Genomic DNA, 114,677 nt, shown 5'->3' with positions numbered 1-114,677 from the left:
CGCCGCCCAACCGCCGCTGAGCGGCTCGGTCGACGCGCTCATCTCGCAGGCACGCCGGCTGCGCGGCGAGATGGATGCCGTACGGCGTGACGCACCCGTCGACGGCGCCGACCCGCAGGGCCGCTGGCAGCGCGCGCTGTGCGACCTCGCGATGCATCAACTGCATGACCTGGACGAGCACTTGGCGCAGTTGCGGGACGGTCCTGCGCCCGTGCCCGTCGAGCCGCAGCCCGCTCCCGCGCCCCGCGCCGTGCCGCCCGCTCCCCGGCGCGGCGCCCTGCTCAGCCGGGTGGGCAGCGCCGAATGGAATCTGCTGACGGACGAGGCGAGCTGGTCCGGGGAGCTGTACCAGATCCTCGGCCGCGACCCCGCCGCTCCCCCGCTCACCCTCGACGAACTCCCGTCCCTGGTCCACGACGAGGACCGGCCGATGCTGACGGCGATGGTCACGGACTGCCTCATCGACGCGAAGCCGATCGACGGGGAGTTCCGCATCCAGCGCCCGGACGGCGGAGTGCGGACCGTGCACATGATGGGTGAGCCCGTGCTCGCCGCCGACGGCAGCACCGCCTCGATGTGGGCCGTACTGCGGGATGTCAGTGAACTGCGCCGCAGCCAACGGGTCGTGCACGAGACGCGTGACTCGATGCAGCGCCAGCACCACCGGGCGCAGACCGAACACCAACTCGCCGTCGAACTACAGGAGTCCGTGCTGCCGCCGTGGCGCGGCTCGCTGCGCTTTCCGCGCCAGGGGCCTCAGACGCTCGACCTGGCCGCCCACTATCTGCCGTCCTCCACAAGCGCGCTGATCGGCGGCGACTGGTACGACGCCCTCGAACTGCCCGGTGGCGAAACGCTGCTGACCGTCGGCGACCTCACCGGTCACGGCGTCGCCGTGACATCCGGCATGGCGACGCTGCTCGGCGCACTGCGCGGCATGGCCATGGCCGGCACCCAGCCGGGTCAACTCATGTCCTGGCTCAATCAGTTACTGGACGCCACCGTCCAGCCCGCGCTGGGCAGCGCGGTCTGCTGCCGCTACAAGCCCGAGACCCGCACCCTCACCTGGGCGCAGGCAGGACACCCCGCCCCGCTGCTCTTCCGCAACGGAACGGGGCGTCCGCTCACCGCACCGGACGGTGTGCTGCTCGGTGCGACCTCGGGCGCCGTCTACGGACAGGCCGAGGAGACCCTCGAAGAGGGGGACCTGCTGCTCCTGCACACCGACGGGCTGGTGCCACGGCGATGGGGGTCCCACCGCCCGAGCGGAGCCGGGAGCCGGGGTGGAACAGCGGCCGTCCGGAGGTTGCTCGATCTGGCCCCGCGCCTTTGCGGAGCCCGCACGGCTCAGGACGGCGTACGGACAGTCGTCGAGGAATTCGGCGAGACGGAGCGCGAGGACGACGCCTGCGTGCTTCTCGCCAGGGTCGGTTCCTGACCGTCGCCGCAGCGGCGGTTCCCGTCAGGCACCTCGAACCGGCTTCCGGTCAGCCGGCCCGGTCGGCGGACCTCAGGCCCGCGCGGTGTTACCGCCGCCCTTGGGCTTCAACGAGCCCTTGGGAAGCGCCATTTCGATCTCCTCACGCAGCTCGTGGATCTTCGGATAGCTGGAGTACTGCCCGGTCAGCCGGTACATCTCGCGCAGTCGGTCCCACGTACGGTGCGAGGAGTTGGACCCCATCGACGTCAGAGCGAGACGCGCGTACCGGTCGGCCTGTTCCGGGTCGTCGGCGATGAAGCAGGCCGACGCCAGGGAGATGTGGTCGAAGATCTTCGACCGGTCCCGGCCCTTCTCGCGCAGCTTGAGCGCCTCCTTCGCATGACGCTGTGCGGTGGCGGCCGCCGACGGCTCGTGCTCGGCGAGGGTGCGATACGCCAGGGCCTGCATGCCGTGCATGTCCGCCTCGTCGAACAACTGCATCCAGCTCGGCGGGGGCACGTCGCCGCGGTCGGAGACGAACAGGTCCTCCGCCTCGCCGAGCGTGCGCCGCATGGCCTGGCCCTTGCCCATCGCGGCCTGCGCCCAGGCCTCGATGGTGTAGAGCATCGCCTGGGTGCGGGGCAGCACCGTCTCGCCGGAGCCCGACTTGGCGAGCTTCATGAGGTCGAGTGCGTCGTCGGGCCGGCCCAGGTGCACCATCTGGCGGGCCGCTCGGGAGAGCGCCTCGCCGGCACGGGGCCGGTCGCCGCCCTCACGGGCTGCGTGGGCGGCGATGATGAAGTACTTCTGAGCCGTGGGCTCCAGGCCGACGTCGTGCGACATCCAGCCCGCGAGGACGGCCAGGTTGGCGGCGACGCCCCACAGGCGCCGCTGCAGATGGTCGGGGTGCCGGTAGGAGAGCATGCCCCCTACTTCGTTGAGCTGGCCCACCACAGCCTTGCGCTGCAGCCCGCCGCCACGTGCCGCGTCCCAGGCCCGGAACACCTCGACCGAGCGCTCCAGTTCCTCGATCTCCTGCGACCCGATGGGGGCGGCCTCGTAACGGTCGAACCCAGCGGGGTCGGCGTGCAGGGGATTGTCGGTGTCCGGGGCGTCGGCCGCGAGGACCGGATCGGTGTGCAGCCAGTCGTGCATGGCACTGTTGAGTGCGGATCCCGCGGCGAGCGCGGCACCCGCGCCCACCAAGCCGCGTCGGTTGAGCATGAGGTCCATTCCCGTGAATTCGGTGAGGACCGCAGCCGTCCGGTCGGGCGCCCATGGCACTCCGTCGGGATGTTCCGCATTCCCGTCGCCTTGCCGCTTCCCCACGCGCCCGTGCCGGACCAGGCCAAGATCCTCAATGGTCACGACACGGCCGAGTCGCTCGGTGAACAGCGCCGCCAGCACTCGCGGTACCGGATCGCGCGGGATCTCTCCCATGTCGATCCAGCGCCGCACCCGTGAGGTGTCGGTCGCCAGCTGGGGGTGGCCCATGGCCGCCGCCTGCCGGTTGACCATCCTCGCGAGTTCGCCCTTGGACCAGCCGGCCAGGCCGAACAGGTCCGAAAGACGAGTGTTGGGTTGTCCGTTCACGTCAAGCCCCCAGGTTCTCGGCTGATTTCGACAGTAACCGCCTGTCAGTTGCTGAGCGACTATTCGCCAGGGTTCGCCAGGGTGCGCCAGATGGTGTGCCAGTGGGCAACGGGTGTCAGGTAGGAACGCGCCACCCCGACCCGGTTTGCCCCACGGACACTCCCCAGGGTGCACCAGGGCAACCGGGGCGGGTAGCGCGGCAACTTGCAGGCACACGAAGGGATCTGTCTCGCCCATGTACGCAGCATCGTCCTCCGTGTCCGCTCCGCCCCGGTCGCTCCACTCCCGCCCGGCGGGCAGCGGCCCTTACCTCGACCCCGCGCGCCAGGCGGCGGCCCCCATGCTCGGCGCCGGCAGGACACGGCGCCCCCCGGGGCTCGGCACCCAACCGCTCAGCGGGAGACTCGACTTGTCCGGCCCTCAGGGGGCGCAGCTGCGCACGGCGCTCGCGTCGGTGCACCGGATCTGCCCGGAGTTCGCTCCGGTGCAGGTACTGCGCCGCAGCGGACGCTCCGTGCTCCTTGTCGGTACGACAGGGCGCAGCACCGCCGTCGCCAAGTGTTTACTGGACCACTCGCCGATCTGGGCCGAGCGGGTCCGGCATGAAATAGCTGCCTACCGCTCGTTCGTGCGGCATCGGCCGCCGGTCCGGGTGCCCCGGCTGATCGCGGCGGACCCGGACAACTGCACCCTGGTGATCGAACGGATGCCGGGACGGGTCGCCGCGCTGCAGCGGCACCCGGCCGAGGCCCCGCCCCGCGCGGACATCCGAGCGGCTCTGGGTGCGATCTGCCGCCTGAACGCCTGGCGGCCGCCGGCGGGGACGTTCGACGCCCCGCTGGACTACGCGGAGCGGATCTCCCGCTTCCATGAGCTGGGTCTGCTCACGGACCGGGACATGGGTGATCTGCAGAAGCTGGTGCACGGCATCGCGCACTCGGCGGGACGGCAGGGAATGGGCCAGTTCTGTCACGGCGACGCCCTGTTGTCGAACATGCTCCTGTCACCGGCCGGTCCAGTGCTGGTGGACTGGGAGCACGCGGGCTGGTACCTGCCCGGATACGACCTGGCGACGCTGTGGGCGGTCCTCGGTGACGCTCCCGTGGCCCGACGCCAGATCAGTCAGCTCGCGCAGTCGGCAGGACCCGCGGCTCGCGATGCCTTCCTGGTCAATCTGATGCTGGTACTGACCCGCGAGATCCGTACGTACGAGACGGCCGTGCAGCGCTCGATGCACGACACGACCCCGGCGGCACCGGGACCGGCCCACCCGGGTGCTGCGCCGTCCGGCGAGGAACAGCGGCTGCTGCTGCGGCGGCTGCACGACGACTGCCAGATGGCCCGCCGGGCTGTTCGAGCGGCGGTCGGCACTCGCTGACGGGGACGAAGGTCCGCGGTGCGCCCGGGAGTGGGCGCACCGCGGACCTTCGTCGTACCGGAGCCGCGATGGCTACACGCCTCGACGTTGTCGCGACCCCCGGTCCGGGCCCGCGGAACGCCGCCGTCCCGTGCGTATGTTCGGCGCGCTCACCCGACCGGCTCAATGGTGCAGACCACTGACGCCTCGCAGGCCGACCCACCACCGCCACGAAAACCCGTTGGACCGTCGCTGACATGGGAAATCGTCTTGCCCTGGGCATGATTGACGGATCGTCGGTGAGCCGATACGACTGACCCACGTTCGGCCCCGCACGCCCCACCGCGCTCGACCGTCCCAGGAGGCTGCATTGCGAGGATCCATCACCGCCCCCGAGGCCACTGTCGGGCACAGACGCGCACGCGGCACGGCGGTGGCCGTCGCCTCGGCGGCCCTGCTGCTGCCGTTGCTGGGCGTCGCCCCGTCCGACTCCGCCGAGCAGTCCGCCTCCAAAGGACTGCAGAGCGCCTTCGCCACCGCGGCCGCCGAGTACCACGTACCGCAGAGCGTTCTCCTCGGCGTGTCCTACCTCCAGTCCCGCTGGGACACACACGCCGGAGCACCGAGTGTCTCGGGCGGCTACGGGCCGATGCACCTCACCGACGCCCGGACGGCGATCGCCGAGGCACCGCACCACTCCGAGGGTACGGAGGACGCCCGCGGCGACAGCTCACGGGCGACCCTTCTGCCCGACACCAAAGTGCCCGAGACCTCCCAACTCCCTGCCCGGCTCAAGACGTTGACGAAGGCAGCCCAGCTGACGGACCTGCCCGCCGAGCGGTTGCGCACGGACGCGGCCGCCAACGTGGAGGGCGGCGCCGCGCTTCTCGCCGCCGCCCAGCAGGACCTCGGCGAACCCCTGAGCGCCGACCCCGCCGACTGGTACGGAGCGGTGGCGCGCTTCTCGGGTGCGGACGACAGCGCGACCGCGGCGACGTACGCGAACGACGTGTTCGACGTGATCCGCGACGGCGAGCGGCGCACCACCGACGCGGGCCAGAACGTGACCCTGGCCGCCGACCCGGGCCTGCGGCCCGCCACCGCGCAGCTGAAGCGCGCGGGGCTGCGTGCGGTCTCGGCCGACGGGACGGAATGCCCGAGGACCGTGTCGTGCGAGTGGATCCCCGCGCCGTACGAGGAGTTCGGCGAGGGCGACTACGGCAATCACGACCTCGGCGACCGGCCGGCGTCCCAGAGCATCAAGTACATCGTCATCCATGACACCGAGGGCACCTGGGACGGTGTCCTCAAGATGGTCCAGGACCCGACCTACGTGTCCTGGAACTACACCCTGCGCTCGACCGACGGGCACATCGCCCAGCATGTGAAGGCCAAGGACGTGGCCTGGCACGCGGGCAACTGGGACATCAACGCGCGGTCGGTCGGTCTGGAGCACGAGGGGTTCCTCGCCTCCCCTGACGCCTGGTACACGGAGGCGATGTACCGGTCGTCGGCGCGTCTGGTGAAGTACCTCGCCAAGAAGTACGGCATCCCGCTGGACCGGCAGCACATCCTCGGGCACGACAACGTGCCGGGTCCGACGACGTCCACGATTCCCGGGATGCACACCGACCCGGGCCCGTACTGGGACTGGCAGCACTACTTCACGCTGCTGGGACACCCGTTCCACCGCACGGCGAAGGCGGGCAGCGGGCTCGTGACCGTGCTGCCGGAGTTCGGCGAGAACCAGCCGGTGTACACGGGCTGCGTCACCAAGGGCCAGCCCTGCGCGGCCCACGGTTCCAGCGAGGTGCGCCTCTACTCCCAGCCGGACGAGACCTCGCCCCTGATCAAGGACATCGGTCTGCGTCCCAAGGGTGACGACTCGACGATCGATGTGAACGACGTGGGCTCACGCGTCTCCACCGGCCAGCGGTACGCGGTGGCGGGCCGTGACGGCGACTGGACGGCGATCTGGTACCTGGGCCAGAAGGCCTGGTTCGAGAACCCGAAGAAGCAGCCCACGGCGGTCAGCGCGTCCGGCCTGGTGGCCACGCCCAAGGCCGGCCTCACGGAGGTCCCCGTCTACGGACGCGCCTACCCGGAGAAGGAGGCCTACCCGGCGGGAGTTCCCGTCCAGGCGGTCTCCCCGCTGCCGTACAAGCTGCTCGAAGGCCAGCGTTACGCGGTCGGCGGCAAGGTGGCGGGCGAGTACTTCTACGCCCCGACCTTCGACACGGCACCGCACAAGGTCGTGATCGGCACGGACCAGTACTACGAGATCCAGTTCGGCCACCGCGTGGCGTTCGTGCGCGCGGCAGATGTACGGGTCGTCCCCTCGGCCTCGTAGGGGCGTCACACACGAAGGTCCGGGTCTGCGGGAGGGGGGCAGACCCGGACCTTCCTGCATTGACGGGGTACGCACGGCAGCCGCGAGAGCTGTGCCGTGCATGCGTGGGCGAGATCGCGTCGCCGCTCAAGGATCCGCCCGAGACGGGCATCGCACGGAGGCCCACCCCGGCGAGATCAACCCCGCCGGGGCCTCCCGTGCCTCAGCTCGCTCCCGTCTTCGTACCCCACGTGTACCGGCGGCCCGCGACCGCCTTGAACTTGACTTCGCCGCCTCTCAACAGTCCACTTCGCACGGTGAGTTCACGCGTACGGGACGCGGTCAGGGTGATGCGGGTGGGGCGGCCGGCCACCCAGTCGATGTCGACCGTGGCTCCGCCTCGGGCGCGCAGGCCGCGGACGGAGCCGTCCGGCCAGGACGAAGGCAGGGCCGGCAGCACCTCGATGACGTCGTACTGGCTCTGGAGCAGCATCTCGACGACCCCGGACGTGGCACCGAAGTTGCCGTCGATCTGGAACGGCGGGTGGGTGTCCCAGAGGTTGGGCAGGGTCGAGGACTTGAGCTGTTCGCCGAGCATCTTGTGCGCGTGGTCGCCGTCGCGCAGCCGCGCCCAGAAGTTGATCTTCCAGGCCTTCGACCAGCCGGTGCCGCCGTCGCCGCGTGCTGTCAGGGAGACCTTCGCGGCGTCCGCCCAGCGGCTGCCGGGCTCGATCTGCCGGCCCGGGTGCAGGCCGAAGAGATGCGAGACATGCCGGTGATCGTCGGTCGGACCGTCCAGGTCGGCCTTCCACTCCTGGAGCTGGCCCCAGGAACCGATGCGCAGGCCCGGATCCAACTTGGCGAGCGTGGCGGCGAGTTGCTCGCGAAACTCCGGAGCGTCGCCCAGGATCCGGGCCGCCTCAAGGGTGTTGGTGAACAGGTCGTGCACGATCTGCTGCGACATCGCCGCGCCGGCCGTGAAGTCGCCGTGCTCGGGCGAGTAGCTGGGGGTGACGACGAGGGTTCCGTCACGCGGGTCGGTGCGCAGGTTGTCGAGCCAGAACTCGGCGGCCTCCTTCATCGCCGGATAGGCGGTGGTGCGCAGATAGTCGGTGGAGCCACCGAACCGGTAGTGCTCGTAGAGCTGTGTGGTCAGCCAGGCGGCGGCCTCCGGGAACCAGAAGGAGGTGGCCCAGTTGTGTACGCCTGTGAAGCCGTAGGGGTTGGTCTCGTTGTGCACGACCCAGCCGCGGGAGCCGAACATCTCCTTGGCCGTGCGCCGGCCGGGTGCGCGCATGGCTTCCACGAAGCGGTCGTAGGGAGCGGTGGTCTCGGCGAGGTTGGCGGCCTCGGCGAGCCAGTAGTTCATCTGGAGGTTGATGTTGACGTGGTAGTCGGCGGACCACGGAGGTGAGGTGCTCTGGTTCCAGACGCCCTGGAGGTTGGCGGGCAGGGAGCCGGGACGCGAGGAGGCGATGAGGAGATAGCGGCCGTACTGGAAGAAGAGTGCTTCCAGCGCACGGTCCGTGGCGCTCGCGCCGTCGGTGTACCCGGCGAGGAGCCGGTCCGTGGACACGTCGGGGACGGCCGCCCGGATGTCGAGCGCGACCCGGTCGAACAGGGCGCGGTGGTCGGCGACATGGCGCGCACGCAGGGTCGCGTACCCCTTGCCGAACGCGTCGTCGACGGCCTTCGTCACCTTCGCGTGCGGGTCGTCGCCGCGGTAGTCGGGGTAGGTGTCGGCGTAGTCGGTGCCCGCGGCCAGCACGAACCAGGCGCTGTCGGCGCCGGTGACGGTCAGTGTGCCGTCGGCGTTCGCGGTGAGAGAGCCGCCCCGGTGCCCCACGCGGAGCTGCGCCTCGAACGCCATCCCGTTGTCGGCGAGTTCACCGCGTACGGTGATCCGCTCGCCGGCCGAGGTGGCCGTGAAGTCGGTGCGGGGCGAGGTGTAGCGCACGGTGCAGGTGACGGCGCCCGGCCGGCCGGCGGCGAGCCGGCCGACGATCACATGGTCGGCGTGGGAGACGAAGAACTCCCTTTGGTGGCCCGCCTGTTCGTGGGTGTACGTGACGGTGGCGACCGCTTCCCCCAGGTCCAGGGCGCGGCGGTAGGAGTCGGGGGTCGTCGTCGGGGCGCCCGGCACATCGAGGTGGAGGTCGCCGAAGGTCTGGTAGGCACCGAACCCGACGCGGGGCTGGCCCAGTCTGCCCGCGACGGCTTCGGGGCCGATCCTGGTCTCGGTGTCGATCTCCTCCTGTACGGCGGCGATCGCGCCGGGGCGGGGTGCGCGCCAGTTGCCGAAGTCGTAGCCCTGGGCCGAACCGGGACCGCCGGTCCACAGGGTCTTCTCGTTGAACTGAAGCCGCTCGGAGGCGAGGGTGCCGAACACCATCACGCCGAGTGCGCCGCTGCCCAGGGGCAGTGCCTCGCGCTCCCAGTCGGCGGCGGGTGCCGTGTACCAGATCACGGGAGAGGTCGCCTTCAAGGATTCCGCCGGCCGCGATACGTCGGAGGAATCAGCTGCCTCAGCGGGTCCGGCGAATAGTTCTGCGCCCAGTGCCGCGCCGCCCGCTCCGCCGAGTGCGGTCTTCAGCGTGCTTCTTCGAGATATCTCATGCGACATGCTTTCGGACCGTAATGGTCCGATGACCGAGCGACAAGGGGCATGACAAGACAACCCGCCCCCGAGGCAGGGGGCGGGTTCAGGAAGGGGTCGGTACGGGTGCGATCAGCCCTGCTGGAAAAGCTCCGCGGGAAGCGGCTTCAGCAGCGCGTACAGATCGTCGGTGATGGGGCGGTCCCAGGCGGCGATGGTCACCAGGACGTTGTCACTGCGGTCGAACTGGACGCAGGAGATGCGGCTCTCGGAGAGCTTGAGGCGGCGCACGATCAGGAGGTTGTCCCCCTGCATCACCGGCATGTCCTCGGTCCCGACGACCGTGACCTCCTCATCGTTCTCCAGCGCCAGGAGCAGCTGGGCCACCTCGAACGGGATCTCGTCGTCGGCGACCTCGCGAGCCGGCGAGCCCTCCGGAAGGTTGCCGATGATCATCGCGGGGCCGCGGCCGCCGAATAGGTCATAGCGCAGGAACACGCCCTGGCAGCTGCCGTCGGGCGCGGGCAGCAGGCCCGCACCGAGGTTGCCCGGCCAGTCGCCCGGGTCCATGGCCAGGACGTCGAAGTCGGGCCCGGCGGGAGTGGCGCTGCGGCGGCGGAGGAAGGACATGCCGCAATGGTACGTGCCCGGGCGCGTACCGGGCTGTGGGGGCGCCGCCGTCAAGACGCCACGAGCCGGGCCGCCCTCGCGGGACCGGCTCAGCCGGCGGGGCCCGCTCCTCGCAGGCGCGCTCAGCCGGTCCTCGCGGGCTCGCTCAGCCGACCGGGCCCGTTCCTCTCGGACGCCTCAGCCGACCGGGCCCGTCCCTCGCGGACGCCTCAGCCGGACCGTCCGCGGTAGGGCGACATCGCAGGCCGCCTCAGCGCCTGCCGTCCGCGGTCCCGCGGTGGCCGACCGGTTCGTCAGTCCTCCCGCCTCGGCGGCACCACCGCGACCGGGCTCGCCGCGTGCAGCAGGACGGCCTGGGTGACCGAGCCCATCAGCGGGGCGGGGGCGAGGAGTCGTCTGCGGTGGCGGCCGACGACGACGAGCGCGGCGTCCTTCGAGGCGGCGACGAGGTGGCCGGCCGCGTCGCCCGGTGGCACGTACAGGTCGACACGGAGGTCGGGATGCCGCTCCTGGTGCGGTCCGACGAAGCCCTCGGCGAGGATGCGCGTCTCGGCCTCGACGGCGTTCTGGTCGAAGGTGCCGGGGACGAAGTCGCCCGCCGCCGTCCACGTCCGGACCGGCCAGGGGTAGGCGGCGACCACCTGGACACGCGCCCCGCGGCGGGCCGCCTCGGTGAACGCGAAGGCGAGCGCCTTCTCGTCGGGGCTGTCCACGTGCAGGCCGACGACCACGCGCGGGCCCGGTTCCACAGGCGGCGAGTCCGGCACCTCGCGCCCGGTCCGGGGTACGACGACCACCGGGCACTCGGCGTCACGGGCCGCGGCCATCCCGTTGGAGCCGAGCACCAGCCCAGCGAAGCCTCCGCGGCCACGGGAGCCCAGCACCAACAGCTGGGCGGAGGAGCCGAGTTCGGGCAGTACGGCGGCCGGCGCGCCCACCATGGCGACGTACTCCACCGCCGGGCGGTCGGGCAGCCCCAGATATTCGACCACCGGTTTGCCGGGACGGCCGTCGAGATACGCCCGCGCCTCGTCGAGCACCGGATCGTCGGCAGGGTCCGGCGGACCGGCAAGGGCGTCCGGCTGGGCCCAGACCGCGTACTGCCGTACATGGACCGCGCGCAACGGCGCCTCGCGCAGCCGGGCGGCTGTGAGCGCCCACTCCAGGGCGCGCAGGCTGTCGTCCGATCCGTCGACCGCCGCGATGACCGGCAGGGTGCTCATGGAATCCTCGCCTTCGGCACGGAATCTTGATCGACCGCTTCCGGGACCAGCCTGACTCAAGCACCGCCCGCCGGAGGGGCACGAGGTCGCGTGTCCGCACATTGCCGTCAAGCGGCGCGGTACGCACCGGCTTCCGGGCACTTCGACCGGAAGATCCATCCACCCGAATGAAGGAGACCATGGCCGGCAACAGTGGATTCAAGGACATCTCCCCGACCACCCTCGCCGATGTACTGGGCCGTACGCAGGTCATGGACATCGGCATCCGCCCGCTGTGGCCGGCGGTCCCGCGGGTCGCGGGACCGGCGTTCACCGTGCGCTGTCCTCCCGGCGACAACCTCATGCTGCACGCGGCCATCCACCGCGCCGCGCCCGGGTCGGTCATCGTCGTCGAGACCGGCGGCGACGTGGACTACGCCCTCGCCGGGGGCAACGTCTGTGCCGTGGCCCAGCGCCGTGGGATCGCCGCGTTCGTGGCCGACGGCGTGATCCGCGACCTCGCCGAGGTGCGCGCCCTGGGGTTTCCCGTCTTCGCCCGGGGCGTCATTCCCGTGCCGGGGACCAAGTCGGCGGTGCGGCCGCTCAATGTCCCGGTCCGGTGCGGTGGGGTGGAAGTGCAGGCAGGCGACATCGTGGTGGCCGACGAGGAGGGCATCGTCGTGACGCCGCGGGACCGTCAGGAGCAGGTGCTCCTGGACGCCCGGGCGAAGGTGGCCGGGGAGGCCGGTGAGTCCCTCGACGCGTGGGAGGCCGCGCATCGCGCCCGCGTCGAGCAGATCCTGGCCGAGGGCGGCTTCGAGGGGTGAGCAGGCAGGGCTGAGCACGCAGGGCTGAGCGCAGGGGGCCGCCGCCCGCTCCCACCGGAGTACGACTGCCCCTCCCCTGGCCACAGGGAAGGGGCAGCTCTCCACGGCTTCCGGCGCGCCCTGCGCTCCGGAAGCCCGGCGCGTTCGGCGTGCTCCGACAGGCCGAACGCGTCCTCAGGTCAGATCGAACTCGCCCTCGCGCGCTCCGGAGACGAAGGCGCCCCACTCCGCGGGCGTGAAGATCAGGGAAGGGCTCTCCGCGCGGCCGCTGTTGCGCATGGCGATGAAGCCCTCGACAAAAGCGATCTGGACGTCTCCCCGTCCTCGGCTGCTGGACTGCCACTCGGCGTTGCTGAGATCCAGCTCCGGCTTGTCCCAGCCCTTGAGCGGGTGCTGCTCGATGGTGCTTTCGGCCACGTCCGTGCTCCTCCCGGTTCGTCGTCCGCCGCCAGCCTAGCGATCGGTTCCAGCGGCGGACAGGCCGCGTGAGGGGCAGGGCTTCAGGAGGCGGGCGGAGCGGACCCGACCAGCCACATCGAGAAGAACTGTGATCCGCCGCCGTAGGCGTGCCCCAGTACCCGGCGGGCCCCTTCCACCTGGTGCTCTCCCGCCTGTCCGCGCACCTGGAGGGCCGCTTCCGCGAACCGGATCATGCCGGAGGCGCCGATCGGATTGGTCGACAGGACACCGCCCGACATGTTGACGGGCAGGTCCCCGTCCAGCTCCGTGACACCGGATTCGGTGAGCTTCCAGCCCTCGCCCTCGTCGGCGAAGCCGAGGTTCTCCAGCCACATGGGCTCGTACCAGGAGAACGGGACGTACATCTCGACGGCATCGATGTCGCGGCGCGGGTCGGCGATGCCGGCCTGCCGGTAGACGTCGGCCGCGCAGTCCTTGCCCGCCTGCGGCGAGACGAAGTCCTTGCCGGCGAAGAGCGTGGGTTCGCTACGCATCGCGCCGCCGTGCAGCCACGCGGCCGGCCGGGGTGAACGGGCCGCCCCGGCACGGTCGGTGAGGATCATCGCGCAGGCCCCGTCCGAGGACGGGCAGGTCTCCGAGTAGCGGACCGGGTCCCACAGCATCGGCGAGGCCTGGACCTTCTCCAGGGTGATGTCGTGCTCGTGGAGGTGTGCGTACGGGTTCTTGAGGGCGTTGCGCCGGTCCTTGTAGGCGACCAGGGAGCCGACCGTGTCGGGTGCGCCGGTGCGCCTCATGTACGCGCGGATGTGCGGCGCGAAGAATCCGCCCGCCCCGGCGAGCAGCGGCTGGGTGAAGGGGATCGGCAGGGACAGACCCCACATCGCGTTCGACTCGGACTGCTTCTCGTAGGCCAGGGTCAGGACGGTCCCGTGCACGCGGCCGGCGATCAGGTTCGTGGCGACCAGCGCCGTCGAGCCGCCGACGGAGCCCGCCGTGTGGACCCGGAGCATCGGCTTGCCGACGGCGCCGAGCGCGTCGGCGAGATACAGCTCGGGCATCATGACGCCCTCGAAGAAGTCGGGCGCCTTGCCGATCACGACGGCGTCGATGTCCGCCCAGGTCAACTCGGCGTCTTCAAGGGCCCGCCCAGCTGCCTCACGGACCAGTCCCGCGATGGACACGTCCCGCCGGGCGGCCACGTGCTTGGTCTGGCCGATGCCTATGACGGCCACGGGCTCCTTGCTCATCGGGCATCCCCTTCCAGTACGGCGACCAGGTTCTGCTGGAGGCAGGGCCCGGACGTGGCGTGGGCGAGCGCTCGGTCGGAGGCGCCCCGGTGGATACGGGCGGCGGCCTCACCGATGCGGATGAGCCCGGCGGCCATGATGGGGTTGGCGGCCAGCGCGCCCCCCGACGGGTTCACCACCACGCCGTCGCCGAGGCGCAGCGCCTTGCGCAGGACCACCTCCTGCGAGGTGAAGGGGGCGTGCAACTCGGCGGTGTCCACGGGGCGTTCGAAGGCTCCGGCCCGCTCGGCGGCGAGTCGCGCGGAGGGCGAGTCGGTCAGGTCGCGCACGCCCAGGCTGTGCGCCTCGATGCGGTGGTCGATGCCGCGGATCCACGCGGGCCGCGAGCACAGTTCCCGGGCCCGGTCGCCCGCCGCGAGGATCACGGCGGCCGCCCCGTCGCTGACGGGCGGGCAGTCGCCGGTCCGCAGGGGCCGTACGAGATAGTCGCCCTGCGCCACCGGACCGCGCAGCTGGGCATGCGTGTTGGCGGCCGCCGACACGCGGCTGCGGTCCGCCACCCCGGCGAGGGCCGGCTCGTCGGCCTCGCCTGCGTCGATGAGGGCCTGCGCCTGGAGGGCGGCGAGCGCGACCGCGTCCGGCCACAGGGGCGCCACGTAGTACGGGTCGAGCTGACGGGTCAGGACGTCCCGGACGGATCCCGGGGACGACTTCCCGTAGGCGTACACGAGCGCGGTGTCGGCGTCGCCGGTCAGCAGCTTCGTCCACGCCTCGTACAGCGCCCACGCCCCGTCCATCTCCACGTGCGACTCGGAGATCGGCGGCCAGGCGCCCACGCCGTCGAGCGCCATGGTGAAGGAGAAGGCACGTCCCGCGAGGTAGTCCGTGGAGCCGGAGCAGGTGAACCCGATGTCACTGGTCTTCAGCCCGGTCCGGTCGAGCACGTCGTGCAGGACCGGCATGAGCATCTCCACCTCGGAGAGCTCGTCGCTGGTGCGCGTGTGGTCGGTCTGCCCGAAGGCGACTACGGCGATCTCGCGCATCAGAGCAGCTCCTCGTGCGTCTCGTGGTCCGCTTCCCGCGTCACAGCAGCTCCTTGTGCGTCTCGTGGTCCGCCTGCCGCGTCACAGCAGCTCCTTGTACGACTCGTAGTCCGCCTGCCGCGTCACAGCAGCTCCTTGTACGTCTCGTAGTCCGCGTCGGGCTCGCCGGTCGGCCGGTAGTGGTCGGGGTAGCGGCCCCCTTCGGTCCACACCGGCTCGACGCGCAGTCCCTCGCGCACCTGGTCGTAGGGGATGCCGCCGATACGGCCGTGCAGCGCGAGGTCGGCGCCGTCCAGGGCGATGTGCCCGTAGACGTAGGGGACTTCGATGTCGAGGTTCTTCGCCTTGATGTTGACGATGCAGTACGTGGTCAGCGTGCCCCGGGGACCCACCTCGACGTGTTCCGCCGTGGCGACGCCACACGTGGGACAGGCGCCCTTGGGCGGCACGTACACCTTGTGGCAGGAGGGGCAGCGTTCGCCGACGGTCCGCCGCTCGGAGAGGGAGTTGATGTAGGCGGACTGGGAACGGCCGGGCGCGTAGACGTAGTCGAGGCGGGCGTGGGCGACGATGCCGGTCACCATGGCGTCGAACACGCCGTCGTGCCCGGCGGGTTCGAACGGGTCTCCGTCGTAGTCGTACGGCTCGAAGCAGGCGATGTCCGTGATGGCTCCGGAGCGTTCGCCGGCCCAGCGGATCCGGACACGCATGCCGGTGCGCACGGCGCCTGGGCCCGGGACGTCGAGCGCGTGGAGCAGGGCGGTGTCGGCGCCGTCGAGCTTGACCAGGACCCAGGCGAACGGGGTGTCCAGGGGCTGTCCCCGGCGTGGTTCGTGATTCCACGCCCAGGTGGTGACGGTGCCGGTGGGGGCGACTTCGACGAGGTCGCGCAGCTCCTCGGCGGTGACGGGGTCGTACTCGACGGGTGGGACGAGCGTGCCGCCGTCGGCGGTCCGCACTCCGAGGACGACGCGCTCGCGCAGGCCGGTGAGGAAGGCGCTCTGCACGGGGCCCAGTGAGCGGGTGAAGGGGAACTCGACGATGAGGGGGGCTTTGAGGACTTCGGGCATCCTGGATGTCTCCTTCGAGTCAGGCGCGCCGGTAGACGGGTGGGCGTTTCTCGGCGAAGGCCCGGGAGCCCTCCTTGGCGTCGGCGGTGTCGAAGACCGGCCAGCCGCGCCGCAGTTCGGCCGCCAGCCCGTCCGTCTCGGTCATCTCGGCGGTCTCGTACACGGACGCCTTGACGGCTTCGACGGCGAGCGGTCCGCAGGCGTTGACCTGTTCGGCGATCTCCAGGGCCTTGCCGAGCGCGGTCCCGTCGGGGACGACATGGCCGATCAGCCCGATCCCCGCGGCCTCCCGCGCGGTGTACGCGCGGCCGGTGAGCAGCATCTCCAGGGCGTGGGTGCGCGGGATCTGCCGCTGGAGGCGGACGGTCGAGCCGCCGATCGGGAAGAGGCCACGCCTGACCTCGAAGAGTCCGAAGGTCGCCGACTCGCCGGCCACCCGGATGTCGGTGCCCTGCAGGATCTCCGTGCCGCCGGCGACGCAGTACCCCTCCACCGCGGCGATCACCGGCTTACGGGGGCGGTGGTGGCGGAGCATCGCCTTCCAGTGCAGATCGGGATCGGCCTTCATACGGTCCCGGTACTGGTCGCCCTCCATGCCGTTGCCCGCCAGCGCCTTGAGGTCCATCCCGGCGCAGAACGCTCCGCCCGCGCCGGTCAGCACGATCGAACGGATCGCGTCGTCCTCGTCGGCCTCGGCCCAGCCGTCGTGCAGTCCGACCAGCATCGGCAGTGAGAGCGCGTTCTTCGCCTCGGGCCTGTTGAGCGTGAGTACCAGTGTGGCGCCTTCGCGCTGCACGGTGAGGTGTTCGGTCCCGCCCATCGCCGTCCTCCCGTCTCAGGAACGAGAACAGGTTGCAGGAGGCGGGGAGCCAGTACAAGGGTTTTCTGACAGACAGTCAGATTTCTTCTGCGCGGGCCCTTCCCAGTTGGGTCGGGCTTTGCTCTGATGACCGTCGAACCGATGGATGCCAGGCGTGCCCGGGGTCAGGAGGAGCGGTGGAGTACAACCTTGCCGACCTGTTCGAGTCGGTCGTCGACGTGGTCCCCGACCGCGAGGCGCTTGTGTACATCGACCACCCCGGCACCGGCGCGGAGCGCCGCCTGACCTACGCCCAGCTCGACGCGGCGGCGAACCGTATCGCCCATCATCTGGCCGACAGCGGCGTGCGGCCCGGCGACCACCTCGGACTCCACCTCTACAACGGAGTCGAGTACCTCCAGACGGTGCTGGCCTGCCTGAAGGCACGGATCGTGCCGGTCAACGTCAACTACCGCTACGTCGAAGAGGAGTTGGTCTACCTCTACCGGGACGCCGATCTGGTGGCCCTGGTCTTCGACGCGGAGTTCTCGGACCGGGTGGCGGCGGCGCTGCCGCGTACACCGGCGTTGCGGCACCTCGTCCGCGTGGGGGCGCCCGCGTCCGGTGCCGTCGTGCCGGACGCCGTGGACTTCGCGGACGCCGAGGCCGCCGGATCCCCCGGGCGGGGCTTCCCGGCGCGCTCGGCCGACGACCAGTTCATCATCTACACCGGCGGCACGACCGGGATGCCCAAGGGCGTGATGTGGCGTCAGGAGGATCTGTTCTTCTCCGGCCTTGGCGGCGGCGCACCGACCGGTGAGCCGGTCAAGAAGCCGGAGGAGCTGGCCGAGCGCGTGGCGGCCGGCGGCGACGGCATCACCTTCTTCCCCACTCCCCCGCTGATGCACGGCACCTCGACGCTCACCGCCTTCATCGGCTTCAACTTCGGCCAGCGGATCGTGATCCACCGCAAGTTCGTGCCCGAAGACGTGCTGCGGACGATCGAGAAGGAGCGGGTGACGAGCGTGTCGCTGGTCGGCGACGCGATGCTGCGGCCACTGATCGACGCGCTCGGCGGACCGCTGAAGGGCACCGACTGCTCGTCCCTGTTCAGCGTGTCGTCGTCCGGCGCGATCATGTCGGAGACGGTGCGCGAGCAGTTCCAGGCGCTCGTCCCGCATGTGATGCTGCTGAACAACTTCGGTTCGTCGGAGTCCGGATTCAACGGTACGGCGACGGCGGACTCGGGACCGGTCAAGGGGTTCCGGCTGCGCGTCAACTCCCGTACCCAGGTGGTCGATCCGGCCACATACGAGCCCGTCGCCGTCGGTGAGCCCGGGCGCATCGCCCAGCGTGGCCATGTGCCGCTGGGTTACTACAACGACCCGAAGAAAACAGCCGAGACCTTCTTCCGGAAGGGCGACGAGCGGTGGGTCCTGCTGGGCGACATGGCGACCGTCGACGAGGAGGGCATCGTCACCGTCCTCGGGCGGGGTTCCCAGTGCATCAACACCGGCGGCGAGAAGGTCTATCCGGAAGAGGTCGAGCAGGCGCTCAAATCGCATCCGGACGTGTACGACGCACTGGTGGCCGGGGTGCCCGACGAGAAGTGGGGCAACCACGTGGCGGCGGTCGTGCAACTGCGCGACGGCGCGGGCCGGCCCTCCCTGGAGGCCATCCAGACCCACTGCCGCTCCCACCTCGCGGGCTACAAGATCCCCCGCCAGCTCGTGATCACGGACACGATCCAGCGCTCGCCCAGCGGCAAGGCGGATTACCGGTGGGCCCGGTCGGTAGCGGCGGACGCGGGGCGCTAGCGGCGGACGCGGGGCAGTGGAGGCGGACGCGGGGCGGTAGCGGCGGACGCGGGGCAGTGGAGGCGGACGCGGGGCGGTAGCGCGGATCTCCTGCCGAGTGACGGCCCAGTGACGGCACGCTGACGTCCCGCGCCCCGCGCTCGGCGCTCGGCGCTCGGTGCTCGGCGCTCGGCGCTCGGTGCTCGGCGCAAGACCCCCGGCGCAAAACTCCCGGCTCTCGACCCGGCGTAGTCTTTGCGCGCGGTTGACCCTGCTGATTGAACTGCGGGTGAAGTCCGGCCGTACGGATAGTGGCGGCCGTGACCTCCCTGGTCCGGTCCGCCGCGCCATCACCGGGCTTCGCACGGAAGGACCTTCGCGTGTCGCACTCCACGCGCTCGCCTCGACAGCCGGACACGGACGGGGGTTCCGTCGCCGCTCCCAGCACAGAGGCGGACGACACAGCGGAGGCCGAGAACACCGCAGCCGACAACACAGCGGAGGTCGAGGACACACCTGCCGCCCACGTCGGCGAACAGCGTCGGGAGACGGATACCGCCGACGAACGGCCTGAGGCAGGAGCGGCTGACGACCGGCCTGAGGCAGGAACGGCCGACGACCAGCCCGAAGAAGCGACAGCCGAAGATCCTCCGGGCGGGCGGCCCCCCGGGCGCTCCCGAGGGGCGGGCTGGTGGGGCTGGCGGCGCAAGTACCCGCAGGCGGCGCGCGGCGTGACCGTGGGCACCACCGTCCTGGCCGGGGCCCTCGTGCTGTTCGCCCTCCTCCTGCCGAACCACCTCGACCGCCTCACGTTCGGCGCCTTCCTCCGTATCCCGGCGGAGGGGGTCCTCCTCGCCGGTCTGCTGCTGGTGCTGCCGCCCCGGCCGCGGCGCGTCGTGGCGATGGTCGCGGGCGCGGGCCTCGGTCTGATGGCGGTCCTGAAGTGCATCGACATGGGCTTCTACTCGGTACTGGACCGGCCCTTCGACCTGGTGCTCGACTGGATCCTGTTCGGCTACGCGGTGGACTTCCTGAACGAGTCGGTGGGTCCGACCGGCGCGAAACTCGCCGTGATCGCGGCCATCGCACTCATCGTGGCGCTGCTCGTCCTCGTGACCCTGGCCGTGATCCGGCTGACCGACCTCATGGCCCGTCACCGGCCCGTCGCCGCCCGGACCACCCTCGTCCTCGGCACCGCCTGGATCACCTGTGTGACGCTCGGCGTGCAGATCACCGACGTTCCGGTCGCCGCCAAGACCAACGCCGTGATCCTCCAGAACCGGGCGCACCAGGTGCGCGCCGGCATCCGGGACGGGCGGGTCTTCGCCGAGCAGTCCTCCGTCGACGCCTTCGCCGGCACCCCGCCCGACCAGCTGCTGACCGGCCTGCGCGGCAAGGACGTCCTCTTCACGTTCATCGAGAGCTACGGCCGTTCGGCCATCGAGGATCCCGCGATGGCGAAGCAGGTCGGCGCCGTACTCGACGACGGGACGAGCTCGCTCAAGGCGGCCGGGTTCTCGTCGCAGAGCGGCTGGCTGAAGTCGCCGGTGGCCGGCGCCGGCAGCTGGCTGGCCCACTCCACCTTCCTCTCGGGCCTGTGGATCAAGAACCAGCAGCGCTACCGGAACCTCACCTCCAGCAAGCGCGCGACCCTGACCAGCTACTTCCAGAAGTCCGGCGCATGGCGCACGGTCGGCATCGTGCCGGGCGTCCGCCGGGCGTGGCCGGAGGGCAAGTTCTTCGGCCTCGACCACATCTACGACTCCGAGCACCTCGGCTACCAGGGTCCGTACTTCAGCTGGACGCCCGTACCGGACCAGTTCAGCCTGGAGGCCTTCGAGCGCCTGGAGCACGGCAAGAAGGACCGCAAGCCGATGATGGCGGAGATCATCCTGGCCTCCAGCCACAACCCGTGGGCACCCATCGCCCGCACGGTCGACTGGGACGACCTGGGCGACGGCTCGGTCTTCGACCAGATCAAGAAGGAGGGCAAGGACCCCAAGGAGGTCTGGAAGAGCCCGGAGAGCGTGCGCACCGAGTACCGGCGAGCCATCGAGTACTCGCTGACCAGCCTGATCCAGTACATGGAGCGGTACGGCGACAAGAACACCGTGCTGGTCTTCCTCGGCGACCACCAGCCCAACCCGACCGTCACCGGCAGCGACGCGGGCAAGGACGTGCCGGTCACCGTCGTCGCGCATGACCCGAAGGTGCTGGACAAGATCTCCGACTGGGGCTGGACGGACGGCCTGAAGCCGGCCAAGGACGCCCCGAGGTGGGGCATGGACAAGTTCCGCGACCGCTTCATGACGGCGTACGGACCGGACAAGGGCTGAGTCGGTCCACCCGCTTCCCGCCCGCGCTCCGCCACCGGGAGCGCGGGCTTTCGCGTGGACACGCGCAGAAAGTGGCAGCCGATGGCTTGCCTGTGGGCGGGCGGCCTGAATTACTGATCCCGAAGGACACGACCGAATGATCGGTCGCCCGGATTGGCACGGTTGGCGAGGGAGTATTCCCCATGGCGGATTCCATGGCACCCACCGATCCCACGGACGCGAAGGACCTGCTGGACGCGGGGGAACGGCTCGACGCGGAGGGCTTGCGGGCGCTCCAGCTGGAGCGGCTGCGCGCGTCCCTGCGGCACGCGTACGCGCACGTGCCCTTCTACCGGGAGTCCTTCGACAGGGCCGGGGTGCGCCCCGAGGACTGCCGGACGCTCGCCGACCTCGCCCGGTTCCCGCTCACGGCGAAGGCGGACCTCCGGGAGAACTATCCGTACGGGATGTTCGCCGTGCCCCAGGACCGCGTCCGCCGCATCCACGCGTCGAGCGGCACCACCGGACGTCCCACGGTCGTCGGCTATACCGAGGGCGACCTGTCCATGTGGGCCGACATGGTGGCGCGTTCCATCCGGGCGGCCGGCGGCCGGCCCGGTGACACGGTCCATGTGGCGTACGGCTACGGCCTGTTCACCGGCGGCCTGGGCGCGCACTACGGCGCCGAACGCCTCGGCTGCACGGTGATCCCCGCCTCCGGCGGGATGACGGCCCGTCAGGTCCAGCTGATCCAGGACCTGAAGCCCGGCATCATCATGGTGACCCCCTCGTACATGCTGACGCTGCTGGACGAGTTCGAGCGGCAGGGCGTGGATCCGCGCGGCACCTCGCTCCGGGTGGGCATCTTCGGCGCCGAACCGTGGACCCAGGAGATGCGACGGGAGATCGAGGAGCGCTTCGCCATCGACGCGGTCGACCTCTACGGCCTGTCGGAGGTGATCGGCCCCGGTGTCGCCCAGGAGTGCGTGGAGACCAAGGACGGCCTGCACATCTGGGAGGACCACTTCTATCCCGAGGTCGTCGACCCCTTCACCGGCGAGGTGCTGCCGGAGGGCGAGGAGGGCGAGCTGGTCTTCACCTCGCTGACGAAGGAGGCCATGCCCGTCATCAGGTACCGGACCCGGGATCTGACCCGTCTGCTGCCGGGCACCGCCCGGGTGTTCCGGCGCATGGAGAAGATCACCGGCCGCAGTGACGACATGGTGATCCTGCGGGGGGTCAATCTCTTCCCGACGCAGATCGAGGAGATCGTGCTGCGCACACCGGGCGTGGCCCCGCACTTCCAGCTGCGCCTCACCCGGGAGGGCCGCCTCGACGCGCTCACCGTACGAGCCGAGGCCCGGCGCGGCGCGACCCCCGAGATCCGCGAGGCGGCCGCGCGGGCGATCGTGGCGGCGGTGAAGGACGGCATCGGCGTCTCGGTCGCCGTCGAGATCGTCGAACCGGAGTCCCTGGAACGGTCGGTGGGGAAGATCAAACGCATCGTGGACCTGCGGAACGTCTGATGCAGGACCGGCCCGGGGTGGGCCCGGCGCCGGACCCACGGCGATTGAGGGCTCACGCCTCGCCGAAGCGGTCCCGCAGCTCCCGCTTGAGGATCTTCCCGCTGGCGTTGCGCGGCAGTTCGTCCACGAAGAGCACCCGCTTGGGCGCCTTGAAGGCGGCGAGCGTCTCGCGTGCGTGGGTGAGGAGTTCGGCCTCGGTGACCTCGCCGCGGGGGACGACGACCGCCGTGACGGCCTCGATCCAGCGCTCGTCGGGAAGGCCGATCACGGCCACCTCGGCGACCTGCTCGTGGGTGTACAGCGCGTCCTCGACCTGGCGTGAAGCGACCAGGACACCACCGGAGTTGATGACGTCCTTCACCCGGTCGACCACGGTGAAGTAGCCCTGGGCGTCCCGCACGGCGAGGTCCCCGGAGTGGAACCAGCCGTCGCGGAAGGCGTCGGCCGTCTCCTCCGGCTTGTCCCAGTAGCCCTCGCACAACTGCGGTGAGCGGTAGACGACTTCGCCCCGCTCCCCGTCGGGAACGTCCTTGCCGGACTCGTCCACGACCCGTGCCTCGACGAAGAGCACCGGCCGCCCGCAGGAGTCCATCCTCCCCTTGTGCTCGTCGGGCGCGAGCACCATGGCCAGCGGCCCGATCTCGCTCTGGCCGAAACAGTTGAAGAAGGCGAGCTTCGGCAGGCGTTCGCGCAGTCGTTCCAGTACGGGCACGGGCATGATCGACGCCCCGTAGTAGGCCTTGCGCAGTCCGCTCAGGTCCCGGGTGGCGAAGTCGGGGCGGTTCGACAGCCCGATCCACACCGTGGGCGGTGCGAACAGGCTGTCCGCCCGGCCCTCCTCGATCAGGTCGAAGATCTGGTCGCCGTCGGGCGCGTCGAGGATCGTGTTCACCGCGCCGATCGCCAGGTACGGCAGCAGGAAGACGTGCATCTGGGCCGAGTGGTAGAGCGGCAGGGAGTGCACGGGCCGGTCCCCGGCCTGCAGGTCGAGGGCCGTGATCGCGCTCAGATACTCGTGCACCAGGGAGCGGTGGGTCATCATCGCGCCCTTGGGCAGCGCGGTGGTGCCCGAGGTGTACAGCAACTGCGTCAGATCCTCGCCGCGGGGCTCGGGACCGTCGTACGGCGAGGTCGTGGCGAGCCGCGCCAGCAGCGAGTCGTCGGTGTCGCGCAAGGCCAGCACGGGTGTTCCGTCCGGCAGGTTCCCGGTGAGGTCGGGGTCCGCCAGGACGAGTCCGCAGCCGGACTGGCCGAGGATGTACGTCAGATCGTCGCCCGTCAGGTTCTGGTTGACCGGTACGTGCACCAGTCCCCCGCGCGCGCAGGCCAGGAAGCCGATCAGATACGCGTCAGAGTTGTGGCCGTAGGCACCGACGCGGTCACCGTGCCCGAGGCCGTGGTCGCGCAGGACTCGCGCGGCGCGGGACACGGCCTCGTCGAGTTCCGCGTAGGTCCAGGACCGGTCGCGGTAGTGCACCGCGACGCGCTCCGGGGTCCGCCGCGCGCTGCGCCGCAGCACTCCGTCGACCGTGACGCTCTGTCCCGCCGTCATGACCTGCTCCTTCGTCCGGCTGCCCCCGTGTGATCCTCGTGGCGCCCCGCGAGCGGGTCAAGCACCCGGTGCGGCCGGCGGGAAGTGGACCGACCCCGGTGAGGGCCGACCGATGAGTGTCGAACCGGCCCATGCCCCACAGCCTTACCTGTTGTTACGCTCAACCGCCCCTTCCCTCAATGACGTTGGGAGGCTTGATGCGCATCCGCCCGAGACGGCTCGCCGTCACGGCCGTGGCCCTGCTCGCCGCGTCGACCGCACTGCCCGCGGCCGCCGCCGATGGCCGGGACCACCAGGAACATCCGTCCCACGGCGGTCTGTCCGCCGTCATCCGCTATACCGAGTACGGCATTCCGCACATCGTCGCGAAGGACTACCCCGACCTGGGCTTCGGAACGGGCTGGGCGCAGGCCGCCGACCAGGTGTGCACCCTCGCGGACGGCTTCGTGACCACGCGCGGGGAACGCTCCCGCTACTTCGGACCGGACGCGGCCCCCGACGGCTCGCTGTCGTCCGCCACCAAGAACCTCTCCAGTGACCTGTACTTCCGTGGCGTGCGGGAGGCGGGCACGGTGGAGAAACTGCTCGCCGAGCCCGCTCCGAAGGGGCCGGGCCGGCAGGTCAAGGACCTGATGAGCGGCTGGGCCGCCGGATACAACGCCTGGCTGCGGCAGCACCGGATCACCGACCCGGCCTGCGCGGGCGCCGCGTGGGTGCGGCCCGTGACGACCCTCGACGTCGCCGCGCGCGGCTTCGCGCTCGCCGTCCTGGGCGGTCAGGGCCGCGGCGCCGACGGCATCACGGCGGCCCAGCCACCGGCCCCGGCACCGGCCGCGGCGTCCGAGCCTCCGGTGGATGCGCAGGCCACGGCGCGTGCCGCCCGCGAGCTCTTCGACACCGCCGACATGGGCTCCAACGCGGTCGCGTTCAGCGGCGCCACGACGGCGAACGGCCGCGGCCTCCTGCTCGGCAATCCGCACTACCCGTGGCAGGGCGGCCGCCGTTTCTGGCAGTCGCAGCAGACCATCCCCGGCGAACTGAACGTGGCGGGCGGGTCACTGCTCGGCTCGGCGACGATCTCCATCGGCCACAACTCCCGGGTGGCCTGGAGCCACACCGTCGCGACGGGCATCACGCTCAACCTCCACCAGCTGACCCTGGATGCGGCGGACCCGACGACGTACCTGGTGGACGGCAGGCCCGAGCGGATGACCAAGCGGTCCGTCACCGTGGAGGTGAAGGACGGCGCGCCGGTGACCCGCACTCAGTGGTGGACGCGGTACGGCCCGGTGATCACCTCGCTCGGCCCCCAGCTCCCGCTCCCCTGGACGGCCACGACGGCGTACGCGCTCAACGACCCGAACGCCGCCAATCTCCGTGCCTCGGACACCGCGCTCGGCTTCAGCAAGGCCCGCAGTACGGCGGACATCGTCGACACCCTCCGCCGTACTCAGGGGCTGCCCTGGGTGAACACGATCGCCGCCGATGCGGGCGGCCACTCGCTGTTCACGCAGTCGCAGGTGCTGCCGCGCATCACCGACGAGCTGGCCCAGCGCTGCTCGACGGCGCTCGGCAAAATCACCTATCCGTCGTCCGGTGTGGCCGTTCTCGACGGCTCGCGCGGTGAGTGTGCGCTGGGCAGCGATTCCGACGCCGTACAGCCGGGTATCTTCGGGCCGGCGAAGATGCCGGTGCTCAAGGACGCGCCGTACGCGGAGAACTCCAACGACAGCGCCTGGCTGGCCAACGCCGAACGGCCGTTGACCGGATACGAGCGGGTCTTCGGCACGATCGGCACCCAGCGGTCGATGCGTACCCGCGGCGCGATCGAGGACGTGGCGGCCCTGGCCGACGAGGGCGGACTGACCGTACGGGATCTGCAGAAGCAGCAGTTCGCGAACCGCGTGCCGGCCGGGGACCTCATCGCGGACGACGCGGCCCGGGCCTGTGCCGCGCTGCCGGGCGGTACGGCAACGGGCAGTGACGGCAAGGCGGTTGAGGTGAGTGCGGCCTGCGGTGTACTGAAGTCGTGGGACCACTCGATGAACACGGGCAGCCGGGGCGCGCTGCTCTTCGACCGCTTCTGGCGGAAGCTGACGGCCACGGTGCCCGGTGCCCAGCTCTGGAAGGTGCCGTTCTCGGCGGCGGACCCGGTCCGCACGCCCCGCACGCTCAACACGGACGCGCCGGGCTTCACCACGGCTCTGGCCGACGCGGTCGCCGAGTTGCGCACGGCCGGCATCGCCCTGGACGCCAGGCTGGGCGCGCACCAGTTCGTCGTCCGCGACGGCCGGAACATCCCGGTGCCGGGCGGCACGGAGTCGCTCGGGGTGTGGAACAAGGTCGAGTCGGTGTGGAATCCGGCGGCCGGCGGCTACACCGAGGTCACCACCGGGTCGAGCTACATCCAGGCGGTGGGCTGGGACGGGAGCCGCTGTCCCGTCGCCCGTACGCTGCTGACGTACTCCCAGTCCGCGAACCCCAACTCGCCGCACTACAGCGACCAGACGCGGCTGTTCTCGGGCGAGAAATGGGTGACCTCCCGCTTCTGCGAGAAGGACATCCTCTCCTCGCCCGGGCTGCGGGTGGAGCGAGTGGGCGAGCGCCGCTAGCGATGGCGGGGAGCCTCCGCTCCACTCGGGGCGGAGGCCCCCTCCCTCAGTGCCGGACGTCGCGGGCCCGGTCACACGACTCGGGTCCGCCCCTCCCAGTAGGGATCGCGCAGCCGCCGCTTGTACAGCTTCCCGTTGGGATCGCGGGGCAGCACCTCGACGAAGTCGACGCTCTTGGGCCGCTTGTACCCGGCGAGCCGCTGCGCGCAGTGGTCGAGGATGTCGGCGGCGAGGGCGTCACCCGGCTCGTGCCCGGGCGCCGGCTCGACCACGGCCTTGACCTGCTCGCCCCATTCGTCGTGCGGGATCCCGAAGGCGGCCGCGTCCGCGACGGCCGGGTGGGTGAGCAGCGCGGACTCGATCTCGGCGGGGTAGATGTTGACCCCGCCCGAGATGATCATGTCGATCTTGCGGTCGCGGAGGAAGAGATAGCCGTCCTCGTCGAGATACCCGAGGTCGCCGACGGTGAAGAAGTCGCCGATGCGGTTCTTCCTCGTCTTGCCCTCGTCCTTGTGGTACGAGAATCCGCCGGTGCTCATCTTCATGTAGACGGTGCCCAGTTGACCGGCGGGCAGCCTGATGCCGTCGTCGTCGAAGACCGCGAGTTCGCTGATGGGCCAGGCCTTCCCGACGGTGCCGGGCTTCTTGAGCCAGTCCTCCGCGGTGGCGAAGGCTCCGCCGCCCTCGCTGGCCGCGTAGTACTCCTCCACACTGTGGCCCCACCACTCGATCATGGCCCGCTTCACATGGTCGGGACACGGGGCGGCACCGTGGATGGCATGTCGCATCGACGAGACGTCGTAGCGCTCCTTCACCTCGTCCGGCAGCGCCAGCAGCCGGTGGAACTGGGTGGGGACCATATGGGTGTGGGTGCACCGATGGACGTCGATGACGCGCAGCATCTCCTCGGGCGTCCACTTCTCCATCAGCACCAGCCGGTGGCCGATGTGCAGGGCCGCGCCCGCGAACTGGAGGACCGCCGTGTGGTAGAGCGGCGAGCAGACCAGATGCACGTTGTCGTCGAAGGGCCTGATCCCGAAGATGGCGAGGAAGCCGCCGAGGTACGTCTCCTCGGGCAGCTTGCCGGGCAGTGGCCGGCGGATGCCGCGCGGGCGCCCGGTGGTGCCCGAGGTGTAGTTCATGACCCAGCCGAGCGTGCGGTCGTCGGGGACCGACTCCGGTCGCCCGTCGAGGAGTTGGGCGTAGGGGCGGAAGCCGCCGATGTCGCCGATCGCGTACCGGTGGGTGGCCGGGAGTCCGGCCTCGTCGGCGGCGTGACGGGCGCCCTCCGCGAACCGTTCGTGCGCGATGAGCACCTTGGCGCCCGAGTCGGCGACGATCCAGGCGATCTCCGGGCCGACGAAATGGTGGTTGACGGGGACCAGGTAGAAACCGGCCTGCGAGGCGGCCAGGAACGCGGTGAGGAACTCGACGCCGTTGGGCAGGACGACGGCGAAGGAGTCGCCGCGCTCCAGTCCGGCGGCGCGCAGACCGTGGACCAGCCGGTTGACCGAGGCGTGCAGCCTTCCGGCGGACCACTCCTCGCCGTCGGGGGCGATCAGGACCGTACGCTGCGGGTCCCCGGCCGCCTGGGCCCAGAAACCGTTGGGGGGCGTGCTCGCGGCCGTACTCACGACTGAGCGCTCCTTCCGGCGATGCGGTTGATGCGGTCGACGGCCCGCTCGAAGCCGCGGGTCAGGTCGTCGAAGACCGCCTGGACACTGCGTTCACTGTTCATCCGGCCGACGATCTGGCCGACCGGTGTGCCGAGGAGCGGCTCCACCTCGTACTTCTGGATGCGGGAGAGGGCGTCGGCGACCAGCAGGCCCTGCAGGGGCATGGGGAGTGTGCCGGGCCCGCTCGGGTCGTCCCAGGCGTCGGTCCACTCGGTGCGCAACTGGCGTGCGGGCTTGCCGGTCAGGGCGCGGGAGCGGACCGTGTCGCCGGATCCGGCGGCGAGCAGCTTCTGGGTCACGGCGCGCGAGTGCATGTCGGCCTCCGTGGTCGTCAGCCACAGGGAGCCGAGCCACGCACCCTGCGCGCCGAGGGTGAGCGCGGCGGCCACCTGCTGCCCGCTGCCGATGCCGCCGGCGGCGAGGACGGGCAACGGGGCGACGGCGTCCACGACTTCGGGCGTCAGCACCATCGAGGCGATCTCACCGGTGTGCCCGCCGGCTTCGTAGCCCTGGGCCACGACGATGTCGATGCCCGCCTCCGCGTGCTTGCGCGCGTGCCGTGCGCTGCCGGCGAGTGCGGCGACCGGTACGCCCTTGTCGTGGGCGCGCTCCACCACATCAGGGGGCGGTGAGCCGAGGGCGTTGGCGAGGAGCTTGATGGGGTGGTCGAAGGCGACGTCGAGCTGGTCGCGGGCGACCTGCTCCATCCACCCGGTGATGCGCCAGCCGGACGCCTCGCCCTCGGCGAGTTCGGGCACCCCGTACTTGGCGAGGGTGTCCGTGACGTACCGCCGGTGCCCTTCGGGGATCATCGCTTCGACGTCGGCCTCCGAGACGCCCTCGACCTTCCTGGCGGGCATCACGACGTCCAGGCCGTAGGGCTTGCCGTCGATGTGCGCCTCGATCCAGTCGAGGTCGCGCTTGAGGTCGTCCGGGGCCGTGTAGCGAACCGCGCCGAGCACACCGAACCCGCCCGCCCTGCTGATCGCGGCGGCGACGGCGGGGAACGGCGTGAAGCCGAAGATGGCGTGCTCGACTCCCAGTCTCTTGCTCAGCTCCGTCTGCATGGGCGCAGGATGCCGCAGTCCTCGGGACGAGGGAAGGGCTTTTCTGATGCTCCGTCAGATTTCTCGCCACCCCGTGACCCGCCTCCGGCCGGTACGACCGACGTGACCGGAAACCCTCGGCCGGGGCCGCTGGGCAATCCCTCGGCCGGGCCACTCGCACGACCCGCCCACACCTCGGGCAGGGTTGACACACCCGGCCACTGACAGGAAAGTTTCACCGCGCAGGGCGAAACCGGAAAGATACTTTCAGGCGGCGCGGCGGGAGGCTCCTCGATGACCGAAGACGCAGCGGACAGAGCGACGACGAGCGCGTGCAGCGCGTCACAGAGGGCCGACTCGGCGGCGCCGGGCGGCGGACTGACCCGCCGTCAACTCGGCGCTCGAGCACTTGCCTTGGGCGGCGCACTGGCCGTCGCCCCGTTCCCCGCGGGCCCCGCGGCGGCCGCCGGGACGAGTGGCGGACATCCGGTCCTGCGGCACGGCTCGGCCGAGCGCGCGGGGCTGCTGGCCGGCCATCTGCGCCAACTGGTCACCGACGCCGAGACGTTCCTCGGCCCCTCCCCCGCCCACCCCTGGTACGCGGGCGCCGTACTGCTGGCCGGGCGCGGCGGCACCGTGGCCCTGCATCAGCCGATCGGCAAGGCGGTGCGGTATTCGGCGTACGACGAGAAGTCGGACGCCGGTGTCGAGTTCCCGGCGGACCAGCAGATCCCGATGGCCGACGACACCGTCTTCGATCTCGCCTCCGTGTCGAAACTCTTCACCTCGCTGCTCGCGGTGCAGCAGATCGAGCGCGGCACTCTGGAGCTGGAGGCGACCGTCGCCTCGTACCTCCCCGACTTCGCGGGCGCCGGCAAGCAGGACGTCACGATCCGTCAGCTCCTCACCCATACCTCGGGTTTCCGCGCCTGGATCCCCCTCTACAACGCGCCCACGCGCGAGGGGAGGCTCCAACTCATCTGGAACGAGGCACCGCTCAATCCGCCGGGCACCAAGTACCTCTACTCCGACCTCAATCTGATCTCCCTCCAGCTGGTCCTGGAGAAGATCACCGGCCGGATGCTCGACACCCTCCTCCAGGACGAGATCACCGCCCCGCTCGGCATGCACCGCACCCGCTACAACCCGCCCGCGTCCTGGAAACCCGGGATCGCCGCCACCGAGGACGCCCGGCCGCCCTGGTCGGGGCTCGCCCGCGGGCTGGTGTGGGGCGAGGTGCACGACGAGAACGCCTACTCCTTCGGCGGAGTGGCGGGGCACGCGGGTGTCTTCTCCACCGCCTGGGACCTGGCGATCCTCGGCCGTACGCTGCTCAACGGCGGCGCGTACGGCACCGCTCGCATCCTGAAGCCGGAGTCGGTGGACCTGATGTTCACGGACTTCAACACGGCCTTCCCCGGCGACGAGCACGGCCTCGGCTTCGAGCTCTACCAGCACTGGTATATGGGCGCGATGGCCACGCCCCGCACCGCCGGGCACACGGGCTTCACCGGTACCGCGATCGTGCTCGACCCGACAACGGACTCGTTCCTCGTACTGCTCGGCAACTCCGTGCATCCCGTGCGCAGTTGGCGGTCCGGATCCGCACCCCGTGTCGCCGCCGCGAACCATCTCGCGCGCGCCGTGCCGGTCCGCCCCGCGCGCGGACGCACGTCCTGGTTCTCCGGGATGGCCACGGGGACGACGGCGACGCTGACCCTTCCGGCGCTCGACACCACACGCGGTCACGCGCGCCTGCGCTGCGCCCTGTGGTGGGACACCGAACCCCAGTCGGACGTCCTCTTCCTGGAGGCCTCACCGGACGGCGGCACGACGTGGCAGCCGGTCCCCTTCACGACCCGACGGCGGGGAAGTGCCCCGCTGGAGCATCCGGCCGGTTCGGTCACCGGCTGGTCGGACCGTGTGTGGCACCGCCTCGACGCGACGCTGCCGGGGGCCAGGCAACTGACCGTGCGCTGGCGGTACGCGACCGACCGGCTGTACGTCGGCCGTGGCGCGTACGTCGACGCCCCCCGGGTCGAGGCCGGCGACCGTGTCGTCTTCGACGAGAGCCGCCCTGCGGACGCGGCGCGCATCGGGGCGGTGGGCTGGTCGCCGTCGGGCGACTGACCCGCCGCGAGCCGCCCGGGGGTGTCCGCCCCACCGAGCGCGACCGAGGGCCGGAACAAGGCCGTCCGAGAGGTGTCTCCACACCTCCACGGACGCCCGAGTGCCGATCACACCTCATCCGAGGGTGTCCCCTCGCCTCCGTGATCGTTGACCCGGCATGACGAACACCCGCATTCTGCTCGCCTCCGCGGCTCTCGCCGTCGGCGGCCTCGCCCTGACCGCTCTCCCCGCCAGTGCGGACAGCCCCGCCCCCGCCCCCGCAGGACAGCTCGGCCAACTCGGTCAGCTCGGCCAACTCGGCCCGCTGAGCCAGGCCACCGGGGCGCTCAGCCCCGTTTTCGGTCTGCTCGCACCGGTCAGCGGAACCCTGCCCCTGTAGCAGTCCGGACCGGACGCTTCCGACACACGAGCGCCGTGGCCGTCCGGCCACGGCGCTCAGTCACGGGCGAAGCGCTTCGTCCCGTTCGTCGCACGTCCCCTCGCCGAACCGCCGCAAGCCGCCGCAAGCCGCCGCAAGCCGCCGGCGTGCGGTCGGCCGGAATTCGCGGATTGGCCGAGAACACCTGCGCACCACCACCCGGCGACGACCCGTCCGTCCCCCGTTGCGCGCCTTGAATCCGCCAATACCGTCCGGCCCTGTCGCGGGCCGGGCAATGCGACGCGTCCGGCCCTCAGAGAGGCCCGCCCGCGATCACCGTGCGGGAATACCGGTGACCACGCCCTTCAACATCCCTTCACAGGCTCACCACCAGTCACACACTTCCAGCCGAGTTCTGTTCCTGTCGGTTCCGGCGGTGCAGACGGTGCGCCCGGTTCTGCCTAGCCTCCCGGCCATGCCATCCACACAGTTGAGACGTCTCGGTCTCGCCACCGTCATCGCCTTCGTCCTCGCCCTGTTCGGCCTCGCTCCCACCGCGAGCGCTGCGGATCCGGCACCGGCCGACCTGACGTTCGCCACGAACAGCGCCACGACCGCCCCCGGTGGCACGGTCAACCTGTCGATGACACTCACCAACAACAGGACGTACGACGTCTGGTTCGTGTACCAGACCATCGAGCCGACCTGGCTGACCACCCAGCGGCCCGACCTGAAGTACAGCTTCACCGGCTGCAGTCTGGCCACCGCGGCCGGCAGCACCCCCTGTTCCGGCACCGGTCCCGCCAACCTCGGCGGCAACTACGGCGCGACCATCCCGCCCGGCCAGAGCCGGACCGTCACGCTCACGCTGCAGGTCGCCGCCGACTCCGGCTGCAACGGCAACATCGGCTTCTACTCGTACTACTACGCCGAGTTCAGCGACAGCGGGAACACCAGCGGCGGCCCCGTGTACACCCCTGAGACTCGCGTCCTCTGCGCCTGAGGCACGCGAAGGCCGGTCTGCGCGGGCGCGGCGGACCGGCCACCCGGCCCGGGCGTGACGCCGGCGCGGTGGTCGTGGTCGACCGGCCGCGCATCCGCTCAGGGCCCGGCGACACAGGCGTACAGCGGCAAGGCCGTCATGCCGTGGCGCTCCTTCATGGTGCGGTTGCTCCGGCCGCCCTCCACCCACTGTTTTCCGAGTTCGATGGCCGTGCGGATCTCCGCGGCCCACAGCAGGTAGTTGGGGCTGAAGCTGTCGATCGTGGCGTGGCTTGCGCCGCCCACCCACATGTGCAGGCGCTGCTCGTCCAGGAGGACGACCCCGGCCGCCGGAGTGCGGTCGCCCTGGTCGATGCGGACGACCCGGGCCCGCTCGCCCAGCCCCATGACGAAGTCGATGAAGGCGTCCTCGGGATACATGCCCGCGCTGTTGTGCTTGGCGGCGGTCAGCCGAACGAGGTCGCAGACGACCCGGAGAAAGTCCGGCTCGGGCGCCTCGACGGACGCCGTGACACCCCTGTCGGCCGCGCGCCGCAGATACTGACGGATCGTCCGCCGCGTCTTGCCGCCCAGGCTCGCCAGATAGGAGTCGTAGGTCGTGAAGCCGTGCAGCGGAAGCTGGAAGCGGGTCACGATGGGGGCGACCCGCCAGCCCTTGCGGCGGGCCACGGCGAGTACCGGATCGCCCTCGGCGACGCTGACCAGTCCCGCGGCTCCGACACCGTCGGCATCTCCCAGCTCCACCAGGGCGTCCAGCATGGCGCCGAGCACCCGGTCGCGATGGTCCGTGTCCGCCGCGAGTACGGGGATGCGGGTGTCGTAGCAGTACCAGTTGTGCCCGAGGAGCGCGGTGCCCTCGGCCTCCGGGATGCCCACGTCGCGCAGGAAGCCGTACGGGTCGCCCTGTTTCTGGAGGTAGCACGGCAGTACGGCGACGGTCCGGCCGGATTCGACGGCGGTCAGATAGCGGGTGGCCGCGTACGGGCTCAACGGACTTGTCTGGTAGGCCCGGAGATAGGCGGGCGTGTAGTGGACGGGGGCGGCGTCCGAACGGGCCACCCGCTCCCACTGGGCGGTGTCGATGTCGTCGATGGAGTCGGTGACGTCGATGTGCAGCGCGCTCAACTCGTTCCCCCTTCGGGCGCGGGGCCCGCCATGACTTCGTGGACCCAGCCCGCTCCGGTCATCGCGGCCAGGAAACGCTCCCCGAACTCCGGCTCCAGCGGGATCCCGGAGTCGAGTGCGGCGATGCGGACGACGTCGTCCGCGTCGGCTGTGCCGTCGATGCTCTGTGCCAGGGCCATCGCGGACGCGTAGAAGCGGCCCCGGTCCAGGGTCAGTTGGCGCAGGAACCACTGGTGGTCCTTCTCGTCGACGGCCCCCATCAGCGCGCGCAGGTTGAAGGGCCCCGGCCAGGCCCGGCGCAGGCCCGGACCACGCGGGCGGTCCTGGACGGCCGCTGGGGTGCCGTCGTCCCAGGCGGCCGACAGGCTGCGGTGCAGTCCGTCGAGCAGCGCCGCCTGGCGGTCGAGCACTCGCTCACTCGCGTCGAACGCCCGCAGCGTGCCCAGCGCGTCGCGGCCGTAGTGCCGGCGTCGGGTCAGCCGGGCCCGGGCCAGCGGGTCGTCGGTCGGCGGCAGACAAGCGGTCATCCGGTGAGCCGTCCAGCGGGTGAGGAGCTCGGCGATCCGGTCGGCGTCCCGGCCGCCGGCCGTCGCCACGACGGCCGCCGCGGACGCGGCTATGGCGGCGGACCTGCGCAGCTCCTCCGGGTCGACCTTGTCGAGCGTATCGGCACTGGAGTGGTTGAACCGGTCGGGCCAGTGCCCCAGTTGTACGGCGGGACAGCCGATCGACCGGTCGGCGAGGATCGCGTGGTCGGAGGCGCCGACGAACGGCGTCGTCCGCCAGGCCCAGACGTCGCAGTCGACCACGCCGCTGTAGGAGCGCGCGGCGGGCGGCAGGGCCCGTACGCAGGCCTCGACCACGGCATTGGCGAAGTGCGGAAGGTACTCCGGGCTGTGCTCGACGATGAGGGGGCCGCCGCAGCGCCGCTGGTCCTCGCCGACCATGTCGAGGTTGACGGCCATGGTCGGCAGGGGGAGCCCCGCCTCGATCGCTTGGTGCAGATAGGCCGCCGGGCCCACGAACTCGGGTGCCCAGACGAAGCGGACGGGCCGGCGCAAGGAGCGGCGGGCCAGCGCGCGTCCGGCCGCCAGGGCCGCTGCGACCCCCGAGGCGTTGTCGTTGGCGCTCGGGGCCGGGTGGCACAGGTGCGCCCCGATCAGGCACGCGTCCGGCGCCGAGCGCGAACCGGACGGCGTGCGCGCGACCACCACGGGCATCCGGCCGGGGGTCGTGTCGACGTCGACGACGACGCGGACCCGCTCACCGCGCCGCTCGGCGTTCCGCAGGACGTCGAGCTGGTCCGGGCGCACGCTGAACCCGAACAGACCAGTGGCGGCGGGCAGTTCGAGGCGGCCCACCTGATCGTGACGGTCGGGATGGGTCGTCACGGCGAAGCCACTCGCCCCCTCGCTGCGCATCCGGGCGAACAACTCCCCGTCGAGTCCGGCCGCGGAGGCGACGAGCACCAGCGCACCCGGCGGCCACTTCGGGTCCTGTGGCAGGGCGAGCGGGGCCCGGCCGTCCGCGGCCGCCGAGTTCACCGCCAGGGCGTAGGGCTGTGCGGGATACGTGACCAGCGGCGGCCCTCCGCCGACCGACAGGTGAGCCGTGCGCGGCGTCCAGGCGGCGGGCGCGGTGAACGTCCACCAGGCGGTCCGGCCGTCCGCGGGGAAGTTCAGCACCTCCACGTCGGCCAGGCCCGCGCGTTCGGCCTCGTCCGCCACGAAGTCGGCCGCGGCGGCGATCCCCGACGACCCCTGGTACCGGTCCCATTCGACCAGGCGGCCGACCTGACGCATCGCCTCACGGGCGTCGATGTCCTGGTGGATCCCGCCGACCAGACCGGTCAGGACTGTCAGGCCCGGGGATGTCCTGTCGGTCAAGTGAGGCCCCATCGCTGCGCGTCGACTCCACTAACCATGCTGGGCGAAGGCCGCGCGGAATGCCGTCAACCGCGCCTCCGACAACGGAACAGAGATCTTGAACAGCCGCTCCCGGGACCTGTCGCCGAGCGAGCCATCGTTCTGGTCACCTTCCCCACCCGCGATCTCCTTGACCCGCAAGCCGTGTCCGGCGATGACGGCCCCGGCCCCGGCCTCCCCGCGCACGGTCACCCACGGCAGACAGGGCGCCCCCTCCGTCACCTCCAGGCCCGCCCGCCGCAGCGTCGCCGACACCTCCGGCTTCACCTCGGCGATCCTGGCCCGCAGTCCGGCGAAGACGTCGCCCTGTCCGATGAGCCGGAGCGCGACCGCGAGGCCCGCGCTGTTCGCGGCGAGTGGCGGGGCGACCTCCCGCAGACGTGCGGTCGGCCCGGGCTGGGCGACGGCGAACCCGACGCGCAGGCCGCCGCAGCAGTAGCCCTTCGAGAGGCTGCGGACCACGACGAGGTTGGGGTGCTCGGCGACCGCGGGCACACAGCTCGCGGCGGGTCCGGCGTAGGTGGCGTAGGCCTCGTCCAGCACCACGGTCGTGCCGCGCTCGCGGGCGGCCCGGGTGATCTCGTCCAGCTGGGCCCTTCCGTACAGATCCCCGGTGATCGTCGGCCGGTCGAGGACGAGGACGGACGGGGTGTGCCGGTCGAGGTCGGCACCGAGATCCTCGATACGGGTCACGAACGTCTCGGCACCCAGCCGCTGGGCCCAGCGGGGCAGATCCGGGTGGCCACCCGCCAGATGCAGCACCGGTCCCGGCACGGCCAGCGCCGCGCAGGCGTGCAGCAGACCGGTGGCTCCGGTGCCGGCCGTCACCATCTCCGGGGAGAGCTCAAGGCCGAAGTGCTCGGACAGCACCGGGGCTGCCTGCTCGGCGGCGTAGGGATCGGTCACGTGGTACGCCCGGGCCAGGTCGGCGGCGTCGGACGGGATGCCGTCGGCCGCGGTCCCGTGGAACGCGCGGTCCACCGAGGACCGTACGAAATCGATCTCGTCGGGTGACCAGCGCAGATCCAGCGCGGTCGCCGTTTCGTCGGCGGCGGACCGCTCCCATGTGGCGATCGCGGTGGGCCGGCGCCGCGGGTTCCGGGCGATGAACTGCACGTAGCGCGAGGTGAGCGCGGCCGGGCGGTCGAGCGTGAAGTCCGCGTCGACCCGCTCGACGGCGAACCCGGCACGGGTGAGCAACTCCCTCACCTCGGCGGGCTGGTACATCCGTACGTCGTCGTGGATGACGACCGGCTCCGCCCCGCGCCGCCGGACCTCGATCTCCCCGGCGCTGCGGCCCGAGGCCACCCGGTAGTTGCGGCGGAAGTCGGCGCGCAGTCCCTCGGTCTCGAAGGTCGCCTCGGGAACGTAGTGTCCGGCGATCGTCAGGACGTTGGAGTGGTCAAGGACCAGCAGCCCGCCGGGCACGAGTGTCCGGCGGGCCTCCCGCAGCAGGCGGAGCTGCTGAGCGTCGCTCCCCCAGCCGAAGGACTGGACGCAGATGACCGCGTCGAACTCGCCGACCGGCCACGGGAGTTCACGCAACAGGTCGAGGCGCAGCCACTCCACCTGTGCCCCCGAGGCGGCTGCCTCTTCGGCGGCCTGCTTGAGCGCCCACTCACCGACGTCCACGCCGGTGACGAGGAATCCGCGCTCGGCGAGGGCGATCGCGTGCCGGCCCGTGCCGCAGCCCAGGTCGAGCACGCGACGGCCCGGCGCCGAGGCGTCGAGGACCGCGGACAGATAGCCGGCCTCCGACGCCGTGCGCCCGGCGGTGTACTCGTGGGCCGCCACGGCCCAGAACTCCTCGCCGAAGAAGTCCTGGTACCAGGGACGGGTCATACGGCGTCCGCCCGCAGCGCCTCCTGACGGTGGAGGAATCCGCACACGTCGCACAGACCGGCCGGGTTGGCCACGCCCTCCTGGAGGAGGTACCGGCCGCCGCAGACCCGGCAGAGGTCGTCGACCACCGGCAGGAGCGAGCGCTGGACGTTCTCGAAGGCGTTGAACACGTAGTAGTCGATGCCCGGCCACAGGTCGTAGAGGTGGTCGGCCATCGCGTAGGCCAGGGAGCGCTCGTCGGAGCCGGTGGTGAACCGGCCGGGCGCTCCTTGCCGGTTGAGTTCCGGGGCGACGAGTTCGAGGTAGAGGGTCAGTTCCTTCTTGGTGATGCGGTACAGCGGAAAGACGTACCGCAGGTCGCCCAGTTCACGGACCGGGATGCCGCCCATCCGGTAGCCGGTCGTGAACCAGGTGACCATGCTGGCGACGAGGTCGTCGGCGTTGAAGCCGAACGCCACGACCGAGGCCCCGCGGCGTTCGGCCTCCTGTTCGAGCATCCGGCGCAGCACCTGGTGGCCGATCACCATGTTCATGTTGCGGTGCTCACCGGCGACGACCTTGTTCATGACGTCGACGAACGGCTCGCGCAGCTTGAAGAGTTCGGCGACGTCGTCGGCGGTGACGATCACATGGTCGACGCCCAGTCCCGCGCAGGCGTCGAGCGCGATCTGGAAGGTCGACGGCTCGTCCCAGTCGGGCAGTCCGGTGATGGTCACGGCGGTCATGTCGGCCTCGGGCCAGCGGCCGCGGGTCCGCTCCAGGAGCTTGAGGTAGGCGACGCTGTCCCGGCCGCCCGACAGACCGATGACGACCCGGTCCCCGGGGCGCATGGTCGAGCCGGCGGCGATGCTCTGTACGAAGGTCTCCTCGACGTACTGCACGAAGGTCTCCGCGGTGAGCTGCTCCGTGCGCCGTTCCAGGGTTCCGCCGTGGTCGAACACGATGGACTTCGTGTAGATCGGGTCGGGTGCCGCGTAGACGTGCTCCTTGGGGCGGCGCAGTACGTCCAGGTCGTAGTGGCGGACCTGGCGCACCTCGATGATGTCCTCCGCCTCGAGGACGACCGTCGCCTCGGGGACCACCTCCCCGTTGCGGTAGGTGAGCACGGCATTGACCGGGATGCCGTTGGCCCGGAGCACATCGAGCAGGCTCTGGCCCGCCGTCGAGTGCAGGGTCTCCGAACCACCAGTCTTGTTGCGGAACACGACCGTGCTCACGCTCTCTCCTTCATGTCGGGACGATGATCAGGGCAGGACTGTCGCGAGCGGGGGGTTCCAGGCGGCGAGCGGTACGAGCATCTCGTCGTCGGAGAGGGAGCCGTGCTCCCAGGCGACGCCGGGATCCGGCACAGGGAAGGCCGCGGAAGTGGCCAGGGCCACCACCGCGCCGATGCGGTCGCGGACCACCGGGGTCGCGGCCAGCAGACCGCGGGCCGCCAGGTCCTCCGGGGTGAGCACGAGCGCGTGGTCGCCGAGCGCGTCGCGCAACGCGTCGGCCACCTCGGCCTCGCGCCCGGGCAGCGGATACAGCCACCGCACGCGCCCGGCGCCGCCGCCGGGCATACGGCAGTGGGCGGGGTCGTCCAGGCGTGCCCAGGCGTCCAGCAGGCCGGCGCGAGGAGCCGCCGGGACCTGACCGTGGTCGGCATGGGCGAGGACGTCCCATCCGGCGTCGGCCCAGCGGCTCGCCGCCGTGTCGAGGATCCGCAGGGACTCGTGCAGGCGGGCGTCGTAGCCGGCCTGATGGATGTGGTCGTCGAGGTTCACGTACGCCCACACCAGGCAGCCGGTGTCCCGGGGTTCGTCGAGCAGCGCCTCGACCTCACGGACCGTCCGCTCGGCCACCGCCACCGGGTCGGTGGTGAGGCGGGTGACCGGTGACGGGACGACTTGGGCACCGCGCAGCAGGGCCGCGACCCACTCGCCGGTCAGCCGCTCCAGCTCGGCGCCGACCACGAAGGCGGGTGTGCCGGTCTCGACGGCGCGCTCGAAGAGGGTCGGTCCGCCGTGCAACAGGGCGTTCTTGGGCGGGGGGTACGAGCCGAAGCCGGAGGTGTCGCCCGTGACGAGATGGGTGACGCAGTCCGCGCCGGGCGCCCGGTAGACCATGCCGACGGCTCCGTGCAGGCTGGGGCCCGCGCCGGTGACGGCGGTCAGCCAGGCGGTGGTCGAGGTGCTCGGGAAGGTGGAGAGCAGCGGTCGTACCTGTGCGTGGGCGAAGCCGGATTCCGCCACGCCGTACGACAGGCCGTCGACCGCCAGGACACACAGCCCCCGGGCCGCGGTGCGCAGACACCGCTCGACGACTTCGGGCACCACGCGCAGGTCGGCGGACGCTGTCGCCCGTCCGCCGACACGTGACGCTGCGCTCAGAAGTTCGGTACGCAATCGGTGCAGGTGGTACGGAACTTGGCGATGTGCGCCGCCTGGCGCTCGGTGATCATCCGCTCGACGAGACGCGGCAGGAGCATCACCGGCGCGGGGGTCGACTTGGTCGTGGTTTTCGCGGTGACGAGTGGAGCTGTTTGCATGGATTCCTCCTGCTGGTAAAGGTGCCAGAGAATCGAGCCAAACAACCTTCAACTTTGCGTGAACAGGTCAACACAGGCCGAACTTGCGTGTCAACACCGAACCGCTCCGAAATTCCTCCCCAACTTCCCTCATGTTTCAGGGAGTTGACGGAATGAATGATTCCTTCCACAGGCGCTGGTTTACTCGGGTGGCCCCTCCGGCGGTCAATTGACAAAGATCCTGTCTTCGGCGTCCTCGACGATCCGCTCGGGCGTGGGCGGCTCCATCAGCGTCGCGGCATAGCGCTCGGCTTCGGGGTCGGCGGCCAGGTGCGCGCGGGCCACGGCCTCCGCGGCGTCGTAGCGCGTGGTCCTGAGCCGGACATCGGGACCCAGCAGGGCCCAGTACGCGGTGCCCGGCTCGCCCGTGTGGTACGGGAGTCCGACGCTCCCGGGGTTGACGCTGCGCAGGCCCGCCACCGCCCGGTCGAACTGGAGGTGCGAGTGTCCGGTGACCAGCACCCGGGCGTCCAGCGCCGCCGACAGCTGCGCGAACCGCTCCGGCGGCGTACCCGGCGTGACCAGTTCGTGGTCACTGCGCGGCGATCCATGACAGAAGTGCACCGGACCGAGCCCGTCGATCTCGACGACGACACCGAAGGGGACGCGCGCCAGGAACGCCATCGCCTCGGGCGAGTGCTGCGCGGCGATCCACGCCTGGCGCGGCGTGGCGGCCCTCTCGCCGGAGATGCCGATCCCGGCGGCGAAGCGATCGGCGTTCCCACGCACGCACAGGACCCGGTCACCCAGCGCGGCGATCAGCTCGTACGTCTCCTGCGGCTGCGGGCCCCAGGTCAGATCGCCGCAGAGGACGACGAGGCCGGCCGCGGCGACGTCCGGTTCGGCGAGGACCGCTTCGAAGGCGGGGATGTTGGCGTGGATGTCGGAGAGTACGGCGACCCGCGCGACCGGCCCGTACCGGCGCGGGGGCCCTTCCCAGCTCGCCGGGCCGTACAGCGTGACGTCGTCCATCGGGGCCTTTCCGGCCGGGCGGTGCGGGGCGTTCACCGGTCCGAGGTGACGGCGGCGGCCGTCGGATTCTGGGTGTCACCGGTCCGGGCCGCGGCGACGGACCAGGGGTGCGCGGGGCGGGCGCCCGGAGGCGGCCCGATCAGCGCCCGCCCCTCCGACGGAAGGCCCTCGACCAGCTGTGCGGCGATCACGATACGGTCCCACAGGGGCACTTCGCACTCACTCTCCGTCAGCTGGTCGAGCAGGTCCGAGAGCCCGGCGGCGTCCGCCGGCCGCCGAGGGCCGCTCCAGGCCGCCGGGTGCGCCTCCGGACGTGCGGGCGGCTCCAGCGGGTGGGCCGGATGAGCGGCGTAGAGCCGGCGGACCGCGGCCGCCACTTCGGTGTCGCGGCGGGGCGAGGGATCGCCCGCCAGCAGCGTGAAGGCCTCGTCCCGCTGTCGTCCGGGCAGAAGCACGCCCACCTCCCTGATCAGATCGGCCGGATCGTCGGGTGCGTGCAGGAAGTTGAGGCACATCAGCTCGCAGCCGAGCGCCTCGCGCAGCGAACTCCCGTTCGCCGCGCGGTTCTTGGACGAGCCCTTCAGCTCCGCGAGCCGTTCGGCCGCGGTGGTGCCCGTCCGCTCCGGCCCCTGGGTGTCCCGGAGGGGGACGAACAGACAGGGCGGTCCGGACTCGAGGATCATGTCCACGGCGCGGATCACCGCGAGCGGTGCCGCGTTGATCTGATAGCGCCACAACTCACGGCAGACGCGCGCATCGACGCGGACGTCGAGGGCGCCGAGGGGTGCGAAGCCGTGCTCGGCCAGAAAGGCCAGCGCCGGTTCGATACGCCGTCCGACGACCGCGTCCGGCTTGAACATGACGAAGGTGCCGCGCCGCAGTGACCGTGTCGTCTCCGGCACGTCCCGCCGGTCCAGCAAAGCCGCCGTCTCCCGGAAATAGACGTCATTCGGGTAAATGCGGCGCCGTACGGGATCACGGGTGAAGGGGGCCCGCAACCACTGGTGGACAGCCATGGTCCTCCGAGTCTCCGGTCGTTCGCCAGGGCTCGGTATCTCTGCATCAATTCACGCCAACTCGGCTGTATGCAAAGCGACTTGAGCCATTGTCATGAACCATTCGAAGCAATAGGGTGAGGCTAACTTCCATGACCGGACACATCAAGGAGGGTCCCATGAGCGTCAGCTTCAAGAAGGTTACGGTCCGCCCGAAGCCCGGCAAGTAGCAACCGGTGCGGATGCGATCAGGATCCGCCTATTCCGCTTTTCCGGGGGTCCTGATCGCCTTCTCTTCGCGCAGCACATCCTTCTTCGATCACGAACTCGTCCAGCGAGGCGGAGTCGGCGTTGACTGAGGTATCGACCGGGACGGTACTCGCCCTGCTGGGGGCCCCGCCCGCGTCTTCGCGAAATGCCCTCCTGGGTACGGCCCGCGGCGCCGGGCACAAGCTCGCCGCGACGCTGCTGAGCCTCTGGGCCGCGGCAGGTGAGGACCTCACCGCTGACGAGAGCGCCGAACTGACGCTGTGCCGAGAGCGCATCGACCGGTACCGGCAGGTCTGGGAGCAGCTGCGGGAACGCGCGCCCGACATCTTTCTGCTCAAGGGCATGACGATCGCCGCCCTGTATCCGCCGGGCGTGCTCCGCTCGGCCGGCGACCTCGACGTCATCTGCCCGAGCCACGCCGATCTGTGGACCTGCGCCCGCCATCTGACCGCGCACGGCTGGCAGTTGGAGGCCTTCACCCTCGGCCCCGCCCGGCCCGGCGACACCGTGTCCCACCATGTCGGCGCGGAGTTCCGCCTCCCCCCGTCCGACCCCTCCCAGGAGCCGTACGCGATCGGCCTGTTCACCGCCGAGATCGTGACGGACGTCCGAGGACCCGCCTGGCAGCTCGCGCGTCCACCGCGCTCCGCCCTGGCGGCGAGCACCGTCGCCCTGACGGCGGAGCGCTGGGAACGCCCCTTCCGCACACGTGATCTGCTCGACCTGGCGCTGCTGCTGGAGCATCTGGACGAGGCGGGCGTTCGGCAGGTGCGGGACGACCTCGCGAGAACCGGTCTGTGGCCGGAGTGGCGGGAAGCCATGCGCGGGATCCGCCGGCTGTGCGGGCCTCCCCCGGTGGAACTGCCGCACACCCGGACCGCTGTCGTACGGGAGAGGCTGGCGCGGCCCGTTCGCGGGGCGCTGCGCTGGTGCCATCCGCTGCGCGCGCCGGCCTTCGCGGCGCAGTACGGGATCGAGGGCCGCGGCGGCCGATGGGCCGAACTCGCCTCCGACCTGGTGCACCGGTGGGCAGGCGCCCGGCGGCTGCTCGGCGCGGGCGTGCCGCTGTTCGGCGTACCGCTAGACGACGAGCCGGCCGACCGGCTGCGCCTCGTCGACGTGGGCCGCCATCTGGTGGCCCGTACTCCGCTCGGCTCCTTCCTCCTGGTGTCCGGTGCCGCACGGCAGGAGTGGCTCGACGAGGCGCGCGGCGCGGCCCCTTCCACCGTGGGAACAGGAGCGTGATGCACGACAGCGGCAACCGGCCGGGCGATGGGCAACCGGCCGTCGAGACCCACCAGTTGCGCCGGGAGTACCGCACGCGGCGCGGCCCGGCGGTCACCGCCCTCGACGACGTCTCGATCCAGGTGGAGCAGGGCGAGGTGCACGGGCTGCTCGGCCCGAACGGAGCGGGCAAGAGCACCCTGATGAAGATCCTCTCCACCGTGCTGCTGCCGACCTCGGGCAGCGCCCGTGTGCTCGGGCACGATCTGGTCGCCGACCACCGCCGGATCCGCCCGCTGCTCGGCATCGTATTCGGCGGCGAACGCGGTCTCTATCCGCGTCTGTCGGCCCGGCAGAACCTCCGCTACTGGGCTGCTCTCTACGGCATGTCCGGCAAGAACGGACTGGCGCGGGCCGACGCACTGCTGGACGAACTGGGCCTGGCCGAGCGGGCCGAGGACCGGGTGGAGACGTTCTCGGTCGGCATGCGCCAGCGTCTGCACCTGGCCCGGGGAATGATCGGCGACCCCCGCGTCCTGCTGCTCGACGAGCCGACCAACGGCCTGGACCCGCTGGCAGCACGCCAGTTGCGCGAACTGATCCAGCGCCTCGCGGGTGAGGGCCGTACCGTCCTCATCGCCACCCACGACCTGGCCGAGGCGGAGGTGCTCTGCGACCGCGTCACGATGATCAACCACGGCCGGGTGGTCGCCGCCGAGGCGCCCCGGACACTGGCCCGGCTCGTGTCGCAGCAGGAACGTGTCCGGATCCGCGCCGACACCGAGCTGCTCGACCGGGTGCGCGCCCTGCCCGGGGTCATCGGCGTGGATCCGGCCGACGACGGCACGGCGGTCGTCTCGGTGGCGAGCCAGGAAGCCGTCGGCCGGGTGCTGGCCTTCGTGGTCGCACAGGGCGTCACCGAGGTCCGGACGGAGCTGCCCGGCCTGGAAGAGGTCTACCTCCGGCTCGTGCACCGCAACGAGAAGCGCAGCGTGGTGAACCGGTGAGTCTTCTGGCAGCGGCCGGCCGTCTCCAGGGCAGCCTGGTCCTGACCCACCGCGACTACCTCATCGACCTGGTCCGCACCCCGCTGCTCGCCACGGTCTTCCTGCTGCTGATCCGGCACAACGACCGGCCGGACCTGATCGCCTACGGGCTGCTCGCGCCCGTACTGATGGGCGTGTGGAGCATGGCCATGCTGATCTCCGGCGAGGTCGTCGACAACGACCGCTGGCTCGGCACCCTGGAGTTGCAGATCGCGGCCCCGGTCGACTTCGCCAGGGTGGTCCTCAGCCGGGTCTGGGTGACCACGGCGATCAGTCTGCTGACGGTCGCGGAGGTCGCCGCGGTGTCGGTCCTCGGCTTCGGCATCGTGCCCGAGGTGCACCATCCGCTCGTCTTCCTCGTGGGCCTGCTGGTCACGGCGATCGCCACCGCGGGCGCCGCCTGTCTGATGGCGGCCCTGTTCGTGGCGACGCGCACGGCACGCACCTTCCAGAACTCACTGAGCTACCCGGCCCTGTTGCTCGGCGGGGTGTTCACCCCGCTCGACAGGCTCCCGGAGTGGACCCATCCGATCGGCCGGCTCATCTATCTGTCCTGGAGCTCCGACCTGCTGCGTGACGCGCTGGGTCCGGCGCCGGTCACCGATGTGGTCTGGCGGATCGGCGCCGTCCTCGGTCTCGGGCTGCTGACCGGCGTGGGGGGATGGCTGCTGCTCGGCAGGGTCGTACGGCTGGTGCGCGAGAGCGGGACGGTGGGTCTGCGATGAGCGGCCGGACACAGGTACTGCGCTGGGCGGCACGCGCGGGCGCCGCCGACTACGGCACCATGTTCACCTGGAAGACCTGGCTGCTCGGCTGGTTCGTGCGGATGCTCGCCCAGGTGCTGTTCTTCACCACCATCGGCGACCTGCTGGGCCCCGGACAGGCGCGCTATCTGCTGATCGGCAACGCGGTGGCCCTGGTGGCGCTGCACGGCATGTTCGCGACCGCCTCGACCACCTGGGAGCTGCAGAACGGCACCCTGGCCCTGCTGGTCGCCTCGCCCAGCAGCCCCTCGCTGGTCCTGCTGGGGCGGAGCCTCTTCTGGCTTCCGGACGGCGTGGCCTGCGGGCTGGGCGCCATCCTCATCCTCGCTCCCGTCGCGGACCTCCAGCTGACCGTGACGTCGGTGGTGCTGCTGGCCCTGCTGCTGGTGCTGGTCGCGGTGACGAGCTACTGCCTCGGCCTGTTTCTGGGCTCCCTGGTGCTGACCACGGCCGACCTGCGCAACGTGGTGTCCAACGCCGCGTTCACGGTGATGCTGATCGTCTGCGGTCCCGAGGTGCCGGCGGGCGCCGTCGGCCCGGTGCTCGGCCGGCTCGGTCACGTACTGCCGCTCACCCACGGGCTGCTGGCCGTCCGCGAGGTGCTGGCAGGCGACGCGGGGGCCCACACGGCCGCACTCGCCGGGTGGGAGACGCTGATCGGGGCGTGCTGGCTCGCCGCGGCCCTCGTGGTGCTGGGATGGCGGGAACGCCGGAGCCGGCGCGACGGGGCGGCCCTCTTCCTGACCTGATCACCCGACACTACGCGCCGTGCTCCTCCTGCTCTTCGAGGACGGCCATCGCCGCGTTGTGCCCCGGCACCCCGCTGACTCCGCCGCCCCGCACCGCACCGGCCCCGCACAGCAGGACGTTGGCGTGCCGGGTCTCCACGCCCCAGCGTCCGGTGCCGTCCTGGGCGTAGGGGAAGGCGAGGTCGCGGTGGAAGATGTTGCCGCCCGGCAGCCGCAGATCGCGTTCCAGGTCGAGCGGGGTCTTGGCCTCGATGCACGGCCGGCCCTCGGCGTCGGTCGCCAGACAGTCCGCGAGCGGCTCGGCGAGATGCGCGTCCAGCTGCGCCAGGGTGGACTTCAGCAGTTCGTCGCGTACGGCGTCGTGGTCGCGGGCGAAGAGCCGGGCGGGCGTATGGACACCGAACAGCGTCAGGGTCTGGTAGCCCTCGTCGACCAGGTCCGGGCCGAGGATCGTCGGGTCGGTCAGCGAGTGGCAGTAGATCTCGGAGGGCGGCGCGGCGGGCAGCGAGCCGGACGCGGCCTGTGCGTGGGCCTGGCCCAACTGCTCGTATCCCTCGGCGATGTGGAAGGTCCCGGCGAACGCCTCGCGCGGGTCCACGGAGGTGTCGCGCAGCCTCGGCAGCCGCTTGAGCAGCATGTTCACCTTGAGCTGGGCCCCCTCGGCGGGGGCCGGGGGCTCGTCGCCGACCAGCCTGGCGAGCTCCTGCGGCGAGGCGTTCACGAGGACGTGCCGGGCCGCGACCACGCCCTCGCCGTCCGCGCCGCGGTAGGTCACCTCGGCGGCCCGGCCGTCCGTGTCGATGCGCACCACCTCCTGACCGGTGGCGAGCACGGCCCCGGCGTTGCGGGCCGCGGTGGCGATCGCGTCGGTGAGGGCGCCCATGCCGCCGACCGGGACGTCCCAGGCGCCGGTGCCGCCGCCGATGACGTGGTAGAGGAAGCAGCGGTTCTGCCGCAGCGAGGGATCGTGGGCGTCCGCGAACGTGCCGATCAGGGCATCGGTGAGGACGACGCCGCGTACCAGGTCGTCGGCGAAGTACTCCTCGATGGCGGCGCCGACCGGCTCCTCGAAGAGCCTGCGCCAGGCCTCCTCGTCGTCCACCCGGCGGCGCAGTTCCTCCCGGCTGGGCAGCGGTTCGGTGAGCGTCGGGAACACCCGCTGGGCGACGCGGCCGGTCATGCCGTAGAAGCGCTGCCAGGACGCGTACTCGCGGTCGGAGCCGGTCAGCCGGGCGAACGCCTCGCGGGTGCGCCGCTCGCCGCCGCCCACGAGCAGTCCGGTGGGCCGGCCGTCGCGTTCCACCGGTGTGTACGAGGAGACGGTGCGCCCGCGGACCCGGAAGTCGAGCCCGAGGTCCCGCACGATCTTCCGGGGCAGCAGGCTGACCAGGTACGAGTAGCGCGACAGCCGGGCGTCGACCCCGGCGAACGGCCGGGTGGACACGGCGGCGCCCCCCGTGGTCCCGAGGCGTTCCAGAACCAGCACGGAACGCCCGGCCCGGGCCAGGTAGGCGGCGGCGACCAGTCCGTTGTGGCCACCGCCGACGATCACGGCGTCGTATCCCTCGTGTGCAGGCATGGTTCTTGGTAGCACGCGATGATCTAGGTCGGCCAGAGGTGCGCGGCAGGCGGCGGGCGGCCGGACGAGGCTTTCCGGCCAGGGGGTGGCCGGGGCTGCCGGACGCGCGCGGGGCCTCGCGCCGTGAGGGACCGGATGCCCTGCGGCCTCGCGTGGGGCCTCGCACCACTGGCGATCAGCGTCCGCGGGACCCCCTGGAGTGCCGCACCGCGAGCGGCCGGCCTCCGAGCCCGCGCGCCGTGAGCGACCAGTGCCCCCGGCCGCCAGCGATCAGTGACCGCCGGCCACCCGCTGCTGCCGCAACGCGGCCACTCGCCGATACAGCTCCACCGCCTCCTGGCCGCGGCCCAGCTGTTCCAGGCAGTGGGCCTCGTCGTTGCGGCTGGCGAGGGCGTCGGGGTGGTCGGCGCCGAGGACGTGTTCGCGGGCGGCGGCGACGCGCCGGTACTCGGTGAGGGCGTCGGCCCAGCGCCCCAGCCAGCCGAGGCCCACAGCGACCTCGCGACGGCTCACCAGCGTGTCCGGATGGTCGGGACCGAGGACCCGTTCGCGGATCGCGCACACGTCACGGGACTCGGCGAGCGCCTCCTCCCAGCGGCTCATCCGGCCCAGGTTCACGCCGAGTCCGTGGCGGGCGCGCAGCGTCTCGGGGTGGGCCGGGCCGTGCACGCGGGTGCGGTCGTCGATCAGCTCGCGGTAGAGCTCCAGGGCCTGCGCGCTGCGGCCGAGGCGGCCGAGGCTGATGCCGACCTCGTAGCGGGCGGCGAGCGTGTCGGGGTGGTCGGGGCCCAGCGCCTCGGCGCGTGCCTGCGCCACCTCCCGGTAGGCCTCCAGCGCCTCCGGCCAGCGCCCCAACTGACCGAGGGCGTACGCCACTTCGTACCGCGTGACCAGGGTGTCGGGGTGGGCCGGGCCGAGCACGCGGGCGCGCGCGGCGGCCACCTCGCACGCCATCCGGTACGAGTCCTCCAGGCGCCCGAGCCGGCTCAGGTTGAAGGCCAGGTTGTGCCGGCAGCGCAGGGTGTCCGGATGGTCGGGGCCCATCACCTGCTGCCGGGCCGCGAGTACGGACGAATACACCTGGTGCGCGTCGAAGTGGCGGCCCAACTGGCCCAGTACGAAGCCCATTTCCTGGCGGGCGGCCAGGGTGTCGGGGTGGTCGGCGCCGAGCAACCGTCCTCTGGCCTCGGCGACGTGCGCGTACTCGCGCAGCGCGTCGGCAGGGCGGCCGGTGCGGCTCAGCGTGAAGCCGACCTCGTACCGGCTGGCGAGGGTGTCGGGGTGGTCGGGTCCGAGGGCGTGCTCGCGCTCGGCGGCCACGGCGCGGTGCACCTCGCCCGCCTCCGTCCAGCGGCCGAGCCGCCCAAGACTCAGGCCCGCGTTGTGCCGTCCGGTCAGGGCGGTGACCAACTCCGGTGACGCGGTGGGCCGTTCAGTGGGCGGCGGCTCCTGGACGCGGCCCGTTTCCGGGCGGACGATCCAGTCGCCGGTGAGCCCGGCCGCGGCGTCCGGCGGGGTGTCGCGCAGCTCCGCGCCGGTCGCCTTGTGGCCGGTGGTCATCCCGCGCGTCCAGGACGGCAGCCGGGACTCACGCGAGGACACCGCCTCCGGGCGGGCACCGGTCCCGGGTGCGGGCGGCCGCCGGAGGGACGCCGACACCACGGTCGGGACATAGCCGGGCGCGGCGCGTCCGGCGCTGATCCGGCGGCCCACCTCCCGTGCGTCGTCCGGGCGCTGTTCCGGCTCTTTGGCGAGGAGATCCAGGATGATCCGCTCGAAGTACCCGGGCAGTTCCGACCGGTGGCTGCGCGGCGGCTCGGGAGGCGTGTCGCGGTGGCTGACGAGGACCGCCCACGCGTCGTCGAGGTCGAACGGCGGTGCCCCGGTGGCGATCTCGTAGAGCACGCACCCGAACGAGTAGAGGTCACTGCGCTGGTCCACCGGGGCGCCGCTGATCTGTTCGGGAGACATGTAGTGCGGGGTGCCCATCGCGATGCCGGTGCCGGTCAGACGTGCGGTGAAGCCGATGTCGTGGCCCAGCCGGGCGATGCCGAAGTCGCAGATCTTCACCGTGCCGTCGGTGAGCCGCATGATGTTGGCGGGCTTCAAGTCGCGGTGCACGATGCCCTGTTGATGGGTGTAGGCGAGGGCCGAGGCCACCTGGTCGGCGATGTCGAGGACGTCGGCGACCGGCAGCGGATGGTGTCGGTTCTCCTCCAGGAGCTGGCTGAGATTGCGCCCTTCCAGCAGTTCCATGACGAGATACAGCACGCCGTCGGACTCGCCGAAGTCGTGGACGACCGTCACGCCCCGGTGCTGGAGGGCGGCGGCCACCCGGGCCTCGCGGCGAAACCGCTCCCGCAGGATCCGCGTGAAGGACTGATCGTGGTGCGGGCCGAGGGGCTTGAGGCACTTCACCGCGACCCGGCGGCCCAGTGACTCGTCGCGCGCCCGCCACACCTCGCCCATCCCGCCCCGCCCGATCAGATCGAGCAGCCGGTACCGGCCCTGGATCAGCCTGGTGTCCGCCATCTCGTGCGATCGCCCCCGTATCGCTCGGCCCCGCGCCCTCCCCGGCACGTCCAGTATGGCGAGCTATCCGCCGACTTTGTACGGTGCAGGGCGGGAGCCGGGGCCGAGCCGTGACATGGCGCGGAGAATGTGTTTCGGCGGCAGTTGCCAGCGCAGACGTGCGGGAACGCAGCGCAGCACGGTGCCGGTCGCACGCAGGCGCCGGGTCGCCGTGGCAGGCGGTGGGGCCGGTCTGCCGTACAACGCCAGGGCGTACGGCGGCAGCGCGGCGTACGCCAGATGCGCCACGCGCCGCCACAGCACCGCACGCGCCGGGACGAGCAGTGGATGCGTCGGCGGGCGGAGCAGGAAGTCGTCCACCTCCCGTGCCTCGGGCCCCGCGGCCAGTTCGGGCCGCACCTTCTCGAAGTACGCGGCCAGTCCGGCCCGGTCCGCCGGTACGTCGGCCGGGTCGAGGCCCACCAGCCGGGCGCCCGCGCGTTGCTCGCCGATGTAACGGTCGGCCTGCGCGTCCGTGAGCCGGAAGCCGGAGCGGCGCAGGACGTCCAGATACGAGTCGATCTCGGCGCAGTGCACCCACAGCAGCAGCTCGGGCTCGTCGACGCCGTACCGCTGCCCCGTGTCCGGGTCCGTCGCCGACAGCTTCGTGTGGATCTTCCGCACCCGGGCGCCCGCCCGCTCGGCCGCCTCCGTGGTGCCGTACGTCGTCGTCCCCACGAAGTTCGCGGTGCGCATCAGCCGTCCCCAGGCGTCGCGCCGGAAGTCGGAGTTCTGCATGACTCCGCGCACCGCCCGCGGATGCAGCGCCTGCAGATACAGCGCGCGGACCCCGGCGACCCACATCATGGGGTCGCCGTGCAGCTGCCAGGTCACCGACGCGGGCGTGAAGAGCCCCGGATCGGCCGGCCAGGTGCGTTCCGTGTCCACCTGGCCAGTGTGACCACGTCGCACGCCCGCCTTCAAGGCGTGCACGGGACGCGTTCCCGCCGTGCGAAAAGGGTTTCTCGCGCCGGGCGGCGGACTTATAGCCTCACTGCGTGAACCCAGCAGATCTCACCGCCCTCATCTCCGACAGCGTGCGTGACGCGGTCGCCTCCGGACGCATCGTCGCGGAGGTGCCTGCCGGCATTCGTGTCGAGAGGCCCCGCCTGCGCAGCCACGGCGACTACGCGACCAATGTCGCGCTGGTCCTGGCCAGGTCCGCTGGTCTGCCGGCCCGCTCGGCCGCCTCCGTGGTGCCGTACGTCGTCGTCCCCACGAAGTTCGCGGTGCGCATCAGCCGTCCCCAGGCGTCGCGCCGGAAGTCGGAGTTCTGCATGACTCCGCGCACCGCCCGCGGATGCAGCGCCTGCAGATACAGCGCGCGGATCCCGGCGACCCACATCATGGGGTCGCCGTGCAGCTGCCAGGTCACCGACGCGGGCGTGAAGAGCCCCGGATCGGCCGGCCAGGTGCGTTCCGTGTCCACCTGGCCAGTGTGACCACGTCGCACGGCCGCCTTCAAGGCGTGCACGGGACGCGTTCCCGCCGTGCGAAAAGGGTTTCCCGCGCCGGGCGGCGGACTTATAGCCTCGCCGGGTGAACCCAGCAGATCTCACCGCCCTCATCTCCGACAGCGTGCGTGACGCGGTCGCCTCCGGACGCATCGTCGCGGAGGTGCCTGCCGGCATTCGTGTCGAGAGGCCCCGCCTGCGCAGCCACGGCGACTACGCGACCAATGTCGCGCTGGTGCTGGCCAGGTCCGCTGGTCTGCCGGCCCGCGAGGTCGCGGAGCTGCTGGTGCCGATGGTGAGCGCCGCCGCGGGGATCCGGAAGGTGGAGGTCGCGGGCCCTGGCTTTCTCAACATCACCCTCGACAGCGCCGCGAAGGGCAGCGTGGCGCGGGACATCGTCGTCGCCGACACCGCGTACGGCCGGACGCGGCAGCTCGACGGCCTCCGGCTCAACCTGGAGTTCGTCTCCGCCAATCCGACCGGGCCGGTGCACATCGGCGGTGCCCGGTGGGCGGTCGTCGGCGACGCGCTGGCCCGGCTCCTCGACGCCGCGGGCGCGCAGGTGACGCGTGAGTACTACTTCAACGACGCCGGAGTGCAGATCGACCGCTTCGCCCGGTCCCTGCTGGCGGCGGCGACGGACACCCCGGTGCCCGAGGACGGATACAGCGGCGCTTACATCCAGGAGATCACCGCGGAGGTCCTGAAGGGGCATCCCGAGGTGCTGGAGCTGCCGGAGTCCGCCGCCCTGGACATCCTCCGGACAGCCGGGACCACCCTCATGTTCGACGAGATCAAGGGTGCGCTCGCCGAGTTCGGGACCCACTTCGACGTCTTCTTCAACGAGAAGGACCTCCACGACAACGGCGATCTGGACACGGCCCTCGCCCGGCTGCGCGACGGCGGTCACGTCTTCGAGGCCGAGGGTGCTGTGTGGCTGCGCACCACGGACTTCGGTGACGACAAGGACCGGGTCCTGGTGAAGAGCGACGGCACCTGGACGTACTTCACGGCGGACTGCGCGTACTACCTCAACAAGAGGTCGCGCGGCTTCGAGCGGGTCGTCATCATGCTGGGGGCCGATCACGCGGGCTACGTCGGCCGGATGAGGGCCATGGCGGCCTGCTTCGGCGACGACCCGGATGCCACCCTGGAGATCCTGATCGGCCAGCTGGTGAACCTGGTCAAGGACGGCCGGCCCGTGCGGATGAGCAAGCGGGCGGGGACGGTGGTCACGCTGGACGACCTGGTCGAGGCGGTCGGCGTCGACGCGGCGCGGTACGCGCTGGCGCGGGCGAGCGTGGACTCGATGATCGACCTCGACATCGACCTGCTGACCAAGCAGTCGAACGAGAATCCCGTCTTCTATGTGCAGTACGCACATGCGCGGCTCTGCGCGGTCCAGCGGAAGGCCGAGGCGACCGGGGCGAGCCGGGGCGGCCCTGAGGACTTCGAGCCGTCGCTGCTGGAGCACGAGCGGGAGGCCGATCTCCTCAGCACGCTGGGCGAGTTCCCGGAGGTCGTCGCCACCGCCGCCGCCTTGCGCGAACCGCACCGGGTGGCGCACTACCTGGAGCAGCTGGCGGGCACCTACCACCGGTTCTACGACAGCTGCCGCGTCCTGCCCCGGGACGGCGAGGACCCCAACTCCCTTACCCGGGCCCGGCTGTGGCTGACGGACGCCAGCCGGGTGGTCCTGCGCAACGGCCTGCATCTGCTGGGGGTGGGGGCGCCCGAGCGGATGTGACGGGACCGGGCGGGCCGTGGACAGCGGCCGCTCGACGGCGACTTGAGAGGACGCCCCTGGTCGGGGGCGTCCCGCCCGGCCAGGTCTCCAGTGGGCCGTCCGTGACCGATGCTCGGCCACGTCTCCAGTGGGCCGTCCGTGACCGATGCTCGGCCACGTCTCCAGTGGGCCGTCCGTAACCGGTGCTCGGCCAGGTCCCTAGTGGGCCGTCCGTGACCGGTGCTCGGCCAGCACGTCGAGCCCGAAGTCCGCGGTCGGGTCCCGCCATACGGAGTGCGCGTGATTGGCGTTCCGCTGGGTGTTGTCGTACTCGATCAGCACCTGGGGGCCCTGCACCCGGTAGTAGTGCGGCCTGCCGGCGTCCGTCGCGCCCGCCCAGCCGAAGTGCACCTCGTCGAGTACCGACTCGGCCGCGTAGTGCACCTCGTACGCGTCGGCGAGGCCCTGCGGAGCCCGGCCGGTGTACAGCGCGAGGAGCTGCCGCAGCCGCGCACGCTGGCAGGCATCCATGTCCCGGGCGCTGAGGCCCTTCGGCGGGACGGAGATCGACACGGCGGCATGATCCCCTGGGGTGTACTCGCTCCCCTCCTCCGCGCGCCGGTCGATGTCGTCGACGAGTTCCTCCAGCGCCGGGTCGGCGAACCGTCCGCGCCACAGGTCCTGCATGTGCATCATGGTGTCGCCGTCGGAGACGGTCGGCCTGTTGCCCGACACGATGTCGGACACGGCTCTCTCATGGAGCAGCGCTCGCTGTCGTTGCCCGGGGCCGAGCGATGAGACCAGTTGCCGGGCGACCTGCTCCAGTCCGTGCAGGGGGCGCAGTGCTCCGCCCAGGAGGACGGTCTCTGCCGGGTCGGCGCCCACGAAGCACGGCGTGGTCGAGACGACTCTGCCGGCGACGACCAGGTTGTTCAGGGAGATGTGGTGCCCGCCGAATCGCCATGCCCAGGCTGAGTCCCCGGGCCTGCCGAAGATCCTGAGCCAGTACAGTCCCGGATCGCGGCCGCGCTCCCGGCCCCAGTGGACCCGCCAGCCTTCGACCTGGTCGAGGATGTTCTCGAGGCCCATCACCGTCGCGACCGTGGCGAAGCCCGCCGCCGACAAGCCGGACGCCACCACCTGCATGGCGAGGCTCTGCTGCTGGGGCGTCTGGTCCCGGATGGCCAGCCCGCCGTGATCGGTCGGTGTGTAGAACCATTTCAGGCGCTCGGCCTCCGCTCCGGGCAGCAGCGGGGAGCCGAACTGTGCGACGGCTGTCTGCCGCGGCGTCAGCGAGTCCAGCCACGCCGTTGCCGCGGCGGCCATGGCGGCGGCCACCACTTGGCGCTCCGGGGCCGCGGCGCCGGGCACCGGCCGCGCTCGGCTCTCAGCCGGCACGGAACTGCTCCGCGTCCTCGGACACGTCCAGCATCACCTTGATGGCATTGCCTCTGCGCTCCGCGTACGTGTCAAAGGCCTCACCGACGTCCTCGAGACCGAAATGGTGAGTCACCAGTTCGGAGGTGCGCAGCCGTCCGCGGCCCGCCAGTGAAACCGCTCGCGCCACCGAGCCGGCTCCCTCGCCGCGGACGGTCCCGATCGAAATGCCGTTCATCACCGCGTGGTTGAGGTCGGCTTCGACCGGCCGGTCGAAGAACCCGACGAGCACGACCTTTCCGGAGCGCTTGGCCATGCGCAGAGCGTCGTCCACAGCGCTCGGGGCCCCCGAGCATTCCAGGACGATGTCGGCGCCCTGCCCGCCTGTTGCCTGCCGGACGGCCGCGACGGCGTCTTCCGCACGGGAGTTGACCGTCAGGTCGGCCCCGAATTTCCTGCCGATCTCCAGCCGGCCCTCCCGGGTGCCGGTCAGGGCGACCAGCTCGGCTCCGAGTTCGCGGGCGACCTGCACCGCCAGCAGTCCGATGGGACCCGGCCCGATCACTGCGACGCTCGCGCCGACGATCAGCGACCCGAGCACATCGAGAGCGTGCATGACGGTGCCGACCGTGGTGAGTACGACTGCTGCGTCGAAGCCGACGGAGTCCGGAAGCCGGTACAGCGTGGACACATGGTTGAGGGCGTACTCGGCGAAGCCTCCGTCGACCGTCATCCCCTGCACCCGGTGGCCCTTGCGCCGGTCGCCGTAGTTGAGGCAGTCCGTGTACGCCCCGGCCAGGCAGTTGGCACATCGCATGCAGCCCCGGTGCGCCTCCGTGACCACTCGGTCGCCGACCCGGAACTCATCGACGGCACTCCCGACGGCCGCCACCACGCCCGCGTACTCGTGGCCGGGGACGAACTGGCGGGAGGCGGGCCCGCCGTCGCCGAAGAACCGGTGGCTGCGGATCTTGAGGTCGGTTCCGCACAGCGATGCCCTGCGGACGTGGACGAGCACGTCCTCCGGCCCGACCCGGGGCAGGGGCAGCCTCCTGGTGGCGATGACCCCCGGCTCACCCAGAACCGCGGCCAGCATGGTTTCCGGCAAGGACATACCGTGGCTCCCTTCGTGCCCGGCGGGCATCACCCCGAGTCTTGGCAACAAGGGCAGGCGCGTCCAAGTGGATTCACTGCCGACTCGCATAGGGGCGGCCTATGCGAGGCGTCGCCGCCCCTCGCACGTCGTATAGGCAGGCCCTATCGGTGATGCGGAACATCCTTACTGGCCACGGGATGGGCGATGTGCCACTGTCACCGGAGAGTTACCGGCCGAATGGCTGGGGACCGGTTCACTGTTTGAGGAGCAGGGCTGTGGATCTAGGGATTGCCGGCAGGACCGCACTGGTGCTGGGCGGAGGGGGCGGCATCGGCGGGGCGATTGCTCAGGTCCTCGCCGAAGAAGGCGTCAAGGTGGCGGTCGCGGACATCAATCCCGAAGCGGCCAAGAAGCGCGCCGAATCCATCGTGAAGGCGGGCGGGCAGGCAGTGCCCCTGGAATGGGACATCGGGGAATTCGGCGTAATCGAGGGCAACTTGAGGGTGATCGAGGAATTCCTCGGCCCCGTGGACATCCTCGTGAACAATACGGGCGGGCCGCCCCCTTCACCCGTTCTCGGCCAGGATCTCCGTACCTGGCTCAGCCACTTCCAGTCCATGACCCTCTCGGTCATCGCCATCACCGACAGCGTCATGCCGGGTATGCGGAGGCGGGGCTGGGGGCGCGTCATCACCAGCACCAGCTCCGGTGTCATCGCACCCATCCCCAACCTGGGCCTGTCGAACGCCCTGCGCGCCAGTCTCCTCGGCTGGTCCAAGACGTTGGCCCGTGAGGTCGCGGCGGACGGGGTGACGTGCAATGTCGTCGCGCCGGGAAGAATCGGGACACAGCGGACCGAGTTTCTCGACCGGACCAAGGCCGAGCGTGAGAAAAAAACCGTCGAGCAGGTCTCGGCCGAGAGCCTCGCGGCGATTCCGGCGGGCCGCTACGGCAACCCGCGTGAGTACGCCGCCATGGTCGCCTTTCTGGCAAGCGCCCCGGCCGCGTACATCACCGGATCGGTGGTGCGGGTCGATGGTGGCCTCATCGCCAGCCTTTGATCCCCCGTACGCCGCTATCAGGGAGCGCAGACCATGGTGTTGCTGACCCGCGAGACCAAAGGCGTTTTCGCCATCGCGCCGACCCCTTTCGACGCTGACGGCAGTGTCGACTTCACCTCGCTGGGCAGGCTGGTGGACTTCTATGAGTCGACCGGTGTCACCGGGCTGACGCTGCTCGGTCAAATGGGCGAGGCGCCCAAACTGACCCATGGCGAAGCAGTGCGGACAGTGAACTACGTGCTGAAAAGAACCGGGCTCCCGGTCGTTGTCGGGGTATCGGCACCCGGATTCGCGGCCATGGGCGCCCTCACCTCGGACGTCATGGCAGCCGGCGCGGCCGGCGTCATGATCGCCCCGCCCAACACACTCCGAACCGACGATCACATCGTGGCGTACTACCAGGGGGCCGCGGAGGAGATCGGCACGGATGTCCCTCTGGTCATCCAGGACTATCCGCTGTCCTTCTCCGTCGTCATGAACCCCTCGGTCATCGCACGGATCGCCCGGGACACACCGGGGTGCGTGATGCTCAAGCACGAGGACTGGCCCGGCCTGGAGAAGATCAGCACGCTCCGGCGCCTCGAAGGTGCGGGCGACATGCCGCGCCTCTCGATCCTGTGCGGCAACGGCGGACTGTTCCTGGACTTCGAGACCGAGCGCGGCGCGGACGGTGCCATGACCGGCTACTGCTTCCCGGAGATGCTCGTGGAAGTGGTCCGGCGCGCGGCGGCGGGAGACCGCGATGCCGCACACGACCTCTTCGACGCGCACCTGCCGCTGCTGCGCTACGAACAGCAGGCGGGCATCGGCCTGGCGGTGCGCAAGTACGTCATGAAGCGGCGTGGACTGCTCGCGTCCGACCGCCAACGCAGCCCGGCAGGCGTCCTGTCGGCCGCGGCCCGGGCCGAGGTGGACTATCTGCTGTCCCGTCTGACACGCAGTGATGCCGGCGTTTCCTTGACGGTGTAACGGGCGGTCCGTGGCCGCAGGGTGATCAGGTAGCTTGATCGGATGCAGCTACGCCAGCTGGAATACTTCCTCGCCATCTGGGAGAGCGGGTCGTTCAGCGCAGCCGCCACCAGGCTCTACCTCACCCAGCCGTCGCTGTCGCAGCAGATCCGCATTCTGGAGAAGGAGCTGGGCGCCGAACTGCTCGAACGCGGGCGCCACGGCGTGACGCTGACTCCTGCGGGCCGGGCCTTCCTGCCCCGGGCACAGCGCGTGGTGCAGGCCGCTCAGGATGCCAAGGACTCGGTGCGCCAGGTGATCGAAGGCCGTGAGGGCGACGTACATGTGCTCACGGTGCGGTCGGTGGCCTCGGGCGTACTGCCCCCGTCGGCCGCACGGTGGCACACCCTGTTCCCGACGACGGTCCTGCGCCTGCACGACTTCTCGCACCGCCGTGATCTCGAAGAGGCCGTCCGAGGTGGGCAGGGTGACATCGCCGTCGGGCCGCGGCCGTCGGCCTGGGAAGGGCCGGCCGTCTCGCTCGGGCACGAGGAGATGGTGGTGGTCGGACCGAACGCGTACGAAGTGGGCACGGCCGCGGACCCCTCGGAGCTCGCGTCGGCCGACTGGGTGCTCTACGAGCCCGAGCAGGGCATGAGCGAGGTCGTCGACTGGCTCGCCGGCCGCCTCGGCTTCGTGCCTCGCGCGGTGGCTCGCACCGGCCAGGTTTCCGCCGCTCTGCAGTTCGCCATCGAGGGCATCGGCATGGCCGTGGCTCCGGAGAACGCGGTGCCCGACGCCTGGTCGAAGCACGCGCGGAGGATCGGACCCGGTGTCTTCCGCGAACTCGTCGCCTTCAGCCGCCAGCAGCCGTCCCAACTGGCGGAGCAGTACCGGGACATGCTCACCTCGACGGACCTTCCGCTGACCGCCGGGGCGGACCTGCCGCCGGACGCGCTCTGCTGCTGAGACGCGTACTGGTCCGCACTGCCGACGGGACACCCGCTCCACAGAGCGACCGGGAGAGCGGCATTCCGCTCCCCCGGTCAGGACGGCTCCGGTACTTCTCGGTCAGGACGGGACCGGCGGGTTGATCTCGGTGTATCCGACGCCGCTCACGGGCGAGCCGCTGACGGTTCCGCGGACACTGACCGAGCCTTCCCAGTAGACGCGGCCCACGCTGGAAAGATCGAGCTCCTGGTCGACCAGGTTCGGTGTGACGGTCAACTGGCCGCCGGGCACGTTGACCTTCCAGCCCGAGCCGTAGGTGATCCCTGTCCTCGGGCTGGTCCATGAGCCCGTGGCCGTCTCGCTCAGCTGCGAGGGACTCAGGTTCGTGGTCCGGCCGAGCTTGTCGACCAGGGTTCCGAGGGTCTCGACGATCACCCCGTTCTTGTCGCGGATGAAGTACAGCATGTACTGCTTCCCATTGGTGAGCTGGACGCTGAACCAGTCCCACCCGGCACCGGTGGAGAAGTCGAACGCACCCCACTGGTGGTCGGACCACGACACCCCGGTGACCTTCACCGGAACCCCGTGGTCGATGACCGTCCCGGTGGCGCCCAGGGACGTCCACGAGTAGTACTTCGAGGTGCCCAGCGGCCCGTACGGGATGGTGCCGTGGTCGCCGTGCAACGTGACCGGCTTCGTGGACTGGAGCTGAAGATCCAGCTGGTACTCGGGAAGTGCCGCGTGCAGCTTCGCCTTGCCCGATGCGCCGCTCATCGTCCAGGCGCCGGTGTGCAGCGCGTATTCGTTGGGCGTGTCAGGAACGGGATACGAGTCCAGCGCGGCGTCGTACTGGAAGGTGCCCCTGGTGAGATCGGTGATGGCGAAGTGGCCGACGTACAGGGGCGCAGGTCCTTGGTCGAGAAGCTGGAACGTCACCTGCTCGAATCCGTAGCAGTGCTGGTGGCCCTGCGCGTCCACACCCGAGAGATGTCCGACGAAGTACCACCATTCGTCCGGGTCGTGGTGCGGTGCCTCGTCCTGAGGAATCCGCACTCCGTCTCTGAGGGCCTGCCCGGCCGCGGACGATGCCGCCGAGGCGCTGGGGGCCGGTGCGCCGGCGCAGGCATCGGCAGCTGCCGCTGCAGTGCCTTCCGTGTGAGCCGCAGTGGCACCGACCGGCCCGGCGCCGGCGCCCAGCAGGAACAGCGCGGCGACGGCAGGGATCAATAGACATGGTCTGGCGAGACGAGCACGTAGCCCCATGATGGCCAACTCTCCGATCTCGGATACGTAGCTCCCATGGCGGGAACAGCGTTACCACGACCGTATTGGCGTGCCCACGACAGGGTCAATACCCAGGAATTAACCGGTAGGAGTTGGCAGTTGAAACCCGGGGGCAACAACGACGCTCCCTCGCGCGTCCCCGGGGTGGGTACATTGTTCCGGTGACAGGGACACATGCGGATGAGACGGCCAATGACGAGCAGGGCCTGAGGGCGCCGGGCTCGCCTGCGTGGTGGGCCGCCCGCCAGGGCAGGGAGGAACCGGTCAGAAGACCCCCCATCACGCTGTCCGGTATCGTCGCCGGCGCGCTCGATCTGATCGACCGCGAGGGGCTGGCCGCACTGAGCATGCGGAATCTGGCCGCCGAACTGCAGACGGGCACCACGACGCTCTACCGGCACGTCGCCGGCAAGGACGAGGTACTGGTGCTGGTCGCCGACGCGGTCCTCGGTGAAGCCCAGCTCGGCCGTTCCGCGGAAGGCCTCGGTTGGCGTGAGGTCGTCGAGGAGCTGGCACGGTCCATGCGCACCGTGCTGAGCGCCCACCCGAACGTCGCGACCCTGTTCGCCACCGCTGTCCCGGTCGGCCCGAATTCGCTGCGCAGCAGGGAGCTGGCCCTCGGCCTGCTGCGCGAGCGCGGCTTCGAGCCGACCCTGGCGGCCGACGTCTACACCGCCCTGGCCCACCAGGTGTTCGCCTCGGTCATGCAGGAGTCCATGGACGACTTCCGTACGGGAGGCCTGGGTGCGTCGAAGAAACTCTCGCTGAGCGATTTCTATCGCTCCCTGCCGGCCGAGCAGTTCCCGCAACTGGTGGAGCTGGCCGATGCGCTCACGTCCCGGACGGCCGCGGAGGAGTTCGAATTCTGGCTGGAGTGCCTGCTCGACGGCGTGGAACTGAAGCTGCGGCGGGACACCGGACGCGAGAGCTGATCGCCGCCTCGGGAGGCTGGTCGTCCATCAGGCATCAGGAGGCTCCGAGGTAGAGGCGCCCGGCTTCGGGGCTGTTCGAGCAGTTCGCCGGCCGGTTCTCGTCATACGGTGCCCGTAGCCGAGTAGCCGACTTCGTCGGACGCGGACGAGGCACGGCGCGTCGAGCACGTCGGTGCTGACCAGTGCCGGCTACTCCGCCGCCGCGTACAGCCCGTCGATCTCGTCCGCGTATCTGGTGGTGATGGAGCGGCGCTTGAGCTTCAGGGTGGGGGTCAGTACGTCACTGCCCGGTTCCCAGACGTGGGGCAGGATCGTCCACGAGCGGACGTGCTCGACCCGGGAGAGACGGGCATTGGCGGCGTCAACTCCCTGCTGTACGGCGGCTTTCACGGCGGGGGACGCGACGAGGGCGGCAAGAGAGGTGTCGGTCAGGCCCTGCTGAGCGGCGAAGGCCACAGCGGCTTCCATGTCGAGGGTGAACAGCGCGCTGACATGGGGACGGCGGTCACCGATGGCGACGGCGGTGGCGATGAGGGGGCAGGCGGTCTGCAGCGCGTTCTCGATGTTGGCGGGCGACATGTTCTTGCCCGAGGCGTTGATGATCAGCTCTTTCTTGCGGTCGACGATGGTCACATAGCCATCCGCGTCGACGCGTCCCACGTCCCCGGTGTGGATCCAGCCGTCGCAGTCGATGGTCTCGGCGGTCCTGGCGGGATCGCCGCGGTACCCCTTCATCAGCGCGGCGCTGCGCACCAGGAGTTCACCGTCGTCGGCCACCCGGATCTCGGTGCCCGGCACGGGGGTTCCGACGGTGCCCAGACGCACCCTGTCCGCGACGTTGAGAGTGGTGACACCCGTGGTCTCGGACATGCCCCACGCCTCGGTCATCGGCAGACCGAGGGCGAGCAGGAAGAGCATCGCGTCCTGATCCAGCGGGGCGGCACCGGTGACGGTGGAGCGGGCCTGGTCCAGGCCGATCTGCCGACGGATCCTGGCCAGTACGAGCCGGTCCGCGAACCGTTCCAGGAACCGGGCCAGGGGCGGGCGCCCACGTCCTTCGGCGCAGGCCCGCGCCCTGGCCGTGCCGGTCCGCACCGCCCAGCGGGCGAGCGCGCCCTTGAGCCCCGACTGCTGCTCCAGACCGGCCTGGATCGACCCCATGATCCGGTACCAGAGCATCGGCACGCCCACGAAGTCGGTCGGGCGTACCTGGACGAGGACCTCGAGCAGCCGCTTGGGCTGACTGAGCGTGATCGTGCTGGAGTGGAACGCCATGGGTGAGTAGTGGGCCGTGAACCGGTTGACGATGTGCGCGTCCGGCAGATAGGAGACGACACGGCCGCCGGAGGTGTCGCCGAGGACCCGCGGCACCTGGTCCAGCACATAGGTGAGGTTGGCGTGGGTGAGTTCAACACCCTTGGGCGGACCGGTCGTTCCCGAGGTGTAGATCAGGGTGAGGACATCGTCGGGCGCCACACGGTTCCAGGCGTCACGGAAGTCGAAGTCGTCGCTTCCCGAGGCCTCCAGGTCGGCCAGCGACAGGACCATGTCCTCGTCGCTCTCCGCGTCGACACACACGATCATGTCGACGGCCGACCCCTTGGCGGCCGTGCGCAGCGTCGTCAGGAACTGCTCCTCGCACACGACGAGGTTGTTTCCGGCATTGGCGAAGAGGTGGGCGATCTGTTCCGGGCTGCTGGTGTTGTAGATCGAGTACGGGATGGCGCCCAGGTGCATGACCGCGGCGTCGACGATGTGGAACTCGGGCCGGTTGGTCAGCATCAGCCCGACCGTGTGGCCCCGCTCCACACCACGGGCGACCAGACCACGCGCCACGCTTTCAACGCGTTCCCCGTACTCACGCCAGGTGAGCGTCGTGCTGTTGTCGGCGTCCCGCAGCGCCACCTCGTCCCCGTGCCGCGAGATGGTCTGCTGCATGAGCGTGCACAGCGTTACGTTCTCCATGCTGTTGCTCCGTCGCGTTCGCGTCATGGGGTCAGGGGCGGTCGAGTCCTGCGAAGAAGTCGGTCATCTCGGCGACGGTCTTCTCCGGGTACTCGAAGGGCACCATGTGCCCGCAGTCGGCGAACACCTGGCACAGCTGTGGGTTCAACAGGCCCTTGACCTCCGGCAGTTTGGAGATCGGGGTGACCTGGTCCTGCTCGCCCCACAGCAGCAGGGTGGGTACGCCGAGCTTCCCCGCCCGCCGGTAGGCGTCCTGCTGCTGGTGGAAGTCGTAGTCGCCCAGCGTGGCGAGGAGGGCGTACATCGAGCCCTCGCAGCGGTAGGTGTCGCAGACCATGTCGGTGAGGGCCCGGACCTGCTCGGGCGTGCGGACGTTGTGGGACAGGTGCGCGCGCAGCAGGAGTTGGCCCAGGTGCTTGCCGAGGAACGGCCCGACGCGGGGGGCCGTGGCCAGCCGGATGGGCGGGGCGTCCCCCTCGGTGAGCCCCGCCGGGCCCAGCAGGGTCAGGGACTTCGTCTGCTGGTGGGTGCGCTCCAGCAGCCCCAGTGCGTTGAGCGCCCCCATGGAGGAGCCGACGGTGTGCCAGGACTGCGGTACGTCGAGGGCTTCGACCAGGTCGTGTGCCTGGCGCACGAACAGTTCGCGGTCGTACGGTCCTGCGACGCGGTCCGAATAGCCACGGCCGTACGCGCTGTAGGTCAGGGTGCGCAGCCCGCGGCGGTGCAGATGCTCCGCGACGCCGTCCCAGTAGAAGAGCGGGACGGTGAGTCCCCCCAGCAGGAAGACCAGTTCGCCGTCCTCAGGCCCGGTGAGTTCGTAGTGCGTGGTGCCGGCGGACAGCTCGATGTAACTGCCCCGGAGCCGGCTGCGGGTGTCGGGGTTCAAGGGGAGGTTCTCGCCCCGGGCGCGGTAGTACGTGGGCATGGCGGAGACTCGTTTCTGGGAGTCGGCGGGGCTCATTCCTGGGGGGCTGCGGCAGGAAGCCCCAGATGTGCGCGGATGGCTTCGGCGACCTCGGCCGGAGCCTCTTCGGGCATCAGGTGGCCGATGCCGGCGAGGACCACTTCGTAGCTGCCGGGGATGTCCCGCCGGAAGTGCTGCCCGTCGATCAGATCGCCGCGCAGGACGAGCGTGGGGGCGGTGATCTCGGCGATCCGGGCGGAGCGGTCGGGCTGGTCGGTGTTGGCGAAGTCGATGAAGGCGGACCGGTTGCCCGGCCGGTTCATCATGGCGGTGACCCGGTCGACGAGGGCCTGGTCGACCTGCATACGGGGACCGACCGAGCCCCGCAGATTCTGTTCGGCGGCACCGCTGGGTGCCCAACGGCGAAGCAGCGGGCGCAGCACGGGATTCCGGGCCATCCGCAGCGCCTGGGGCAGGGACTTCTCGGGATACCCGGTGGCGTTCATGAGAATCAGCCGCTGTACCCGCTGTGGGTGCTCGACAGCGAGATTCCACGCGATGTTGCCGCCCAGCGAGTTGCCGGCCACGTTCACCTTGTCGAGCCCGAGACCGGCGAGGAACTCGTCCACGAAGGACACGTAGGCCTCGATGCGGTAGTCCCGATCGGGGCGGGGGCCGGTCAGGCCGAAGCCCGGCAGATCGAGGCGGATGACCTCGCAGTCGGTCTTGAGGTCCTCGACCATGGGGTCGAAGGCGTGCAGCGAGGATCCGCTGCCGTGCAGCAGCAGAAGGGGTGGGCCGCCGCCTTCTCGCTTGAAGTGCACCCGCACCCCGTTGACCCAGGTGAAACGGGATTCCTCGTCGGCATAGGCATCGGTATGGGGCTCGGACATGGTCATGTGTGGGCTCCGTCGAACATGCGCATCACCGAGGTGCGCTCGACTCGGTCAGGAAGGTTGCGCAGCACCGCGTCCCGTGCGGTGCCGAGCGGCCCTGAGGGCACAGAGGCGATCTGATTCATCCGGACGGCCTGACGCTGGATCCACTGGACCCGTGCCCGCCGTTCCTTCTCGAACTCCCGGAACGCGGCGGCAACGGATGCGGCCCCGTCCAGGCGACGGGCCAGAGCCGCGGCATCCTCGATGGCCTGCCCGGCTCCCTGCCCGAGGTTGGGCAGCATGGGGTGGGAGGCGTCTCCCAGAAGGGTCACGGCACCGGAGCCACCGCGCCACGGCCGGTGCCGCAGCTCGACCTCGATGGTCTCCTGGGGCTCCGTGGCGGCCAGCAACTCCCTTACCGGGGCGGGGAATTTGCGGTAGAGCCGCTGGTAGAACGTGAGCCGGTCGCCCGGGTCCGGCACTGGACGAGGCGGCGTGGGGATCAGGGCGAACCAGGAGCTGCGTCCCTCCGGCAGCGGAATGATCCCGAACTGCAGGCGGTAGCCCCACCATTCGCGTACCTCGTCGAGCGGCTCCGTCTCCGCCTTGGTGACCCCGCGCAGACAGTTCGTGCCGGAGTGGATGGCCGGCCGGTCGCCGTGCAGACGCGCACGTATCCGCGAGTCGATGCCGTCCGCGCCCACCAGCCCGCGCCCCTCCAGTCGCCGGCCCGAGCGCAGATACACCGCCACTCCCCCGGCGTCCGTCTCGAACCCGATCACGGGATCGCCCGTGACCAGGCACTCGTCATCGAGCCGCGAGAGCAGGACCTCGTGCACATCGGCGCGGTGGATGCCCAGCGCGGAGGCTCCGACGGTGCCGTCGACGTCCTCGGCCCTCACCTCCGTGAGGACCTTGCCGTCGACCGACATGATCGAGGTGTGGGCGATACGCCGGCCCCGCTCGGACATGTGGCGCCCGAGGTTCAGCTCGCTCAGCACCTGCATGGTGTTGTTCTGCAGGAGGATGCTCGTGTTGACGGCCACCGGCCGGGGCGCGGCCTCGATGATCGTGCAGGGGATTCCGCGGCGCTGGAGGGCGACGGCGGCGGTCAGGCCACCGACGCCCGCTCCCGCGATCAGTATGTGCTCAGGCGATGTCGACAATGACCTTCCCCTTAGAACGGCCGCGCTCCACGTACTCGTGAGCCGCGGCGATGTCGGCCAGCGGATAGGTCTGGTCGATGACGGCCCGCACCTTGCCTTCGGCGGCCAGCCGGGCGAGCAACTCCAGTGCGGCCCGGTCGGGGCTGAAGAGGGTCCAGGCGTAGCGTCTGCGCTGCAGCGCCTGGCGCAGCCGTCGGCCGATCAGCGTCGCGGCGGCCTGGACGCCACCGACGAGCAGGCCCTTCTCGTCGACGAGCGGCATCAGGGGGTGCACGATCGTGCCGTAGCCCGTTCCCGGGCCGCGCCGCAGGATGGAGAGCATCTTCCGCTCCTCGGCCTGGTCGGCCAGGCAGATGGCGAAGTCGAAGTCGCTCAGCTCCTCGGCGAAGTCCTGCGTCCGGTAGTTGATCACCTCGTCGGCACCGAGGCCCTTGCACAGGTCGATGCCCGCGGGCCCGGCCGTGGTGGCGACGTACGCGCCGAGTGCCTTGCAGATCTGCACGGTGACCACGCCCGTACCACCGGAGCCGCCCTGCAGGAAGACGCGTTTGCCGGCAGCCTGGTCGGCCCGCAGCCCTGCGCCCTTCAGCGCGGCCCACGCCGAGAGGAAGGCATAGGGGAGCGCGGCCGCCTCGCGGTAGGAGAGCGCTGCGGGCTTGGCCACGAGGTCGTCGGCGTTGACGACGCAGTATCCGGAGGTCGTCCCCTGGGGTGAGGGCCGCTGAGCGCCGAAAACGGCGTCGCCGACCTTCAGGGTGGTGACTTCCGGGCCGGTGGCCACGACCTCCCCGGCGACGTCATTACCCAGCGTGAGGGGGAACCCACTGAGGCCGCGGAGCTTCATGAGCTTCTGGCCGTAGCCGCCCCGCCTGCGGCAGTCGATCGGGTTGACCGAGGTGGCGTGCTGCCGGACCAGGACTTCGCCCTTGCCAGGGGTGGGGACCGGCGCGTCGTCTACCACCTCGAAGACGTCCCGGGCCGCGCCGTAACGGCTGATCCGTGCAGCCTGCATGTGACTCGGGGTCGTGGGTGTGGTGCTGGAGGTCATAACGGATACGCTAGCACCGAAAAGCTTTTTATGGCTACGCGGACTCCGCAATTCTGGTGTCCGGGGAGGTGAAGATTCATGGCTGCGGAAACAACCGCTGCCCCGGGGAGTCCTGCCTGGTGGGCGAGCCGTCCGCCGGCTCCCGCGCCCCGGCGCGGGCGGCCGCCGGTGGACGTGGGCAAGATCATCGACATGGCGCTGAAGCTCATCGACGAGGTGGGTGTCCAAGCCCTGACCCTGCGGATGCTGGCCGACGCGCTGGGGTCCGGTACGGCGACGCTGTACCGGCACTTCGCCGGCAAGGACGAGCTCCTTGCCCATGTGGTGGACCGGATAGTCGGCGAGGTGCAGCCGGCCCCGCAGGACATGAAGGACCTGTCGTGGCGAGAGGCCGCCGCGGTGGGGGCCGAGACGTTCTACGACACGTTGTGCAGGCATCCCAACGCCCTTCCTCTGCTGGTGTCTCAGGTTCCGGTCGGTCCGAACGGACTGGTGAACCGGGAGCGGGTCATCGGACTTCTCCTCGGCTTCGGCTTCCCGGTCGATCTGGCGGCCCGGGCCTTCACCGCGATCGGCCACTACGTGGTCGGATTCGCCATCCAGCAACACGGCCCGGGAGCGGCCCGCCCCGAGGACCAGACCCAGCTGTACGACTACTACCGGTCCCTCGATCCGGCCGCGTACCCCGCCACGACGGCCGCGGCAGCGGACCTGACCGGGGTCCCGCTGCGCGAGGAGTTCCGGTTCGGGCTCGGCCTCCTGCTCGACGGCCTGGAACGCGCCAGGGAGGCGCGCGGCGACTGACGGCCGAGGATCGGGTACGGCGACCTGGCGGCCGGTGTCGCCGGGGCCGGCCGGAGCGGGCCGGGGCCGAGGGGGCCGACCGAGCCGCCGGCTCGGGTGCACCGGGGTGGCGCGAGCGGGAGCGAGGCGGTCGCCGCTCATCCCCCGCTCTCCGCCCGGCCGCCAGGACTCAGGCGTACGTGTCCCCCGTCCCGGCCTTCTCGACGAGTGAGGCCGGCGGGACAAAGCGCTCACCGTAACGGTCCGCGAGTTGGCGCGCCCGGGCGACGAAGCCGGCGAGGCCGCCCTCGTACTGGTTGATGTACTGAATGACACCGCCGGTCCAGCCCGGGAATCCGATCCCGAAGATCGACCCGATGTTCGCCTCGGGCACGGAGCGCAGTACGCCCTCGTCGAAGCAGCGGACCGTGTCGATGGCCTCGGCGAAGAGCATCCGCTCCTTCATGTCCTCGAAGGGGATCTCGTGGCCCGGCTTGGTGAAGTGCTCGGTCAGGCCGGGCCACAGGCCGGTTCGCCTGCCGTCCTCGTACGCGTAGAAGCCGGCTCCGCTGGAGCGGCCCTTGCGGTCGAAGTCGTCGATCAGCCGGTCGATGACCGCTTCGCTGCCGTGAGTGGCCCACGTGCCGCCTTCGGCCACGACGGCGTCGGCGGTCTCCTGGCGGATCTTGCGCGGCAGGGTCAGGGTCAGTTCGTCCATCAGCTGCAGGGCCGGGGCCGGATAGCCGGCCTGGAGCGCGGCCTGCTCGATGGAGGCGGGGTGGATGCCCTCGCCGACCATGGCCACGGCCTCGTCCAGGAACTTGCCGATCACCCGGCTGGTGAAGAAGCCGCGGCTGTCGTTGACGACGATCGGCGTCTTGTTGATCTGCCGGGCGACGTCCAGGGCCCGGGCCAGCGCGGCGTCGGAGGTCCTCTCGCCGACGACGATCTCCAGCAGGGGCATCTTGTCGACCGGGGAGAAGAAGTGCAGACCGATGAAGTTCTCCTGGTCCTTCACCCCTTCGGCGAGCTGGGTGATGGGCAGGGTGGAGGTGTTGGAGCCGAGCAGGGCTCCGGGCTCGATGACGTCCTCGATCTCCTGGAACACCTTCTTCTTCAACTCGGGACTCTCGAAGACCGCTTCGATGACCAGATCGCAGCCGCGCAGATCCTCGGGCTGCGCGCTCGGCCTGATCCGCCCGAGCACCTCGTCGGCCTGCTCGCGGGTCGTCCTCCCGCGGCTGACGGCCTTGTCGAACAGGGCGGCCGAGTAGGCCTTGCCCTTCTCCGCCGCCTCGATGGAGACGTCCTTGAGGACCACCTCCATGCCGCCTCGGGCGCAGACATAGGCGATACCCGCGCCCATCATTCCGGCGCCGAGCACGCCGACCTTCGTCGCCCGCCAGGTGTCGTGGCCGGCGGGCCGGCTGCCGCCGTTGTCGATGTGCTGGAGGTCGAAGAAGAAGGCCTGGGTCATGTTCTTCGAGATCTGCCCGGTGACCAACTGGACGAAGTAGCGGCTCTCGATGAGGAAGGCGGTCTCCAGGTCGACCTGGGCGCCTTCGACCGCCGCCGCCATGATGCTGCGCGGTGCCGGATAGTCGGCACCCTTCAGCTGCTTGCGCAGGTTCGCGGGGAAGGCCGGGAGGTTGGCGGCGAACTTCGGGCTCGCCGGAGTACCGCCGGGGATCCGGTAGCCCTTGGTGTCCCAGGGCTGGACGGCGTCGGGGTGTTCGGCGATCCAGGCCTTGGCGCGGGCGATCAACTCCTCGCGGGTGTCGACGACTTCGTGCAGCAGCCCGAGGTCCAGGGCTTTCCGCACCTTGTGCCGCTGCCCTTGGAGCAGCACGTTGAGCAGCGCGTCGGTGATGCCGAGCAACCGTACGGTGCGGACGACTCCGCCCGCGCCGGGCAGCAGGCCGAGGCTGACCTCGGGCAGGCCGATCTGCGAGCCCTTGGCGTCCAGGGCGATGCGGTGGTGGCAGGAGAGGGCGATCTCCAGGCCGCCGCCGAGCGCGGCCCCGTTGATGGCGGCGACGACGGGCCGGCCGAGGGTCTCCAGCCGGCGGAGCAGGGACTTGATGTGGGTGGAGAAGGCCAGCGAGTCCGCCGCGTCCTCGGGACCTGCCTTGATGAGCTCGGTCAGGTCGCCGCCCGCGAAGAAGGTCTTCTTCGCCGAGGTGATCACCACACCGGTGAGGGAGTCCTTCTCGCTCTCGAGGCGGTCCACGACCCTGACCAGGTCGACGAGGAACGCCCGGTTCATCGTGTTGGCCGACTGCCCGGGGGCGTCCATCGTGAGGACGACGACGCCGTCCGCGTCCTGTTCCCAGTGGAAGTGGTTCTGGTTGGTCATTGCTGATGTCTCTCGTCTCGTCGGTCGCGGGTCACGCCGCGACGGGCGCTGCTGTCCAGTCGTATCGAGGGGCCGGAAGCACTCAGAGGCGCTCGATGACGGTGGCGATGCCCATGCCGCCGCCGACGCACAAGGTGCACAGTCCGTAGCGCTGCCCGCGCCGCTCCAGTTCGTCGACCACGGTGCCGACGAGCATCGCGCCGGTCGCGCCCAGCGGGTGGCCGAGGGCGATGGCTCCGCCGTTGACGTTGATCTTGTCCAGGGAGACGCCCATGTCCTTGGCGAAGCGCAGCACCACCGCGGCGAAGGCCTCGTTGACCTCGATCAGGTCGATGTCGTCGATGGTCAGACCGGCCTTGGCCAGCGCCTTGCGGGTGGCGGGCACGGGACCGGTCAGCATGATCGTCGGGTCGGAGCCGGACAGGGCCGTCGACACGATGCGCGCCCGGGGCGTGAGTCCTGCTGCGCTGCCCGCCTGTTCGCTGCCGATGAGGACCAGCGCCGCGCCGTCGACGATGCCGGAGGAGTTGCCGGCGTGGTGCACGTGATCGATCTTCTCCACCCAGTGGTACTTCTGCAGCGCCACCGCGTTGAAGCCGCCGGCCTCGCCCATCCCCGCGAACGACGGATTCAGCGCGGCGAGACCCTCCAGCGTGGTGTCGGGGCGCAGGAATTCGTCCCGGTCGAGGACCGTCAGGCCGTTCACGTCCCGCACCGGCACGACCGAGTCCTTGAAACGCCCCTCCGCCTGCGCCGCCGCGGCCCGCTCCTGCGAGCGCAGCGCGTATCGGTCGACGTCCTCCCGGGAGAAGCCCTCGATGGTGGCGATCAGGTCGGCGCTGACGCCCTGGGGGACGAAGTAGGTGTCGTACGAGGTCGCCGGGTCCAGCGGCCAGGCGCCGCCGTCGGAACCGAGGGGGACCCGGGACATGGACTCGACGCCACCGGCGAGCACCAGGTCCTCGGAGCCCGAACGCACCTTCTGCGCGGCGAGGTTCACGGCCTCCAGACCGGAGGCGCAGAACCGGTTGACCTGCAGGCCCGCCGTGGTGTCGGGCAGACCCGCCGCCAGCGCGGCCGTCTTGGCGATGTCGCAGCCCTGGTCGCCCACGGGGCTGACGACACCCAGGACGATGTCCTCGATCAACTCCGGGTCCAGGGCGGGGTTGCGCCGGCGAATCTCGTCGATGAGCCCCACGACCAGCGAGATGGGTTTGATCCCGTGCAGAGAGCCGGTCTTCCTGCCCCGGCCCCGGGGCGTGCGGATCGCGTCGTAAACGAAGGCTTCAGTAGTAGTCAAGGAAGAGGGTCCTCTCTCAACGGGCAGGCCCGTTCACGGCCTCCGGCCCGCCCTTGCGCCAGGCCTCAGCGACCTGTCCTCCACTCAACCTGGACGATTTAATTGTCACCTGTCAAGGGGGAGGAGCCGAGTTATTGACGCTTCGCCAACAAGGATTCGAGCGTACGCTGCCTAAAATGGCGCGCCGCACCGGACCCCGCCCCGTCGGCACCCGAGTCAGTGAGGACAGACATGAGCGCTGAGCCGAGACTGAGGCAGAGGCTCGAGCCGGACGTGCGCAGGGCGCAGATCATGGCGGTGGCCCGCCGGCTGTTCGGCGAGAACGCCTACGACGCGGTGTCCACCACGGACATCGCGCGGGAGGCCGAAGTCGCGCGCGGGCTGGTCAACCACTACTTCGAAAGCAAGCGGGGCCTGTACCTGGCGGTGATCCGCCAGATGGTGACGGCACCGGCGCCGGTCGCCGACAATCTGCCCAACTCCACGGTGGAGCGGCGCATCACCATCATCATCGACCGCTGGCTCGACGTGGTGGAGCGCAATGCCCCGATGTGGCTGACCGCCATCGGCAGCGACGCCGTCGGCCGCGACTCCGAGATCGACGAGATCCTCTTCGAGGGCGACGAGATCGCCACGGACTGGGTGCTCGAGGCCGCCCGTCTCACCGGCGCGGTCGACGGACGGGAGGAGCTCAGGGCGGTGGTCCGGTCCTTCGGCAGCATGGTGCGGGCGGCTTCCAGGGAGTGGCTGGCCCGCGGGACACTGACCCGCAGCGACCTGCACGTCCTGCTCACCGACACCCTGCTGCACCTGCTCCAGGTCACCTTCCCGGCACTGCACACCTCCCGCGAGCAGCCGTGAGCGCCGGCGTCCGATGACGCCGGATCCGCCCCCCTCGCACAGCCTCCTCGGCACCCGCTGCCGAGCACTATTGACACTCCGCCAATAGCTTGACCATGCTGAGGGGTATGAGCATGCGGAGGAGTGCCATGGAGTACACCCAGATCGGCTACGGAGTCAGTGAGCGCATCGCAACGGTGACGCTCGACCGCCCCGAGGCCCGCAACGGCTACACGATCACCATGGCCGACGAGGCGGCCCACGCGCTCCGGGCGGCGGGCGCCGACGACGACGTACGCGTCATCGTCCTCACCGGCGCGGGCGCCGACTTCTGCGTCGGGGCCGACCTGAGCGGCGGAAGTCTCGGCGTCACGGAGACCGACGACCCCGTGTCCACGTCGGCCTGGACCGAGCCCGCGACCCGGGTCACCCGGCTGCTCTACCGCAGCGACAAGCCGGTCATCGCCGCGATCCGCGGCGCCGCGGTCGGCGTCGGCTCCACGATGATCCTTCCGGCCGACTACCGGATCGCCGCGGCCGACAGCAGGTTCGGCTTCGTCTTCGCCCGCCGCGGCATCTATCCCGAGGGCGGCTCGACCTGGTTCCTGCCCCGGCTCGTCGGCATGGGCCGGGCACTGGACTGGATGCTCAGCGGCCGGCTGATCCCGGCCGCCGAGGCCCTCGAAGCCGGGCTCGTGACCGCCGTACACCCCTCCGAGGACGTCCTCGACAAGGCGTACGACCTCGCCCGCGAGCTGATCGCGAAGACGGCCCCGGTGTCGGCCGCCGTCATCCGCCAGGCCCTCTACCGGATGAGTGCCCTGGACTCCCCCGAGCCCGCCTTCGACCTGGACTCACAGCTCATCGCGAGCTGCGCGCACAGCGCCGACGCGGTGGAGGGTGTCCTGTCCTTCCTGGAGCGCCGCCCGCCCGCGTTCCAGGGCCACGTCACCAAGGACCAGCCGGACTTCCTGCCCTGGCACAGCGCCACCGGCACGCGTCCCGAATCACCGGAGGAAGCATGACCGCCGTACGCCCCCGTTGGAGCGACGATGAACTCGAAGCGGCGCGGGACCTGGCGCGCACCTACTTCGAGAAGGAGGTCGCGCCCCACGAGGAGAAGCACGCGGCCCAGGGGCACCCGGACAAGTCCCTGTACGTCCGCGCGGGAACACTGGGCCTGCTCGGCATGTCCATCCCCGAGGTGTACGGCGGAGGCGGCGGTACTTTCGCGCATCTGGCCATGCTGATCCAGGAGCAGATTCGCAGCGGCGGCGGAAGCATGGGCTTCGCCGTGAGCGAGGGCATCGTCGCGCACTATCTCCTCGCCTACGCCACCGAGGAGCAGAAGCAGCGCTGGCTGCCGAAGATGTGCAGCGGTGAGTGGGTCGGGTCGATCGCCATGACCGAACCGGGCACCGGCTCCGACCTGCAGGCGATCGCCACCCGCGCGGAGCGGGTGGGCGACGAGTACGTCGTCTCCGGCGCCAAGACGTTCATCTCCAACGGCCACCTGTGCGACCTGTTGATCATCGCCGCCAAGACGGACCCCTCGCAGGGCGCCGCCGGCATCTCCCTGCTGGTAGCCGAAGTGGGCGACGACACCCCCGGCTTCACCCGCGGCCGGATCCTGAAGAAGGTCGGCCAGAAGGGCCAGGACACCACCGAGCTGTTCTTCGACGAACTGCGCATCCCCGCGGACCAGGTGCTCGGCGGCCAAGAGGGCCTCGGCTTCTACCAGTTGATGGAACAACTGCCGCAGGAGCGCCTGATCACGGCGGTCATCGCACAGGCGCTCACCGAACGGGCCGTGGCGGTCACCGTCGACTACACCAAGGAGCGCCAGGCCTTCGGACGCCCCCTGTTCGGACTGCAGAACACCCGCTTCGAGCTCGCCGAGTGCGCCACCATCGCCCGCGTCAACGGCGTCTTCCTCGACGACTGCATCGAGCGGCATCTGCGCGGCGAACTCGACGCCACCACCGCGTCCATGGCCAAGTACTGGATCACCGACCGCACCGGCGAGGTCGTCGACCGCTGCCAGCAGCTCTTCGGCGGGTACGGCTACTGCCTGGAGTACCCCATCGCCGTCATGTACGCGGACAACCGGGTTCTCCGCATCCTGGCCGGGGCCAATGAAGTGATGAAGGAACTCATCGCCCGCTCACTCTGATCCGTGAAGGGACGGCAGCCACCCGTGGACACCGAAACGGCCACCCTGGAACAACTGGCCGGCGGCCTCAAGGCGTTCGACCTCTCCGTGGACGGTCACATCGCCGAGGTGATTCTGCTCGGACCCGGACCGCGCAACGCGATGGGGATCGACTTCTGGCGCGAACTCCCCCTCGTCTTCGCGGCGTTGGACTCCGCCCCTGAGGTCCGGGCCGTCGTGCTGCGAGGCAGCGGCGCGGACTTCAGCTCCGGTCTCGACCTGCGCGAGATGACGCCGCTGTGGGCCGATGCCCTGGGCTCCGGAGCCCAGGCGGGTCCACGGACGGAGTTCATGCGCGAGATCCAGCGGCTCCAGGCGGCCATCACCTCGGTCGCCGCCTGCCGCAAGCCCGTGGTGGCCGCGGTCGCGGGCTGGTGCGTCGGCGGCGGCGTGGACCTGATCAGCGCGGCGGATGTACGCCTCGCCAGTGCCAACGCCAGGTTCAGCATCCGCGAGGTACGGCTGGCGATCGTCGCCGATGTCGGCAGCCTGCACCGCCTCTCCGGCGTGGTCGGCGAGGGGCACCTGCGTGAACTCTCCCTGACAGGACGGGACTTCGATGCCCGCGAGGCCGAGAGGATCGGGCTCGTCAACCGGGTCCACGCCGACCGGGATGCCCTGCTGACCGCGGCCCGTGAGGTGGCCGCCGAGATCGCGGCAAACCCGCCTCTGGCCGTACAGGGCACCAAACAGATCCTCAACGAAGGCCGCGAGGACCGCATCGCCAGGGGCCTGCGTCACGTCGCCGCCTGGAACGCCGCTTTCCTGCCCAGCGAGGACCTGACGGAGGCCATGAACGCCTTCGTCGAACGCCGCCCGGGTCGCTACGAGGGCAGGTGACCGGCACCCACCACCGGCGACTGATCCGGCGCTCCCCGGCACATCTTCGATGCTCGCTCGGTCACATCAGAGCGTCTTGCCGAAGTACATGAGTTCCCACAGCGCATCGTCGGTGTGGCTGTCCACCAACGTGGTGCCCTGGAAGTGCTCGATGCGCAGTTCACCGGCGAAGCGGAGGTAGGCGCCGTCGAATCCGGCGAGTCTGGCGAGGGCCCTCTTGAGCCCCTTCATCTCGTCGGCGAGGTGGGCGGCCGTCAGGTCCCTGTGGCGGGTGAAGGTGACGACGTACCGCTCGTCACCGTCGGCGTAGGTGTAACGGGTGACGTTGCCGACCGGCTTGCCCGTGCCCTTGTCGGTGTACGGGCCGAGTTCCTCGAAGGTCACCTTGCTGTTGTCGTCAGCGATGAGCCGGCCGTCGCGGGCCAGCATGAACACCGGCAGCTCTGCGTACCCGTAGGCCTTCTCGGCGGTGATGTAGGAGGCGATCACCGAGTAGGGGCCGGCCGCGCCACGGGCCCAGTACCAGTGGTGCATGAGCTTGAACATCGGGGCGTTGCCCCAGTTGTGGTCGTGGTATCCGACACCGGTCGTGGTGCTGCTGTGCCCGTCGACGCTGTAGGTCACCTCGACCTTTCCCTGGGGCACGGACGGCAGCCAGGCGAAGTACTCGTCCTGCTCGCCGAAGAACCAGAATCCGGTTTCGGGCCGCCACGCGGGGACCTCGCCGGTCAGGGTGAGGTCGATGTCGATGCCTTCGACCCGGGTGCGAATGGTGTAGGTGTGCAGGTCACCGGCGAAGAGGTTGTCGCCGATGCGGACCTCGCAGCTGTCGGTGGCGGCGGAGAACGACGTGGCGTCCTGTTCGACCATCCTGCTGATCTGGGTGCCGTCGGGGAGTGTCAGATCGATGCGGATGAGCGGGCTCAGCGGCCTGCCGAGGTCGGCGAAGTCCTTGGTGTGGAAGACGACGACCAGCTTGGCGCCGTCGTCCAGGTGGGCGTCGAAGTACCACCACTCATACGTGCCTGGTCCGCCATCGGTACGCAGACCGTCTTCCCACGGCTTGACCGTACGGGGCTCCAGGCCCAGGCGGTCGTAGTCGTCAGGGGTGTGCGCCAGACGGGAGGGGACGGTGCTGGTGCTCGTGCGGGCCATGGATCACGCTCTTTCCTCGCGACACCGTTAATGGCCAGGTGTCCAATTGCTCTGAATCCAGAATGCACCCTTTGCCCGATTCAGGCAACAAGATCCTGCACTCAAGGCGTCCGCCGCACAGCAGGGCCGCCGCGTCGGTGCAGGCCGGAGGCTGTAAAACAGACAGCTGTAAAATTTGCTGTGTGCGCACGGAGAGCTTGCGCGCAGAAGGGGGCCGGCATGACCCAGCAGGAAGCGGCGGCGCCGCGCGGCCGGGGACGCCCTCGCGCAGGCGAAGAGCTCGACGACGAACCCCTGTTGCAGGCCGCCCTGGACGCCTTCGCGGAAGCCGGTTACGACGGCATGTCCGTCCGTGCCCTCAGCCGCCGCCTGGGTATCAGCCACGCCCTGCTCACGGCCCGCTTCGGCTCCAAGCAGGACCTGTGGTTCGCCGCCATGGAGCACGCCTGCACCCAGGCGGAACGGGTCTGGCGACAGGTCACCGAGACCCCCGCCGGGGACGATCTGGAGGCACTGCGCCAGGGCCTCGTACGCCAGGTGCTGTTCGCGGCCGCCTACCCCCAGGTGCTGCGCATCATGAACCACGAAGGAGCCATCGACAGTCCGCGCATCCGCTTCGTCATCGACCGCTTCGTCAATCCGCTGCGCCCCAGCGTCGAGCGCCTCCTCGACCGCCTCGTGGCAGCCGGTCGCATTCGCTCCGTGCCCTACACCACGCTGCACTACCTGATCACCAACGGTGGCGGGGCACAGTTCGCGCACCCCGTCGAAGCCGCGCTCCTCGGTGCCGCCACGGCCCCGACTCCGGCCCAGCTACGAGCTCACGCCGAAACCGTCGCCGACGTCCTCATCGCGGGCATCGTCACCTCGCCCGGCCGGGCCGGCCGCACCCCGGCAGAGCGACACCGCGGAGCCGGCCCCCCGGCGGACCGCCGCGCCCATTGCCCGGTCCCGGCCGGCCACCGCCGGATTGCGCGCTCGCCCCTGCCCTCCGCCCGGGCCTGGCCGGCGTCCCGGCGTCATGCCCCGCCGGAGCCCCGCGCCGGCCGCCTCGCCGCGCGCGGGCGGTACTCCACGATGACCAGCGCCAACGACACATACCGCTCGACGAGTTCTTCCACATCCACCGGGCCGTCCGCCCGGTACCACTGGGCGATGGCGTTGCACATGGCGATCACGGCACGACGGGCATCGTCGGGGTAAGGAGTGAGGAAGATGCCTTCGGCGACCCCGCTCTCGATGACCTCGCGGTACTGCTGCGAAGCGCGTTCCTCGTTCTTGCGGTAACGCTCGATGTGCTCGGGCTCCAGGCTTCGCCGCTCGCTCAGGACGATGGTGCTCTGGACGGGCTGGTTCGTACGGAACCGCACGGTCGCGGAGACGAGAGCCTCCAGACGCTCCGCCGGGTCGTCCCCGACGTCCGCCAAGGCTGCGTCACAGGCGTCGAAGTAGGCATCGAGCCCCTCGTCGAGAATCGCGACGAGCAGCTCCTGCTTGCCCTTGTAGTAGTAGTACAGGGCCGAGAGGCTCACCCCTGCCCGCTGGGCGATGTCACGGATCGACGTCGCCCCGTACCCCTGCTCGGAGAACTCCTGGCGAGCTGCCTCGATGATGGCTTTCTGGCCTGCGGGTCGAGCGGGCACGGGTTCTCCAATCTCCGGCATGGTCCCGGCTCCAGCGAACTGAGCGATCATTCGAACATCGCCGCCATGTCCCCCGATGCTACAGCGGCACGACCAGGGGCAATACACCGAACGATCAACCAGGCGCCGATACCCCCGCACTCCCGCACCGGCGTTGGCCCACGCCTGTCGCACGCGACAACAGTGACCTGCACCGCAAAGACCTTGTGGGCCCAGCTACCCTTAGCTAACGTTCGTTCAATTCCTGGCGCATCACCGAACCGGAGGCCCCCGCATGATTCCTGGGCCCCCGACCGCACGAAGGGTCCCCCATGAGTGAGCAGCCCCGCGAGCCGAGCACGCCCGGCGGCTACGAGCAGATCACGTACGCCGTGGCGGACCGCGTCGCCACGGTCACCCTCAACCGGCCGGAGGCCCGCAACGGTTACACCCTGCGGATGGCCGAGGAGATCTCTGCCGCGCTGCACGCCGCCGAGGCCGACTCGGCCGTACGCGTGATCGTGCTGACGGGCGCGGGACAGAACTTCTGCGTCGGCGCCGACCTTTCGGGCGGCGGAGGCGCGGAGGGACAGGAGCGGAGCTTCTCGGCGAACGCCGACGCCCGGACGCTCGCCGAGGTCGCGGCGGGAACGTACCAGGAGCCGGCGGGTCTGGTCACCCGGGTGATGTACGCGATGAACAAGCCGGTGATCGCGGCTGTGCGCGGCGCGGCCGTCGGTGTCGGCTCGACCATGCTCCTGCCCGCCGACTACCGGCTCGCCTCCGTCGACTGCAGGTTCGGCTTCCCCTTCAGCCGTCGGGGCATCGTGCCGGAGGGAGCGTCGGTATGGTTCCTGCCGAGGCTGGTGGGCACGGGCACGGCCCTGGACTGGCTGGTGTCGGGGCGCCTCGTCGCCGCGGACGAGGCGTTGCGGGCGGGACTCGTCAACAGCCTGCACGAACCGGACAAGGTGCTGGAGGCCGCGTACGACCTCGCCGCCGAACTGGTCGCACACACCGCCCCGGTGTCCGTCGCGATCATCCGGCAGATGGTGTACCGCATGGCGTGGGCGGACTCTCCCGAGCAGACGCACCGGCTGGACTCACGGCTGGTCTTCGACACGGTGCGCGGGGCGGACGCGGTGGAAGGCGTGAAGTCGTTCTTCGAGCGCAGGGAGCCCCACTTCCCCGGGCGGGTGCCGGAGGACCTGCCGGACTACTTGCCCTGGCGCGCCGGCGAACAGGCACGCGACTGAGCGTCGCCGGTGCACGGGGTGCGCGCCGGCCTCCCCGCGGCCGCGAACCCCGTTGAGGCACATGACTGGGGACCGGGCCTCCACTCGGTGCACGGGGCGGCGCGGCCGTGATGCCCGCCGCCCGGCCGCCGTACCCGCCGCCGTCAGCTCACGTCGGAGTCTCCGCCCGTCAGGCCCCTCTTCAACACGTGCTTGAGGACCTTTCCACTGGGATTGCGCGGCAGGTCGTCGACGAAGTGGATGATGCGGGGCCGCTTGTACGAGGCGATCCTGGGCCGGGTGAAGTCGATCAGCTCGTCCTCGCTGGTGTCACGGGCGCCGGCGTTCAGGACGACCGCGGCGGTGACCGCTTCGCCCCACTGCTCGTCGGGTGTGCCGAAGACGGCGACGTCACTGACGGCCGGGTGCTCGGCGAGCGCCGACTCCACCTCGATGGGGTACACGTTCTCGCCCCCGGTGATCACCATGTCCTTGATCCGGTCGGTGATGAACAGGTAGCCCTCCTCGTCGAGATACCCGGCGTCCCCGGTACGCAGCCAGCCCTCCTGCGTGAACAGCCGCGCGTTGTCCTCGGGCCGCTTCCAGTAGCCGGGGGTGACGTGGTGGGACCGGGTCAGGATCTCCCCCACGGTGCCGTCCGGGACCGGCTTCCCGGTGATCAGGTCGGCGATGACGACCTCGGCGCCGGGGCAGGCGTTGCCGGCCGAGCGCAGCAGGTGCGCGCGCGGACCGTCGGGGTCGTGGTCGGCGGGCAGCAGCCGGGTGACGGATCCGGTCGTCTCCGTCTGCCCGTACCTCTGGGAGAAGTGGCAGCCGAAGACCTCCATGGAGCGCCGCAGCAGGCTGGGGGTGATCGGCGAGGCTCCATACACGATCAACTGCAGTGCGGAGAAGTCCCGTTCGCGGATGTCGGGCAGCTGTGTGAGCATCTGCAGCACCGCGGGGACGAAGAGGACGTGCGTGACGCGTTCACTCTCCAGCACGTCCACGACGCGTTGCGGCACCAGGTCGGGCAGCGTCACCGTGTGGGCGCCGGCGCTCAGCGCGCTGGCCAGCCAGCCGGTGCCCGCGATGTGGAAGACGGGCAGCACGTTCAGTGAAACGCTGTCCTCGCTCCAGCCCGCCTCGGTGGTCTCGGTCTCCCCCGCGTACACGTTCGCGAGCGTCAACTGAACGCCCTTGGGCAGACCGGTGGTTCCCGAGGTGTAGAGCTGAAGGAAGACCGTGTCCGCGTCGGCCTCGCCGCCGCGCCCCGGGTCGCCGTCCGGTGCGGCCTCCAGCCAGGACTCGTACGCGGACGCGCCGGGTGCGGGTTCTCCGGCGGTGACCAACGGCAGTTCCGGCATCGCGGCCCGCGCTCCGGCCTGGAACTCCTCCTGCGCGATGACCATCCGGAGCCCGGCGTCGAGCGCGACGGCGCGGAGCTCGGGTTCGGCCAGCCGCCAGTTCAGCGGGGTTGCGACGAGTCCGGACTTGGCGCAGGCCAGCAGCAGTTCCGCCGACATCCGGCCCGGGCGCACCAGGAAACCCACCCGGGCCCCGGCCTCCAGACCCTCGGCGAGCAGAGCCTGGGCGATCTTGTTGCTCCGGGAGTCCAGTGCCGCGTAGGTCAGGGTCTGCCCGGCTTCGGTGATGGCCGGCGCATCCGGTCGCAGCACCGCGTGGCGGCGAACAGAGTCGGGCAGCAACGGACCCATGAGGTTCCTCCAACATGCGGCTTCGGCAAAGGTCTTGGGGTGGGGAGCTTCTGGGCAGGTGCGCTGCGGGATGCACGCGGCAGCTGCCACCGGACGGCATCACGGGACGGGACGGGCAACACGCTGGAGTCCTGCCGGCGCCATCCCTCTGGGACGCATGCCGAGGGGCCGTCCCTGACCCCTCGACATGACCGGGCGGTCATCCATGACGACGGAATCGAGAATTGTCGGGCACCGGTCCTCCTGTCAATGGGTTGAACGAACGTTCCGAATGAATGGAGGCGGGCCGAAGTGGATCAGCCGGGCAGCTTGCGGGGCAACCGGTCGGGGATCGGCCCGTTTGCACAGCGACTTCCACACCAGCACAAACCCGGGGCCGGGCCGGCTCCGGTGGACCTTGAAGGTACGACGGCCTGCTCCCGCCGGCCCTGACTTCTCAGCCTGCTATTCGAACGATCGATAAGCTATATTTGCCGAACCAATGCGCATGCCTTGACCCGGACCGGATCCGGCATGCGGCGCGACGTGTGAGGAGCAGGCCATCAGCAGCGAGAACACCTGGGGAACAGGCACCGGGCTCGATCGGATCCGTGCGATCGCCGAATCCCCTCACGCCCTCTATGCCCATCTCGGCCTGGAGTTCTCCGAGGTGGAGAAGGGGCGGGTCAAGCTGATCTGGAGGCCCACCGACGCCGTACGCAACCCTGCGGGAGTCGTGCACGGCGGCTACATCGCCACCGCGTTCGACGAGGTGTGCGGCGTCACGGCCATCAGCATCAGCAATCCCTCCACGCCCTATCTGACGATGAATCTGAACGTGGACTATCTGCGGCCCTTGTGGACGGGCGAGACCTACTCGGCCGTCGGCTCGGTACAGCAGAGCGGGTCCACACGCACCCTGGTACGCGCGGAGATCACCGACGCGGCGGGCCGGCTGTGCGCCCAGGCGACCTGCGCGTTCACTCCGAACCGCAGGCTCCTCGAGCACGCGGCCCGGGCGGGCGCCACCGCATAGCCGCGGAAAGGCGGACCTTGTCCGGTCCGCCCCGCCACGCCCCCGGTGGATCAGAGCAGTTCGAGGATGGTCGCGTTGGCCATGCCGCCGCCCTCGCACATCGACTGCAGGCCGTAGCGGATGCCGTGGTCCTTCATGTGATGCACGAGGGTCGTCATCAGCCGGGCGCCGGACGCCCCGAGCGGGTGGCCCAGAGCCATCGCCCCGCCGTTGGGGTTCATTCGCTCGTAGTCGGCGCCGGTCTGCCGCTGCCAGCCGAGTGACACCGAGGCGAACGCCTCGTTGATCTCGTAGGCGCCGATGTCGCCGATGGACAGCCCCGACCGCTCGAAGACCTTCCGCGTCGCCGGGATCGGGCCCTTGAGCATCGTGATCGGGTCGACGCCGGTGACAACGCCCGTATGGAAGCGGGCGATTGGCGTCCATCCGTTGCGAACCGCGATCTCGCTGGTGGTGACGAGCAGCGCGGAGGCACCGTCGGAGATCTGGGAGGCGTTGCCCGCGGAGATGGCCCCGTTCTCTCGGAACGGGGTCTTGAGGCTTCCCAGGGCCTCCAGGGTGCCACCGCGGCGGACGCCCTCGTCGGTGTCGACGACGCGCTCGACACCGTCGGCGTCGGTGACGGTCACCGGCGCGATCTGCTCCTTGAAGCGGCCCTCGTCGATCGCGCGGGCGGCGCGGGCGTGCGAGTCGAGGGCGTGCTGGTCCAGTTCCTCGCGGGTGAGGCCGAACTCCTCGGCGATCATCTCCGCGCCGATGCCCTGGTTGAACCGGTAGCCGTCGTAACGTCCGGCCACCAGCGGGCCGTACGGCGTGCCGAACTGGCCGTCCGCGCCAGTGGCTCCCATGGGTACCCGGGACATCATCTCGACGCCGCCCGCGACAGCGATGTCGTACTGCCCGGCGATGATGCCGGCGGCCGCCTGGTGCACGGCCTGCTGCGAGGAACCGCACTGGCGGTCGATGGTCAGGCCTGGCACGCTCTCCGGCCAGCCCGCGGCGAGGACCGCGTACCGGCCGACGCCCGCCGCCTGCTCGCCGACCTGGGACACGCAGCCCCAGATGACGTCGTCGACGGTGGCCGGGGCGAGGCCGTTGCGTTCGGCCAGGGCCTTGAGGACATGGGCGGACAGGTCCACCGGGTGGATACCGGAAAGGGCGCCGCCCGGCTTGCCCTTGCCGACCGGTGTACGAACGGCGTCGACGATGACTGCGTCACGCATCAGAACTCCTGCTGGTACGAGGGGACATGGCGGAAGAGGGCCCGCGCGGCGCTACTTCGGGGCCATGCGGATGGAGCCGTCCAGGCGGATGGTCTCGCCGTTCAGCATGGGGTTGGTGATGATCGCCTCGGCGAGCTGCGCGTACTCGGCCGGCCGGCCCAGGCGGCTCGGGTGCGGGACCTGCGCGCCGAGCGAATCACGCGCCGCCTGGGGCAGTTGGCCGAGGAGCGGGGTCTCGAACAGACCCGGCGCGATGGTCATCACCCGGATGTTCGCCTTGGCGAGGTCGCGGGCGATGGGCAGCGTCATCCCGACGATGCCGGCCTTCGAGGCGGAGTACGAGCACTGCCCGATCTGGCCGTCGAAGGCCGCCACCGAGGCGGTGTTGATGATGACGCCCCGGTCGCCGTCGAGGGGTTCGTTGCCGCTCATCTCCTGGGCGGCGAGACGGAGCACGTTGAACGTGCCGATCAGGTTGACCTCGACGATCCTGCGGAACTTGTCGAGGGGGTAGGGGCCGTCCTTGCCCGCGGTGCGCTGGGCGTCGCCGATGCCGGCGCAGTTGACGGTGATGCGCAGCGGGGCGAGCGCGACGGCGGCACGGACCGCGGCGGTGGCGTCGGTCTCGCTGGTGACGTCGCCCGGGACGAACGTGGCGCCGATCTCCTTGGCGACGGCCTCGCCGTCGGAGGAGGGCAGGTCGAAGATGACGACGTGCGCACCGTTCGCCGCGAGGCCCTCGGCGGTGGCCCGGCCGAGGCCCGAGGCGCCTCCGGTGATCAGGGCGGAGGAGCTGTTGTTGATCCGCATGGAATTCCCTCTCCTGGGGTGGGGGACTTGCCGGGTCTCAGAGGCCGAGCGACTTGGCGATGACGATCTTCATGACCTCGCTGGTGCCGCCGTAGATGCGGGAGACGCGGGCATCGGCGTACAGGCGGGCGATCGGGTACTCGTTGATGTACCCGTAACCGCCGTGCAGCTGAAGGCACTTGTCGATCACGCGGTCCGCGACCTCCGTGCAGAACAGCTTCGCCTTCGCGGCGTCCGCGATGGTGAGCTCGCCGGCGTCGTGGAGCTCCAGCGCGCGGTCGGCGAACAGGCGGGCCGCCTCGGCCTCGGTGGCGCACTCGGCGAGCACGAACTTGGTGTTCTGGAAGGAGGCGACCGGCTGACCGAAGACCGTCCGGTCCTTGACGTACCGGGTGGCGTGGCGCAACGCGGCCTCGGCCGCGGCGGCACTGCCCAGCGCGATGGCCAGGCGTTCCTGGGCGAGGTTGCGGGAGAGGTAGGAGAAGGCCTTGCCCTCCTCTCCGAGCAGGTTCTCGGCGGGCACCTTGACGTCGCTGAACGAGAGTTCAGCGGTATCCGTCGTCTTCAGGCCGATCTTGTCGAGCTTGCGGCCGACGGCGAAGCCCTCCGACGTGGTCTCCACGCACAGGATGGACAGCCCCGCCCGGCGGTCCTGCGGGTCGAACGGCGCGGTGCGCACGACGACCAGGATCAGGTCGGCGAGGACACCACCGGTGATGAAGGTCTTGGCGCCGTTGACCACGTAGTGCTTGCCGTCCTCGGTGAGCGTCGCGCGGCTGCTGATGTTCGCGAGGTCGGAGCCGGTGCTCGGTTCGGTCATCGCGATGGCGGTCATGATGTCGCCGCTCACGAATCCGGGCAGCCAGCGCTCCTTCTGCTCCTGGGTGGCGTACGCCATCAGGTACGGCAGGATCAGGTTCGAGTGCACCGCGTAGCCGCCGAAGGAGACGCCGGCGCGAGTCACCTCCTCCGTCACGACGGCCTGGTACTTGAAACTGGTCTCGCCCGCCCCGCCGAACTCCTGCGGCGCCTCGATCCCGAGCACGCCCAGCTTGCCGAGCCTGCGGTAGAAGTCACGCGGAGGGTGCCCCACTTGCTCCCACTCGTGGTGGACGGGCACGACCTCCTTCTCGATGAAGTCCCGCAGCGTCGCGCGGAACGCCTCGTGATCCTCGTTGAACACCGTACGGCGCACGGCAGCCTCTTCTCGTCTTGCCTGGATCTGCTCCGCCTGCTGTGGCCTGCGTCGCAGCGTCTTTGTCGAACGATCGTTAAGGTAGTTCGCAGCGCAGGACCTGTCCACGTTCAGAACAGGTGACCTGCTTCACGCGGGCCCTTTCGGCCCGCACCCCGAAAGGACCTCCTCTCCATGACCGGAGCACACTCCCCCCTGGCCGGGCGCACGGTGTTGATGTCGGGCGGCAGCCGCGGCATCGGACTGGCCATCGCACTGCGGGCCGCCCGCGACGGTGCGAACATCGCGCTGCTCGCCAAGACCGGCACACCCGATCCCCGGCTGCGCGGCACCGTGCACACCGCCGTCGGCGAGATAGAGGCGGCAGGCGGCAAGGCGCTGGGGATCGTCGGCGACGTACGCGAGGCGGCGGACGTGGAGCGCGCCGTGCGGTCCACCGTGGGGCGCTTCGGCGGCATCGACGTGGTCGTCAACAACGCGTCCGCGATCTCCTTGCACAACCCGGGTGAACTGCCCCTCAAGCGCTACGACTTGATGATGGACATCAACGTCCGCGGGACCTTCCTGCTCAGCTCGCTGGCCCTGCCCCACCTGCGCGAGTCCCCGCACGCGCACGTTCTGACGCTGTCGCCGCCGCTCAACCCCGACCGGCGCTGGCTGCGCGAGCACGCTCCCTACACGGTGAGCAAGTACGGAATGACCATGCTGACGCTGGGGATGGCCGAAGAGCACCGGGGCAGCGCCTTCTCCGCGAACTGCCTCTGGCCGGCCACCACGATCGTCACCGCGGCGACACTCAGCCTCGGCGGCGAGGAAGAGACCGTCAGGACCAGCCGCACGCCGCAGATCATGGCGGACGCGGCGTACGAGATCCTCACCCGGCCCGCCGGGCACACCAACGGGCAGACCTTCGTCGACGAGGACATCCTGCGCGCGGCAGGTGTGCGCGACTTCGACGGATACCGGACATCCCCGGGGAGCGCGGTGCCGCTGCGCAAGGACATCTTCCTCTGATCGCGGCAGGTGGCCGGACCGGCCCTCGAACCGTTGGCGAGGAGCCCCTCCCGTTGCTCATCGGCCGGTCCAGCGCGGCGCTCGCTTCTCCGCGAAGGCGCGGGGCCCCTCCTTGGCATCCTCGGAGGCGAACACAGGGCCGGTGATCGCCCGCATCCGCTCCCAGGCCTGGCCGGCGGGCCACTTCGGCGCCTCGGCCATGACCTGCTTGGTCACGCGTACGGCGAGTGGCCCGTTCCTGGAGATCGTCCGGGCGAGCTCCAGGGCTCCTTCCAGCGCGCCGCCCTTCTCGGTGATCCGATTGACGAGGCCGTAGGTGCGGGCAGTCTGCGCATCGAGGAAGTCGCCGGTCAGCGCGATCTCCATGGCGATCGCGTAGGGGATGCGCTGCGGCAGCCGCAGCAGCCCACCGGCCGCGGCGACGAGCCCGCGCTTGACCTCGGGGATGCCGAACCGGGCGTCCTGAGCGGCGACGGCCATGTCGCAGGCGAGCATCAGCTCGCACCCGCCGGCGAGTGCGTAGCCCTCCACTGCCGCGATCATCGGCTTGCGCGGCGGGGCCTCGGTCATCCCGGCGAGGCCGCGGCCCTCGATCGACGGATTCTCGCCCGCGAGGAACGCCTTGAGGTCCATCCCCGAGCAGAAGGAACCGCCGGCGCCCGTGATGACGCCGACGACCTGATCGTCCCGGCGGTCCATCTCGTCGAGCGCCGCGGCGATGCCCTCGGCCACCGCACGGTTGATGGCGTTGCGGGCCTCGGGACGGTTGATGGTGATGACGGTCGTGCCGTCATCGTGGAACTCGGCGAGTACTGCGTCGGACATGCTGGCTCCCGGTCTGGAGTGGGTGACGCCGATGGCGTGACGGAGGGCGGCCGACCTCGTCGCGTCCGCCGCCTAGTCAGGTGGACGAACATTCGTTAAGTTACGAGGCGCGATCTCCACCTGTCCAGCCTCCGTGGCCCTCAGCCGCACACTTCACGCGCCGCCGGTATGGACGCACCTCGCGATCCGGCGACGAACTCGCAGCAGAGCACGGCCAGTACGCCCTGCCGCACGGCCCGGCCGCCGCGGCCTGGGGCGAAGTGTGCTCTGCACCGGCTTCCTTTACCCACAAGGAGTACTTGTGCGCCGCCTTTCCCCCGTAGCGCTTTCGTGCCTGGGCGCAGGTGTGTTCCTGCTCGTCCTCGCCCCCATGCTCGCCTGGTACGTGACTCCCCGCGCCGAGGCCGCTCCCCTCGACATCGACGAAACCTCCGTCGTGACCGGGACCGGCGACTACTTCGACCTGCAGCGGGGGGTCGTGCAGCACGACCAGAAGATCACGGTCACGCGGCATGTCCGCGGCAACGTCGCCGCCGGCAGTGACGACACGGCCGTGTGGGACATGTCCACCACCATCGACACTCCGAGCACCCTCAAACTCCGTGACCCACGCCGTTCCTTCTCCTGGACGGTCGAGCGCTGGGTCAGCGACCGCCACACGGCCGAGCCCGTCCACTGCTGCGGCGAGTCCACCACCAGCAAGAACGGGGAGCCCTTGGGCGGACGGTACGAGGGAGAGGGCTATCTGAAGTTCCCCTTCCACGTCCAGCCACGCACCTACCGGTGGTGGGACGGCTCCCTCCAGGGCACCTACTCAATGCACTACGCCGGACCGGCCGAGGTCCACGGCTACCCGGGACTGAAGTTCACCGGCCGCATCCCGCCCACGAAGATCGACTCCCGCCTCGTCCCCGGCGCCCTGGTCGGACTGCCCGGTACTCCGCAGGTCAAGGCAGACGTCTACTACGGCAACAGCGACATCGAGTACGTCGTCGACCAGCGCACCGGGCGCTTCCTGTCCGCCAAGAGCTCACCGCGTCAGACGTTGCGGCGCCCCGGCTCCACCACCGACGCCCTCGTCCTCCTCTCCGTGCCGCAGGGCCTGGCGATGGGCCCGGCCGACCAGGCCGCCAACGTGGCCGGTGCCCGACGCGACAACGCCCGCCTGCGCCTGCTGGGAGTCACCGTGCCCATGGGTGCCGCGGCGGCCGGCCTGCTCCTGGCGGCTGTCGGGGCCTTCCGGTTGGCCCGCCCCAGCCGCCGAGGCCACCGCGAGGAGGCCACCGCCACCGCATGAACGCGGCGGTCGGCACATCACCCCGTCCAGCACCGCACGCGTGCGGGCGACCGGCGATCGACGCGCGTACAGCCGTGGTCGGTGCGCCTCGCCGGTCCTGGACCCGAGGCCGACCGGAGCTGCTGGCAAAATGGCCGTCATGTCAACCACGTCGGCGGGATCCGGGCGCGGGCGTCCGCCCGACCCCGACCTCCAGGCCAGGGTCTTCGCCGCGACGCTGGACCTGTACGCCGAGGTCGGCTGGGCCCGGTTCAGCCTCGATGTCCTGGCCCGCCGGGCGCGGGTGGGCAAGGCGGCCCTCTACAGCCGGTGGGGCAGCAAAGAGAAGCTGATCGTGGACGCCCTCGCCCACCGCGGCGAGAGCAGACCGGCGGTGGTGGACACCGGATCACTGCGCTCGGACCTTGTCGCCATGGCCCGTCTCATCCTCGAGGACCTGCTGGCCCACGACGGCCTGGTGGTGCTGCGCGCCCAGGTCGAGGCCAAGGTCTACCCCGACCTGTTCGGCCGCGAAATGGAGCGGGTGAACCGCTGGCGCGCGGCAGTCGGCCGGTCCATCGTGCTGCGAGCGATCGACCGCGGCGAACTCCCCCGGACGACGTCACCTGCCCTGATCCTCGACGCGGTGGCGGGCATCCTCACCAACCACGTCCTGTCGACGCCTGCCGACAGACTCGTGGACCTCGCCGGCACCGGCGATGCCTACACCGAGCACATCGTCGACTTCGTCCTGGCCGCCGCCCACTGCGGACCGGTCGGCCGGCATCCCCACGACGCCGGCACCGAAAGTACCTTTCTCTGACGCCAGGTGACGCCGCGGCAGGTCCCGCCGACCTCGCCGTCCAGCCAGCGCCCGCGCCGCCTTCCTACGGGCCCAACGGGTATCTGGCTTCCTGGTAGTTGGGGCTGTTCGCCGTCCCGTCCGAGTCCCCTCCCCGGCGCGTCCGGCGTGCAGCGGCGCAGGAGCAGGCTCATGTCGGCCTCGGCACCTTCTCGGCGCGGCACGGAAGATGCGGCCGCCCGGAAGGGATGATGCGCCGGCGACCGGCCGCCCGGGATTCGGAGCTCGCGGGTCGTCCGACCGCGTCGTGCGCGGAGTCTTGCCTTGATCGGGTCTTGTCTCTAGCGTGCCTACTTATCGGACGTTCAACGTCTGAAAGATCCTCGGCCGCATCACGCCGTACCCGCCCCGTCTTCCGGGCCGGGCGATCAGTGAGGAGTGCACCGTGCAGCACAGGTATGAGTCGCTGTTCATCGGCGGCCGATGGCGAAAGCCCGTCGGCACCGGGCGGATCGAGGTGACCTCGGCCTGCACCGAGGAGTCCCTCGGCAGCGTCCCGGAGGCCGCGGAAGGCGATATCGAACTCGCGGTGGCAGCGGCGCGCGAGGCGTTCGACGACCCGGCCGGATGGGCGAGTTGGAGCCAGGCCCGGCGTGGGGAGGCGCTGGAACGGTTCGCGGCGGCGCTGGCGAAGCGCGGTGAGGAGTTCGCCCGGCTGGTCAGCGGCCAGAACGGGATGCCGATCAGCATCGGCCGGATGACCGAAGCGCTGGCGGGACAGCTGCTCGTGCCCCTGTTCGCCGGACTGGCCGAGAGCACGTCGGCCGAGGAGACCCGGGCATCGCTGGTCGGCGGCAGCACGGTCGTCCGGCGCGAGCCGGTCGGTGTGGTGGCCGCGATCGTGCCGTGGAACTTCCCGCAGTCGCTGACGTTCTTCAAGCTCGCACCGGCCCTGGCCGCCGGATGCACCGTGATCCTCAAGCCCGCGCCGGAGACGGTCCTGGACGCGTTCCTGCTCGCCGAGGCGGTGGAGGAGGCCGAACTGCCGCCGGGCGTGGTCAACATCGTGCCGGCCGGCCGGGAGGCCGGGGCCTTCCTGGTCCGGCATCCGGGGGTGGACAAGGTCGCTTTCACCGGGTCGACCGACGCCGGGCGGAAGGTGGCCGCGGAGTGCGGTCGGCTGCTGCGGCCGGTGACCCTGGAGCTCGGCGGCAAGTCCGCGGCCATCGTCCTGGACGACGCCGACCTCGCCGGGCAGCTTCCCGCCTTCTTTTCCGCGACGCTGCTCAACAACGGACAGACCTGCTATCTCGGCACCCGGATCCTCGCGCCGCGCAGTCAGTACGGCACGGTCGTCGACGTGTTGACGGGATGGGCGTCCTCCCTCCAGATCGGTGACCCGCTGGACGAGGCCACCCAGATCGGCCCGTTGGTGTCGCGGCGGCAACGCGACCGGGTCGAGGGGTACATCGCCAAGGGCCTTGCCGAGGGAGCCAGGATCACCACCGGCGGCGGCCGGCCCGCGGACCGGGACCGCGGCTGGTTCGTCCAGCCGACGATCTTCGCCGACGTGGACAACTCCGCGACCATCGCCCGCGAGGAGATCTTCGGCCCGGTCCTTTCGGTGATCGCGTACGACGATGTCGACCAGGCGGTGGCGATCGCCAACGACTCGGACTACGGCCTCGCCGGGAGCGTATGGACCGCCGACCGCGAGCGCGGCCTGGCCGTCGCCCGACGGATCCGGACGGGCAGCATCGGGGTCAACGGATACACGCTGGACCCGGGTTCGCCGTTCGGTGGTGTCAAGGCCAGCGGCCTGGGCTGTGAACTCGGCCCCGAAGGCCTGGCCGCCTTCCAGCAGTTGAAGTCGGTCTATCTCCCCTAGCGCGAGGAGTCCCTCATGCATCTTGGGCAGATCGCAGCCCAGTACCCGGACAGGCCTGCGGTGATCATGACCGGTTCGGGTCGCACGGTCACCTTCGCCGAACTGGACGCGGCGGCCAACCGGCTCGCGCACGTGCTGTACGACGCCGGGCTGCGCCCCGGGGACCACCTCGCGTTCATGCTGGAGAACCGGTGGGAGTTCCTGGCCGTCGCCTGGGCGGCACAGCGCTCGGGTCTGTACTACACCGCTGTCAGCCCGAAGCTGCAGGCCGACGAGGGCGCCTACATCGTCGACGACTGCGGGGCGCAGGCCTTCATCGCCTCCGCGGCCACGGCGGACATCGCGGTGCGGCTGTCCGTGCGCACTCCGCGGGTCCGTCTGCGGCTCATGCTCGACAAGGTGGCCGGCGGCTTCGACTCGTACGAGACCGTGACCGCCTCCTCCCCCGTCACACCCCTGCCGCACGAGGCGGAGGGCGTGGACATGCTGTACTCCTCCGGCACCACCGGCCGTCCCAAGGGCGTCAAGCCATCGCTGCCGCTGGCTCCCATGGGTACCCCCGACTCGCTCAACAAGCTGGTGTCACTGCTGTTCCCGCCGGAGGACGACTCGGTCTACCTGTCCCCGGCGCCGCTCTACCACGCCGCGCCGCTGCGGTACTGCCTGACGATGCAGCGGTTCGGCATGCCGGTGGTGGTCATGGAGACCTTCGACGCCGAGCAGGCGCTGGCCGCGGTCGAGACGTACCGGATCACGCACAGCCAGTGGGTGCCGACGATGTTCATCCGGCTGCTGAGGCTGCCCTCCGAGGTCCGGGCTCGCTACGACCTGTCGAGCCTGCGGTACGCCGTGCACGCGGCCGCACCCTGTCCGGTGCCGGTCAAGGAGCGGATGATCGAGTGGTGGGGGCCGGTGCTGCACGAGTACTACTCCGGCACGGAAGCGGCCTGCTTCACCTACGTCGACTCCCCTGACTGGCTGACCCACAAGGGCACCGTGGGCCGCTCACTGGTCGGCCTGCCCCATGTCTGCGACGAGTCGGGCGAGGAACTGGCGCCCGGCGAGGTCGGGACCCTGTACTTCTCCGACGGGCCCCCGTTCGAGTACCACGGGGACCCGGCGAAGACCGCCGCCGCCCTCGACCCGAAGGGGCGCGGCTGGGTCACCCTCGGCGACGTCGGATACCTGGACGAGGAGGGTTTCCTGTACCTCACCGACCGGCTCTCGCACATGATCATCAGCGGTGGCGTGAACATCTACCCGCAGGAGGCCGAGAACCTCCTGGCCCTGCACCCCAAGGTCCTCGACGTCGCGGTCATCGGCGTGCCCGACCCCGAGATGGGTGAGCAGGTCAAAGCGGTCGTACAGCCGGTGTCGATGGACGAGGCGGGGCCGGCCCTCGCCGCGGAGCTCATCGCCTCCTGCCGCGAGCAACTGGCCCACTACAAATGCCCCCGGTCGGTCGACTTCCGAGCCGACCTGCCGCGCCACCCCACCGGAAAGCTCCTCAAGCGGATGCTCCGCGACGAGTACGCCAAGAACGAGCAGGAGACCCCCCGATGACGATGACGACGACCGAGGCGGGCCTTGCCCTCGCCGACCCGTCCGCGTACGCGGACGAGGCCAGATTCCACGAGGCGCTCGCGCTGCTGCGCCGTGAGTCGCCGGTGCACCGGGTCGAGGCGCCCGGGTACGAACCGTTCTGGGCCATCACCCGGCACGCCGACATCATGGAGATCGAGCGGAACCATGCGCTGTTCGTCAACGCTCCCCGGTCGCTGCTGCAGACCGCCGAGCTGGACGCGCTGCACAAGCAACGCGAAGCCGAGGGAATCGCCTTACGCACCCTCATCCACATGGACGACCCGCAGCACCGGGTGGTCCGGGCGATCGGCGCCGACTGGTTCCGGCCCAAGGCGATGCGCGCGATGCAGGAACGGGTGAACGAGCTGGCCCGGAACTATGTGGAGCGGATGGCCGGCCTGGGCGGAGAGTGCGACTTCGTCCAGCAGGTCTCCGTCCACTACCCGCTGTATGTGATCCTCTCGCTGCTCGGACTGCCCGAGTCGGACTTCCCGCGGCTGCTCCAGCTCACCCAGGAACTGTTCGGCGGCAACGACACCGAGCTGCGGCGCGGCGCCGACGCGGACGACGCCATGGCGACACTGCTCGACTTCTTCGCCTACTTCCAGGACCTCACCACCGCACGGCGGAACGCCCCCACCGACGATCTGGCCTCGGCGATCGCCAACGCCCGTGTCGAGGGCGAGTACTTGTCGGACTTCGACACTCTCTCGTACTACGTCATCGTCGCCACCGCCGGGCACGACACCACGAGCTCCACCATCTCCGGCGGTCTGCACGCGCTCGTCCAACACCCCGATGAACTGGCCCGGTTGAGGCAGGACCCGAGTCTGTTGCCCACCGCCGTCGACGAGATGATCCGCTGGGTCACGCCTGTCAAGGAGTTCATGCGCACCGCCACGGCCGATACCAAGATCGGCGGGGTGACCATCCGGCAGGGCGAGTCGATGCTCCTCTCCTATCCCTCCGCCAACCGCGACGAGGACGTCTTCGACGAGCCCTTCCGCTTCGACGTGGGCCGCGACCCGAACAAGCACCTCGCCTTCGGTTTCGGCGTCCACTACTGTCTCGGCGCCGCGCTCGCCCGCATCGAGATCCGCTCCCTGTTCGCCGAGCTCCTGCCACGGCTGGAGTCCGTCGAACTCGCGGGCCGGCCGGAGTCGGTGGCCACCACCTTCGTCGGCGGCCTCAAGCGCCTGCCCATCCGCTACACCCTGAAGGGCTGACCGTATGCAGGCCAACGCAGCCGTGCTCCGCACCTCGGGCGCGCCGTACGCCATCGAAGAGATCCAGCTCGACGATCCCGGACCCGGCGAGATCCTCGTCAAGGTCGCCGGGGCCGGTTTGTGCCACACCGACCTGCTCGGCCACACCGAGCTGATCGGAAAGCCGGTGATCCTGGGGCATGAGGGGTCCGGGACCATCGAGGCCCTCGGGCCCGGGGTCACCGGTCTCGCCGTCGGCGACCCCGTGGTGCTGTCCTTCGACTCCTGCGGCGCGTGCACCAACTGCCGGGCCGCGCACCCCGCGTACTGCGCCGAGTTCTTCCCCCGCAACCTCAGCGGCCTGGCCACCGACGGCTCCACGCCCGCCACCGGCCAGGACGGAAAGCCGGTCGCCGCCCGGTGGTTCGCGCAGTCCAGCTTCGCCACCCATGCCATCGCGACGGTCCGCAATGCCGTACGGGTGGATCCGGGCCTCCCGCTGGAACTCCTCGGCCCTCTCGGCTGCGGCATCCTGACGGGCGCCGGTTCCGTGCTCAACTCGCTGGGCGTCAGCGCCGGATCGAGCATCGCCGTCTTCGGCACCGGCGGCGTCGGACTCGCCGCCGTCATGGCCGCGCGCGTCGCCGGAGCCGCCACCGTCATCGCCGTCGACCTGCACCAAAGCCGCCTCGACCTCGCCCGGGAGCTCGGCGCCACCCACGCACTCAATGGTGCCGACCCCGACGTGGCCGCCCAGATCCTCGCCCTCACCGGCGACGGTGCCCAGTACGCCTTCGACACGACCGGTGTCCCAGCCGTCATCACCACCGCTGTCAACAGCCTGCGTCCCACCGGCACTTGTGGACTCGTCGGCGTCCAGCAGGGCGACCTCGTACTGGACCCGATGGCCCTGGCCGGCGGACGCAATCTCATGGGCATCCTCGAAGGCGACGCGGTGCCGCAGCTGCTCGTCCCCCGTCTCATCGGTCTGTGGCAGCGGGGCCGCTTCCCCTTCGACCGGCTCATCACCACCTACCCGCTCCACCGGATCAACCAGGCCGCAGCCGACGCCGCCGACGGCACGAGCGTCAAACCCGTAGTGATCCCATAGAGCGGATACCTGATCCCCTATTTCGGGAGGTCGGAGCGGGGAGCGTGGCGCGACGGCGGGTGGCCGAGCAGCCCGTTGAGCGCCAGGCGTGCCAAGTCGTCGGCGATAGCGGTCAGTTCCGCCTCATCCGGATCCGAGGGCCAGCCGAGCCGCTCCACCATGGGGCGGCGGGTCAGGGCGGCGGCGGGACCGATCACGGCCGAGTACAGCAGATACATCGGGGTGTCGGGGAGCCGGCCCGCCGCGACCAGGCGCCGCACGCTGGGCTCGATGGCGGCGATGAGGGGGGCCACGTATCGGTCGAAGACGTAGTCCAGGCGCTCACTGCGGCAGTGCGACTCCTCGAGCATGAGCTGGTTGAGGCGGGGCTTGCGGACGGCCTGCTGGTAGAAGCGGCGGACGATGGCGGTCAGCCGCTCCTCGTCGTCGCCCGATTCCAGGGCCGCCGTGAGGAAGCCGGTCGCTTCCTCGAGCGCATGGTCCACCACGGCGCGCCAGAACACCTGCTTGGAGCCGTAGCGGTCATTGATGAAGTTGTGGCTGACGCCGAGTCTGCGCGCGAGCTCCCGCATCGAGGCGCCGTCGTAGCCGAGCTCGACGAAGGCCTCCAGTCCCTGCCGCAGGATCTGGTCCTCGGAGGGCGGTGTGGGTCCTGAGGCGGAGGGGCGGCCCGGGCCTCGACTCTGCCGAACCGTCATGCCGTACTCCTTCAGACGTTCGCGAGGCCCTGGCGTCGCGGTGCGGATCAGAGTCTAGGCGCAGTTCCCGACTCCTCCGAGAAATACTTGACGCCTGTCAGATTATGGCTAACCTGACAGGTGTCAGATATTCGCCGCGATCAGGAGGGCATCCTCATATGAGGACCCATGAAGCCAGATCCGAGCCCGTGACCAGTCACGATGACCACCCGTGGCCCACCGGGCGCGCCGGCCGCGACGTGATCGTCGCCCAGTTCGGACAGGGGCGCGCCGACCTGATGGGCTGGGCGCTCACCACGGGCGACCCGCTGGCCGACGCCGTCGTCGAAGAGATCCATGCACACGGCCGGACGGTGCGCGTGGCGCTGTACAAGGGCCTCGCCTCGGGGCTGGCCTCTTTGACCGACCCCCCGCCCGCGGTCGCGGCCCTGCTCGCGCAGTGCGAGAGCGTGCCCGGCTATGTCGATGACGCGTTGCTGGACAGCGGGTCGCTGCCGTTCTTCAGCGCACCGGCGCCGGCGCACGCGATCTCGCTGAGCGCGGGCGCTCTCGTCCGCGTCTACGAGTCACCCTCGATCGCCAAGGTCCTGGCCCTCTCGGGCCGGCTGCTCGAAGGCGTCCCGCGTCGCCTGCAGGAGACCGGTAAGTGGGTGGTCACCGCGATGTTGCCCGGGTCACTGCGCCGCGGCGAGCCCGGCTACGTGGCCACCGTGCAGGTGCGCATGCTGCACGCGCACATGCGGCGTCTCGCGCTCACCCGGGGCTATGACCCCGAGGTGTACGGCGCGCCGGTCAACCAGGCCGATCTGGCCCGCACCTGGATGGACTTCACCCTCACCTCCTATCGCGCCGAGGAGACGATGGGCTGGGCGCGGACCACCGCCGAGACGGCCTCGCTGTACCGGTACTGGTGGTACATCGCCCACTTGATGGGCATCGACGCCTCCCTGGTCGAGGGCATCACGTCCCACCAGGCCGCCGAACGAGTCGACGAACTGCTGCAGGCCGTCACCGGACCGGCCGTCCCGGAATCATCCCAACTCGCCTTTGCCACGCTGGAGGCGATCGCCGGTGACCTGCACCGGCTGGCCCGCATCCCGACCCGGGTGGGACTGCCGGTGCTGTTCGCGCTCACCCGCCGTTTCCATGGCCGGCAGGCCGCGGACGAGCTGGGCCTGCCCCGGGCCGCCGCCGCCGATACCGCGCTCGGTCCCGTCATCCGCCGTATCGGCCGGCGGCGACGGCGCCTGCGCCGCGACCCCGCCGCGTGGCAGCGCCGGCAGGAACAGGCCCTGTCATCGGCCCGGGAGGCGATGGCCCAGCCCGATGACCCGACCGCCTACCAGCACGACGGGCAGCCCTTGGTGGCGGCGCCCACGGATGGAAAGTGAGCTGCGCAATGGCCACGGAAGTATCGGTGATGCCGGCAGCGACCAGCAGCAGCATCCACGTCCGGTGCGAGCCCGAGCAGGTCTACGAGTTCGTCTCCACCCCGGACAACTGGGTCGGCACCCATCCGGTGACCGCGGCCGTGACGGCGGCCGGGGCCGGAGTCTGCCGGCAGTCGGCCGGTGAGGGAACGCGCTGGACCGAGCTGATCCACGATCCCGACGGAGCGGAACCCTTCGCCGTCGAATGGGTGGTCGTCGTGGCCGAGCCCGGCCGGCGCTGGGTGATCGCCACCGACCGGCTGCGCGTGCCGGGGCTGCACTGCCGGATCACCTACACCTTCACCGCGGCCGGGGGTGGCTGCGACTTCCGCCGCGACATGACCTCGGCCCTCCCCGACGAGGCCACCGCCCGGCTCTACGGAGACGCGCTGCGAGATCCGGCCTCCCATGACGCCTGTCTCGCCAACGTCAAGACCGCCCTGGAAGGCTGACCATGCCCGACTACAGCAGAATCTTCATCGACGGACGCTGGGTGGCACCGGACGCGAACGCGTCCGCCGAGGTGGTCAATCCGGCCACCGAGGAGGTCATCGCCCACGTGCCGATGGGCAGCAGCCGCGACGTGGACCGGGCGGTGGCCGCGGCCCGCGGCGCATCGGAAGGGTGGGCCCGCACTCCGGCCAAGGAGCGTGCGGCAGCGCTGGGCCGGGTCGCCGCGGGGCTCCAGGAGCGCGCCGGCGAGCTGGCCGTCCTGGCCACCGACGACGTGGGCACGCCCATCGGCCTCTCTCGTATGGCGCACGCCGGACTACCCCTCAACAACTTCGCCTTTGCGGCGCAGGCGATCGCGGACAGCGCCGACGCGTTCGAGGGGATCGGCAACTCCCGTATCGTGCGCGAACCGTACGGAGTGGTCGGTGCGATCGCGCCGTGGAACTACCCGATGCACCAGAGCACGGCCAAGGTCGCACCGGCGTTGGCTGCCGGCAACACCGTGGTGCTCAAACCCAGCGAGGTCGCGCCGCTGACCATCTGGGCACTGACCGAGATCATCGAAGCGGCCGGGTTGCCGCCGGGTGTGTTCAACCTGGTCAGCGGCGACGGACCGGTCGTCGGACAGGCAATCGCCGCACACCCCCAGGTGGACCTGGTCTCCTTCACCGGATCGACCGCCGCGGGCGTCAAGGTCAGCCAGGCCGCGGCCCCCACGATCAAGAAGGTGTCCCTGGAGCTCGGCGGCAAGAGCCCGGCGATCGTGCTGCCGGGCACCGACCTGCCCACCACCCTCTCCCAGGTGCTGCAGGCGGCTTTCGTCAACTCGGGGCAGACCTGCTTCGCCCTGACCCGGCTGCTGGTGCACGCCGACGAGATCGACGAGGTCGAGACCCTGCTCGCGGCGAAGGTCGCAGCGATGCGTCTCGGTGACCCGCGGGAGGAGTCGACCCAGTACGGGCCCCTCGCCTCCAAGGCTCAGCGCGACCGCGTGACGGGGTACATATCCTCGGCCATCGATGACGGGCACCGCCTGCTGGTCGGCGGACCGTACAGGCCGGTCGGGCCGGAGCGCGGCTTCTACGTGCAGCCCACGGTCTTCACCCGCGTACCGGCGCACGCACGCATCACGCGCGAGGAGATCTTCGGGCCGGTCCTGGTCGTCCAGGTCTACCGCACCCTCGATGAGGCCGTCCTGCTGGCCAATGACACCTCGTTCGGCCTGGCCGCCGGCGTCTGGGCCCCCGAGCAGGAGACCGCGCTGGCCGTCGGACGCCAGGTCCGGGCCGGCCAGGTGCAGATCAACGGCGGAGGCTTCAACCCCAACGCGCCCTTCGGCGGCTACAAGCAGTCCGGCAACGGCCGCGAGAACGGCCGGTACGGGCTGGAGGAGTTCCAGGAGATCAAGTCCTTCCAGCTCTAGGACCCGTCAGGCAAGTCCCCGCCGACGCGACACGGCCCATCACACCGACCACGCCCGGCAGTTGCAGCATGCTTCCCAACTCGAATAATCAACGATTATTATCAATATCATCGATGATTTAGGAGCAGTGCCATGCCAGATCCACAGCTGGCCAAGCCCCACTCCCCCACGACCGACGTGTCCCGGCTCCCGCCACTCGACCCCGAGCACCGCACGGAGGAGCAGCGCCGACTGCTCGCGGTGGTCCAGGGCGGCCAGGTCCCCCATCTCTTCAGCACGCTGGTGCAGCACCCGGCACTCTTCCGCGCCTGGCTGCCCCTGTGCGTGCAGCTGCTACGGGACTCGGCGTTCCCGCCCCGCGAGCGGGAGTTCCTGATCATCAGGGCGTCATGGCGGTGCGGGTGCGCCTATGAGCTGGAGAACCACCGCTCGATCGGTGCCAGGGCGGGTCTGACCGACGACGACTTCGCCGCCCTGACCGGCGAGACCTCACCGACGTGGACACAGCGCGAACAGCTGCTCGTCGCCGCTGCGGACGAACTCCACGCCGGGCACACGATCACCGACGCCACCTGGCACGAGCTGAGCGCGCTGCTGAGCACGGAGCAGCTGATCGAGCTGCCGATGCTGGTGGGCCACTACATCATGCTGGCCGACACCCTTCGGGCGCTCCGTGTCCCCCTCGACGCGGCGCTGCCGGACCTGCGCCCCGGCCAGTAGACGATCCACAGACAAGGAGAGCGCCACCGTGCGTATCGGAGTCATAGACAACCGGCTGGTCCTGGTCGACGGCGAGTCGGCCGTCGACATCGAACGGGCCAGTAACGGCCGGTTCCCGGCCGCTCCGGAGCGACTGTTCGACGTATGGGACACCCTCGTCGAGTGGGCGGCCACGGCAGAGCCGCGGGGGGAGCAACTGCCACTGGACCGGCTGCAGTTCCCCATCCCGCTGCCACGTCAGGTCTTCGCCGTCGGCGCCAACTACCGCGAACACGTGGAGGAGGCCAAGGTCGCCCTCCCCGAGGCGCCACTGATCTTCACCAAGTTCCCGAGCTGTCTCTCGGGTCCCCGTGACACCATCCCGCTGCCCAGCCGGCACGTCGACTGGGAGGTCGAACTCGTCGTCGTGATGGGTCAGCGCGCCGAACGAGTGGCCGAGCGGGACGCCTGGCGCCACGTGGCCGGCCTCACGGTGGGCCAGGACATCTCCGAGCGGGCCGTGCAGATGGCGGGGCCCGCGCCGCAGTTCTCCATGGGCAAGTCCTTCCCGGGGTTCGGGCCGATGGGGCCGCTCCTCGTCACCCCCGACGCGTTCGACGACCCCGACGACGTGGAGATCGGCTGCACCCTCAACGGCCGTGTGATGCAGAAGAGCCGCACCTCCACCATGGTCCACTCCGTCGCCGAGCTGATCGCGCGCCTCTCCGCCGTGTGCCCGTTGTTGCCCGGTGACGTCATCTTCACCGGCACACCGGGGGGCGTCGGTGCGCTGCGGGACCCGAAGGTCTTCCTCAAGCCCGGCGACACGCTGGTCAGTTGGGCGACGGGCATCGGGGAGCTGACCAACACCGTGACAGCGGGCCCCGACTACTCCGACGAGGACAAGTAGCAAGCAGTAAGCAGTAAGCAGTAAGCAAGGAGACCGGTCATGGCGACCACAGCACACAACGAGCAGTTCGACGTCGGCGGAGTCCTGCTGCCCCGCCCCTTCAAGATCAGGCGCTTCGGTCACTTCGGTTTCAACCTGGAGCGCCTCGACGAGGCGATCACCTTCTACGTCGACAAGCTCGGGTTCCGCGTCACCGACGAAGTGGACATGTTCAAGGATGCGCCCCCGCAGGCACTCCCCGCCCTGCAGAAGGTCATCACCGACCCCCGGCTGATCTTCACCAGCAACTCCTCCGACCACCACGCCCTGTTGCTGGCGCACCGGACCTTCGGCACCTTCTTCGGCAACGACCTGCATGCGAAGGACAACACGCTCAGTCAGATCACCTGGCAGGTGGGCAGCCTTCAGGAGGTCGTGGACGCCGAGGCGTATCTGCGGGCCCACGGCGTGGAGATCGGGCGCGTCGGACGGGACATGCCCGGCGGGAACTGGCACGTCTACTTCCTCGACCCGGACGGCAACACGGTCGAGCTCTACTACGGTATGGAGCAGATCGGCTGGTCACGGACATCCCGGCCGGCCGAGATGCACTACCGGGGCTTCACCACGGTGCCGTCCCTGCCCCAGATGTCGGAGGCCGCCGAGCTCCAGGAGGCGCGGGACCGAGGTATCGACATCAACTCCGGGTGGGTCCCGTCCGAGGGGCACCTGAAGGAGACGTACGACGTCGGCGGCGTGCTGCTGCCCCGCCCTTTCAAGATCACCCGGCTCGGCCCGGTCTCGATGTTCACCGAGCGGATGGAGGAGATGCTCGCCTTCTACACGGACCTGCTCGGCTTCGAGATCACTGAAGAGGCCCAGCACCTCGGCAAGCGCATCGTGCATCTGCGCAGCGCGAGCGAGCACCACACCTTCGTCCTCGTGGACAAGGCGCTGCGCGGCCGGCTCGGGCTGAGCGAGCACACCTCGTGTCTGAGCATCGGCATGGAGGTGGGCAGCTACAGCCAACTGCGCGCCGCCGTGCGGTATCTGGTGCAGGAGGGCTACACCCTCGTCGAGGACATCCCGGCCGAGCTGTACCTGGGCATCGACTACGCGGCCCATCTGCGAGACCCCGACGGTCACCTGGTCTGCCTGTACTCCTACATGGAGCAGCTCGGGTGGGAGGGCAGGCCCAGGCCGCAGAGCGAACGCCGGACCGTCACCACCCCGTGGCCCGATGCGGTGACGGCCGTGTCGGACAGTTACGCCGATCAGACCTTCATGGGTCCCCTGGGCTGACCTGCGCGCGGATGAGGGGCCGTGTCCGCACGCTGCCTCGTGGTCGCGGCAGCCGGATCCGGCCCGGGCCGGCCGAGCCCCTCGGCCGGTCCGGGTCAGCGGCGCCGGAAGGCCGACGCGTCTCCGCGTCGCCGGTACCCGGCCGGCGTCAACTCATCGGCTCCGCCAAGGAGTTCCCTCGAAAAGTTGAGAATGCGAGAAAGCGAGCAACGTATGTCCGCACCATCCGCAGAGGCCCTGCTGGAGCCCCTTCCGCGGCTCGACGAGGCCGGGCTGGCGGCTCTCTTCACCCGGGCGCGTACGCCCAACAGCTTCGCCGAGACACCCGTGAGCGATGAGGAACTGCTCAGTGTCTGGGAGCTGGCCCGGTGGGCACCCACGGAGGCCAACAGCCAGCCGCTGCGCGTGCTGTACATACGCACTCCGGAGGGCCGTGCCCGGGTGATGAAGCACCTGGCCGAGGGCAACCGGCCCAAGAGCGACTCGGCACCTGTCATCGCGGTGCTGGCCGCCGATACGCAGTTCCACGACCACCTTCCCGACCTGCTGCCCTTCCGTCCCGGGGCCCGGGAGGTGTTCGATGCCGACGCCGAGAAGCGGGAGTCGGTCGCGGACTACAACAGTGCGCTCCAGGCGGGCTACTTCATTCTCGCCGTCCGTGCCCTCGGTCTCGCCGCCGGGCCGATGAAGGGGTTCGACGCCGCCGGTCTCGATGCGGAGTTCTTCCCCGACGGACGGCTGCGGTCGACCCTGGTGGTCAACGTCGGGCATCCCAGTGAGCGGCCCTGGTTCCATCGGCTTCCCCGCCTGGAACACGGGCACGTCATCACCTGGGCCTGAGTCGGTGCGCCTCGGACGCGGCTCCCGGTTCGGGTTCCCCCTCCGGGCAGGTCCCTCGAGCCGTTCGTGGGCGGACGACAGGTACAGCCCGCTGAGCGGGGGAGGGCCGCCCCCTACGGCCGGTCACCTGGGCGGGAGCAGTCGACCCGAGGTGTGGTCCGCCGCTCGCGAGGGTCAGTGGGCGCCGGGAGTCGCCAGCCGGCCCGCCACAGCCTGTCGCGCGTGATCGATATGGCGCACGAGAAGGGCGGCGGCCTCGTCCTTCCGGCGCGCCAACGCCAGATCCATCAGCGGCCGGTGCTCGGCCGCGACCTTCCCGCTTCCGTCGGGGAGCGGGGCGCCCATGCGGTACATCTCCGCCTTGTCCCGGAGCGAAGTGGCCACGGATCGGAGATGGGCGTTCGGGCATCCGGCGAGCAGAACCTCGTGAAACGAGGCGTGCACCCGCATCCACTCCGGATTCAGAGTGCCGTCCGGGGACTGAACGGGCGTCCTGGTCAGCATGTGGTGAGCCGCCACTACTTCCGCCTCCCACTCGGCGGAGCCGGACTCCAGAGACTCCCTGAGCACCAGGGGCTCGATCTTGATTCTGGCGTCCGTCAGATCCTGCAGATCGGCGAGGGAGAGGTCCGCGACACGGAAGCCGCGCTGGGCCGAGCTCTGCAGCAGCCCCTCCGCGGTCAGCCTGTTCAACGCCTCACGCACGACCGAGATGCTGACCCCGAACCGTCTCTGCAGGTCGGATACCTTCATCCACTGTCCTGGGCGGAACTGTGCCGTCAGGAGACCGGCTCGCACAGCATGGAACACTTCGTCCGCGCGCGTCCCTGACGAGGCCACCTTTGTCACCCTCGAAGTGTAGCCACGGGCCGGGGCGGTCCGCGGCGCACCTCGTGACAGGACCGCCGGTTGTGTACGGCCGCGCCGCTGACCAGCGGATCGCGCGAGGGCGTCGACAGCCCGCCGCGCATCCCCGCCCCAACCCTGTGCCGAAGATCGCTGGTTCACCTCGGGCGACGTTCGTGACCTGCGCCGATGCCGACTGGCTTCAGCTGCCGGAGCACGGAATCAGAGAGATTGCCGGCAAGTTGGCACAGCGCAGGGCACGGCTCCTATGGCGGCCGTGCCTCCGACATCGTTGTCGAAGGCGCGGCTTGCCCGAGGCTCGGCTACGGAATGCAGCAAGCCCCGAGGGGGCACCGGATGCCGGGGAGCGTGATCGGCCTACGGCGTGTAGCGGGCGTCACTGCCGTACAGCTCCCTGGTGAACGCGGAGACATCGGCGCTGCGATCGGCGCCGTCGAGGTTGTACGTCAGATAGACGCCGTACCCCTCACTGACCGTGCGGCGGGCGAGGCTGGCGACCGTACTCTGCGAGGTCCCGCCGATCTCGACGGCCGCGGGCGACAGCTTCGACTTGGGCAGTGCGATGCCGGGGACCTGCCAGGAGCCGTAGTACGGGTTCCAGGCGTAGTCGAACTTGGACGTGATGTCGACACCGCCGTAGGACAGGCGCGATGCGGCCGGTCCGATGTTGTAGAGGCTGATGATCTTGCCGGGCATGTTGGCGCGCAGTGCCGACACCAGATACACGAACGAGCTGGCGTTGGGCTGGCCGGTGCCGTTGTTGCCGTACTCGGCGTACTCGTCGTCGAAGTCGATGCCGTCCAGGCCGTACTTGGCCACGGTGTCCGACAGTTGTTTCGCGAACGTCGAAGCCGCCTGCTGGGACGGGAAGTTGGCGAAGCCCGCGCCCTGGTGGTTGCCGAGCACCGAGAGGACGACCTTGATGCCCTTCTGCTGCAACGGCCGTATCTGCGTGGCGGCGTTGTCGAGGACGCGTTTCACGTTCTCGTTGAAGTACAGGGTCGCCGCCTTGGCGCTCGTGTCGTAGTTGATGTTCGCCGCGAAGATCACGGCGACGTCGAAGACGTTGCCGCCGCCGTTGGCGAGGGTGTACTTACCGACGTTCAGCATGCTGTTGTTGTTCACCTCGACGTACGCCACCGAGGTCGGTCCTTGTTTTGCGGAGGCGGCAGCGGGGGCCGCTGCCGCGCCGGTCGTGGCGGTCGCGCCGAAGACGAGGGCCGTAACGGCCGAGAGCGCGAGCGCGGCCGTCCGCACTCTGCTGCGCACCGGAGTGAACATCGTTGATCGGTCTCCCATCGGATGGAACGGCGCCCGACCTGTTCGGAAGCGCCGAGTGAGCCCCCCGATCTTTCCGTTCCCGTGACCGGATCCCCAGAACCATGCGAGAACTCTTCACGACTCCCACCCACGTCGCACGGTAACCCTGAGCCCGGGCAAGGGAGTTACACGAGCGCTGCGCTGCCGCACTGTCCCAGGCCTGCGCCCAGCAGAACCCGTTCATCCCTCTTTTGTGCCCACCAAGAATCGAGGATTCTTGGCTCGTCACAGCACACCTACCGGCGCACCCGGGGCATTCCCAGGCCGATCCACGAGATGATCTCGCGCTGGATCTCGTTGTTGCCGCCGCCGAAGGTGAAGATCACCGCCGAGCGGTAGCCGCGTTCCAGTTCGCCGTGCAGGACGGCGCCAGCCGAACCCTCCTTCAGGACACCGGCCGCGGCGACGATCTCCATCAGCCAGGCGTAGGCGTCCCGGCGCGCCTCGGAGCCGTACACCTTGACGGCCGAGGCGTCCTGCGGGGTGAGGGTGCCCTCCTGGACGGCGTTCACCATCTGCCAGTTGAGGAGCTTCATCGCGTCGAGCCTGGTGTGGGTCTGCGCCAGGCGCCGGCGCACCCAGGGGAGGTCGACGACGCGGCGGCCGTCGGCGAGCTTGGTCTCCATCGCCCAGCGCTGCACGTCGTGCAGGGCGCGGATCGCCATGGTGCCGTGCGCGGCGAGGGTGACGCGCTCGTGGTTGAGCTGGTTGGTGATCAGCCGCCAGCCCTTGTTCTCCTCGCCGACCCGGCGCGAGACGGGGACGCGGATGTTCTCGTAGTAGCTCGCCGTGGTGTCGTGCGAGGCGAGGGTGTTGATGAGCGTGCACGAGTATCCGGGGTCGGCGGTCGGGACCAGCAGCATCGTGATGCCCTTGTGGGGCGGGGCGTCGGGGTCGGTGCGGACCGCGAGCCAGACCCAGTCGGCGGTGTCGCCGTTCGTCGTCCAGATCTTCTGCCCGTTGACGACGTACTCGTCGCCCTCCCGTACGGCCTTGGTCTTCAGCGCGGCCAGATCCGTCCCCGCGTCGGGCTCGCTGTAGCCGATGGCGAAGTCGATCTCACCGGAGAGGATCTTCGGGAGGAAGTACGCCTTCTGCTCGTCCGTTCCGAAGCGCATGATCGTGGGGCCGACCGTGTTCAGGGCCATCAGCGGCAGCGGTACGACGGCCTGGGCGGCCTCGTCGAAGAAGATGAACTGTTCCATGGGGCTCAGGCCGCGCCCGCCGTACTCCTTGGGCCAGCCGACGCCGAGCCAGCCGTCCGTGCCGAGCCGGCGGATGGTGTCGCGGTAGAAGCGCTTCTGCGCCGCCGGGTCGGAGTAGCGGGCGTAGGCGTTGTCCGGCACCAACTCGGCGAAGTAGCCACGCAGTTCGGTGCGCAGCTGCTGCTGCTCGGGCGTGTATTCGAGATGCACGGCGCCTCCTGGCTCCCAGTGGACCGGTCGGTCCCACCCGGACTTGACGGCGCACACAGTAGAACTCGTTACAGAAATTGGGAATGCCGATGACGCGTCGATACCGTCGGCGGCGCCTCGGGGACCGTCCCCGCGCATGTCCTGATCGGCACCCGGGACGTAGCATGCGAGAAGTTCCCCGGGGGGCACTCCACCCATCAGCGGTTTCCCGGGGAGTGCACCAGCGGCGCGACGACGATCCTGGACGACACGCCTCATGAAGACCGACAAGCACGACACCGGGAGCGGACAGGCATCCCCTCCCCACAGACCGGCGCTGAGCCGCTCGTACATAGCGGCGGCGGCGCTGGCGCTGATCGACGCCAACGGCCTGCGCGCCTTCTCCATGCGCAAGCTCGGTGCGGGTCTCGGCGTCGACCCGATGGCCGCGTACCGCTACTTCAAGGACCAGGAAGCACTGTTCGACGGTGTCGCCGAGCTGCTCTTCGACGAGCTCGACGTCGACTCGCTGCCCTGGGACGGCACCTGGCGTGCGGTGGCCGAGGGGTACTGCCGGCGGTTGCGGGACACGCTGGTCGGCCATCCGCACGCCGTCGCGGTGTTCGCGACCCATCCGGTCCGCTCACGCGCGGCGGCCGACGCGAGCGCACGGCTGACCGAGCGGCTCCGGGCGGCCGGCTTCGGGTCCGCTCACGCGGGTCACGTCGTTCGCTGTCTGCGCGAGTTCACCGTCGGGCACGCGCTGAGCCTGGCGGTGCTGCGCCCCGGCGGGGAAGCCGCGGACAACCCCGCCGAGCAGTTCGAGACCGGGCTCACCGCGATGCTGGACGGATTCGAGCGGCTGACCTAGGTGCCGAAAGCGGGCCGGCTCCGGTTCGCCTGGAGCCCGCCCGGATCTCTCGGCGCTCAGGGCGCCGCGGAAGCCGCCGGCGCGGCGGCATTCTCCTGCTGCTGCGCTTCCGCGGTGGCCGGTGCCGGCGTCAGCAGCCGCTGGGCCAACTCACCGAAGACAAGCCCGAAGGCGGTCCACAGCGTCAGCTGGATGGCCAGCGCCGCGAGCCGGAACTGCCACAGCAGGGTGGCCGAGAAGTCCTTCGGAACCTCGTCGACCGCCGGCAGGAAGGCGTACGCGAGGCCGACGGCGAGGACGAAGAACGCGCCCGCGACCAGCGTGGCGTTCCAGTTGCCGAGGCGGGGCGCCAGGCGTTTGCCGAGGATCACCGTGGCCACGGCCAGCAGCACGCTGAGCACCATCATCAGGAAGTACAGCGTCGTGCGCTTGCCGATGGTGTCGGGGTCCCCGACGGACGGCGGGTTGGCCGGGTACTTGAGGAACGGCACGACGTAGACCGCGAGCAGGCCCGCCGTCGACAGGAGCAGCGCGCTCGCACGCGGCCCGAACCGCCCGATGCGGCCGAGCGCGAAGCAGTACGCGAGGGCGGCGATGCCGCCGAACGCGACCCCGTAGACGAGCACGCCGGTGGCGAGACCGCCGGTGGACTGCATGGTGCGGGTGACCGCCTCCATGCCGTGCTCGTGACTGTGCGCCTCCTCGTAGGCGATCGCCGTGTCCACGCGCGGCTCACCGAGGAAGTAGGCGACGACCAGGGCGAGCAGGCCGGCGGCGAGACCCGCCAGCATGCCGCGCACCAGAAGATTTCTGACCAGTGCGGAGTTCATGGACTCGTACGCTTCCTTGCGCCGTCAGTGGCAGGGGAAGCCGAGCAGGTGGCGGGCGTCGTGGACCCACTCGTGCACGTTCTCGCCGGACACGACCGAGGTGGCGCCCTGTTCGGCGCCGACGAAGTAGAGCAGGACCAGCATCAGGATGCCGAAGAAGACCGCCCAGGGGACGATCGCGCCGATCGGCAGCTTGGCGGGTACGGCGGTGGGGGTGACAGTCGGCTGAGCGACGGACTGCGCCATGTGGCAGGACCTCCTGGGGAACTCGCGTCCCGGCTTGGTGGTGCACAGGACGACGGCCGCGGGTCTGACTTGCTCGACCTTCGCCGCCCTTGGAGGGGGCGGCTCTTGTGGGCTTACAGTGGCGCGACCGTGCCGGACTTCCACCGGACTTCCGCCGAACCGTCGTCAATATCGTCGAGACCGTACCGCGAAGCGGGGGCCCGGCCAAGGGCGCACGGAGCGCACACTCTGCGCCCCCGTCAGCCGTACACGCCGCCAACTCCCTTGCCGCGTACGGGTTTCTGCAGGAAAGGGACGCGTCGTGAACGCGAGAACAGGCCGATGACAAGTCGAGTGATCTTGATCTCAGCGGCGTCCAGCGAGGCGCTGCGCCAGGCCCGCTTCGACGACGGCTGCCCGGTCGACGCCGCCGGGCTCAAGCGCGCGCGGGCGGCGGCGGGCGCCGTTCCGGGCGCGGAGCGACGGTGGGTCTCCCCCGGCGTGCGCTGCCGTGACACCGCCGACGCGCTCGCTCTCACCGCCGAGGAGGTGCCCGAGCTGGCCGGCCTCGACGTGGGCCGCTGGCGTGGCGCGACCCTGGACGAGGTGAGTGCCAAGGAGCCGGACGCGGTGGTCCGCTGGCTGACGGACCCGGAGTCCGCGCCGCACGACGGCGAATCGGTCCGGGACTTCTGCGACCGGATCGCCCGCTGGCTGGAGACGGCCGCGCGGCTCACGGGCCGGAGCGTCGCCGTGGTGGAGCCGGAGGTCGTCCGGGCCGCGGTGGTACGCGCCCTCGGCGCACCCGAGCCGGCGTTCTGGCGGATCGACGTGCCGCCGCTGACGGCCACGGAGTTCAGCGGACGCTCGGGCCGCTGGAACGTACGGGCGGGACGGCCGCTGGGTGGTCCGGACGCCGGCTGAGTACGGCGGGGCCGGCCCGACGCGCCGTAGCGGACCCCGGCTGAGCCCGACGCCGTACGCGGACCGGCCGAGCCCGACGCCGACGCGGACCCGCTGAGCCCGACGCCCTACGCGGACCGGCCGGGTACGGCGAAGGAACCCCGACACCGTGCGCGGGCCGCCTTCGCACGTACCTGCACGGACGTACCTGCACGGACGTACCTGCACGGACGCATCTGCACAGACCTACCCGCGCGGACGGGCCGGCCTCAGCGCAGCGTGGCCATGAAGTCAGCGCACGCCTGAGCGCACTCGCGGCAGGCCTTGGCGCTGTCCTCTCCGCCCGCGTACTCGTCGAAGACCTCGGCGCACTCCAGGCACACCGTCCGGCACCACTCCAACTGGACGCGGATCGTGGCCTCGTTCTGGCTCGTCTGCTCGGACAGCATGCGGCACGTCGCGTCGCACACCTCCGCGCACAGGATGCCCTTGCGTCGGACGCGTTCCTGGTCTTCGGGGCCGTCCGGGTCGGCGAGGCTCGCGCGCAAAGCGCACGCCCGTGCACAGTCGGTACACGCCTGGGCGCAGGTGAAACGATCCTCCAGGAACCGGAAGAGCTCCTCCTGGGAAGTTGTTGTGGTCACGCGGAGCGGGTAGCCGCGGTGGGGCGTGTCAAACCCGGCGCCCCCGATCGGGCGGGTCCGGGCGCGGACGACCGACGCTCGCGTGCCCGTGGCGGACAGACTCCGATGTACCCCGCGGCCCCCTGTCGTCCGTGCGCAGTACGGCGTCCGAATCCCGCCGGTTCCTCCGGCCGGCAAGCCCCACAGTGGACGTGGGGAGACAACGGCCCGGGCCTCCTGAACCGCGTACTCCCGAAGGGACAGGACTCATGACGCTCCACACGACGATCGACAGCCCGCTGGGTGAACTGCTGCTGGTGGGCGAGGAGTCGGCGACCGCGAAGGGCGGCACGGCGCTCGTCTCGCTGTCGATGCCGGGACAGCGGCACGCCGCCGTCGCGCAGAACGGCTGGACCGAGGACCGTGACGCGTTCACCGAGATCGCCGCCCAGCTGCGCGGGTACTTCGACGGCACTCTGATCCGCTTCGACATCGAGTACGCGGGCGGCGGCAGTGACTTCCGGCAGCGGGTGTGGAAAGCCCTGGACACCATTCCGTACGGGACGACACTCAGCTACGGGAACATCGCCGCGCGGATCGGCGCCCCGCGGGCCGCGGTTCGTGCCGTCGGCACGGCCATCGGCGCCAACCCGCTGCTGGTCGTGCGTCCGTGCCACCGGGTGATCGGCGCCGGCGGCGCGCTCACCGGTTACGCGGGCGGCCTGGACGCCAAGCGCCGGCTCCTCGAACTGGAGCTGCAGTCGGCCCAGGCCCGTACGCCGTGACTCACTCCACGCGTACGGCACGGGCGGCCACGACCCACTCCACCGGCACGGCACAAGCGGCTCTGGGGCGCGTGGCCGCCGTGGACTGGGCAGCGGTCACCGCGGAGCTCGACGAGTACGGCCACGCGCTCACCGGCCGGATCCTCACCGCGACCAGTGCCACGCCCTGGCCGCTCTGTACGACGAGGACGACCGTTTCCGCACGACCGTCGACATGGCCCGCCATCGCTTCGGCTCCGGCCAGTACCGCTACTTCACCCACGAACTGCCCAAGCTGATACGGGAGTTGCGGGAGGCGTTCTATCCGCGGCTGCTGCCGGTCGCCCGTGACTGGGCGGCCAGGCTCGGGCAGCCCGCGCCCTGGCCCGGGAGCCTGCCGGAGTGGGTGGCGATGTGCCACGGCGCCGGACAGACCAAGTCCGCGCAGATCCTGCTGCGTTACGGCCCCGGGGACTGGAACGCCCTGCACCGCGACGTGTTCGGCGAGATGCTGTTCCCGCTCCAGGTCGTGATCGGCCTCGACGCACCCGGAGTGGACTTCACCGGCGGCGAGTTCCTCATGACGGAGCAGCGCCCGCGTGCCCAGTCGCGGGGCTCGTCCACGACTCTGCCGCAGGGGCACGCGCTGGTCTTCACGACCCGCGACCGGCCCGTAGCGTCCCGGCGCGGCTGGTCGGTGGCCCCGATGCGCCACGGCGTCAGCACCGTGCGTTCCGGTCGCCGCCGCACCCTGGGCCTGGTCTTCCACGAGGCCGCCTGAGCCGGCCCGGGCCGGCGGCCGAGGGGCCGCAGAGGGGCGTGTGCGAAGGTCCGGTTGCGCGCGACGCGCGTCTGCGAACGGCGTGTTTCGGGTCTGCGAACAGGTGGCCGTTCGCAGAGACACGCGCCGGCCGGCGGGTGACCATGACGGCATGCACCCGGGTGCCCGTAGGCCGCCCCCGCCCCGCCGCAAGGATGCGTCATGACCCTGCCGCCCGCCACACTCCACTGGGTGTCCGAGAACTGGGACGCCCCGGCTCCGGCCGGGTTGCGCGAGCTGATGTCCGCCGAACTGGCCCCGCGCTACGCCCCCGTCGAGCACCGTCGCGTCCGCGCACCCCAGCCGGCGGCGGACGAGATCGTCGTCACCTGGGTCTGCTACGCGGACGACGTGCCCGTGGCCACCGCGTCCCTGCGCAGACTCCCGGGACGGTCCTCGTGACGCGCCGGCACGTCGACTACGCGCGGGTCACCACCACACGGTGTATGTCCGCGAGCTGACCCCCGACGCCTCTCCGCCGCCGCACCTGCCCTGCCGGCAGCCCCGCGGCGCCTTCACGTACCCCCGCACTCCTCGCGTCTCACGCGCGCCTCCGTACGCCGTACAAGGGAGAACCATGAGCCAGCCGATCGACTCCGTCACCGCGGGGCACACCCCCGAGGACGAACCCACCGGTCCCGACACCTCGGCCTGGTCGTTCGAGACCAAGCAGATCCACGCCGGTGCCACGCCGGACCCGACGACCGGGGCGCGGGCGGTGCCGATCTACCAGACCACCTCGTTCGTGTTCCGCGACACCCAGCACGCGTCGGACCTGTTCTCGCTCGCCGAGCCCGGCAACATCTACACCCGGATCCACAACCCCACGCAGGACGTCTTCGAGCAGCGCATCGCCGCGCTGGAGGGCGGCGTCGCGGCCGTGGCCCTCGCCTCCGGGCAGGCCGCGGAGACCCTCGCCATCCTGACCCTGGCGAGCGCGGGTGACCACCTCGTCTCCAGCACGTCCCTGTACGGCGGCACGTACAACCTCTTCCGCCACACGCTGCCGAAGTTCGGCATCGAGGTGTCCTTCGTCGACGACCCGGACGACTCCGACGCCTGGCGGGCGGCGATCCGGCCCAACACCAAGGCCCTGTTCGCGGAGACGCTGGGCAATCCGCGCGGGAACATCCTCGACGTACGGGCGGTCGCGGACGTCGCCCACGAGGCCGGCGTCCCGCTGATCGTGGACAACACCGTGCCGACCCCGTACCTGCTGCGGCCCCTCGAGCACGGCGCCGACATCGTCGTCCACTCGGCGACGAAGTTCCTCGGCGGCCACGGCACGACCATCGGGGGTGTCGTCGTGGACGGCGGCACCTTCGACTTCGGCGCCCACGCCGAGCGCTTCCCCGACTTCAGCGAGCCGGACCCCAGCTACCACGGCCTGCAGTACTGGCCGGCGCTCGGCCCGGGCGCCTTCGCGATCAAGCTGCGGGTGCAGTTGCTGCGCGACATCGGGCCGGCCCTCTCGCCGCACTCCGCCTTCCTGCTGCTCCAGGGCGTGGAGACGCTCAGCCTCCGCATCGAGCGGCATTCGGCCAACGCCCAGGCGCTCGCGGAATGGCTGGAGCAGCGCGACGAGGTCGCCGTCGTGCACTACCCGGGTCTCGAGTCCAACCGGTGGTACGAGGCCGGGCAGCGGTATCTGCCGCGGGGTGCCGGCGCGGTGCTGGCCTTCGAGCTGCGGGACGGCGTCGAGGCGGGCAAGCGCTTCGTGGACGCCGTCGAGCTCTTCAGCCATCTCGCCAACATCGGTGACGTCCGCAGTCTCATCATCCACCCGGCGTCGACCACGCACAGCCAGCTCGACGAGGAGCAGCTGGCGGCGACCGGCACCTCGCCCGGTCTGGTCCGGCTGTCGGTCGGCATCGAGGCCCTCGCCGACCTCAAGGCGGACCTGGAGGCCGGCTTCCGCGCGGCCAAGGGAGCGTCCTGAACACCGTGCCCACGAGCTCGGGGGTCCCCCTCCCGCCGGCCTCCGGGGCCTGGCGGGAGGGGGACCCGCCCGGGCGGCGCCAGTGGCACCTCCGGGAGAAGCCGCTCGCCCTGGAGTCGGGCGGCGAACTGCCGGGCGTACGGCTCGCGTTCGAGACCTGGGGCCGGCTCGCGCCGGACCGCTCCAATGCCGTACTGGTGCTGCACGCGCTCACCGGCGACAGTCATGTCGCCGGGCCCGCCGGGCCGGGGCACCCGACCCCCGGCTGGTGGGACGGGCTCGTCGGACCTGGCCGGGCACTGGACACGGACCGGTTCTTCGTCGTCGCCCCGAACGTGCTGGGCGGCTGTCAGGGCAGCACTGGGCCGTCGTCACCGCGGCCGGACGGGCGGCCCTGGGGCAGCAGCTTTCCCTTTCTGACACAGCGTGACCAGGTCGCGGCGGAGGCCGACTGGGCGGACGCGCTCGGTATCGACCGCTGGGCGCTGGTGATCGGCGGGTCCATGGGCGGGATGCGTGCCGTGGAGTGGGCGGTGACGTATCCGGAGCGCACGGGCGCGCTTCTGCTGCTGGCCACCACGGCGGCGGCGAGCGCCGAACAGATCGCCTGGGCCGCCGTCCAGCTGCACGCCCTGCGCGGTGACCCGCACTGGTCCGGCGGTGACTACCACGACGCGGGACCGGGCCGCGGCCCGCACGCCGGGCTCGGTCTGGCCCGTCGCCTCGCCCACATCACGTACCGCAGCGAGCCGGAGCTGCGGACGCGCTTCGGACGCGAGCCGCAGGGCACCGAAGACCCCTCGAGCGGCGGCCGGTACCAGGTCGAGTCGTACCTCGACCACCACGCCGGCAAGCTGGTGAGCCGTTTCGACGCGGGCAGCTACGTCACGCTGACGCAGGCCATGAACAGTCATGACGTGGGCCGCGACCGTGGTGGCGTCCGTGCCGCGCTGCGCCGGGTGACCGCCAGGACCCTCGTCGCCGCGGTCGGCTCCGACCGTCTCTATCCGCCGTCGCAGCAGGCCGAGTTGGCCGCCGGCATCTCCACGGCGGACCATCTCCGGCTGGTCGAATCCCCTTACGGGCACGACGGCTTCCTCATCGAGGTGGAGCAAGTCGCCGCGCTCGTACGGGAATTGCTGCCTTGATGGTTGTCCCGTCACCGGGTTGAGCCCGCGGTTCTTCGCGAAGCTCGTGACGCCCCTTGGCTGCGGTGCCGCCCGGGCTGGACACGGGGAACGCGCCGGTGGTGACGCTGCTGGTGCAGCTCGGGGTGGTGGCGGCGACGGGGCTGCTGAGTCTGCCGCTACCCCGGGTGGTCGGTTGAGGCGCGGGTGGTCGGTTGAGAGCTGAGCGGGACCGGCCGCGCCCGGTACGGCAGCGGAGCCCCGATACGGGGCAGGGTCCGGAC

94 protein-coding genes, 4 pseudogenes and 1 riboswitch (1 of these 99 running past the window's edge) are annotated in these 114,677 nt (G+C 70.5%); of the genes and pseudogenes, 50 read left to right on the top strand and 48 right to left on the bottom strand.

Features of this window, described 5'->3' with window-relative positions; genetic code table 11:
- Positions 1-1,438 carry the 3' portion of a PP2C family protein-serine/threonine phosphatase gene (locus tag ACFVYF_RS19855; RefSeq protein WP_389456966.1) on the top strand. 29 nt of this gene lie to the left of the window's left edge, so the window shows 1,438 of its 1,467 coding nt (coding positions 30-1,467); its start codon lies beyond the left edge, outside the window; the stop codon is at positions 1,436-1,438.
- A gap of 72 nt (positions 1,439-1,510) precedes the next feature.
- Here the strand turns inward: ACFVYF_RS19855 and ACFVYF_RS19850 are convergent, their stop codons facing one another.
- Entirely contained in the window at positions 1,511-3,013 is a 1,503-nt protein-coding gene (locus ACFVYF_RS19850; RefSeq protein ID WP_389456964.1) for a hypothetical protein, read from the bottom strand.
- 235 nt (positions 3,014-3,248) lie between these two features.
- Here ACFVYF_RS19850 and ACFVYF_RS19845 point away from each other — a divergent pair, with 235 nt between their 5' ends.
- Together ACFVYF_RS19845 and ACFVYF_RS19840 are read left to right on the top strand one after the other, a co-directional pair.
- Positions 3,249-4,391, top strand: coding sequence for an aminoglycoside phosphotransferase family protein (locus ACFVYF_RS19845; protein WP_389456962.1), 1,143 nt, complete (start codon positions 3,249-3,251; stop codon positions 4,389-4,391).
- A gap of 349 nt (positions 4,392-4,740) precedes the next feature.
- Positions 4,741-6,720, top strand: coding sequence for an N-acetylmuramoyl-L-alanine amidase (locus tag ACFVYF_RS19840; RefSeq protein ID WP_389456960.1), 1,980 nt, complete (start codon positions 4,741-4,743; stop codon positions 6,718-6,720).
- 202 nt (positions 6,721-6,922) lie between these two features.
- On the opposite strand, the gene ACFVYF_RS19835 is transcribed toward ACFVYF_RS19840, so the two are convergent.
- The 3 genes from ACFVYF_RS19835 to ACFVYF_RS19825 form a co-directional block, all read right to left on the bottom strand.
- Positions 6,923-9,166 carry a glycoside hydrolase N-terminal domain-containing protein gene (locus ACFVYF_RS19835; RefSeq protein ID WP_389456958.1) on the bottom strand — a complete coding sequence of 748 codons (2,244 nt, stop codon included), beginning with the start codon at positions 9,164-9,166 and terminating at the stop codon, positions 6,923-6,925.
- A gap of 261 nt (positions 9,167-9,427) precedes the next feature.
- Positions 9,428-9,925, bottom strand: coding sequence for a hypothetical protein (locus tag ACFVYF_RS19830; protein ID WP_383274769.1), 498 nt, complete (start codon positions 9,923-9,925; stop codon positions 9,428-9,430).
- Positions 9,926-10,218: 293 nt separating this feature from the next.
- A complete protein-coding gene (locus ACFVYF_RS19825; RefSeq protein WP_389456956.1) occupies positions 10,219-11,148 on the bottom strand; it encodes a universal stress protein in 930 nt (309 codons plus the stop codon).
- A 179-nt stretch (positions 11,149-11,327) separates the two neighbouring features.
- Here ACFVYF_RS19825 and ACFVYF_RS19820 point away from each other — a divergent pair, with 179 nt between their 5' ends.
- Positions 11,328-11,954 carry an RraA family protein gene (locus ACFVYF_RS19820; RefSeq protein ID WP_389456954.1) on the top strand — a complete coding sequence of 209 codons (627 nt, stop codon included), beginning with the start codon at positions 11,328-11,330 and terminating at the stop codon, positions 11,952-11,954.
- A 174-nt stretch (positions 11,955-12,128) separates the two neighbouring features.
- On the opposite strand, the gene ACFVYF_RS19815 is transcribed toward ACFVYF_RS19820, so the two are convergent.
- From ACFVYF_RS19815 to ACFVYF_RS19795, 5 genes are all read right to left on the bottom strand, one after another.
- Positions 12,129-12,371: a DUF397 domain-containing protein gene (locus tag ACFVYF_RS19815; RefSeq protein ID WP_383274778.1), complete on the bottom strand. Its 243-nt coding sequence runs from the start codon at positions 12,369-12,371 to the stop codon at positions 12,129-12,131.
- An 83-nt stretch (positions 12,372-12,454) separates the two neighbouring features.
- Complete coding sequence (locus ACFVYF_RS19810; RefSeq protein WP_389456952.1) at positions 12,455-13,621, bottom strand: thiolase domain-containing protein; 1,167 nt, start codon at positions 13,619-13,621, stop codon at positions 12,455-12,457.
- Positions 13,618-14,664 carry a thiolase domain-containing protein gene (locus ACFVYF_RS19805; RefSeq protein ID WP_389456951.1) on the bottom strand — a complete coding sequence of 349 codons (1,047 nt, stop codon included), beginning with the start codon at positions 14,662-14,664 and terminating at the stop codon, positions 13,618-13,620. Before ACFVYF_RS19805 ends, ACFVYF_RS19810 begins: the two co-directional genes overlap by 4 nt.
- A gap of 122 nt (positions 14,665-14,786) precedes the next feature.
- Complete coding sequence (locus tag ACFVYF_RS19800) at positions 14,787-15,734, bottom strand: Zn-ribbon domain-containing OB-fold protein (RefSeq protein WP_389456949.1); 948 nt, start codon at positions 15,732-15,734, stop codon at positions 14,787-14,789.
- A 19-nt stretch (positions 15,735-15,753) separates the two neighbouring features.
- Positions 15,754-16,554: a crotonase/enoyl-CoA hydratase family protein gene (locus ACFVYF_RS19795; RefSeq protein ID WP_389456947.1), complete on the bottom strand. Its 801-nt coding sequence runs from the start codon at positions 16,552-16,554 to the stop codon at positions 15,754-15,756.
- A 176-nt stretch (positions 16,555-16,730) separates the two neighbouring features.
- Here ACFVYF_RS19795 and ACFVYF_RS19790 point away from each other — a divergent pair, with 176 nt between their 5' ends.
- The 3 genes from ACFVYF_RS19790 to paaK all read left to right on the top strand — a co-directional run bounded on the left by ACFVYF_RS19790 (position 16,731) and on the right by paaK (position 22,170).
- Positions 16,731-18,350: an acyl-CoA synthetase gene (locus tag ACFVYF_RS19790; RefSeq protein ID WP_389456945.1), complete on the top strand. Its 1,620-nt coding sequence runs from the start codon at positions 16,731-16,733 to the stop codon at positions 18,348-18,350.
- Positions 18,351-18,709: 359 nt separating this feature from the next.
- Positions 18,710-20,665: a sulfatase gene (locus ACFVYF_RS19785; RefSeq protein WP_389456943.1), complete on the top strand. Its 1,956-nt coding sequence runs from the start codon at positions 18,710-18,712 to the stop codon at positions 20,663-20,665.
- A 182-nt stretch (positions 20,666-20,847) separates the two neighbouring features.
- Positions 20,848-22,170 (top strand): phenylacetate--CoA ligase PaaK, encoded by a 1,323-nt coding sequence (gene paaK / locus ACFVYF_RS19780; protein WP_389456941.1) that lies wholly within the window; start codon positions 20,848-20,850, stop codon positions 22,168-22,170.
- A 52-nt stretch (positions 22,171-22,222) separates the two neighbouring features.
- On the opposite strand, the gene ACFVYF_RS19775 is transcribed toward paaK, so the two are convergent.
- On the bottom strand, positions 22,223-23,722 hold the full coding sequence (locus tag ACFVYF_RS19775) for an acyl-CoA synthetase (protein ID WP_389456939.1): 1,500 nt from the start codon (positions 23,720-23,722) through the stop codon (positions 22,223-22,225).
- 197 nt (positions 23,723-23,919) lie between these two features.
- Between ACFVYF_RS19775 and ACFVYF_RS19770 the strand changes: the two genes are divergently transcribed.
- Positions 23,920-26,334 carry a penicillin acylase family protein gene (locus tag ACFVYF_RS19770; protein ID WP_389456937.1) on the top strand — a complete coding sequence of 805 codons (2,415 nt, stop codon included), beginning with the start codon at positions 23,920-23,922 and terminating at the stop codon, positions 26,332-26,334.
- Between the two features lie 71 nt (positions 26,335-26,405).
- Here the strand turns inward: ACFVYF_RS19770 and ACFVYF_RS19765 are convergent, their stop codons facing one another.
- Positions 26,406-27,968: an acyl-CoA synthetase gene (locus tag ACFVYF_RS19765; protein ID WP_389456936.1), complete on the bottom strand. Its 1,563-nt coding sequence runs from the start codon at positions 27,966-27,968 to the stop codon at positions 26,406-26,408.
- On the bottom strand, positions 27,965-29,077 hold the full coding sequence (locus ACFVYF_RS19760; RefSeq protein WP_389456934.1) for an NAD(P)H-dependent flavin oxidoreductase: 1,113 nt from the start codon (positions 29,075-29,077) through the stop codon (positions 27,965-27,967). The genes ACFVYF_RS19765 and ACFVYF_RS19760 overlap by 4 nt, the downstream gene beginning before the upstream one ends.
- A 273-nt stretch (positions 29,078-29,350) precedes the next feature.
- On the opposite strand from ACFVYF_RS19760, the gene ACFVYF_RS19755 reads away from it, so the two are divergent.
- The 3 genes from ACFVYF_RS19755 to ACFVYF_RS19745 all read left to right on the top strand — a co-directional run bounded on the left by ACFVYF_RS19755 (position 29,351) and on the right by ACFVYF_RS19745 (position 32,547).
- The gene (locus ACFVYF_RS19755; RefSeq protein ID WP_389456932.1) at positions 29,351-31,186 is read left to right on the top strand and encodes a serine hydrolase; all 1,836 of its coding nucleotides are present in this window, start codon (positions 29,351-29,353) and stop codon (positions 31,184-31,186) included.
- A 157-nt stretch (positions 31,187-31,343) separates the two neighbouring features.
- Complete coding sequence (locus ACFVYF_RS19750) at positions 31,344-31,565, top strand: hypothetical protein (protein ID WP_389456931.1); 222 nt, start codon at positions 31,344-31,346, stop codon at positions 31,563-31,565.
- Positions 31,566-32,019: 454 nt separating this feature from the next.
- Positions 32,020-32,547, top strand: coding sequence for a hypothetical protein (locus tag ACFVYF_RS19745; RefSeq protein ID WP_389456929.1), 528 nt, complete (start codon positions 32,020-32,022; stop codon positions 32,545-32,547).
- A gap of 98 nt (positions 32,548-32,645) precedes the next feature.
- On the opposite strand, the gene ACFVYF_RS19740 is transcribed toward ACFVYF_RS19745, so the two are convergent.
- From ACFVYF_RS19740 to ACFVYF_RS19705, 8 genes are all read right to left on the bottom strand, one after another.
- Positions 32,646-33,671 (bottom strand): GNAT family N-acetyltransferase, encoded by a 1,026-nt coding sequence (locus ACFVYF_RS19740; protein WP_389456927.1) that lies wholly within the window; start codon positions 33,669-33,671, stop codon positions 32,646-32,648.
- Positions 33,668-35,557 (bottom strand): DUF4910 domain-containing protein, encoded by a 1,890-nt coding sequence (locus ACFVYF_RS19735; protein ID WP_389456925.1) that lies wholly within the window; start codon positions 35,555-35,557, stop codon positions 33,668-33,670. The genes ACFVYF_RS19740 and ACFVYF_RS19735 overlap by 4 nt, the downstream gene beginning before the upstream one ends.
- A gap of 30 nt (positions 35,558-35,587) precedes the next feature.
- On the bottom strand, positions 35,588-37,438 hold the full coding sequence (locus ACFVYF_RS19730; RefSeq protein ID WP_389456924.1) for an aminotransferase class I/II-fold pyridoxal phosphate-dependent enzyme: 1,851 nt from the start codon (positions 37,436-37,438) through the stop codon (positions 35,588-35,590).
- Positions 37,435-38,655: a hypothetical protein gene (locus ACFVYF_RS19725; RefSeq protein ID WP_389456922.1), complete on the bottom strand. Its 1,221-nt coding sequence runs from the start codon at positions 38,653-38,655 to the stop codon at positions 37,435-37,437. The genes ACFVYF_RS19730 and ACFVYF_RS19725 overlap by 4 nt, the downstream gene beginning before the upstream one ends.
- Before the next feature lie 27 nt (positions 38,656-38,682).
- Positions 38,683-39,825 (bottom strand): alkaline phosphatase family protein, encoded by a 1,143-nt coding sequence (locus ACFVYF_RS19720; protein WP_389456921.1) that lies wholly within the window; start codon positions 39,823-39,825, stop codon positions 38,683-38,685.
- A complete protein-coding gene (locus ACFVYF_RS19715; protein ID WP_389456919.1) occupies positions 39,807-39,968 on the bottom strand; it encodes a hypothetical protein in 162 nt (53 codons plus the stop codon). The genes ACFVYF_RS19720 and ACFVYF_RS19715 overlap by 19 nt, the downstream gene beginning before the upstream one ends.
- A gap of 204 nt (positions 39,969-40,172) precedes the next feature.
- Positions 40,173-41,015, bottom strand: a complete 843-nt coding sequence (locus ACFVYF_RS19710; protein ID WP_389456917.1) for a metallophosphoesterase family protein — start codon at positions 41,013-41,015, stop codon at positions 40,173-40,175.
- On the bottom strand, positions 41,012-41,995 hold the full coding sequence (locus ACFVYF_RS19705; RefSeq protein ID WP_389456915.1) for a hypothetical protein: 984 nt from the start codon (positions 41,993-41,995) through the stop codon (positions 41,012-41,014). Before ACFVYF_RS19705 ends, ACFVYF_RS19710 begins: the two co-directional genes overlap by 4 nt.
- A gap of 330 nt (positions 41,996-42,325) precedes the next feature.
- Here ACFVYF_RS19705 and ACFVYF_RS19700 point away from each other — a divergent pair, with 330 nt between their 5' ends.
- The 4 genes from ACFVYF_RS19700 to ACFVYF_RS19685 are packed head-to-tail and all read left to right on the top strand — an operon-like array spanning position 42,326 to position 46,027.
- On the top strand, positions 42,326-43,489 hold the full coding sequence (locus ACFVYF_RS19700) for a nucleotidyltransferase family protein (RefSeq protein ID WP_389456914.1): 1,164 nt from the start codon (positions 42,326-42,328) through the stop codon (positions 43,487-43,489).
- Positions 43,489-44,475 (top strand): ABC transporter ATP-binding protein, encoded by a 987-nt coding sequence (locus tag ACFVYF_RS19695; protein ID WP_389457257.1) that lies wholly within the window; start codon positions 43,489-43,491, stop codon positions 44,473-44,475. Before ACFVYF_RS19700 ends, ACFVYF_RS19695 begins: the two co-directional genes overlap by 1 nt.
- Positions 44,472-45,239, top strand: a complete 768-nt coding sequence (locus ACFVYF_RS19690; RefSeq protein WP_389456912.1) for an ABC transporter permease — start codon at positions 44,472-44,474, stop codon at positions 45,237-45,239. Before ACFVYF_RS19695 ends, ACFVYF_RS19690 begins: the two co-directional genes overlap by 4 nt.
- Positions 45,236-46,027, top strand: a complete 792-nt coding sequence (locus ACFVYF_RS19685; protein ID WP_389456910.1) for an ABC transporter permease — start codon at positions 45,236-45,238, stop codon at positions 46,025-46,027. The genes ACFVYF_RS19690 and ACFVYF_RS19685 overlap by 4 nt, the downstream gene beginning before the upstream one ends.
- Positions 46,028-46,037: 10 nt before the next feature.
- On the opposite strand, the gene ACFVYF_RS19680 is transcribed toward ACFVYF_RS19685, so the two are convergent.
- The 3 genes from ACFVYF_RS19680 to ACFVYF_RS19670 form a co-directional block, all read right to left on the bottom strand.
- Positions 46,038-47,606, bottom strand: coding sequence for a phytoene desaturase family protein (locus ACFVYF_RS19680; RefSeq protein ID WP_389456908.1), 1,569 nt, complete (start codon positions 47,604-47,606; stop codon positions 46,038-46,040).
- 270 nt (positions 47,607-47,876) lie between these two features.
- Positions 47,877-50,138, bottom strand: coding sequence for a tetratricopeptide repeat protein (locus ACFVYF_RS19675; RefSeq protein WP_389456906.1), 2,262 nt, complete (start codon positions 50,136-50,138; stop codon positions 47,877-47,879).
- Between the two features lie 63 nt (positions 50,139-50,201).
- Entirely contained in the window at positions 50,202-50,984 is a 783-nt protein-coding gene (locus tag ACFVYF_RS19670; RefSeq protein ID WP_389457256.1) for an oxygenase MpaB family protein, read from the bottom strand.
- A 191-nt stretch (positions 50,985-51,175) separates the two neighbouring features.
- Between ACFVYF_RS19670 and ACFVYF_RS19665 the strand changes: the two are divergent.
- Positions 51,176-51,307: pseudogene (locus tag ACFVYF_RS19665) on the top strand (arginine--tRNA ligase); the annotation flags it as partial.
- Between the two features lie 41 nt (positions 51,308-51,348).
- Here ACFVYF_RS19665 and ACFVYF_RS19660 read toward each other — a convergent pair.
- Positions 51,349-51,606 (bottom strand): annotated as a pseudogene (locus ACFVYF_RS19660) (oxygenase MpaB family protein); the annotation flags it as partial.
- Between the two features lie 110 nt (positions 51,607-51,716).
- Here ACFVYF_RS19660 and argS point away from each other — a divergent pair.
- Positions 51,717-53,378, top strand: coding sequence for an arginine--tRNA ligase (argS, locus tag ACFVYF_RS19655; RefSeq protein ID WP_389456904.1), 1,662 nt, complete (start codon positions 51,717-51,719; stop codon positions 53,376-53,378).
- Between the two features lie 198 nt (positions 53,379-53,576).
- Here argS and ACFVYF_RS19650 read toward each other — a convergent pair whose 3' ends face one another.
- On the bottom strand, positions 53,577-54,755 hold the full coding sequence (locus ACFVYF_RS19650) for a DUF3500 domain-containing protein (RefSeq protein ID WP_389456902.1): 1,179 nt from the start codon (positions 54,753-54,755) through the stop codon (positions 53,577-53,579).
- A complete protein-coding gene (locus ACFVYF_RS19645) occupies positions 54,745-55,848 on the bottom strand; it encodes a zinc-binding dehydrogenase (RefSeq protein ID WP_389456900.1) in 1,104 nt (367 codons plus the stop codon). The genes ACFVYF_RS19650 and ACFVYF_RS19645 overlap by 11 nt, the downstream gene beginning before the upstream one ends.
- 257 nt (positions 55,849-56,105) lie before the next feature.
- Here ACFVYF_RS19645 and ACFVYF_RS19640 point away from each other — a divergent pair, with 257 nt between their 5' ends.
- Genes ACFVYF_RS19640 through ACFVYF_RS19630 form a run of 3 tightly spaced genes read left to right on the top strand, consistent with a single transcriptional unit; the run spans position 56,106 to position 58,808 of the window.
- The gene (locus ACFVYF_RS19640) at positions 56,106-56,891 is read left to right on the top strand and encodes an SDR family oxidoreductase (RefSeq protein ID WP_389456899.1); all 786 of its coding nucleotides are present in this window, start codon (positions 56,106-56,108) and stop codon (positions 56,889-56,891) included.
- 33 nt (positions 56,892-56,924) lie between these two features.
- A complete protein-coding gene (locus tag ACFVYF_RS19635) occupies positions 56,925-57,860 on the top strand; it encodes a dihydrodipicolinate synthase family protein (protein ID WP_389456897.1) in 936 nt (311 codons plus the stop codon).
- A gap of 42 nt (positions 57,861-57,902) precedes the next feature.
- On the top strand, positions 57,903-58,808 hold the full coding sequence (locus ACFVYF_RS19630; protein ID WP_389456895.1) for a LysR family transcriptional regulator: 906 nt from the start codon (positions 57,903-57,905) through the stop codon (positions 58,806-58,808).
- Positions 58,809-58,910: 102 nt separating this feature from the next.
- Here the strand turns inward: ACFVYF_RS19630 and ACFVYF_RS19625 are convergent, their stop codons facing one another.
- A complete protein-coding gene (locus ACFVYF_RS19625; RefSeq protein ID WP_389456893.1) occupies positions 58,911-59,843 on the bottom strand; it encodes a lipocalin family protein in 933 nt (310 codons plus the stop codon).
- A gap of 392 nt (positions 59,844-60,235) precedes the next feature.
- Here ACFVYF_RS19625 and ACFVYF_RS19620 point away from each other — a divergent pair, with 392 nt between their 5' ends.
- Positions 60,236-61,006, top strand: coding sequence for a TetR/AcrR family transcriptional regulator (locus ACFVYF_RS19620; RefSeq protein ID WP_389456892.1), 771 nt, complete (start codon positions 60,236-60,238; stop codon positions 61,004-61,006).
- 189 nt (positions 61,007-61,195) lie between these two features.
- On the opposite strand, the gene ACFVYF_RS19615 is transcribed toward ACFVYF_RS19620, so the two are convergent.
- Genes ACFVYF_RS19615 through ACFVYF_RS19595 form a run of 5 tightly spaced genes read right to left on the bottom strand, consistent with a single transcriptional unit; the run spans position 61,196 to position 66,967 of the window.
- Complete coding sequence (locus ACFVYF_RS19615) at positions 61,196-62,971, bottom strand: AMP-dependent synthetase/ligase (protein ID WP_389456890.1); 1,776 nt, start codon at positions 62,969-62,971, stop codon at positions 61,196-61,198.
- 31 nt (positions 62,972-63,002) lie between these two features.
- On the bottom strand, positions 63,003-63,896 hold the full coding sequence (locus ACFVYF_RS19610) for an alpha/beta fold hydrolase (RefSeq protein ID WP_389456888.1): 894 nt from the start codon (positions 63,894-63,896) through the stop codon (positions 63,003-63,005).
- A 32-nt stretch (positions 63,897-63,928) separates the two neighbouring features.
- Positions 63,929-64,768 (bottom strand): alpha/beta fold hydrolase, encoded by an 840-nt coding sequence (locus ACFVYF_RS19605; protein ID WP_389456886.1) that lies wholly within the window; start codon positions 64,766-64,768, stop codon positions 63,929-63,931.
- A 2-nt stretch (positions 64,769-64,770) separates the two neighbouring features.
- Positions 64,771-65,919 carry an FAD-dependent monooxygenase gene (locus ACFVYF_RS19600; protein ID WP_389456884.1) on the bottom strand — a complete coding sequence of 383 codons (1,149 nt, stop codon included), beginning with the start codon at positions 65,917-65,919 and terminating at the stop codon, positions 64,771-64,773.
- On the bottom strand, positions 65,903-66,967 hold the full coding sequence (locus ACFVYF_RS19595; RefSeq protein WP_389456883.1) for a zinc-binding dehydrogenase: 1,065 nt from the start codon (positions 66,965-66,967) through the stop codon (positions 65,903-65,905). The genes ACFVYF_RS19600 and ACFVYF_RS19595 overlap by 17 nt, the downstream gene beginning before the upstream one ends.
- A 78-nt stretch (positions 66,968-67,045) precedes the next feature.
- Between ACFVYF_RS19595 and ACFVYF_RS19590 the strand changes: the two genes are divergently transcribed.
- Entirely contained in the window at positions 67,046-67,771 is a 726-nt protein-coding gene (locus tag ACFVYF_RS19590) for a TetR/AcrR family transcriptional regulator (protein ID WP_389456881.1), read from the top strand.
- A 169-nt stretch (positions 67,772-67,940) separates the two neighbouring features.
- On the opposite strand, the gene ACFVYF_RS19585 is transcribed toward ACFVYF_RS19590, so the two are convergent.
- Entirely contained in the window at positions 67,941-70,106 is a 2,166-nt protein-coding gene (locus ACFVYF_RS19585) for a 3-hydroxyacyl-CoA dehydrogenase NAD-binding domain-containing protein (RefSeq protein WP_389456879.1), read from the bottom strand.
- 82 nt (positions 70,107-70,188) lie between these two features.
- Entirely contained in the window at positions 70,189-71,406 is a 1,218-nt protein-coding gene (locus ACFVYF_RS19580) for an acetyl-CoA C-acetyltransferase (protein ID WP_389456877.1), read from the bottom strand.
- 231 nt (positions 71,407-71,637) lie between these two features.
- On the opposite strand from ACFVYF_RS19580, the gene ACFVYF_RS19575 reads away from it, so the two are divergent.
- The 4 genes from ACFVYF_RS19575 to ACFVYF_RS19560 all read left to right on the top strand — a co-directional run bounded on the left by ACFVYF_RS19575 (position 71,638) and on the right by ACFVYF_RS19560 (position 75,298).
- Complete coding sequence (locus tag ACFVYF_RS19575) at positions 71,638-72,267, top strand: TetR/AcrR family transcriptional regulator (protein WP_389456875.1); 630 nt, start codon at positions 71,638-71,640, stop codon at positions 72,265-72,267.
- Between the two features lie 128 nt (positions 72,268-72,395).
- Positions 72,396-73,271: an enoyl-CoA hydratase-related protein gene (locus ACFVYF_RS19570; protein WP_389456873.1), complete on the top strand. Its 876-nt coding sequence runs from the start codon at positions 72,396-72,398 to the stop codon at positions 73,269-73,271.
- Complete coding sequence (locus ACFVYF_RS19565) at positions 73,268-74,419, top strand: acyl-CoA dehydrogenase family protein (protein ID WP_389456871.1); 1,152 nt, start codon at positions 73,268-73,270, stop codon at positions 74,417-74,419. Before ACFVYF_RS19570 ends, ACFVYF_RS19565 begins: the two co-directional genes overlap by 4 nt.
- A 24-nt stretch (positions 74,420-74,443) precedes the next feature.
- Positions 74,444-75,298 carry a crotonase/enoyl-CoA hydratase family protein gene (locus tag ACFVYF_RS19560; RefSeq protein ID WP_389456869.1) on the top strand — a complete coding sequence of 285 codons (855 nt, stop codon included), beginning with the start codon at positions 74,444-74,446 and terminating at the stop codon, positions 75,296-75,298.
- Positions 75,299-75,364: 66 nt separating this feature from the next.
- Here the strand turns inward: ACFVYF_RS19560 and ACFVYF_RS19555 are convergent, their stop codons facing one another.
- Positions 75,365-76,453, bottom strand: a complete 1,089-nt coding sequence (locus ACFVYF_RS19555; RefSeq protein WP_389456867.1) for a lipocalin-like domain-containing protein — start codon at positions 76,451-76,453, stop codon at positions 75,365-75,367.
- Between the two features lie 30 nt (positions 76,454-76,483).
- On the opposite strand from ACFVYF_RS19555, the pseudogene ACFVYF_RS19550 reads away from it, so the two are divergent.
- Positions 76,484-76,873: pseudogene (locus ACFVYF_RS19550) on the top strand (helix-turn-helix domain-containing protein); the annotation flags it as partial.
- Positions 76,874-77,472: 599 nt separating this feature from the next.
- On the opposite strand, the gene ACFVYF_RS19545 reads toward ACFVYF_RS19550, so the two are convergent.
- Positions 77,473-78,096: a TetR/AcrR family transcriptional regulator gene (locus ACFVYF_RS19545; protein WP_389456865.1), complete on the bottom strand. Its 624-nt coding sequence runs from the start codon at positions 78,094-78,096 to the stop codon at positions 77,473-77,475.
- A gap of 311 nt (positions 78,097-78,407) precedes the next feature.
- On the opposite strand from ACFVYF_RS19545, the gene ACFVYF_RS19540 reads away from it, so the two are divergent.
- Entirely contained in the window at positions 78,408-79,331 is a 924-nt protein-coding gene (locus ACFVYF_RS19540; protein WP_389456863.1) for an enoyl-CoA hydratase-related protein, read from the top strand.
- 143 nt (positions 79,332-79,474) lie between these two features.
- Here ACFVYF_RS19540 and ACFVYF_RS19535 read toward each other — a convergent pair whose 3' ends face one another.
- Entirely contained in the window at positions 79,475-81,028 is a 1,554-nt protein-coding gene (locus tag ACFVYF_RS19535) for a long-chain-fatty-acid--CoA ligase (RefSeq protein ID WP_389456861.1), read from the bottom strand.
- Between the two features lie 541 nt (positions 81,029-81,569).
- Here ACFVYF_RS19535 and ACFVYF_RS19530 point away from each other — a divergent pair.
- Positions 81,570-82,043 (top strand): PaaI family thioesterase, encoded by a 474-nt coding sequence (locus ACFVYF_RS19530; protein WP_389457253.1) that lies wholly within the window; start codon positions 81,570-81,572, stop codon positions 82,041-82,043.
- A 50-nt stretch (positions 82,044-82,093) separates the two neighbouring features.
- Here ACFVYF_RS19530 and ACFVYF_RS19525 read toward each other — a convergent pair whose 3' ends face one another.
- The 3 genes from ACFVYF_RS19525 to ACFVYF_RS19515 are packed head-to-tail and all read right to left on the bottom strand — an operon-like array spanning position 82,094 to position 85,271.
- Positions 82,094-83,266 carry a thiolase family protein gene (locus ACFVYF_RS19525; protein WP_389456859.1) on the bottom strand — a complete coding sequence of 391 codons (1,173 nt, stop codon included), beginning with the start codon at positions 83,264-83,266 and terminating at the stop codon, positions 82,094-82,096.
- Positions 83,267-83,317: 51 nt separating this feature from the next.
- Positions 83,318-84,076 (bottom strand): 3-hydroxyacyl-CoA dehydrogenase, encoded by a 759-nt coding sequence (locus ACFVYF_RS19520; protein WP_389456858.1) that lies wholly within the window; start codon positions 84,074-84,076, stop codon positions 83,318-83,320.
- 37 nt (positions 84,077-84,113) lie between these two features.
- On the bottom strand, positions 84,114-85,271 hold the full coding sequence (locus ACFVYF_RS19515) for an acyl-CoA dehydrogenase family protein (RefSeq protein ID WP_389456856.1): 1,158 nt from the start codon (positions 85,269-85,271) through the stop codon (positions 84,114-84,116).
- Positions 85,272-85,445: 174 nt separating this feature from the next.
- Here ACFVYF_RS19515 and ACFVYF_RS19510 point away from each other — a divergent pair, with 174 nt between their 5' ends.
- Complete coding sequence (locus tag ACFVYF_RS19510; protein WP_389456854.1) at positions 85,446-86,285, top strand: SDR family oxidoreductase; 840 nt, start codon at positions 85,446-85,448, stop codon at positions 86,283-86,285.
- Between the two features lie 57 nt (positions 86,286-86,342).
- Here the strand turns inward: ACFVYF_RS19510 and ACFVYF_RS19505 are convergent, their stop codons facing one another.
- Positions 86,343-87,110, bottom strand: a complete 768-nt coding sequence (locus ACFVYF_RS19505) for a crotonase/enoyl-CoA hydratase family protein (RefSeq protein ID WP_389456853.1) — start codon at positions 87,108-87,110, stop codon at positions 86,343-86,345.
- Positions 87,111-87,411: 301 nt separating this feature from the next.
- On the opposite strand from ACFVYF_RS19505, the gene ACFVYF_RS19500 reads away from it, so the two are divergent.
- The 6 genes from ACFVYF_RS19500 to ACFVYF_RS19475 all read left to right on the top strand — a co-directional run bounded on the left by ACFVYF_RS19500 (position 87,412) and on the right by ACFVYF_RS19475 (position 94,976).
- On the top strand, positions 87,412-88,407 hold the full coding sequence (locus ACFVYF_RS19500) for a DUF3068 domain-containing protein (RefSeq protein WP_389456851.1): 996 nt from the start codon (positions 87,412-87,414) through the stop codon (positions 88,405-88,407).
- 139 nt (positions 88,408-88,546) lie between these two features.
- Complete coding sequence (locus ACFVYF_RS19495) at positions 88,547-89,209, top strand: TetR/AcrR family transcriptional regulator (RefSeq protein ID WP_389456850.1); 663 nt, start codon at positions 88,547-88,549, stop codon at positions 89,207-89,209.
- Between the two features lie 424 nt (positions 89,210-89,633).
- Positions 89,634-91,076, top strand: coding sequence for an aldehyde dehydrogenase (locus tag ACFVYF_RS19490; protein ID WP_389456848.1), 1,443 nt, complete (start codon positions 89,634-89,636; stop codon positions 91,074-91,076).
- Positions 91,077-91,091: 15 nt separating this feature from the next.
- A complete protein-coding gene (locus ACFVYF_RS19485; RefSeq protein ID WP_389456846.1) occupies positions 91,092-92,639 on the top strand; it encodes an AMP-binding protein in 1,548 nt (515 codons plus the stop codon).
- Positions 92,636-93,886 carry a cytochrome P450 gene (locus tag ACFVYF_RS19480; RefSeq protein WP_389456844.1) on the top strand — a complete coding sequence of 417 codons (1,251 nt, stop codon included), beginning with the start codon at positions 92,636-92,638 and terminating at the stop codon, positions 93,884-93,886. The genes ACFVYF_RS19485 and ACFVYF_RS19480 overlap by 4 nt, the downstream gene beginning before the upstream one ends.
- 4 nt (positions 93,887-93,890) lie before the next feature.
- Entirely contained in the window at positions 93,891-94,976 is a 1,086-nt protein-coding gene (locus ACFVYF_RS19475) for an NAD(P)-dependent alcohol dehydrogenase (protein WP_389456842.1), read from the top strand.
- Between the two features lie 17 nt (positions 94,977-94,993).
- Here ACFVYF_RS19475 and ACFVYF_RS19470 read toward each other — a convergent pair whose 3' ends face one another.
- Positions 94,994-95,674, bottom strand: coding sequence for a TetR/AcrR family transcriptional regulator (locus ACFVYF_RS19470; RefSeq protein ID WP_389456840.1), 681 nt, complete (start codon positions 95,672-95,674; stop codon positions 94,994-94,996).
- 188 nt (positions 95,675-95,862) lie between these two features.
- Here ACFVYF_RS19470 and ACFVYF_RS19465 point away from each other — a divergent pair, with 188 nt between their 5' ends.
- The 7 genes from ACFVYF_RS19465 (at position 95,863) to ACFVYF_RS19435 (ending at position 102,710) form a co-directional block, all read left to right on the top strand.
- Entirely contained in the window at positions 95,863-97,065 is a 1,203-nt protein-coding gene (locus ACFVYF_RS19465; RefSeq protein ID WP_389456838.1) for an oxygenase MpaB family protein, read from the top strand.
- Positions 97,066-97,073: 8 nt separating this feature from the next.
- Positions 97,074-97,556 (top strand): SRPBCC family protein, encoded by a 483-nt coding sequence (locus tag ACFVYF_RS19460; RefSeq protein WP_389456837.1) that lies wholly within the window; start codon positions 97,074-97,076, stop codon positions 97,554-97,556.
- A 2-nt stretch (positions 97,557-97,558) separates the two neighbouring features.
- Entirely contained in the window at positions 97,559-98,980 is a 1,422-nt protein-coding gene (locus ACFVYF_RS19455; RefSeq protein WP_389456835.1) for an aldehyde dehydrogenase family protein, read from the top strand.
- 132 nt (positions 98,981-99,112) lie between these two features.
- Positions 99,113-99,700 (top strand): carboxymuconolactone decarboxylase family protein, encoded by a 588-nt coding sequence (locus tag ACFVYF_RS19450; protein ID WP_389456833.1) that lies wholly within the window; start codon positions 99,113-99,115, stop codon positions 99,698-99,700.
- A gap of 28 nt (positions 99,701-99,728) precedes the next feature.
- Complete coding sequence (locus ACFVYF_RS19445) at positions 99,729-100,589, top strand: fumarylacetoacetate hydrolase family protein (protein WP_389456832.1); 861 nt, start codon at positions 99,729-99,731, stop codon at positions 100,587-100,589.
- 39 nt (positions 100,590-100,628) lie between these two features.
- Positions 100,629-101,870 (top strand): VOC family protein, encoded by a 1,242-nt coding sequence (locus ACFVYF_RS19440; RefSeq protein ID WP_389456830.1) that lies wholly within the window; start codon positions 100,629-100,631, stop codon positions 101,868-101,870.
- Positions 101,871-102,083: 213 nt separating this feature from the next.
- Positions 102,084-102,710, top strand: a complete 627-nt coding sequence (locus ACFVYF_RS19435) for a malonic semialdehyde reductase (RefSeq protein WP_389456828.1) — start codon at positions 102,084-102,086, stop codon at positions 102,708-102,710.
- Positions 102,711-102,884: 174 nt separating this feature from the next.
- Here ACFVYF_RS19435 and ACFVYF_RS19430 read toward each other — a convergent pair whose 3' ends face one another.
- The 3 genes from ACFVYF_RS19430 to ACFVYF_RS19420 all read right to left on the bottom strand — a co-directional run bounded on the left by ACFVYF_RS19430 (position 102,885) and on the right by ACFVYF_RS19420 (position 106,312).
- Positions 102,885-103,520, bottom strand: a complete 636-nt coding sequence (locus ACFVYF_RS19430) for a GntR family transcriptional regulator (protein WP_389457251.1) — start codon at positions 103,518-103,520, stop codon at positions 102,885-102,887.
- A 414-nt stretch (positions 103,521-103,934) separates the two neighbouring features.
- The gene (locus tag ACFVYF_RS19425) at positions 103,935-104,858 is read right to left on the bottom strand and encodes an endo-beta-N-acetylglucosaminidase H (RefSeq protein WP_389456827.1); all 924 of its coding nucleotides are present in this window, start codon (positions 104,856-104,858) and stop codon (positions 103,935-103,937) included.
- A gap of 275 nt (positions 104,859-105,133) precedes the next feature.
- The gene (locus ACFVYF_RS19420) at positions 105,134-106,312 is read right to left on the bottom strand and encodes an acyl-CoA dehydrogenase family protein (protein ID WP_389456825.1); all 1,179 of its coding nucleotides are present in this window, start codon (positions 106,310-106,312) and stop codon (positions 105,134-105,136) included.
- Positions 106,313-106,568: 256 nt separating this feature from the next.
- Between ACFVYF_RS19420 and ACFVYF_RS19415 the strand changes: the two genes are divergently transcribed.
- Positions 106,569-107,162, top strand: a complete 594-nt coding sequence (locus ACFVYF_RS19415; protein WP_389456823.1) for a TetR/AcrR family transcriptional regulator C-terminal domain-containing protein — start codon at positions 106,569-106,571, stop codon at positions 107,160-107,162.
- Between the two features lie 56 nt (positions 107,163-107,218).
- Here the strand turns inward: ACFVYF_RS19415 and ACFVYF_RS19410 are convergent, their stop codons facing one another.
- Positions 107,219-107,992 carry a CbtA family protein gene (locus ACFVYF_RS19410; RefSeq protein WP_389456821.1) on the bottom strand — a complete coding sequence of 258 codons (774 nt, stop codon included), beginning with the start codon at positions 107,990-107,992 and terminating at the stop codon, positions 107,219-107,221.
- A 24-nt stretch (positions 107,993-108,016) separates the two neighbouring features.
- Positions 108,017-108,238 carry a CbtB-domain containing protein gene (locus ACFVYF_RS19405; RefSeq protein ID WP_383275000.1) on the bottom strand — a complete coding sequence of 74 codons (222 nt, stop codon included), beginning with the start codon at positions 108,236-108,238 and terminating at the stop codon, positions 108,017-108,019.
- A 37-nt stretch (positions 108,239-108,275) separates the two neighbouring features.
- Positions 108,276-108,437: riboswitch (cobalamin riboswitch) on the bottom strand.
- A gap of 122 nt (positions 108,438-108,559) precedes the next feature.
- Here ACFVYF_RS19405 and ACFVYF_RS19400 point away from each other — a divergent pair.
- On the top strand, positions 108,560-109,141 hold the full coding sequence (locus ACFVYF_RS19400; protein WP_389456819.1) for a histidine phosphatase family protein: 582 nt from the start codon (positions 108,560-108,562) through the stop codon (positions 109,139-109,141).
- Positions 109,142-109,389: 248 nt separating this feature from the next.
- Here the strand turns inward: ACFVYF_RS19400 and ACFVYF_RS19395 are convergent, their stop codons facing one another.
- A complete protein-coding gene (locus ACFVYF_RS19395; RefSeq protein ID WP_389456817.1) occupies positions 109,390-109,764 on the bottom strand; it encodes a four-helix bundle copper-binding protein in 375 nt (124 codons plus the stop codon).
- A 248-nt stretch (positions 109,765-110,012) separates the two neighbouring features.
- Between ACFVYF_RS19395 and ACFVYF_RS19390 the strand changes: the two genes are divergently transcribed.
- The 5 genes and pseudogenes from ACFVYF_RS19390 to ACFVYF_RS19370 all read left to right on the top strand — a co-directional run bounded on the left by ACFVYF_RS19390 (position 110,013) and on the right by ACFVYF_RS19370 (position 114,414).
- On the top strand, positions 110,013-110,528 hold the full coding sequence (locus tag ACFVYF_RS19390) for a methylated-DNA--[protein]-cysteine S-methyltransferase (protein ID WP_389456815.1): 516 nt from the start codon (positions 110,013-110,015) through the stop codon (positions 110,526-110,528).
- 71 nt (positions 110,529-110,599) lie between these two features.
- Positions 110,600-111,288: pseudogene (locus ACFVYF_RS19385) on the top strand (2OG-Fe(II) oxygenase).
- Between the two features lie 201 nt (positions 111,289-111,489).
- Entirely contained in the window at positions 111,490-111,729 is a 240-nt protein-coding gene (locus tag ACFVYF_RS19380) for a hypothetical protein (RefSeq protein WP_389456814.1), read from the top strand.
- A gap of 175 nt (positions 111,730-111,904) precedes the next feature.
- Positions 111,905-113,266, top strand: coding sequence for a bifunctional o-acetylhomoserine/o-acetylserine sulfhydrylase (locus ACFVYF_RS19375; RefSeq protein WP_389456812.1), 1,362 nt, complete (start codon positions 111,905-111,907; stop codon positions 113,264-113,266).
- A 5-nt stretch (positions 113,267-113,271) separates the two neighbouring features.
- Positions 113,272-114,414, top strand: coding sequence for a homoserine O-acetyltransferase (locus ACFVYF_RS19370; RefSeq protein ID WP_389456810.1), 1,143 nt, complete (start codon positions 113,272-113,274; stop codon positions 114,412-114,414).
- Positions 114,415-114,677: the final 263 nt, after the last annotated feature.

This window comes from Streptomyces sp. NPDC058274, assembly GCF_042881375.1.
GTDB lineage: Bacteria > Actinomycetota > Actinomycetes > Streptomycetales > Streptomycetaceae > Streptomyces.
This window is presented reverse-complemented; position numbering and strand designations above follow the sequence as displayed.

Bases quoted from the DNA above. Each gene is read 5' to 3' on its own strand.
- ACFVYF_RS19505 (WP_389456853.1), bottom strand. From the start codon at position 87,110: ATGTCCGACGCAGTACTCGCCGAGTTCCACGATGACGGCACGACCGTC.
- ACFVYF_RS19680 (WP_389456908.1), bottom strand. From the start codon at position 47,606: ATGCCTGCACACGAGGGATACGACGCCGTGATCGTCGGCGGTGGCCAC.
- ACFVYF_RS19460 (WP_389456837.1), top strand. From the start codon at position 97,074: ATGGCCACGGAAGTATCGGTGATGCCGGCAGCGACCAGCAGCAGCATC.
- ACFVYF_RS19705 (WP_389456915.1), bottom strand. From the start codon at position 41,995: ATGGCTGTCCACCAGTGGTTGCGGGCCCCCTTCACCCGTGATCCCGTA.
- ACFVYF_RS19615 (WP_389456890.1), bottom strand. From the start codon at position 62,971: ATGGAGAACGTAACGCTGTGCACGCTCATGCAGCAGACCATCTCGCGG.
- ACFVYF_RS19410 (WP_389456821.1), bottom strand. From the start codon at position 107,992: ATGAACTCCGCACTGGTCAGAAATCTTCTGGTGCGCGGCATGCTGGCG.
- ACFVYF_RS19845 (WP_389456962.1), top strand. From the start codon at position 3,249: ATGTACGCAGCATCGTCCTCCGTGTCCGCTCCGCCCCGGTCGCTCCAC.
- ACFVYF_RS19450 (WP_389456833.1), top strand. From the start codon at position 99,113: ATGCCAGATCCACAGCTGGCCAAGCCCCACTCCCCCACGACCGACGTG.
- ACFVYF_RS19495 (WP_389456850.1), top strand. From the start codon at position 88,547: ATGTCAACCACGTCGGCGGGATCCGGGCGCGGGCGTCCGCCCGACCCC.
- ACFVYF_RS19390 (WP_389456815.1), top strand. From the start codon at position 110,013: ATGACGCTCCACACGACGATCGACAGCCCGCTGGGTGAACTGCTGCTG.
- ACFVYF_RS19810 (WP_389456952.1), bottom strand. From the start codon at position 13,621: ATGAGCAAGGAGCCCGTGGCCGTCATAGGCATCGGCCAGACCAAGCAC.
- ACFVYF_RS19440 (WP_389456830.1), top strand. From the start codon at position 100,629: ATGGCGACCACAGCACACAACGAGCAGTTCGACGTCGGCGGAGTCCTG.
- ACFVYF_RS19760 (WP_389456934.1), bottom strand. From the start codon at position 29,077: ATGCAGACGGAGCTGAGCAAGAGACTGGGAGTCGAGCACGCCATCTTC.
- ACFVYF_RS19455 (WP_389456835.1), top strand. From the start codon at position 97,559: ATGCCCGACTACAGCAGAATCTTCATCGACGGACGCTGGGTGGCACCG.
- ACFVYF_RS19825 (WP_389456956.1), bottom strand. From the start codon at position 11,148: ATGAGCACCCTGCCGGTCATCGCGGCGGTCGACGGATCGGACGACAGC.
- ACFVYF_RS19605 (WP_389456886.1), bottom strand. From the start codon at position 64,768: ATGTCCGAGCCCCATACCGATGCCTATGCCGACGAGGAATCCCGTTTC.
- ACFVYF_RS19590 (WP_389456881.1), top strand. From the start codon at position 67,046: ATGGCTGCGGAAACAACCGCTGCCCCGGGGAGTCCTGCCTGGTGGGCG.
- ACFVYF_RS19795 (WP_389456947.1), bottom strand. From the start codon at position 16,554: ATGGGCGGGACCGAACACCTCACCGTGCAGCGCGAAGGCGCCACACTG.
- ACFVYF_RS19565 (WP_389456871.1), top strand. From the start codon at position 73,268: ATGACCGCCGTACGCCCCCGTTGGAGCGACGATGAACTCGAAGCGGCG.
- ACFVYF_RS19800 (WP_389456949.1), bottom strand. From the start codon at position 15,734: ATGCCCGAAGTCCTCAAAGCCCCCCTCATCGTCGAGTTCCCCTTCACC.
- ACFVYF_RS19425 (WP_389456827.1), bottom strand. From the start codon at position 104,858: ATGTTCACTCCGGTGCGCAGCAGAGTGCGGACGGCCGCGCTCGCGCTC.
- ACFVYF_RS19475 (WP_389456842.1), top strand. From the start codon at position 93,891: ATGCAGGCCAACGCAGCCGTGCTCCGCACCTCGGGCGCGCCGTACGCC.
- ACFVYF_RS19415 (WP_389456823.1), top strand. From the start codon at position 106,569: ATGAAGACCGACAAGCACGACACCGGGAGCGGACAGGCATCCCCTCCC.
- ACFVYF_RS19570 (WP_389456873.1), top strand. From the start codon at position 72,396: ATGGAGTACACCCAGATCGGCTACGGAGTCAGTGAGCGCATCGCAACG.
- ACFVYF_RS19610 (WP_389456888.1), bottom strand. From the start codon at position 63,896: ATGCCCACGTACTACCGCGCCCGGGGCGAGAACCTCCCCTTGAACCCC.
- ACFVYF_RS19830 (WP_383274769.1), bottom strand. From the start codon at position 9,925: ATGTCCTTCCTCCGCCGCCGCAGCGCCACTCCCGCCGGGCCCGACTTC.
- ACFVYF_RS19820 (WP_389456954.1), top strand. From the start codon at position 11,328: ATGGCCGGCAACAGTGGATTCAAGGACATCTCCCCGACCACCCTCGCC.
- ACFVYF_RS19400 (WP_389456819.1), top strand. From the start codon at position 108,560: ATGACAAGTCGAGTGATCTTGATCTCAGCGGCGTCCAGCGAGGCGCTG.
- ACFVYF_RS19520 (WP_389456858.1), bottom strand. From the start codon at position 84,076: ATGCGGATCAACAACAGCTCCTCCGCCCTGATCACCGGAGGCGCCTCG.
- ACFVYF_RS19635 (WP_389456897.1), top strand. From the start codon at position 56,925: ATGGTGTTGCTGACCCGCGAGACCAAAGGCGTTTTCGCCATCGCGCCG.
- ACFVYF_RS19535 (WP_389456861.1), bottom strand. From the start codon at position 81,028: ATGGGTCCGTTGCTGCCCGACTCTGTTCGCCGCCACGCGGTGCTGCGA.
- ACFVYF_RS19730 (WP_389456924.1), bottom strand. From the start codon at position 37,438: ATGACCCGTCCCTGGTACCAGGACTTCTTCGGCGAGGAGTTCTGGGCC.
- ACFVYF_RS19630 (WP_389456895.1), top strand. From the start codon at position 57,903: ATGCAGCTACGCCAGCTGGAATACTTCCTCGCCATCTGGGAGAGCGGG.
- ACFVYF_RS19645 (WP_389456900.1), bottom strand. From the start codon at position 55,848: ATGTCCTTGCCGGAAACCATGCTGGCCGCGGTTCTGGGTGAGCCGGGG.
- ACFVYF_RS19485 (WP_389456846.1), top strand. From the start codon at position 91,092: ATGCATCTTGGGCAGATCGCAGCCCAGTACCCGGACAGGCCTGCGGTG.
- ACFVYF_RS19375 (WP_389456812.1), top strand. From the start codon at position 111,905: ATGAGCCAGCCGATCGACTCCGTCACCGCGGGGCACACCCCCGAGGAC.
- ACFVYF_RS19405 (WP_383275000.1), bottom strand. From the start codon at position 108,238: ATGGCGCAGTCCGTCGCTCAGCCGACTGTCACCCCCACCGCCGTACCC.
- ACFVYF_RS19575 (WP_389456875.1), top strand. From the start codon at position 71,638: ATGAGCGCTGAGCCGAGACTGAGGCAGAGGCTCGAGCCGGACGTGCGC.
- ACFVYF_RS19510 (WP_389456854.1), top strand. From the start codon at position 85,446: ATGACCGGAGCACACTCCCCCCTGGCCGGGCGCACGGTGTTGATGTCG.
- ACFVYF_RS19435 (WP_389456828.1), top strand. From the start codon at position 102,084: ATGTCCGCACCATCCGCAGAGGCCCTGCTGGAGCCCCTTCCGCGGCTC.
- ACFVYF_RS19685 (WP_389456910.1), top strand. From the start codon at position 45,236: ATGAGCGGCCGGACACAGGTACTGCGCTGGGCGGCACGCGCGGGCGCC.
- ACFVYF_RS19695 (WP_389457257.1), top strand. From the start codon at position 43,489: ATGCACGACAGCGGCAACCGGCCGGGCGATGGGCAACCGGCCGTCGAG.
- ACFVYF_RS19525 (WP_389456859.1), bottom strand. From the start codon at position 83,266: ATGCGTGACGCAGTCATCGTCGACGCCGTTCGTACACCGGTCGGCAAG.
- ACFVYF_RS19770 (WP_389456937.1), top strand. From the start codon at position 23,920: ATGCGCATCCGCCCGAGACGGCTCGCCGTCACGGCCGTGGCCCTGCTC.
- ACFVYF_RS19745 (WP_389456929.1), top strand. From the start codon at position 32,020: ATGCCATCCACACAGTTGAGACGTCTCGGTCTCGCCACCGTCATCGCC.
- ACFVYF_RS19585 (WP_389456879.1), bottom strand. From the start codon at position 70,106: ATGACCAACCAGAACCACTTCCACTGGGAACAGGACGCGGACGGCGTC.
- ACFVYF_RS19470 (WP_389456840.1), bottom strand. From the start codon at position 95,674: ATGACGGTTCGGCAGAGTCGAGGCCCGGGCCGCCCCTCCGCCTCAGGA.
- ACFVYF_RS19670 (WP_389457256.1), bottom strand. From the start codon at position 50,984: ATGATGTGGGTCGCCGGGGTCCGCGCGCTGTATCTGCAGGCGCTGCAT.
- ACFVYF_RS19595 (WP_389456883.1), bottom strand. From the start codon at position 66,967: ATGACCTCCAGCACCACACCCACGACCCCGAGTCACATGCAGGCTGCA.
- ACFVYF_RS19380 (WP_389456814.1), top strand. From the start codon at position 111,490: ATGACCCTGCCGCCCGCCACACTCCACTGGGTGTCCGAGAACTGGGAC.
- ACFVYF_RS19675 (WP_389456906.1), bottom strand. From the start codon at position 50,138: ATGGCGGACACCAGGCTGATCCAGGGCCGGTACCGGCTGCTCGATCTG.
- paaK (WP_389456941.1), top strand. From the start codon at position 20,848: ATGGCGGATTCCATGGCACCCACCGATCCCACGGACGCGAAGGACCTG.
- ACFVYF_RS19555 (WP_389456867.1), bottom strand. From the start codon at position 76,453: ATGGCCCGCACGAGCACCAGCACCGTCCCCTCCCGTCTGGCGCACACC.
- ACFVYF_RS19775 (WP_389456939.1), bottom strand. From the start codon at position 23,722: ATGACGGCGGGACAGAGCGTCACGGTCGACGGAGTGCTGCGGCGCAGC.
- ACFVYF_RS19480 (WP_389456844.1), top strand. From the start codon at position 92,636: ATGACGATGACGACGACCGAGGCGGGCCTTGCCCTCGCCGACCCGTCC.
- ACFVYF_RS19715 (WP_389456919.1), bottom strand. From the start codon at position 39,968: ATGCAAACAGCTCCACTCGTCACCGCGAAAACCACGACCAAGTCGACC.
- ACFVYF_RS19755 (WP_389456932.1), top strand. From the start codon at position 29,351: ATGACCGAAGACGCAGCGGACAGAGCGACGACGAGCGCGTGCAGCGCG.
- ACFVYF_RS19540 (WP_389456863.1), top strand. From the start codon at position 78,408: ATGAGTGAGCAGCCCCGCGAGCCGAGCACGCCCGGCGGCTACGAGCAG.
- ACFVYF_RS19805 (WP_389456951.1), bottom strand. From the start codon at position 14,664: ATGCGCGAGATCGCCGTAGTCGCCTTCGGGCAGACCGACCACACGCGC.
- ACFVYF_RS19750 (WP_389456931.1), top strand. From the start codon at position 31,344: ATGACGAACACCCGCATTCTGCTCGCCTCCGCGGCTCTCGCCGTCGGC.